The sequence below is a fragment of the Pseudomonas sp. AN-B15 genome, assembly GCF_019056475.1.
Taxonomy (GTDB): domain Bacteria; phylum Pseudomonadota; class Gammaproteobacteria; order Pseudomonadales; family Pseudomonadaceae; genus Aquipseudomonas; species Aquipseudomonas parakoreensis.
The window spans coordinates 4,360,411-4,471,609 of sequence record NZ_CP049737.1 but is presented as its reverse complement, the minus strand read 5'-3'; the positions used below and the strand labels follow the sequence as shown (position 1 = coordinate 4,471,609).

General features: G+C 59.9%; 111 protein-coding genes, 5 tRNA genes, 2 pseudogenes and 1 riboswitch (2 of these 119 running past the window's edge). Of the genes and pseudogenes, 67 read left to right on the top strand and 51 right to left on the bottom strand.

What is annotated here, in order from left to right; translation table 11 throughout:
- Positions 1-618, bottom strand: the 5' portion of a protein-coding gene (locus GTQ41_RS20275; RefSeq protein WP_047295927.1) for a LacI family DNA-binding transcriptional regulator. It extends 414 nt beyond the left edge of the window; only the first 618 of its 1,032 coding nucleotides appear in the window; the start codon lies at positions 616-618; its stop codon lies beyond the left edge, outside the window.
- 216 nt (positions 619-834) lie between these two features.
- On the opposite strand from GTQ41_RS20275, the gene GTQ41_RS20270 reads away from it, so the two are divergent.
- Positions 835-1,368, top strand: a complete 534-nt coding sequence (locus GTQ41_RS20270) for a gluconokinase (RefSeq protein WP_047295925.1) — start codon at positions 835-837, stop codon at positions 1,366-1,368.
- An 82-nt stretch (positions 1,369-1,450) separates the two neighbouring features.
- Positions 1,451-2,803, top strand: coding sequence for a GntP family permease (locus GTQ41_RS20265; RefSeq protein WP_047295923.1), 1,353 nt, complete (start codon positions 1,451-1,453; stop codon positions 2,801-2,803).
- Positions 2,804-2,985: 182 nt separating this feature from the next.
- Here the strand turns inward: GTQ41_RS20265 and alaC are convergent, their stop codons facing one another.
- Positions 2,986-4,200, bottom strand: coding sequence for an alanine transaminase (gene alaC / locus GTQ41_RS20260; RefSeq protein WP_003227374.1), 1,215 nt, complete (start codon positions 4,198-4,200; stop codon positions 2,986-2,988).
- Positions 4,201-4,339: 139 nt separating this feature from the next.
- Here alaC and GTQ41_RS20255 point away from each other — a divergent pair, with 139 nt between their 5' ends.
- From GTQ41_RS20255 to GTQ41_RS20245, 3 genes are all read left to right on the top strand, one after another.
- The gene (locus GTQ41_RS20255) at positions 4,340-5,002 is read left to right on the top strand and encodes a LysE family translocator (RefSeq protein ID WP_047295921.1); all 663 of its coding nucleotides are present in this window, start codon (positions 4,340-4,342) and stop codon (positions 5,000-5,002) included.
- A 68-nt stretch (positions 5,003-5,070) separates the two neighbouring features.
- Positions 5,071-5,565 (top strand): GyrI-like domain-containing protein, encoded by a 495-nt coding sequence (locus GTQ41_RS20250; RefSeq protein WP_007969356.1) that lies wholly within the window; start codon positions 5,071-5,073, stop codon positions 5,563-5,565.
- 323 nt (positions 5,566-5,888) lie between these two features.
- Positions 5,889-6,377, top strand: coding sequence for a GNAT family N-acetyltransferase (locus GTQ41_RS20245; RefSeq protein WP_047295919.1), 489 nt, complete (start codon positions 5,889-5,891; stop codon positions 6,375-6,377).
- Positions 6,378-6,499: 122 nt separating this feature from the next.
- Here the strand turns inward: GTQ41_RS20245 and GTQ41_RS20240 are convergent, their stop codons facing one another.
- Entirely contained in the window at positions 6,500-7,105 is a 606-nt protein-coding gene (locus GTQ41_RS20240; protein WP_047295917.1) for a pyridoxamine 5'-phosphate oxidase family protein, read from the bottom strand.
- Between the two features lie 18 nt (positions 7,106-7,123).
- Positions 7,124-7,609 carry an N-acetyltransferase gene (locus GTQ41_RS20235; protein ID WP_047295915.1) on the bottom strand — a complete coding sequence of 162 codons (486 nt, stop codon included), beginning with the start codon at positions 7,607-7,609 and terminating at the stop codon, positions 7,124-7,126.
- 141 nt (positions 7,610-7,750) lie between these two features.
- On the opposite strand from GTQ41_RS20235, the gene GTQ41_RS20230 reads away from it, so the two are divergent.
- The 3 genes from GTQ41_RS20230 to GTQ41_RS20220 are packed head-to-tail and all read left to right on the top strand — an operon-like array spanning position 7,751 to position 9,783.
- Positions 7,751-8,176 (top strand): nuclear transport factor 2 family protein, encoded by a 426-nt coding sequence (locus tag GTQ41_RS20230; protein WP_047295913.1) that lies wholly within the window; start codon positions 7,751-7,753, stop codon positions 8,174-8,176.
- A 40-nt stretch (positions 8,177-8,216) separates the two neighbouring features.
- Positions 8,217-8,561 carry a YciI family protein gene (locus GTQ41_RS20225; protein WP_003227360.1) on the top strand — a complete coding sequence of 115 codons (345 nt, stop codon included), beginning with the start codon at positions 8,217-8,219 and terminating at the stop codon, positions 8,559-8,561.
- Entirely contained in the window at positions 8,554-9,783 is a 1,230-nt protein-coding gene (locus GTQ41_RS20220) for an RNA polymerase sigma factor (RefSeq protein WP_047295911.1), read from the top strand. Before GTQ41_RS20225 ends, GTQ41_RS20220 begins: the two co-directional genes overlap by 8 nt.
- 130 nt (positions 9,784-9,913) lie before the next feature.
- Here the strand turns inward: GTQ41_RS20220 and GTQ41_RS20215 are convergent, their stop codons facing one another.
- Positions 9,914-10,768, bottom strand: a complete 855-nt coding sequence (locus GTQ41_RS20215) for a LysR family transcriptional regulator (RefSeq protein ID WP_047295909.1) — start codon at positions 10,766-10,768, stop codon at positions 9,914-9,916.
- 89 nt (positions 10,769-10,857) lie between these two features.
- On the opposite strand from GTQ41_RS20215, the gene GTQ41_RS20210 reads away from it, so the two are divergent.
- Positions 10,858-11,295 (top strand): multidrug/biocide efflux PACE transporter, encoded by a 438-nt coding sequence (locus GTQ41_RS20210; RefSeq protein ID WP_047295907.1) that lies wholly within the window; start codon positions 10,858-10,860, stop codon positions 11,293-11,295.
- A gap of 109 nt (positions 11,296-11,404) precedes the next feature.
- Here the strand turns inward: GTQ41_RS20210 and GTQ41_RS20205 are convergent, their stop codons facing one another.
- A complete protein-coding gene (locus tag GTQ41_RS20205; protein WP_047295904.1) occupies positions 11,405-12,160 on the bottom strand; it encodes an SDR family NAD(P)-dependent oxidoreductase in 756 nt (251 codons plus the stop codon).
- Between the two features lie 120 nt (positions 12,161-12,280).
- Here GTQ41_RS20205 and GTQ41_RS20200 point away from each other — a divergent pair, with 120 nt between their 5' ends.
- Entirely contained in the window at positions 12,281-13,177 is an 897-nt protein-coding gene (locus GTQ41_RS20200) for a LysR family transcriptional regulator (protein ID WP_047295903.1), read from the top strand.
- A gap of 111 nt (positions 13,178-13,288) precedes the next feature.
- Here GTQ41_RS20200 and GTQ41_RS20195 read toward each other — a convergent pair whose 3' ends face one another.
- From GTQ41_RS20195 to GTQ41_RS20190, 3 genes and pseudogenes are all read right to left on the bottom strand, one after another.
- Positions 13,289-14,905, bottom strand: a complete 1,617-nt coding sequence (locus GTQ41_RS20195) for an inorganic phosphate transporter (RefSeq protein WP_047295902.1) — start codon at positions 14,903-14,905, stop codon at positions 13,289-13,291.
- A gap of 124 nt (positions 14,906-15,029) precedes the next feature.
- A pseudogene (locus tag GTQ41_RS28840) lies at positions 15,030-15,158 on the bottom strand (metal ABC transporter ATP-binding protein); the annotation flags it as partial.
- Positions 15,155-16,177 (bottom strand): transporter, encoded by a 1,023-nt coding sequence (locus GTQ41_RS20190; protein ID WP_041066447.1) that lies wholly within the window; start codon positions 16,175-16,177, stop codon positions 15,155-15,157. The pseudogene GTQ41_RS28840 and the gene GTQ41_RS20190, both read right to left, overlap by 4 nt.
- Before the next feature lie 276 nt (positions 16,178-16,453).
- Between GTQ41_RS20190 and GTQ41_RS20185 the strand changes: the two genes are divergently transcribed.
- Positions 16,454-18,076 (top strand): methyl-accepting chemotaxis protein, encoded by a 1,623-nt coding sequence (locus GTQ41_RS20185; RefSeq protein WP_047295900.1) that lies wholly within the window; start codon positions 16,454-16,456, stop codon positions 18,074-18,076.
- A 110-nt stretch (positions 18,077-18,186) separates the two neighbouring features.
- Complete coding sequence (locus GTQ41_RS20180; RefSeq protein ID WP_047295898.1) at positions 18,187-18,633, top strand: hypothetical protein; 447 nt, start codon at positions 18,187-18,189, stop codon at positions 18,631-18,633.
- 146 nt (positions 18,634-18,779) lie between these two features.
- On the opposite strand, the gene GTQ41_RS20175 is transcribed toward GTQ41_RS20180, so the two are convergent.
- The 3 genes from GTQ41_RS20175 to GTQ41_RS20165 all read right to left on the bottom strand — a co-directional run bounded on the left by GTQ41_RS20175 (position 18,780) and on the right by GTQ41_RS20165 (position 21,705).
- Entirely contained in the window at positions 18,780-19,955 is a 1,176-nt protein-coding gene (locus GTQ41_RS20175) for a GAF domain-containing sensor histidine kinase (RefSeq protein ID WP_047295896.1), read from the bottom strand.
- 161 nt (positions 19,956-20,116) lie between these two features.
- On the bottom strand, positions 20,117-20,422 hold the full coding sequence (locus tag GTQ41_RS20170; RefSeq protein ID WP_007917758.1) for a PepSY domain-containing protein: 306 nt from the start codon (positions 20,420-20,422) through the stop codon (positions 20,117-20,119).
- A 158-nt stretch (positions 20,423-20,580) separates the two neighbouring features.
- A complete protein-coding gene (locus tag GTQ41_RS20165) occupies positions 20,581-21,705 on the bottom strand; it encodes a glycerophosphodiester phosphodiesterase (protein ID WP_047295894.1) in 1,125 nt (374 codons plus the stop codon).
- 222 nt (positions 21,706-21,927) lie between these two features.
- On the opposite strand from GTQ41_RS20165, the gene GTQ41_RS20160 reads away from it, so the two are divergent.
- Positions 21,928-22,254 (top strand): DUF2025 family protein, encoded by a 327-nt coding sequence (locus tag GTQ41_RS20160; protein ID WP_047295892.1) that lies wholly within the window; start codon positions 21,928-21,930, stop codon positions 22,252-22,254.
- A 137-nt stretch (positions 22,255-22,391) separates the two neighbouring features.
- On the opposite strand, the gene GTQ41_RS20155 is transcribed toward GTQ41_RS20160, so the two are convergent.
- Both GTQ41_RS20155 and GTQ41_RS20150 read right to left on the bottom strand, forming a co-directional pair.
- Positions 22,392-22,703 carry an antibiotic biosynthesis monooxygenase gene (locus GTQ41_RS20155; protein WP_047295890.1) on the bottom strand — a complete coding sequence of 104 codons (312 nt, stop codon included), beginning with the start codon at positions 22,701-22,703 and terminating at the stop codon, positions 22,392-22,394.
- Complete coding sequence (locus GTQ41_RS20150) at positions 22,700-23,401, bottom strand: CTP synthase (RefSeq protein ID WP_047295888.1); 702 nt, start codon at positions 23,399-23,401, stop codon at positions 22,700-22,702. The genes GTQ41_RS20155 and GTQ41_RS20150 overlap by 4 nt, the downstream gene beginning before the upstream one ends.
- A 138-nt stretch (positions 23,402-23,539) precedes the next feature.
- On the opposite strand from GTQ41_RS20150, the gene GTQ41_RS20145 reads away from it, so the two are divergent.
- A complete protein-coding gene (locus GTQ41_RS20145) occupies positions 23,540-24,481 on the top strand; it encodes a LysR family transcriptional regulator (RefSeq protein WP_047296295.1) in 942 nt (313 codons plus the stop codon).
- On the opposite strand, the gene GTQ41_RS20140 is transcribed toward GTQ41_RS20145, so the two are convergent.
- From GTQ41_RS20140 to GTQ41_RS20130, 3 genes are all read right to left on the bottom strand, one after another.
- Entirely contained in the window at positions 24,482-25,015 is a 534-nt protein-coding gene (locus GTQ41_RS20140; protein ID WP_041066470.1) for a DUF1003 domain-containing protein, read from the bottom strand.
- A gap of 172 nt (positions 25,016-25,187) precedes the next feature.
- Positions 25,188-26,507 carry a PAS domain-containing methyl-accepting chemotaxis protein gene (locus tag GTQ41_RS20135; RefSeq protein WP_047295886.1) on the bottom strand — a complete coding sequence of 440 codons (1,320 nt, stop codon included), beginning with the start codon at positions 26,505-26,507 and terminating at the stop codon, positions 25,188-25,190.
- A gap of 230 nt (positions 26,508-26,737) precedes the next feature.
- Positions 26,738-27,346: a TetR/AcrR family transcriptional regulator gene (locus GTQ41_RS20130; RefSeq protein ID WP_047295884.1), complete on the bottom strand. Its 609-nt coding sequence runs from the start codon at positions 27,344-27,346 to the stop codon at positions 26,738-26,740.
- Positions 27,347-27,562: 216 nt separating this feature from the next.
- On the opposite strand from GTQ41_RS20130, the gene GTQ41_RS20125 reads away from it, so the two are divergent.
- Entirely contained in the window at positions 27,563-28,618 is a 1,056-nt protein-coding gene (locus GTQ41_RS20125) for an MBL fold metallo-hydrolase (RefSeq protein ID WP_047295881.1), read from the top strand.
- Between the two features lie 11 nt (positions 28,619-28,629).
- Here GTQ41_RS20125 and GTQ41_RS20120 read toward each other — a convergent pair whose 3' ends face one another.
- The 4 genes from GTQ41_RS20120 to GTQ41_RS20105 form a co-directional block, all read right to left on the bottom strand.
- The gene (locus GTQ41_RS20120) at positions 28,630-28,950 is read right to left on the bottom strand and encodes a helix-turn-helix domain-containing protein (protein ID WP_047295878.1); all 321 of its coding nucleotides are present in this window, start codon (positions 28,948-28,950) and stop codon (positions 28,630-28,632) included.
- Positions 28,937-29,248, bottom strand: coding sequence for a type II toxin-antitoxin system RelE/ParE family toxin (locus GTQ41_RS20115; protein ID WP_179294964.1), 312 nt, complete (start codon positions 29,246-29,248; stop codon positions 28,937-28,939). Before GTQ41_RS20115 ends, GTQ41_RS20120 begins: the two co-directional genes overlap by 14 nt.
- Positions 29,249-29,347: 99 nt before the next feature.
- Entirely contained in the window at positions 29,348-29,662 is a 315-nt protein-coding gene (locus tag GTQ41_RS20110; protein WP_047295874.1) for a hypothetical protein, read from the bottom strand.
- 93 nt (positions 29,663-29,755) lie between these two features.
- A complete protein-coding gene (locus tag GTQ41_RS20105; RefSeq protein WP_047295872.1) occupies positions 29,756-30,523 on the bottom strand; it encodes a helix-turn-helix domain-containing protein in 768 nt (255 codons plus the stop codon).
- A gap of 112 nt (positions 30,524-30,635) precedes the next feature.
- Here GTQ41_RS20105 and GTQ41_RS20100 point away from each other — a divergent pair, with 112 nt between their 5' ends.
- Positions 30,636-31,451 (top strand): sulfite exporter TauE/SafE family protein, encoded by an 816-nt coding sequence (locus GTQ41_RS20100; protein ID WP_047295871.1) that lies wholly within the window; start codon positions 30,636-30,638, stop codon positions 31,449-31,451.
- A 4-nt stretch (positions 31,452-31,455) separates the two neighbouring features.
- On the opposite strand, the gene GTQ41_RS20095 is transcribed toward GTQ41_RS20100, so the two are convergent.
- The 8 genes from GTQ41_RS20095 to GTQ41_RS20060 all read right to left on the bottom strand — a co-directional run bounded on the left by GTQ41_RS20095 (position 31,456) and on the right by GTQ41_RS20060 (position 38,368).
- Positions 31,456-32,439, bottom strand: a complete 984-nt coding sequence (locus GTQ41_RS20095; RefSeq protein WP_047295868.1) for a hypothetical protein — start codon at positions 32,437-32,439, stop codon at positions 31,456-31,458.
- Positions 32,440-32,708: 269 nt separating this feature from the next.
- Positions 32,709-32,939 (bottom strand): hypothetical protein, encoded by a 231-nt coding sequence (locus GTQ41_RS20090; protein WP_047295866.1) that lies wholly within the window; start codon positions 32,937-32,939, stop codon positions 32,709-32,711.
- 42 nt (positions 32,940-32,981) lie between these two features.
- Entirely contained in the window at positions 32,982-33,215 is a 234-nt protein-coding gene (locus GTQ41_RS20085) for a hypothetical protein (RefSeq protein ID WP_047295864.1), read from the bottom strand.
- The gene (locus GTQ41_RS20080) at positions 33,212-34,405 is read right to left on the bottom strand and encodes an S-type pyocin domain-containing protein (protein ID WP_047295862.1); all 1,194 of its coding nucleotides are present in this window, start codon (positions 34,403-34,405) and stop codon (positions 33,212-33,214) included. The genes GTQ41_RS20085 and GTQ41_RS20080 overlap by 4 nt, the downstream gene beginning before the upstream one ends.
- A 179-nt stretch (positions 34,406-34,584) precedes the next feature.
- Positions 34,585-35,298 carry an HNH endonuclease gene (locus GTQ41_RS20075; protein WP_047295860.1) on the bottom strand — a complete coding sequence of 238 codons (714 nt, stop codon included), beginning with the start codon at positions 35,296-35,298 and terminating at the stop codon, positions 34,585-34,587.
- A gap of 113 nt (positions 35,299-35,411) precedes the next feature.
- Positions 35,412-35,945 carry a Bro-N domain-containing protein gene (locus GTQ41_RS20070; protein ID WP_047295858.1) on the bottom strand — a complete coding sequence of 178 codons (534 nt, stop codon included), beginning with the start codon at positions 35,943-35,945 and terminating at the stop codon, positions 35,412-35,414.
- Between the two features lie 347 nt (positions 35,946-36,292).
- Entirely contained in the window at positions 36,293-37,543 is a 1,251-nt protein-coding gene (locus GTQ41_RS20065) for a ribonucleotide-diphosphate reductase subunit beta (protein WP_003227292.1), read from the bottom strand.
- 564 nt (positions 37,544-38,107) lie between these two features.
- A complete protein-coding gene (locus GTQ41_RS20060; protein WP_027612631.1) occupies positions 38,108-38,368 on the bottom strand; it encodes a DUF2790 domain-containing protein in 261 nt (86 codons plus the stop codon).
- A gap of 418 nt (positions 38,369-38,786) precedes the next feature.
- Here GTQ41_RS20060 and acs point away from each other — a divergent pair, with 418 nt between their 5' ends.
- The 14 genes from acs (at position 38,787) to astE (ending at position 55,156) form a co-directional block, all read left to right on the top strand.
- On the top strand, positions 38,787-40,742 hold the full coding sequence (gene acs, locus GTQ41_RS20055) for an acetate--CoA ligase (protein WP_047295856.1): 1,956 nt from the start codon (positions 38,787-38,789) through the stop codon (positions 40,740-40,742).
- 732 nt (positions 40,743-41,474) lie between these two features.
- Positions 41,475-42,248: an ABC transporter substrate-binding protein gene (locus tag GTQ41_RS20050; RefSeq protein WP_027612633.1), complete on the top strand. Its 774-nt coding sequence runs from the start codon at positions 41,475-41,477 to the stop codon at positions 42,246-42,248.
- A 91-nt stretch (positions 42,249-42,339) separates the two neighbouring features.
- Positions 42,340-43,029, top strand: coding sequence for an ABC transporter permease (locus GTQ41_RS20045; RefSeq protein ID WP_003227287.1), 690 nt, complete (start codon positions 42,340-42,342; stop codon positions 43,027-43,029).
- Entirely contained in the window at positions 43,026-43,724 is a 699-nt protein-coding gene (locus GTQ41_RS20040) for an ABC transporter permease (protein ID WP_047295854.1), read from the top strand. The genes GTQ41_RS20045 and GTQ41_RS20040 overlap by 4 nt, the downstream gene beginning before the upstream one ends.
- 1 nt (position 43,725) lies before the next feature.
- Complete coding sequence (locus GTQ41_RS20035) at positions 43,726-44,838, top strand: M14 family metallopeptidase (protein WP_047295852.1); 1,113 nt, start codon at positions 43,726-43,728, stop codon at positions 44,836-44,838.
- A gap of 27 nt (positions 44,839-44,865) precedes the next feature.
- The gene (locus GTQ41_RS20030) at positions 44,866-45,630 is read left to right on the top strand and encodes an ABC transporter ATP-binding protein (RefSeq protein ID WP_003227281.1); all 765 of its coding nucleotides are present in this window, start codon (positions 44,866-44,868) and stop codon (positions 45,628-45,630) included.
- A gap of 245 nt (positions 45,631-45,875) precedes the next feature.
- The gene (argR, locus tag GTQ41_RS20025) at positions 45,876-46,868 is read left to right on the top strand and encodes a transcriptional regulator ArgR (RefSeq protein ID WP_047295850.1); all 993 of its coding nucleotides are present in this window, start codon (positions 45,876-45,878) and stop codon (positions 46,866-46,868) included.
- Positions 46,869-47,278: 410 nt separating this feature from the next.
- Positions 47,279-48,499, top strand: a complete 1,221-nt coding sequence (locus tag GTQ41_RS20020; protein ID WP_047295848.1) for an aspartate aminotransferase family protein — start codon at positions 47,279-47,281, stop codon at positions 48,497-48,499.
- A 239-nt stretch (positions 48,500-48,738) separates the two neighbouring features.
- Positions 48,739-49,758 (top strand): arginine/ornithine succinyltransferase subunit alpha, encoded by a 1,020-nt coding sequence (gene aruF, locus GTQ41_RS20015; protein WP_025112905.1) that lies wholly within the window; start codon positions 48,739-48,741, stop codon positions 49,756-49,758.
- A gap of 51 nt (positions 49,759-49,809) precedes the next feature.
- Positions 49,810-50,835: an arginine N-succinyltransferase gene (astA, locus tag GTQ41_RS20010; RefSeq protein ID WP_047295845.1), complete on the top strand. Its 1,026-nt coding sequence runs from the start codon at positions 49,810-49,812 to the stop codon at positions 50,833-50,835.
- Positions 50,832-52,301: a succinylglutamate-semialdehyde dehydrogenase gene (astD, locus tag GTQ41_RS20005; protein WP_196302444.1), complete on the top strand. Its 1,470-nt coding sequence runs from the start codon at positions 50,832-50,834 to the stop codon at positions 52,299-52,301. The genes astA and astD overlap by 4 nt, the downstream gene beginning before the upstream one ends.
- Before the next feature lie 141 nt (positions 52,302-52,442).
- A complete protein-coding gene (gene astB, locus GTQ41_RS20000; RefSeq protein WP_047295841.1) occupies positions 52,443-53,789 on the top strand; it encodes an N-succinylarginine dihydrolase in 1,347 nt (448 codons plus the stop codon).
- A 56-nt stretch (positions 53,790-53,845) separates the two neighbouring features.
- The gene (locus GTQ41_RS19995; protein ID WP_007963090.1) at positions 53,846-54,133 is read left to right on the top strand and encodes a hypothetical protein; all 288 of its coding nucleotides are present in this window, start codon (positions 53,846-53,848) and stop codon (positions 54,131-54,133) included.
- Positions 54,134-54,145: 12 nt separating this feature from the next.
- Positions 54,146-55,156: a succinylglutamate desuccinylase gene (gene astE, locus GTQ41_RS19990; protein WP_047295839.1), complete on the top strand. Its 1,011-nt coding sequence runs from the start codon at positions 54,146-54,148 to the stop codon at positions 55,154-55,156.
- Positions 55,157-55,285: 129 nt separating this feature from the next.
- On the opposite strand, the gene GTQ41_RS19985 is transcribed toward astE, so the two are convergent.
- Positions 55,286-55,795: a 6,7-dimethyl-8-ribityllumazine synthase gene (locus GTQ41_RS19985; RefSeq protein WP_047295837.1), complete on the bottom strand. Its 510-nt coding sequence runs from the start codon at positions 55,793-55,795 to the stop codon at positions 55,286-55,288.
- 101 nt (positions 55,796-55,896) lie between these two features.
- A riboswitch (FMN riboswitch) is annotated at positions 55,897-56,068 on the bottom strand.
- A 188-nt stretch (positions 56,069-56,256) separates the two neighbouring features.
- On the opposite strand from GTQ41_RS19985, the gene ltaE reads away from it, so the two are divergent.
- The 8 genes from ltaE to GTQ41_RS19945 all read left to right on the top strand — a co-directional run bounded on the left by ltaE (position 56,257) and on the right by GTQ41_RS19945 (position 62,371).
- Positions 56,257-57,261, top strand: a complete 1,005-nt coding sequence (gene ltaE, locus GTQ41_RS19980) for a low-specificity L-threonine aldolase (protein ID WP_047295836.1) — start codon at positions 56,257-56,259, stop codon at positions 57,259-57,261.
- A 146-nt stretch (positions 57,262-57,407) separates the two neighbouring features.
- On the top strand, positions 57,408-60,026 hold the full coding sequence (alaS, locus tag GTQ41_RS19975; protein ID WP_047295834.1) for an alanine--tRNA ligase: 2,619 nt from the start codon (positions 57,408-57,410) through the stop codon (positions 60,024-60,026).
- A gap of 90 nt (positions 60,027-60,116) precedes the next feature.
- Positions 60,117-61,358 (top strand): aspartate kinase, encoded by a 1,242-nt coding sequence (locus tag GTQ41_RS19970; protein WP_025112914.1) that lies wholly within the window; start codon positions 60,117-60,119, stop codon positions 61,356-61,358.
- Positions 61,359-61,547: 189 nt separating this feature from the next.
- A complete protein-coding gene (csrA, locus tag GTQ41_RS19965) occupies positions 61,548-61,736 on the top strand; it encodes a carbon storage regulator CsrA (protein ID WP_002554426.1) in 189 nt (62 codons plus the stop codon).
- A 62-nt stretch (positions 61,737-61,798) separates the two neighbouring features.
- Positions 61,799-61,889 (top strand) — tRNA-Ser (locus GTQ41_RS19960).
- Positions 61,890-61,996: 107 nt separating this feature from the next.
- Positions 61,997-62,073 (top strand) — tRNA-Arg (locus tag GTQ41_RS19955).
- Between the two features lie 71 nt (positions 62,074-62,144).
- Positions 62,145-62,221, top strand: a tRNA-Arg gene (locus GTQ41_RS19950).
- Positions 62,222-62,294: 73 nt separating this feature from the next.
- Positions 62,295-62,371: transfer RNA gene (locus tag GTQ41_RS19945), tRNA-Arg, on the top strand.
- An 18-nt stretch (positions 62,372-62,389) separates the two neighbouring features.
- On the opposite strand, the gene GTQ41_RS19940 is transcribed toward GTQ41_RS19945, so the two are convergent.
- Positions 62,390-62,908, bottom strand: coding sequence for a hypothetical protein (locus GTQ41_RS19940; protein ID WP_047295832.1), 519 nt, complete (start codon positions 62,906-62,908; stop codon positions 62,390-62,392).
- Positions 62,909-63,229: 321 nt separating this feature from the next.
- Between GTQ41_RS19940 and mgtE the strand changes: the two genes are divergently transcribed.
- Entirely contained in the window at positions 63,230-64,672 is a 1,443-nt protein-coding gene (gene mgtE / locus GTQ41_RS19935) for a magnesium transporter (RefSeq protein WP_007963078.1), read from the top strand.
- 241 nt (positions 64,673-64,913) lie between these two features.
- Here mgtE and GTQ41_RS19930 read toward each other — a convergent pair whose 3' ends face one another.
- Positions 64,914-65,240 carry an Arc family DNA-binding protein gene (locus GTQ41_RS19930; RefSeq protein WP_003178899.1) on the bottom strand — a complete coding sequence of 109 codons (327 nt, stop codon included), beginning with the start codon at positions 65,238-65,240 and terminating at the stop codon, positions 64,914-64,916.
- A 112-nt stretch (positions 65,241-65,352) separates the two neighbouring features.
- Between GTQ41_RS19930 and GTQ41_RS19925 the strand changes: the two genes are divergently transcribed.
- Complete coding sequence (locus tag GTQ41_RS19925) at positions 65,353-65,508, top strand: hypothetical protein (protein ID WP_174377054.1); 156 nt, start codon at positions 65,353-65,355, stop codon at positions 65,506-65,508.
- A 120-nt stretch (positions 65,509-65,628) separates the two neighbouring features.
- Positions 65,629-66,198: a phosphonate metabolism protein/1,5-bisphosphokinase (PRPP-forming) PhnN gene (phnN, locus tag GTQ41_RS19920; protein WP_047295829.1), complete on the top strand. Its 570-nt coding sequence runs from the start codon at positions 65,629-65,631 to the stop codon at positions 66,196-66,198.
- On the opposite strand, the gene GTQ41_RS19915 is transcribed toward phnN, so the two are convergent.
- Positions 66,173-66,352, bottom strand: a complete 180-nt coding sequence (locus tag GTQ41_RS19915) for a PA3371 family protein (RefSeq protein WP_047295827.1) — start codon at positions 66,350-66,352, stop codon at positions 66,173-66,175. The genes phnN and GTQ41_RS19915 overlap by 26 nt on opposite strands.
- A 20-nt stretch (positions 66,353-66,372) precedes the next feature.
- Positions 66,373-66,603, bottom strand: a complete 231-nt coding sequence (locus GTQ41_RS19910; protein ID WP_047295825.1) for a hypothetical protein — start codon at positions 66,601-66,603, stop codon at positions 66,373-66,375.
- A gap of 294 nt (positions 66,604-66,897) precedes the next feature.
- Between GTQ41_RS19910 and GTQ41_RS19905 the strand changes: the two genes are divergently transcribed.
- The 5 genes from GTQ41_RS19905 (at position 66,898) to GTQ41_RS19885 (ending at position 72,562) form a co-directional block, all read left to right on the top strand.
- Positions 66,898-66,974, top strand: a tRNA-Arg gene (locus GTQ41_RS19905).
- A 311-nt stretch (positions 66,975-67,285) separates the two neighbouring features.
- Complete coding sequence (locus GTQ41_RS19900) at positions 67,286-68,890, top strand: tetratricopeptide repeat-containing response regulator (RefSeq protein ID WP_047295822.1); 1,605 nt, start codon at positions 67,286-67,288, stop codon at positions 68,888-68,890.
- Entirely contained in the window at positions 68,887-69,579 is a 693-nt protein-coding gene (locus GTQ41_RS19895) for a sensor histidine kinase KdpD (protein ID WP_047295820.1), read from the top strand. The genes GTQ41_RS19900 and GTQ41_RS19895 overlap by 4 nt, the downstream gene beginning before the upstream one ends.
- A gap of 301 nt (positions 69,580-69,880) precedes the next feature.
- A complete protein-coding gene (locus GTQ41_RS19890; protein WP_196302443.1) occupies positions 69,881-71,122 on the top strand; it encodes a glutamine synthetase family protein in 1,242 nt (413 codons plus the stop codon).
- Positions 71,123-71,191: 69 nt separating this feature from the next.
- On the top strand, positions 71,192-72,562 hold the full coding sequence (locus GTQ41_RS19885; protein WP_041074292.1) for an MFS transporter: 1,371 nt from the start codon (positions 71,192-71,194) through the stop codon (positions 72,560-72,562).
- Positions 72,563-72,817: 255 nt separating this feature from the next.
- Here the strand turns inward: GTQ41_RS19885 and GTQ41_RS19880 are convergent, their stop codons facing one another.
- The 4 genes from GTQ41_RS19880 to flgA all read right to left on the bottom strand — a co-directional run bounded on the left by GTQ41_RS19880 (position 72,818) and on the right by flgA (position 75,421).
- Complete coding sequence (locus GTQ41_RS19880; protein WP_041074294.1) at positions 72,818-73,564, bottom strand: flagellar brake protein; 747 nt, start codon at positions 73,562-73,564, stop codon at positions 72,818-72,820.
- A gap of 92 nt (positions 73,565-73,656) precedes the next feature.
- Positions 73,657-74,124: a flagella synthesis protein FlgN gene (locus GTQ41_RS19875; protein WP_027612275.1), complete on the bottom strand. Its 468-nt coding sequence runs from the start codon at positions 74,122-74,124 to the stop codon at positions 73,657-73,659.
- Between the two features lie 48 nt (positions 74,125-74,172).
- Positions 74,173-74,499: a flagellar biosynthesis anti-sigma factor FlgM gene (gene flgM / locus GTQ41_RS19870; protein ID WP_041074296.1), complete on the bottom strand. Its 327-nt coding sequence runs from the start codon at positions 74,497-74,499 to the stop codon at positions 74,173-74,175.
- Between the two features lie 160 nt (positions 74,500-74,659).
- Positions 74,660-75,421 (bottom strand): flagellar basal body P-ring formation chaperone FlgA, encoded by a 762-nt coding sequence (gene flgA / locus GTQ41_RS19865; protein WP_047295816.1) that lies wholly within the window; start codon positions 75,419-75,421, stop codon positions 74,660-74,662.
- Positions 75,422-75,503: 82 nt separating this feature from the next.
- On the opposite strand from flgA, the gene GTQ41_RS19860 reads away from it, so the two are divergent.
- The 6 genes from GTQ41_RS19860 (at position 75,504) to flgE (ending at position 80,598) form a co-directional block, all read left to right on the top strand.
- Positions 75,504-76,436, top strand: coding sequence for a chemotaxis protein CheV (locus GTQ41_RS19860; protein ID WP_041074300.1), 933 nt, complete (start codon positions 75,504-75,506; stop codon positions 76,434-76,436).
- Positions 76,437-76,482: 46 nt separating this feature from the next.
- Positions 76,483-77,310, top strand: coding sequence for a protein-glutamate O-methyltransferase CheR (gene cheR, locus GTQ41_RS19855; protein WP_007963053.1), 828 nt, complete (start codon positions 76,483-76,485; stop codon positions 77,308-77,310).
- 339 nt (positions 77,311-77,649) lie between these two features.
- Positions 77,650-78,057 (top strand): flagellar basal body rod protein FlgB, encoded by a 408-nt coding sequence (flgB, locus tag GTQ41_RS19850; RefSeq protein WP_025112931.1) that lies wholly within the window; start codon positions 77,650-77,652, stop codon positions 78,055-78,057.
- A gap of 3 nt (positions 78,058-78,060) precedes the next feature.
- Positions 78,061-78,504, top strand: coding sequence for a flagellar basal body rod protein FlgC (gene flgC / locus GTQ41_RS19845; RefSeq protein ID WP_003227217.1), 444 nt, complete (start codon positions 78,061-78,063; stop codon positions 78,502-78,504).
- Positions 78,505-78,519: 15 nt separating this feature from the next.
- Positions 78,520-79,248, top strand: a complete 729-nt coding sequence (gene flgD / locus GTQ41_RS19840) for a flagellar hook assembly protein FlgD (RefSeq protein WP_047295813.1) — start codon at positions 78,520-78,522, stop codon at positions 79,246-79,248.
- 30 nt (positions 79,249-79,278) lie between these two features.
- A complete protein-coding gene (gene flgE / locus GTQ41_RS19835) occupies positions 79,279-80,598 on the top strand; it encodes a flagellar hook protein FlgE (protein ID WP_047295811.1) in 1,320 nt (439 codons plus the stop codon).
- 668 nt (positions 80,599-81,266) lie between these two features.
- Here the strand turns inward: flgE and GTQ41_RS19830 are convergent.
- Complete coding sequence (locus GTQ41_RS19830) at positions 81,267-84,161, bottom strand: ribonucleoside-diphosphate reductase subunit alpha (protein ID WP_041067575.1); 2,895 nt, start codon at positions 84,159-84,161, stop codon at positions 81,267-81,269.
- A gap of 855 nt (positions 84,162-85,016) precedes the next feature.
- On the opposite strand from GTQ41_RS19830, the gene GTQ41_RS19825 reads away from it, so the two are divergent.
- Together GTQ41_RS19825 and GTQ41_RS19820 are read left to right on the top strand one after the other, a co-directional pair.
- Complete coding sequence (locus tag GTQ41_RS19825; RefSeq protein WP_047295809.1) at positions 85,017-85,739, top strand: response regulator; 723 nt, start codon at positions 85,017-85,019, stop codon at positions 85,737-85,739.
- Positions 85,736-87,346, top strand: coding sequence for an ATP-binding protein (locus GTQ41_RS19820; RefSeq protein ID WP_047295806.1), 1,611 nt, complete (start codon positions 85,736-85,738; stop codon positions 87,344-87,346). Before GTQ41_RS19825 ends, GTQ41_RS19820 begins: the two co-directional genes overlap by 4 nt.
- A gap of 142 nt (positions 87,347-87,488) precedes the next feature.
- On the opposite strand, the gene GTQ41_RS19815 is transcribed toward GTQ41_RS19820, so the two are convergent.
- Both GTQ41_RS19815 and GTQ41_RS19810 read right to left on the bottom strand, forming a co-directional pair.
- The gene (locus tag GTQ41_RS19815) at positions 87,489-88,214 is read right to left on the bottom strand and encodes a 4'-phosphopantetheinyl transferase (protein WP_217325345.1); all 726 of its coding nucleotides are present in this window, start codon (positions 88,212-88,214) and stop codon (positions 87,489-87,491) included.
- Between the two features lie 167 nt (positions 88,215-88,381).
- Complete coding sequence (locus GTQ41_RS19810; protein WP_047295804.1) at positions 88,382-89,173, bottom strand: dienelactone hydrolase family protein; 792 nt, start codon at positions 89,171-89,173, stop codon at positions 88,382-88,384.
- A 141-nt stretch (positions 89,174-89,314) separates the two neighbouring features.
- Between GTQ41_RS19810 and GTQ41_RS19805 the strand changes: the two genes are divergently transcribed.
- From GTQ41_RS19805 to GTQ41_RS19795, 3 genes are all read left to right on the top strand, one after another.
- Positions 89,315-89,920 (top strand): membrane protein, encoded by a 606-nt coding sequence (locus GTQ41_RS19805; protein WP_027612287.1) that lies wholly within the window; start codon positions 89,315-89,317, stop codon positions 89,918-89,920.
- 151 nt (positions 89,921-90,071) lie between these two features.
- A complete protein-coding gene (locus tag GTQ41_RS19800) occupies positions 90,072-90,749 on the top strand; it encodes a response regulator transcription factor (RefSeq protein WP_027612288.1) in 678 nt (225 codons plus the stop codon).
- Positions 90,746-92,092, top strand: coding sequence for an ATP-binding protein (locus GTQ41_RS19795; RefSeq protein WP_047295802.1), 1,347 nt, complete (start codon positions 90,746-90,748; stop codon positions 92,090-92,092). The genes GTQ41_RS19800 and GTQ41_RS19795 overlap by 4 nt, the downstream gene beginning before the upstream one ends.
- 144 nt (positions 92,093-92,236) lie before the next feature.
- Here GTQ41_RS19795 and GTQ41_RS19790 read toward each other — a convergent pair whose 3' ends face one another.
- Complete coding sequence (locus GTQ41_RS19790) at positions 92,237-93,235, bottom strand: AraC family transcriptional regulator (protein WP_047295800.1); 999 nt, start codon at positions 93,233-93,235, stop codon at positions 92,237-92,239.
- Between the two features lie 349 nt (positions 93,236-93,584).
- Between GTQ41_RS19790 and GTQ41_RS19785 the strand changes: the two genes are divergently transcribed.
- Positions 93,585-94,919 (top strand): dicarboxylate/amino acid:cation symporter, encoded by a 1,335-nt coding sequence (locus GTQ41_RS19785; protein ID WP_027612291.1) that lies wholly within the window; start codon positions 93,585-93,587, stop codon positions 94,917-94,919.
- 256 nt (positions 94,920-95,175) lie between these two features.
- The gene (locus tag GTQ41_RS19780; protein ID WP_047295798.1) at positions 95,176-96,357 is read left to right on the top strand and encodes a CaiB/BaiF CoA-transferase family protein; all 1,182 of its coding nucleotides are present in this window, start codon (positions 95,176-95,178) and stop codon (positions 96,355-96,357) included.
- A 135-nt stretch (positions 96,358-96,492) separates the two neighbouring features.
- Here GTQ41_RS19780 and GTQ41_RS19775 read toward each other — a convergent pair whose 3' ends face one another.
- Together GTQ41_RS19775 and GTQ41_RS19770 are read right to left on the bottom strand one after the other, a co-directional pair.
- A complete protein-coding gene (locus tag GTQ41_RS19775; RefSeq protein WP_047295796.1) occupies positions 96,493-96,987 on the bottom strand; it encodes a SprT family zinc-dependent metalloprotease in 495 nt (164 codons plus the stop codon).
- 148 nt (positions 96,988-97,135) lie between these two features.
- Positions 97,136-97,738: a Yip1 family protein gene (locus GTQ41_RS19770; protein ID WP_007917515.1), complete on the bottom strand. Its 603-nt coding sequence runs from the start codon at positions 97,736-97,738 to the stop codon at positions 97,136-97,138.
- 350 nt (positions 97,739-98,088) lie between these two features.
- On the opposite strand from GTQ41_RS19770, the gene ttcA reads away from it, so the two are divergent.
- Positions 98,089-98,913, top strand: coding sequence for a tRNA 2-thiocytidine(32) synthetase TtcA (ttcA, locus tag GTQ41_RS19765; protein ID WP_041067551.1), 825 nt, complete (start codon positions 98,089-98,091; stop codon positions 98,911-98,913).
- A gap of 168 nt (positions 98,914-99,081) precedes the next feature.
- Positions 99,082-99,756 carry a DNA-3-methyladenine glycosylase I gene (locus GTQ41_RS19760; protein ID WP_047295793.1) on the top strand — a complete coding sequence of 225 codons (675 nt, stop codon included), beginning with the start codon at positions 99,082-99,084 and terminating at the stop codon, positions 99,754-99,756.
- Positions 99,757-99,869: 113 nt separating this feature from the next.
- Here the strand turns inward: GTQ41_RS19760 and GTQ41_RS19755 are convergent, their stop codons facing one another.
- From GTQ41_RS19755 to arsC, 3 genes are read right to left on the bottom strand one after another with little or no spacing between them, the layout of a single operon-like run.
- Complete coding sequence (locus GTQ41_RS19755; RefSeq protein ID WP_047295791.1) at positions 99,870-100,295, bottom strand: DUF2069 domain-containing protein; 426 nt, start codon at positions 100,293-100,295, stop codon at positions 99,870-99,872.
- 2 nt (positions 100,296-100,297) lie between these two features.
- Positions 100,298-100,894 carry an NAD(P)H:quinone oxidoreductase gene (wrbA, locus tag GTQ41_RS19750; protein WP_047295789.1) on the bottom strand — a complete coding sequence of 199 codons (597 nt, stop codon included), beginning with the start codon at positions 100,892-100,894 and terminating at the stop codon, positions 100,298-100,300.
- On the bottom strand, positions 100,891-101,244 hold the full coding sequence (gene arsC, locus GTQ41_RS19745; RefSeq protein WP_047295787.1) for an arsenate reductase (glutaredoxin): 354 nt from the start codon (positions 101,242-101,244) through the stop codon (positions 100,891-100,893). Before arsC ends, wrbA begins: the two co-directional genes overlap by 4 nt.
- A gap of 114 nt (positions 101,245-101,358) precedes the next feature.
- Here arsC and GTQ41_RS19740 point away from each other — a divergent pair, with 114 nt between their 5' ends.
- Complete coding sequence (locus GTQ41_RS19740; protein ID WP_047295785.1) at positions 101,359-101,826, top strand: TlpA disulfide reductase family protein; 468 nt, start codon at positions 101,359-101,361, stop codon at positions 101,824-101,826.
- 164 nt (positions 101,827-101,990) lie between these two features.
- On the opposite strand, the gene GTQ41_RS19735 is transcribed toward GTQ41_RS19740, so the two are convergent.
- Together GTQ41_RS19735 and GTQ41_RS19730 are read right to left on the bottom strand one after the other, a co-directional pair.
- On the bottom strand, positions 101,991-102,395 hold the full coding sequence (locus tag GTQ41_RS19735; protein ID WP_047295783.1) for an META domain-containing protein: 405 nt from the start codon (positions 102,393-102,395) through the stop codon (positions 101,991-101,993).
- The gene (locus GTQ41_RS19730; protein WP_041067531.1) at positions 102,395-102,829 is read right to left on the bottom strand and encodes a hypothetical protein; all 435 of its coding nucleotides are present in this window, start codon (positions 102,827-102,829) and stop codon (positions 102,395-102,397) included. Before GTQ41_RS19730 ends, GTQ41_RS19735 begins: the two co-directional genes overlap by 1 nt.
- Positions 102,830-102,962: 133 nt before the next feature.
- On the opposite strand from GTQ41_RS19730, the gene GTQ41_RS19725 reads away from it, so the two are divergent.
- Complete coding sequence (locus GTQ41_RS19725) at positions 102,963-103,409, top strand: hypothetical protein (RefSeq protein ID WP_047295781.1); 447 nt, start codon at positions 102,963-102,965, stop codon at positions 103,407-103,409.
- Between the two features lie 11 nt (positions 103,410-103,420).
- On the opposite strand, the gene GTQ41_RS19720 is transcribed toward GTQ41_RS19725, so the two are convergent.
- Positions 103,421-104,410: a 2-hydroxyacid dehydrogenase gene (locus GTQ41_RS19720; protein ID WP_047295779.1), complete on the bottom strand. Its 990-nt coding sequence runs from the start codon at positions 104,408-104,410 to the stop codon at positions 103,421-103,423.
- Positions 104,411-104,490: 80 nt separating this feature from the next.
- Positions 104,491-107,244: pseudogene (locus tag GTQ41_RS19715) on the bottom strand (response regulator).
- 217 nt (positions 107,245-107,461) lie between these two features.
- Between GTQ41_RS19715 and GTQ41_RS19710 the strand changes: the two are divergent.
- The 4 genes from GTQ41_RS19710 to cysM all read left to right on the top strand — a co-directional run.
- Positions 107,462-108,184 carry a response regulator transcription factor gene (locus GTQ41_RS19710; protein WP_047295777.1) on the top strand — a complete coding sequence of 241 codons (723 nt, stop codon included), beginning with the start codon at positions 107,462-107,464 and terminating at the stop codon, positions 108,182-108,184.
- Positions 108,171-109,595 carry a sensor histidine kinase gene (locus GTQ41_RS19705; RefSeq protein ID WP_047295776.1) on the top strand — a complete coding sequence of 475 codons (1,425 nt, stop codon included), beginning with the start codon at positions 108,171-108,173 and terminating at the stop codon, positions 109,593-109,595. The genes GTQ41_RS19710 and GTQ41_RS19705 overlap by 14 nt, the downstream gene beginning before the upstream one ends.
- A 182-nt stretch (positions 109,596-109,777) precedes the next feature.
- A complete protein-coding gene (locus GTQ41_RS19700) occupies positions 109,778-110,800 on the top strand; it encodes a YhcG family protein (RefSeq protein ID WP_131671699.1) in 1,023 nt (340 codons plus the stop codon).
- A 109-nt stretch (positions 110,801-110,909) separates the two neighbouring features.
- Positions 110,910-111,199 carry the 5' portion of a cysteine synthase CysM gene (gene cysM / locus GTQ41_RS19695; protein WP_047295773.1) on the top strand. Its footprint extends 613 nt past the window's final position, so the window shows 290 of its 903 coding nt (coding positions 1-290); its start codon is at positions 110,910-110,912; the stop codon falls past the right edge of the window.

Sequence of the window (111,199 nt, the reverse complement as noted above, 5' to 3'; positions counted from 1 at the left end):
CAACAAGGTGCGTTGATCGAGCTGTGCGCCGATATAGGCCAGACGCTTGCGACCGCGCGAGAGCAAATGCTCGGCCGCGGTTTCGCCGGCGCTGAGCTGCGAGAAACCCACGCAATTTACGCCGGCCGCGCTGTCCAGTTCCATCATGTACACGCAGGGAATGTTGCTGGCTTCAATCATCCGCCGCGAACTTTCTGTGCGATCAAATCCGGTCAACAGCAAACCACGCGGCTGATAAGCCATGTAGTTGCGCAGCAGGTTTTCTTCTTCATCGCGCGAATAGTGGAAGTTGCCGATCAGCACTTCGAAGCCCTTGGGCGTCAACACCCGATGAATGGCTTCCAGCGTGTCGATGAACAGCAGGTTGGACAGCGACGGCACCAGCACCACCACCGAATGGCTCTGCGCCGAGGCCAGGGCGCGGGCGGCAGGGTTGACCACGTAGTTGAGTTCGAGCGCGGCTTTCTGCACTTTTTCCACCAGTTCGGTGGCCACGGTGCTGACCCCGCGCAAGGCGCGGGACGCGGTAATCGGGCTCACGCCGGCAAGGCGGGCAACTTCATTAAGGGTGGGACGGCCGGTGGTGCGAGTGTTTTTATCGTTTTTAGGGGTGGTCATCGGGCGGCTTGCCAAACAAAAATCAAGGCACTAAGGTAGCGCTGTCCTGATGCAGCTGCAAATGCGTAAGCGAGGTCCTGCCTGATCCTCGCTTTTTGGCGTCGGGCGACAACCTGCTGCAACCCAAAAAAACGACAAGAAGGCGTCGGCAACTTCTGCCTGTGCACTAGAGTCATAGCTAGCAAAGGTAGCGCTGTCTGCGCGCTGAGGTGTTATATGAGTCATCCCATCACCGCCCTGGTCATCATGGGCGTTGCCGGTTGCGGCAAGACGTGCGTCAGCCAGGCCCTGTGCCAATTGAGCGGCGCCACTGCCATTGAAGGCGATACTTTTCATCCGGCCGCCAACATCGAAAAGATGAGCGCGGGGATCCCCTTGAACGACGACGACCGTGCCGGCTGGCTCGACAGCCTGTGCGCTGAGTTGCGTCGTGTCGATGCACTCGGCGAGCGTCCGGTGCTGACCTGCTCGGCGCTTAAACACAGTTATCGCGAAGTGCTGCGCAGTGCCTTGCCGGGCCTGGGCTTCGTGTTCCTTGAGCTGACCCCAGAAGTGGCTGCCGACCGCGTGTCCCATCGCCCGGGCCATTTCATGCCGGCAACGTTGATCGAAAGCCAGTTTGCCACCCTCGAATCGCCGGTCGGCGAGCCGTTGACCCTGGCGCTGAATGCTTCGATCCACAGCGTTGAAGAGCTGGCGGCCCAGGCGCACGTCTGGTGGCAGGCTCATGGTCTGAAACAGGCGGTATGAGTGTGTTGAAAGAGTTAGCGCTGTCCTCACGAATTCTGTTTAACCCGCTTTAATAACAACAACAAGCCAGGAGACACCCCCAATGTTTGGCATGTCCCACGACGCCTACCTGCTGCTCGATGCAGTGGTCACGGTAATCGGTCTGATTATCCTGATCACCAAATTCAAGATTCACCCCTTCATCGCCCTGACCATCGCGGCCGCGTTCCTCGGCCTGACGTCCGGCATGCCGATCGGCACCATCATCAAGGCGTTCCAGGACGGCTTCGGTGGCGTACTCGGTTTCGTCGGCATCATCCTTGCGCTGGGCACCATGCTCGGCAAAATGATGGCCGAATCCGGTGGCGCCGATCAGATCGCGCAGACCCTGATCCGCGCGTTCGGCAAGGACAAAGTGCAGTGGGCAATGATGTTCGCCGCGTTCCTGGTCGGTATTCCGCTGTTCTTCGAAATCGGCTTCGTGCTGCTGATTCCGCTGGTGTTCATCGTTGCCCGGCGTACCGGTGTGTCGATCATCAAGATCGGTATCCCGCTGCTCGCCGGTCTGTCTGCGGTACACGGTCTGGTGCCGCCGCACCCGGGCCCGCTGCTGGCAATCGGCGTGTTTGGTGCCGACATCGGCAAGACCATTCTTTACGGACTGATCGTGGCGCTGCCGACCGCCATCATCGCCGGCCCGATCTTCGGTACGTTCATCGCCAAGCACATTCCCGGCACGCCGAATCAGGAACTGGTCGATCAACTGGCCCGCGAAACCGATTCGCAGAACCTGCCGAGCTTCAGCATCACCCTGGTGACTGTGCTGCTGCCGGTGTTCCTGATGCTGCTGAAAACCTTCGCTGACGTCGCGCTGCCGGACGGTCATTTCTTCCGCACCTGGATGGACATGATCGGCCACCCGATCTCGGCACTGTTGCTGGCCTTGCTGCTGTCGCTGTATACCTTCGGTCACAAGCAGGGCATCGGTTCGCAGCAGATGCTCAAGTGGCTGGACGCAAGCCTGGCGCCGACCGCCGCGATCATTCTGATCATCGGTGCCGGTGGTGGCTTCAAGCAGATGCTGGTGACCAGCGGCGTGGGCGACGTGATCGGCCACATGGCGGTCAGCGCGCAGATCTCGCCGATCCTGCTGGCATGGCTGGTAGCGGCGGTGATTCGTATCGCCACCGGTTCGGCCACCGTGGCGACCATCACGGGCGCCGGCATCGTGGTGCCGGTGGTGGGGATGATTCCGGGCGTCAACCGTGAACTGCTGGTGCTGGCCACCGGTGCCGGTTCGTTGATCCTGTCCCATGTGAACGACGCCGGTTTCTGGCTGGTGAAGCAGTACTTCAACATGACCGTGGCCGAGACGTTCAAGACCTGGACAGCGATGGAAACCATCCTGTCGGTGGTGGGCCTGGGCTTCATTCTGTTGCTGTCGCTGTTCGTTTAACCTCGAACGCAAGACACAAAAAAACCGCAGCGATGCGGTTTTTTTGTGGGCGACGGTATCAGGCTCAATACATTACCTCTGTGGGAGCGGGCTTGCCCGCGAAGGCGTCGTGTCAGTCGACATCAATGTTGTCTGAACCGCCGCATTCGCGGGCAAGCCCGCTCCCACAGTGTGACGTGTCGTCAGACGGCTTTCGGTGCTAACCCATCCGCCCGGAACATCCCGCGAATCCCGCGCACTGCCTGCCGAATCCGGTCCTGGTTTTCGATCAGCGCGAAGCGCACATGATCATCGCCATACTCACCAAAACCCACCCCCGGCGAGACGCAGACCTTCGCTTCGGCCAGCAGTTTCTTGGCAAACTCCAGCGAGCCCAGATGCGCATAAGCCTCGGGAATCTTCGCCCAGACATACATCGACGCCTTCGGATTCTCGACCATCCAGCCCAGCTCGTGCAGGCCTTTGACCAGCACGTTACGGCGCTGGCGATACTGTTCGGCGATGTCACGCACACATTGCTGATCGCCTTCCAGCGCAGCAATCGCCGCCACTTGCAGCGGAGTGAAAGTGCCGTAGTCGTGGTAGCTCTTGATCCGCGCCAGGGCGTTGACCAGTTCCGGGTTGCCGACCATGAAACCGATACGCCAGCCGGCCATGTTGTAGCTTTTGGACAGGGTGAAAAACTCCACCGCGATGTCCTTGGCGCCGGGCACCTGCATGATCGACGGGGCTTTCCAGCCGTCATAGACGATGTCGGCGTAGGCCAGGTCGTGCACCACCAGTACGTCGTATTGTTTGGCGAGGGCGATTACCCGTTCGAAGAAATCCAGTTCCACGCACTGCGCGGTGGGGTTGGACGGGAAGCCGAGGATCATCATCTTCGGCTTCGGGATCGAACCGCGAATGGCCCGTTCCAGCTCGGCGAAGAAGTCCACGCCGGGCACCAGCGGCACCGAACGCACCTGAGCGCCGGCAATCACCGCGCCGTAGATGTGAATCGGGTAGCTCGGGTTTGGCACCAGTACCGTGTCGCCCTGATCCAGGGTCGCCAGCATCAAATGCGCCAGGCCTTCCTTGGAACCGATGGTGACGATGGCTTCGCTTTCCGGGTCGATATCGACCGCGTAGCGTTCCTTGTACCAGTTGGAGATCGCCCGGCGCAGACGTGGAATGCCCTTGGACGTGGAGTAACCGTGGGTGTCTTCACGTTGGGCAACCTGCACCAGTTTTTCGACGATGTGCGGCGGCGTGGCGCCGTCGGGGTTGCCCATGCTCAAGTCGATGATGTCTTCACCACGGCGCCGCGCGGCCATCTTCAGCTCGGCGGTGATGTTGAAAACGTAAGGGGGGAGTCGATCAATGCGCGCAAAGCGGCGCGGCGAACCTTGTTCAGCCATTGTTGCCTCGGATAACGTAAGCGCCCGGAACCGTCCGAGCGACGCTGGTCACTGCGGTGACCTGTGGCGGAAGATAAGGGCTGTGATGGCAGACTGTCCAGCCTGCATGTAAACAAATTTTTCCCAAGGAAATCGGTAGATGGAATTCACCAGCGGCTTCTTGCTGAGCCTTTCGCTGTGCCTGGACATCGGCGTAGCCAACATCGCAATGATCACCCTGGCGATGCAGCGCGGTTACTTTCAGGGCTTCGCGCTGGGCCTCGGCACCTGCGTCGGCGACCTGATCTACGCGGTGTTGGCGCTGGCCGGGATGACCGTGTTGCTGCAGTACGAAAGCGTGCGCTGGGTGTTGTGGATCGGCGGGTCGGCGCTGCTGGTCTACTTTGCGGCGAAGATGATCTATTCGGCGATTCATCACGAAGCGCAGCTGGCGGCGACGGCGGAGGTGGGGCAGAACTCGCATCGCAAGGAGTTCTTTCGCGGGATTTTCCTCGCCATGTCTTCACCGAGCGCGATTCTCTGGTTCGCCGCGGTGGGCGGCACCCTGATCGCCCGTTCCGGTGGCGGTGGCCCTGTAAGTTCGGTGCTGTTCCTCGGCGGCTTCCTGTGCGCCGGGCTGCTGTGGTCGGCCGGGCTGTGCTTCGCCGCGAGCCACGGCGGCAAGTTGCTCGGCGACAAGCTGTTGCGCTACTCCTACATGGCATCGGCAGCGATCTTCTGCTATTTCGCGGTGTACGTGATCGTATCCGGTTATAACGAGTTCGTTGGCTCAGGGGCTGCCGACCAGTTGCACGCCTTGTGACATTGCGAATCGGGTTTGGCTTCTATACTCAGCAGCCGAACCCCTTCTTTTGTTCCAGGAGTCGAGTCATGGATGAGCAAAAACGCGTCGAAGTGGCTGAACCTCGCTTCGAACATGGACACTTCCTGCTGATCGCGGGATTTCGTGGGCGATTTACCCAAGACACCGCCAAGGACATCCCCGCGCTGTGGGAAAAGTTCTTGCCGCACCTGGGAAAGATACAGGGACAAAAAAACGAAGTGACCTACGGCGTCTGCAGCAATTTCGACGGCCAGGGTGGCTTCGATTACATCGCCGGGGTGGAAATCAGCAAGCTCGACGACCTCGACCAGAAGGTCTATCAGTGGGTCGAAGTGCTGCCTCGTCAGTACGCCGTGTTCGAGCACAAGGGACCGCTCGATCAGTTACCTCAGACTCTGCAATACATCTACAAAACCTGGCTGCCGACTTCCCACTATGTCGAGCTCAACGCCCCGGAGCTGGAACGCTACAGCGCCGATTTCAATCCGCGACTGCACACCGGCAAACTGGAAATCTGCGTGCCGGTCGATACCAAAGCCTGAACCATGACGATGAGGCGGATCACTGATCCGCCTCATGTTGTTCAACCGCGCTTGCCCTTGCCCAGCCGTCGCGCCCGCAACAGGTCGATGCCCAAGGTGATAAAGCCGAACGTACTGATGCCCAACACCATCAACAGGCCGATTTCAACGCTGCTCATAAGCGGTTACCCCCAAGGATGATCAGAGACACACCGCAGGAATAGCTTGTCACCGGCGCGAAGAAAAGCGCTTATACGCAGGCTTTACGCCCCCCGCGCGGATCGATATGCACACCTTATTCCTTTATGCTTTGCGCACTTTTCTCCGCTGATTTTCGAGCTGCCATGAACACCGTCATCCGCCATGTCACCGCCGCCGACCTGGACCGCTGCTACGCCATCGAAACCGTTGCCTACGAAGGCGATGAAGCCGCCACGCGCGAAAAGATCGCCACGCGCATCGCCACCTGGCCGGAGGGTTTTATCGTCGCCGAAGTGGAGGGCGTGGTCGCCGGGTTCATCAATTCGGGCGCGGCGTTTGACGTGCAGATGTCCGACGAGGCGTTCAAGGAACTGATCGGCCACGACCCGAAAGGGCCGAACGTGGTGATCATGTCGGTGGTGGTACACCCGGACTATCAAGGGCAGGGCCTGGCCAAGCGATTGATGGCCGAATTCATCGAGCGCATGCGCGGGATGGACAAGGCGACGATTCATCTGATGTGCAAGGAACAGCACATCCCGCTGTATGCCGGATTTGGTTTTGCCTACATCAAACCGTCGGAGTCCGACCATGGCGGGATGGCGTGGCACGAGATGATCCTCACGCTCTAAGTCATCACCAATCAAAACCTGTAGGAGCTGCCGCAGGCTGCGATCTTTTGATCTTGCTGTTGAGAAGATCAAGATCAAAGATCGCAGCCTGCGGCAGCTCCTACAAAAGGGTCGGTGGTGGATCAGTAAAGGGTGTCGATTACCCGCTTCGGCGCTTCGCGATCGTACGTCTCGGCATCAAACTGCCCATCATTCAGACGCTTGTGGAAAGCGCCCGCAGAGGGCAGGGCCGAGCGCAGCAGGTGAGTCTCGGGGTTCCACGCATCTGAACGCACAAAGGCTTTCGAACAATGGAAAAACGCCGCCTCCACCGTCACCAGCAACACCGTTTTCGCCGGTTTGCCGTTCACCGCAAAGCTATCCAGCAGTTCGGGATCGGCGCTGATGGTCGCGGTGCCGTTGACCCGCAAGGTTTCGCCGATCCCCGGAATGATGAACAGCAGCGACACCCGTGGATCCTGCAGCACATTGCGCAAGGTATCGATGCGGTTGTTGCCCGGGCGATCCGGCAGCGCCAGGGTGTTTTGGTCAATGATCCGGACAAATCCCGGCGCATCGCCGCGTGGCGAATTGTCGAGGCCGTCGGCGCCCACCGAGCTGACGATCACCAGCGGCGAGACCCGCACCATCGCCTGATAATCCTCGTTGAGAAAACCGATCTGCTTGCGCACCGCGTGCTCGTGGGGCAGGCCGTAAATAGCTTCCAGTGCTTCGATTGAATCGATCATCGTGCATCCCTCGATGATTTAGAAAAACAGCCCCATGCGCCGCTCGTAACCGATCCGGCCCTTGTACGCTTCGCCGCTGTCGACGAAACCGTGTTTGGCGTACAGCGCGATCGCCGCGTCGTTATCGGCATCCACCGACAGTTCCAGCCCTTTGATCTCCGGCCATGCTTCACGCGCGACGTCGGGCAACGCTTGCAGGCAGGCCTTGCCATACCCCTTGCCTTGCGCGCGGTGATCGACCTGCAAGGCGTGCAGGGTGGCGCTGTGTTCATCGGCCCAGGCCGGCAACACCGGCGGGCGCTTGAGCAGCAGGAACGCCACCGGCACTTGATCGGCCAGCAGGGCAAAGCCTTTCACGCCGGGGCCAGGTTTGGACAGCAGCGTGTGCAGCGCACCGTGAATGTCGCCGGAAAACTTGATCTGTTCGGGATGGATTTCAATCGCCTCGACCTGCTGACGCTGCAAGGCGTTCAGGCTGTCGTACGGCACGAGTTGGGCTGGCACGGGAATTTCCTTTTTCCTACAAAGGTGAGCTTCGGATTCTAGCGATTTTGTCTTTGGCGGAAATTTTTTGTTTCGACTGTCGATCTGCCCGATGGCCGAACGACTAAGGGTGTCTTCACTACATAAACTACGGAGAACACCATGAGCGCACACACTGAAATCCAGGCCCTGATCAACACTTATCGCGAAGCGGTGATGACCAAGAACGTCGACAAAGTCATGGCGTTGTACGCTGACGACATCGTCTCGTTCGATGCGATCAAGGCCCTGCAATTCAAGGGCAAGGCGGCTTATCGCGCGCACTGGGAAGCCTGCATGCAAATGTGCCCCGGCCCGCACGTTTTCGAGTTTCACGAGATCGCCATCGAGACCGCCGACAACCTCGCTTTCGCCCATTGGGTCACGCATTGCGGGGGGACCAACGACAAGGGCGAAACCCAGAGCTGCTGGATGCGCGCTACCGCGTGTTATCGACCAGTGAACGGGACGTGGAAGATTGTCCACGAGCACTGGTCGGCGCCGTTCGATCCGATGAGCGGCAGCACGCTGTTCGATGTGCAACCCTGATCTTCAGCCATAGTTGATCCGTTCGATTCAGGAGAACGCCATGAAGTATTTATGCCTGGTCTACAGCGATGAGCGCCTGCTGCACACCTCGCCCGACAGCCCGGAAGACGCCGAGTGCTGGGCCTATGCCGAGTCGATTCAGGGCAGCGGGCGGATGGTTGCCGCCGAAGCGCTGGAGTCGGTGCAGACCGCGACCACGGTGCGCATGCGCAACGGCAAACTGTCGATTACCGATGGCCCGTTCGCTGAAACCAAGGAGCAACTGGCCGGGTTTTACCTGATCGATGCCAAGGATCTGAACGAAGCGATTCAGGTCGCCGGCCACATTCCGGCGGCCCGGGTCGGCAGCGTCGAAGTGCGTCCGGTGCGGCAGTTGAATGTCTGAAGTCCGGGCGCGGGTCGAGCAGGTCTATCGCGAAGACTCGCGGCGGATTCTGGCAACCCTGATTCGCCTGCTCGGCGATTTCGATCTCGCCGAAGAAGCCTTGCACGAGGCGTTCTTCGTCGCGGTCGAGCGCTGGCAGCGCGACGGTGTGCCCGACAATCCGCGCACCTGGCTGGTGTCCACCGGGCGTTTCAAGGCCATCGATGTGTTGCGCCGCCGCGCCCGCTTCAAGGCCTCGCAGCCGCTGTTGCTCGCGCAGCTCGAAGCACTGGAACAGGCCGACTGGAGTGGCGAAGACGTGGAAGACGACCGCTTGCGGCTGATCTTCACCTGCTGTCACCCGGCACTGGCGGCGGATGCGCAGGTGCCGCTGACCCTGCGTGAAGTCTGCGACCTGACCACCGAGGAAATCGCCCGCGCGTTTCTTTCGGCTCCGGCGGCGATTGCTCAGCGCATCGTGCGCGCGAAGGCGAAGATTCGCGACGCCAGAATCCCTTATCAAGTGCCGAGCCTGAGCGAGCTGCCCGAGCGCCTCGACAGTGTGTTGCGGGTGATTTATCTGGTGTTCAACGAAGGCTATTCGGCATCGATGGGCGCTGAATTGACCCGCGAGGATCTGACCCGTGAGGCGATCCGGCTCGGGCGGTTGCTGATGGAATTGCTGCCGGAACCGGAGGTTATGGGACTCTTGGCGTTGATGCTGTTGCATGAGTCGCGGCGCTCGGCGCGGACTTCCGTGGAGGGGGAGTTGATTCTGCTGGACGACCAGGACCGCTCGCGCTGGGATGCCGGGCTGATTGCCGAAGGTTGCAGGCTGATCGAACGCGCGCTGAGTACGCGACGATTCGGTCCGTATTGCCTGCAAGCGGCGATTGCTGCGGTGCATGCCGAAGCGCCGTCAGCGGCGCAAACGGATTGGCAGCAGATCGTTGGCCTCTACGACGTGCTGTTGCGCGCAGTGCCGTCGCCGGTGATCGAATTGAACCGCGCCGTGGCGGTGGCCAAGCGTGATGGGGCGGTGGCCGGGCTGACGCTGATCGAAGGGATTCTGGATCGCGGCGAATTGCAGGATTACCACCTCGCGCATTCGGCGCGGGCGGAATTTTGTCGGCAGTTGGGTCGGGTAGAGCAGGCGCGGGCGGCGTACCGGCGAGCACTGGAACTGACCCGGCAGGAGCCGGAGCGGCGGTTTATCGAGGGGCGGCTGAGCGAACTGGATTGATCCGGGGAATTCATTGGCAGTGCCGGCCTCATCGCTGGCAAGCCAGCTCCCACAGTGTCTGCGCCGTACACAAAGTTAATGAACACCTCGGTACTTGTGGGAGCTGGCTTGCCAGCGATTGGCGGCGCCGCTATTCCAGCATCTTGCTCAGCAACCAGCTCCCCGCCGGCCCCGGCGGATAGACCCGCGACCACAACGCATCGACATACACCGGCCGTGGCCAGCCACGCACCGTCAGCTCCACCAGCGAGCCATTGCCGAAACGCCCCACCAGCCAGCGTGGCAGCGCCGCCCAGCCAAAGCCCATTTCCGCCATCTCCATCAGCATCAGGTAACTCGGCGCCGACCACACCCGGCCTTTGGCGCGGCTGTCGTAGGGATTGACGATGGTCGCCAGGCGCAACTCGCGATGCTGCTCCAGCACCTGCTGATCGACACCTTGGATGCCGCTCAGCACATGATCACGTTTGACGAACAGTGCGATGTCGGTGTGCTCGGCCACGGTCGAGGTCACCAGGTCCGGCGGGTAGCTGTCGCGCATTTCGGCAAATGCCAGGTGCGCGCGGCCACGCTGGACCAGTTCGATCAGGTCGTCGCACTCGGCGATCAGGCATTCCAGTTCCAGGTCCGGATAACGCTGCTCGAAGTCGACCAGCGCCGCTTCGAAGCGCGCCGATTGATAGGTGTCGGAAATCGCCACGGTCAGCTTCGGCTCGACACCTTGGGCCAGTTGCCGGGCGCTCATTGCCATACGATGGTTGGCCGCCAGAATCGCCTCGGCCCGTTGCAGCATCACATGGCCGGCCGGGGTCAGGGTCGGTTTGCGGCTGCTGCGGTCGAACAGCATCAGATCCAGATCGATTTCCAGGCTGGCCACAGCGGTGCTTATGGTCGACTGACTGCGCCCCAGTTTGCGCGCCGCCGCCGAGAACGAACCCTGAGTGGCCGCTTGCACAAACGCCAATAGCACTTCCTGCGAAGCCATGAACTATCGCCTTGGTCGATGGTTATTGGTTATGAAGTATCGGTATGAGGGCGGATCATGGCAACCCTCTTCACTCAAGGAGTCAGGCCATGACTGCCAACAAATCCATCACTGAACGTATCTTCCAGGCCATCGGTTTCGAGTGTCTGGCGATCCTGATCTGCACACCGTTGCTGGCGTGGATCATGCAAAAACCGTTGCTCGACATGGGCGCGGTGACCGTGCTGATCGCCGTGCTGGCGCTGGCGTGGAACGTGCTGTTCAACGGACTCTTCGACCGGGCGCTCAAGCGCCTGAACCTGGGGCACAACCCCTGGACGCGGGTGATCCATGCGCTGCTGTTTGAGGGCGGGTTGATCGTGATGGGCGTGCCGCTGATTGCCTGGTGGCTGTCGGTCAGCCTGTGGCAGGCGTTCTTGCTGGACATCGGCGTGCTGCTGTTTTTCCTTCCGTACACCTATATGTATCACTGGGGGTATGACGTGGTGCGCGAGCGGTTTGTGCAGCGCAGCGTCTGTCAGAGCTAATCCGAACCCTGTAGGAGCTGCCGCAGGCTGCGATCTTTTGACTTTGATTTTTTAAAAACAAGATCAAAAGATCGCAGCCTGCGGCAGCTCCTACAGGGGCGTGTCGGGTTTAGAGAAACATCCCGCCCGACGCCTCAACCCGCTGCCCGTTGATCCACTGCGCACCCGGCGCCAGCAGCATCGACAGCGCGCCACCGATGTCATCCGGTTGCCCGGCGCGTCCCAGTGCGGTGTTGCTCGCAACCATCGCGTTCAACGCGGCGTTGTCGCGCACCGCGCCGCCGCCAAAGTCCGTCTCGATGGCGCCCGGCGCCAGAATGTTCACGCCGATCTGCCGCGCCCCCAGCTCCTTGGCCTGATAGCGGGTCAACACTTCCATCGCACCTTTCATCGCTGCGTAGGCGGCGTAGCCCGGCAGGCTGAAGCGGGTCAGGCCGCTGGAGATGTTAATAATGCGTCCACCGTCATTGATCAGCGGCAGCAGCTGCTGAGTCAGGAAGAACGGCCCTTTGAGCTGGATGTTCATCAGCAGGTCGAACTGTTCAGGGGTGGTCTCGGCGAACAGTGCGTGCACGCCAATCCCGGCGTTGTTGATCAGGAAGTCGAAGCGCGGACGATCAAAGTGCTGCAACGCCTGCTCAACCCGCGAAGCGAAATCGGTAAAGCTGTCGCTGCGGCCCACATCCAGTTGCAGCATCACGGCTTTGGCGCCGCGTTGTTCCAGTTCAGCCACCAGCGCCTCGGCTTCATCGGCGCGGCTGTTGTAGGTGCCGATGATGTCCACGCCTTCGGCAGCGAGGTGCAGGGCGGCGTTCTTGCCCAGGCCACGGCTGGCGCCGGTGATCAATGCGATTTTGCGGCTCATGTGAAATCCTCGATTGCGGTGAGTGGTGATGAGCAAAGTTTATTTATCCGCCGTGGGGTGATAAACAGACTGAAACCGGAATCACTGATCGGAACAGCCGAACAATCAGCGGGTGTCCTCATGAACAAACTGGAACTGCTGCGCACCTTCGTCCGGGTCAGCGAACTGTCGAGTTTCACCCTGGCCGGCGAGAGTCTCGGGTTGCCGCGCTCGACGGTGTCCGAGCATGTGCAGGCGCTGGAAAGCCTGCTTGGCACGCGCCTGCTGCAACGCACCACGCGCAAGGTGCAGGCGACGCAGGACGGTCTGGTGCTGTATGAACGCAGCAAGGATCTGCTGTCGCACATGGACGAGATCGAGGGGCTGTTTCGCCAGGATCCAGCGTCGCTGAGCGGGCGGATTCGTGTCGACATGCCGAACATCCTGGCGCGACGCCTGATCATGCCGCTGCTGCCGGAGTTCATGGCGCGCCACCCGAATCTGGAACTGGAGATCAGCAGCACCGACCGCCGCGTCGATCTGCTCAGCGAGGGCTTCGATTGCGTGGTGCGCATCGGCGCGCAGCCGGATCAGTCGGTGGTGGCGCGACATTTGGGCGACTTCCCGATGATCAACTGCGCCAGCCCTGCGTACCTTGAACGCTACGGCGTGCCGCAGACGCTGGAGGATCTGGCGCAGCATCGACTGGTGCATTACGTCGGCGTGCTCGGTTCGCGCTCGGAAGGGTTTGTGTATGAACAGGACGGTCAGGTGCGGCGCCTGCCGATGGCCGGCAGTGTCACGGTCAACAGCACTGATGCCTATGAGTCGGCCTGTCTTGGCGGGTTCGGCCTGATTCAGGTACCGCGCACCGGCATGCAGCCGCACCTGGACACCGGGGAGCTGGTGACGGTGCTGCCGCAGTTCACGGCACCGGCGATGGGCATTGCAATCCTGTATGCGCGGCAACGGCATTTGCCGCTGCGGGTGCGGGTGTTCATGGAGTGGTTGGGGGAGGTCATCCGCTCGACGCTCTGACCGACTTCACCTGTAGGAGCTGCGGCACGCTGCGATCTTTTGATTTTGCTTGTAAAAAACAAGATCAAAAGATCGCAGCGTGCCGCAGCTCCTACAGAGGATTTGTGGGGATCAGAAGATTTGGGTGAACAGCCAGTACAGGCTGCCCGACAGCAGAATCGCCGCCGGCAACGTCAGCACCCACGCCATCAGCAGATTGCGGATGGTCTTCATCTGCAAGCCACCGCCATTGGCGACCATGGTCCCGGCCACGCCCGATGACAGCACATGGGTGGTCGAGACCGGCAAACCGAACATGTCCGCCGCGCCAATCGTCAGCATCGCCACGGTTTCCGCCGAGGCGCCCTGGGCGTAGGTCAGGTGGGTCTTGCCGATCTTTTCGCCGACCGTCACCACAATCCGTTTCCAGCCGACCATGGTGCCGAGGCCCAAGGCGATGGCCACGGCGATCTTCACCCACAGCGGAATGAAGCGTGTGGCGTTGTCGATCTGCTGCTTGAACAGTTGCAGTTTGTCCGTGGTGTCGGCGTCGAAGTTGCCGACCTTGTTCTTCTCCATCAGGCGAATGCTTTCGCTGGCCAGGTACATGTCGTTACGCACGTTGCCCATGGCTTCGGCCGGGACTTTCGACAGCGAACCATAGCCTTTGACCTCTTCGCCAATGTGCCCGGTCAGGGCGGCGAGGGCGGGGATCAGTTGCGGCGTGGCTTGCTTGCTGCGCACGTAATCCGACAGCACCGGACGAGGATCGACCGGCGCTGGCAGCGGGGTGTTTTTCACCAGCGCTTGCTGAGTGACTTCGGCGACGGCGGCAAACTGCAGCGCCTGATCGGCGGGCATGGTGCGGTTCAAGGCGTAAGCCATGGGCAGGGTGCCGACCAGAATCAGCATGATCAGGCCCATGCCTTTCTGCCCGTCGTTGGAGCCGTGGGCGAAAGACACACCGGTGCAGGTGGCGATCAGCAAACCGCGAATCCACCACGGTGGCGGGTTGTTGCCTTGCGGCGCCTTGTACAGCGCGCGGTTCTTGATGAAGGCGCGCATGGCCAGCAGCAACAGCGCCGCGCAGCCGAAGCCCACCAGTGGCGACAGCAACAGCGCATAACCGATCTTGGTTGCCTGCGCCCAGTCCACGCCACTGGTGCCGTCGCGCCCGTGCATCAGGGCATTGGCCACGCCGACGCCGATGATCGAGCCGATCAGCGTGTGGGAAGAGGAGGCCGGCAGGCCCAGCCACCAGGTGCCGAGGTTCCACAGGATTGCCGCGATCAGCAGGGCAAAGATCATCGCGAAACCGGCGGACGAACCGACCTGCAGAATCAGCTCCACCGGCAGCAGGGCGATGATGCCGAACGCCACCGCGCCGCTGGACAGCAGCACCCCGAGGAAATTGAAGAAGCCCGACCAGACCACCGCCACATTCGGCGGCAGCGAATGGGTGTAGATCACCGTCGCGACGGCGTTGGCAGTGTCGTGGAAACCGTTGACGAACTCGAAGCCCAGCGCAATCAGCAACGCGACGCCGAGCAACAGGAACGGGGTCCAGGTGGTGACGGTGGTGCCCAGCTCATGCATGTCGTGCATCAGGCTGTAAGCGGTGAACAACATGCCCATGGCCAGAACCGCGAAGAACACCACGTAAGTGAACGGACCGGGTTTCTTATCAAGTGCCGGCCGGCCGCCGTGGGCGGACGTGGGGCGGGCGGCGGTCAGGGAGGGAGTAGCCATGAGCGGACAATCCTGAGCGAGGGAAGGTTTGTTCGTCATGATCGTTGCTAAATATTACAGAGAGACTGCGATAGATCAGTGTTTGGGTTTTTAGCTCCACCACTGATCTGAAGGCTGAAGCAGATCCCTGTGGGAGCGAGCTTGCTCGCGAAAGCGGTGTGTCATTCAACAATGATGGTGCCTGATATTCCGTCTTCGCGAGCAAGCTCGCTCCCACAGGGGAACTGTGCTGGACATCAGGTTCGGTGGTCAGTAATCCCCACGCTTGCGAAACGCCCAGCGCCCGGCAATCACGGTAAACGTCGCCACCAGCGCCACCAGAATCCAGAACCCTTCCGGATCCGTCGCCAGCGGCACGCCGCCGACGTTCATGCCGAAGAAGCCGGCGATGATGTTGATCGGCAGCGCCAGCACCGTGACCACGGTCAGGGTGAACAGCGTGCGGTTGCTCTGTTCGTTGAGGTTGGCGGCGATTTCTTCTTGCAGCAGTTTGATCCGCTCGCCGAGGGCGGTGAGGTCGTTGATGATCAGCGCAAATTCCTCGGTGGACTTGCGCAGCTCCTTGACGTCCTCCTTCTGCAGCCACGCCGGCGGCCGGTTGAGCAAGCGCAGCAAGGAGCCCGGCTCCAGCGCCAACAGGCGTTGCAGGCGCACCAGCACCCGACGGTTGGCACCGAGTTCGGCGCGGTTGGTCGACAGGCGCGAGGAGAGTAATTCGTCTTCGACCTGATCGACGCTCATGCTGGTCTTGCGCACGATCTGCGTCAGCACTTCGCCCTGATCGCGCAGCAGGTGCACCAGCAGTTCCGACGGTGAGCGAAAGCATTCGCCGGCCTTCACCGACGAACGCAGTTTGTCCACCGAGTGCAGCGGTTGCAGGCGTGCGCTGACGATCAGTTTGCTGCGCACACAGACCCACAGCGTCGACACGTCCGAGGACACCATGCTGCTGAGGTTGAACACCACGTCGTTGACCACCGCCAGCAACGCCGAGTCCACGTGCTCGATGCGCGTCGAGCGCGAACCTTCGTGCAGCGCCTCGAAAAACTCTTCGGGCAATTGCAGATGGCTTTTCATCCAGCGCTCACACGCGGCGTGCGCCAGGTTCAGGTGCAGCCAGAGGAATTCATCACGGTCGCTGTCGTCTTGCAGACAACGCAGGGCGGTCGCCGAATCGACTTCGCGGCCACGCTCACCAGGACGAAAACGGAAGCCGTAAAGCAGACCGAACAAATCAGGATCGCGATGACTGAGGTCGAGGCTGTGGTTCATGGAGGCTCGCTGCGAGGAGGGCGTCTGGCGTGGAGTTTTCAGATTCACCTGAGCCGCATCATCGCAACCGGATATGACACTTGTGTGACGATAAAGTGACGCCAGATCAATGCCTTACCGGCGGTCGGATTTCCTTCAAGAAGCGCTCTGGTGCGCCGATCACGCTTGGGTTACGTTGCGCGCGCTTGGCCATGAGCCAAGGCTCGCCGACACGGATGTCCGGCAAAATTCCACGCCTTATCGGGCGTGCCTCATCCCTGTCCTGAGTATCTCGCGATGCTGCAAAAATCCCTGAGAGCACAAATTCTCGCCCTGCTGAGCGGCAGCCTGCTGGCGATGCTGTTGATCGCACTGGCCTGCTTTCATTTCCTGTCCAATGGCGTGCAGAACTACAGCCAGTTGATCGCCGGCCCCTTGCACACCTCACAATTGATCGACGAGGCCAACCTGCAATTCAAGGTGCAGGTGCAGGAGTGGAAAAACGTCTTGCTGCGCGGCAAGCAACCGGCGGACCTGGCCAAATACTGGAGCCAGTTCGAAGATCGTCAGCGCGATGTGCAGAGCATTCTCGGTGAACTGGCCGGCCAGAAAGGCCTGGAGCCGGCGCTGAAGTCCCGCATCGAACGCCTGCGTGAAGAGCACCGCCAACTCGGCAGCGCCTACCAGAAGGGTCGCGATGCCTACGTCGCGGCCGGTGCCGATCCAGCGGCTGGCGACAGTGCGGTCAAAGGCGTGGACCGCGCCACCAGCGATCAGATGAGCGAACTGGTCGCCGAGCTGCGCAAGCAGGGCACCGAACAGTCGGCGCAGATCAGTGCCAATGCCGACAGCACCGTGCTGCTGGGGATTGTGGTGATGCTCGGTTCCGGTCTGTTGATCGGTTTGCTCAGCCTGTGGCTGGTCAACCGCAACCTGATCGAACCGATCCGCAAACTGATCGATTACGTCACCCAGTTGAGCCGTGGGCGCCTTGCCGAACGCGTCGCCAACGCCCGCCAGGACGAGTTGGGCAACCTTGCGGCTGCCGCCAATACCCTGCGCGATTTCCTCGCTGAAACCTTCACTCACCTGCAACGCAGTGCCAGTGATCTGGACAGCGCCAGCGGCGAACTGAATGCGATCGCCACGACCATGGCCGGCGGCACCAACGAGCAGTTCAACCGCACCGATCAGGTGGCCACGGCAATGAACGAAATGTCCGCCACCGCCCAGGAAGTCGCCCGGCATGCGGCGGATGCGGCGCGGGCTGCCGACGATGCCGACCAGTCCGCCCAGCAGGGTGAAAAGGTCATGCAGGGCACCATCCACAGCATCACCCGGATGCGTGGCGAAATCGCCAACACCGCTGAAGTGATTCGTCGCCTGGAAAGCGACAGCGGGCGCATCGGCAAGGTGCTGGAAGTGATTCGCGGCATCGCCGAACAGACCAACCTGCTGGCGCTCAACGCAGCGATTGAAGCGGCGCGGGCCGGTGAGGCCGGACGCGGTTTCGCGGTGGTCGCCGATGAGGTGCGCAACCTTGCGCAGCGTACGGCCGAGTCGATCATCGAGATCAACCAGATCATTCAGAACGTGCAGACCGGTGCCGTGGACGCTGCGCAAGCGATCGAAAGCGGTCAGGCGCGCAGCGACGAAAGCGTCGAGCAAGTGACCCAGGCCGGTGCGATGCTGGAGCGCATCACCCATGCGGTGGAAGCGATCCGCGACATGAACCGCCAGATCGCCACCGCCGCCGAAGAGCAGACCTCGGTGGCCGAAGACATCTCGCGCAACCTGACCGAGATCACCTCGATTGCCAGCACTAACCTCAACAGCGTGCAGCGCACCGAAAGTGCCAGCCAGAATCTGCATGGCCTGTCCGGGCAACTCAACGAAGTCACCGCGCGCCTGAGCGCCTGACGTCCGCCGACGTGTACCGATTCGGTTACCGAGTCGGTACACAGTCGATCTCAAATCCGTACGACTGCCGCCGATGGCCGGTTATCTAAAACCGGCATTGGAGCCATCCCATGGTCAGCATCACCTCCGTTTCGATCAATCAGACCGTCAGCACCGCCACCAGCAAAACCAAAATCAGCGACGCCAGTGACGACACCTCGGCCACTGCAACCAGCAGCGCAGGCGTCAGCGCCGATACCAGCAAAGTCGCGGCCGGCGGGGGCGCGGCTCCGGCAGGCGACAGCAGTTCCGACAGCAGCGGTGAATCGGATTCGGTGAAAGCACTGCGCAAGCAGATCGCCGAGCTGCAAAAGCAATTGCAGGAGCAACAGCAAGCGCTGCAAGCGGCTCAGGCCAAGCAGGAAGACGCTGATGCCAAAGCGGCTGACGTAGCCTCCGCCGAGTCGCAGATCTCCAGCACCTCGGCTTCGTTGCAGACCGCGACGGCGGCTTTGTTGCAGGCGTTGCAGGATTCCGGGTCGAGCAGCTCGGGGTCGTTGGTCAGCACGTCGGCCTGATTTCTCAAAAGCACTGAAGGTCCAATGTGGGAGCGAGCCTGCTCGCGAAGGCGCAGTGCCAGTCGCCTCAGATGTGGCAGACAGACCGCTTTCGCGAGCAGGCTCGCTCCCACAGGGATCTGTGGTGGATTTGAGTTTGTGGTGTTTCAGGCAGTGGGCAGGCTGAAGGTGAACAGCGTGCCGCTCTGCGCGGTGGACGCCACATGCAAATGCCCGCCATGGGACTGGGCGATCTGACTGGCGATATACAGCCCCAGACCGAGCCCGGCCTGTGGCGTGCTGGCGCTTGGGCGCGAGTAAGGCTGGAACAGATGCGGCAAAACCGCCTCGGGAATATGCCCCTGATTCTTCACCGCCAGCATCAACACGTCGTGCTCGACTTGCGCGATGACCTCAATGTCACCCGCCGGGTCACCATGGGCCACCGCATTGGCCAGCAGGTTCGATAGCAATTGAGCGATCCGCGCGCGGTCACAGGGCAAGCCCTGCAAGTCGCCGATGGACGCGTGAATGGTGCGCTGCGGATGCACGTTACGAATTTCCGTCACCACTTGCTGCACGGCTTCGGTCAAATCGGCGCAGGGCTGGATATTCACCGGAATGCCCTTGCCCAAGCGTCCGCGAGCAAAGTCGAGTACGTCATCCACCAGCCGGGTTGCCCGTTGCGCACTGCCGAGGATATTGCGTACCCGCACTTCGATGGCCGGATCCGGATGCTTGCGCAGGAGCATTTCGGCGCCGGCGCTGATCGCGAACAACGGGTTACGCAAGTCGTGGCCGAGCACGGCAATGAACTGTTCGCGCAACTCGGCGGTTTCGCGCTCCTGCAACAACGCGGTTTCGGTGAGCTGCGCGTTTTCCTCGGCTTCGATCTGCAACGCAAGCATCCGCGCGAACGACTCCATGGTGCTCTGGATGCTGCTGGACTTGAGCTGTGCCGGGTTCGGATCGAGGGCGCAGATCGTGCCGAAAAAGCGCCCGTCGGTGCGGAACACCGGCACCGAGATATAGCTCTCGAATTTGTACAGACGCGGGGTGTGATGATCGCGGTAGAGCGGGTCTTCGCTGGCCTTGTCGATCACCACCGAAGTGTGGGCAGCGCGGATTTCGTGGCACAGCGTGGTGACCACATCCAGTTCGCCACCGACCTGCAGGCCGAAATCCAGCTGGTCGAGGACGGCGCAGGCTGTCCACGACTCCTCGGTAACCCGCGCCACAGCGGCAAAGCGCAGGCCGGTCAGTTCGCGAATCACCTGAAGAATCGCCGGAACCGCGCTGATCCGTCCGATCGTTGCGATGTCTGTTGCCGCTGTCTGCCCCATGCCCATCGCTCTCGGCTGCAATTGTTTATCTGATGGTCGCCATACTAGCCGTCTGATGGCGATTTTGGCATCCCTTCAGGCGGCATCCGCGTGATTCGCCGGGCAACGGACGCAAAAAAGCCGCAGGATCCGGGATCGTGCGGCTTTGCGTTGGCGGTGTATCAGGTGTCTTGCTTGTTGCTCAGCACCTTGCCGGTGGTGGCATCGAAGTCGACGTCAAACTCTTTGCCGTCGGCGGTTTTCAGCTCGACTTCGTACTCGTAACCGTTGAAGTGGTTATCCAGATCGGTGTCGGTGATGGTCGCACCCGGATGCAGTTTCAGCGCTTCGGCATTCATCGATTCCAGCGACTTGATCTTGCCGGATTTGACCAGCTCAGGGATCTGGTCGACGCGCACATCGGCCTGGGCCAGGCCAGCAGTCAGGGTCAGGGCAGCGGCGGTAAACAGGGCAGTCAAAGTTTTCATCGGCTCATTCCTTGGGTTGTTCGTTGAAGTGGGCTCAGGTTAACCACCGCAACTTAATTCACCCTTAAAACCCCGAATACAAAACGGACAAGCCATGCCCGACACAAAACCTGTGGGAGCGTGGCTTGCCCGCGATAAGGGCACCTCGGTTTTGCAGATCAGAACCCGTTGTTCTTCAACACCTGATCGACACTGGCGCTGGCTGGACGCTTGTAGAACTTCAACAGTTCGCTGGCGCGGTTGGTGAAGATGCCATCAACCCCGGCCGCCATGACTTTCTCGAAGTCCACCGGCTCATCGACGGTGTACACGTGCACCAGCATGCCCTGATCGTGGGTGTACTGGTTCATCCACGGTTGCACCAGATCCGAGTAGCTCTGATCGCCGCCCTTGGTCAACTTGGCAGAAGGACCGGTGCCGATGGCGCCGTGAGCCTTGGCGAAATCCACCCATTGCTTGAATTCGGCTTCGGACTTCGGCTCCTGCTTGCCGTAGAACACGTTCTTGTCCTTCTCGCCGGACTCGGCAAAGCTCACCTTGGATTTTGGCTCGATGCTGCCTTCGCCGACCCACAGCAGCAGGATTTTCGGCACTTGCGGCATTTCCTTTTGCAGCAGTTCGAGGCTGTTCTTCTCGAAAGTCTGCAGGATCACTTTGCCTTTGCCCTGGCCGACGCCCAGTTCGCTTTTCGCCAGCTTCGAACCGGCCGGGCTCAGCCAGCCGCGATCTTGCAGCTTCTCTTTGAGGTCATGCTCGATTCCCGGAAACAGTTGCGGTTCCTTGGTTTCGATGTACAGGCCGGGCTTGTGTTTCGGGTTGGCCTGGGCGATGTCGATGATTTCATCAAGGGTGAGGATTTTCAGTCCGGCATAGGTCGGACGTGCGCGATCCGGGTAAGCCTTGTTGTACCAGCTGCCGGCGTCGAGGGTTTTCAGTTCGGCCATGGTGAAGGCGGTGGCCGGGCTGTCCTTGCGCTCGGGGAACTTGGTGGCGACGTCGGTGGTGCGTTGCAGGTTGTTGTCGTGCAGGGCGAACAACACGCCGTCCTTGCTGCGCTGCAAGTCCATTTCCAGGTAGTCGGCGCCAAGGTCGCGGGCCAGTTTGTAGGAGGCGGCGGTGGATTCCGGTGCATCGAAGGACGCGCCACGGTGCGCGATCACGGCTGGATGCGGGATGCCATGGGCGGCGGCAAGCTCGTTGACGTCAGTCGCGGCGGCGTGGGCCTGGCCGAGACCGAGCATCAGGCTCAGCATGAGGGCGCGTTTGGTGAAAGTGGCGGGCATGTTCGAGTTCCTTTCGCAGGGCATTTTCAAAGACGTACCTTTTAACAACTGAAGCGATTGCGTGCTATCGCCAGACCGACATAAACGTATTAAAAGCGATTTTTCCTGCACTTTTGTGGCGCGGTTTGCAGTACGCTTGCCCTCGGCAGACGCTCCGGCAGAGGGCGCGCCGAGTCTGTTGCCCTGCGTGTAAACCATCGATGATTTTTCGTGAGGTTTACCATGCGCATCACTTCCCAACTCATCTGTCAGGCCGCCGATGACCTCAAGGGTTTTGTCGGCCTCAACCGCAAGACCGGTCAGTACATCGTGCGATTCAGCGAAGATTCGTTCGGCATGGACGTGGCCGATGACGGCATTATTCCTGTGAATGAATTTGTCTGGGCGCCAGTGACGCCGCAGACCATGACGCTTAAACGCGAGCTGATTCAGTTGCTGCTGGACCAGAACATCGACGAGCGGATCAACATCACCGAGCCGTTGCGGGTGTACATGAGCAAGGTTGAGGTGCCGGAGATTGTGGCGGTGCGCAGTCTGGTGCAGGGCTGAGGTTTTTGTATTGACGCTACTGGCCGCATCGCGGGCAAGCCACGCTCCCACAGGTTATTCGTTGTTCTGAAGATCACGCAGTACCTGTGGGAGATGGCTTGCCAGCGATGAGGCCAGAGAGAACCCCACCCAACTCCCTACCCAAATCGATACTCCCGCTCCACCCGACACACCCGCGTCTGAAACGTCGAATACCACTGCGCCCGCCCGCGCGCCTGAATCACCCGGTGCTCGGGATGTTCGCGCCAGGCCAGAATCGCCGCCTCGTTCTCCCAGTAGGAAATGGTGATGCCGACGCCATCTTCCCCGCGAATCGAATCAATCCCGAGAAACCCCGGTTGCTGGCTGACCAGCGCCATCATGCGCTCGGAGGCCGCCGCGTAACCGTTGTCACCCTTGGTACGGGTCGAGGTGAAAATCACCGCGAAGCAGGTTGGGGCCGGTTTCATTGCCGTTGCTCCACGCACGCTTCGACGAACGCCCGCACCAACGGTGGGATCTGGCCGTTGAGCACCGCACGTTCCGGTTGAAACAGCGTGGCGACAAAAAACACATGGTCAGTCAATTCGATCGCGCGCAAGTCGCCCGCCGAATCGTGCCCCACGGCGCGTAGCGGAGGGGTCAGCAATTCTTGTTCGAACTGCGGATTCACACCGAATCGGCAGCGATAACCTTCATGAATTTCAGACGTTTCGTACGCCTTGGCGATCAACGAACCGGCGACCAGATGAATGCTGTCTACCGCCTCCACCAACGAACAGGTCAGCGGTGTCAGTACCGCTCGCGGCGAATCCGGTGACGTTTCGCCATGCTCGGCATCGGCCCAGCCCAGCACATTGCGGGAAAATTCCAGCAGCGCATGCTGAAAACCGCCGCAGGTACCAAGGAACGGGCGCTGTTGTTCGCGGGCAAAACGAATCGCCCTGAGTGCACCGGCCTCACTGTTGTAGGGGCTGCCCGGAACGCACCAGAAGCCGTCGTAGTGTGCCAATGGTGTATCGGGGTGGATTTGCTCCGTGGCCAGCCAGTCGAATTGCACATTGTGGCCGGACTGCTCGGCGATCATGCCGAGGGCAACGGGGATCGCCTGGTGGGCGGTGACTTGCGGGTCGTAATCGCCGATCAGGGCGATGGAAATGGCGTCCATGGAATTTCCTGGATTTGAGTGAGTAAACCTCTGTGGTGAGGGGATTTATCCCCGACGGGGCGCGAAGCGGCCCTCAAACAAGGCCTGCTGCGCAGTCCATCGGGGGATGAATCCCCTCACCACGGTGAATGTGTGCAGTTGTCGATCACCGGGGCTCACTATAGATTGGCGTTCACGCACTCAATATTGGCGTTTTCCCAAGTGATCAATGCAGCGACGCACTATCGACTCGACTACCCGGATCTGGCGCTGATCCTTGCGTTGGTGCGCGGCGGCTCTCTGGCCCGGGCGTCGCAGTTGCTCAGGGTCGACGTGTCGACGGTGTTTCGCGCAGTGCGTCGTCTGGAGTCGGCGCTGGGCCAGCAGTTGTTCGAAAAGAGCCGCGCCGGTTATTTGCCTACCACCCTCGCGCAGACGCTGGCCGAGCAGGCCGAGCGCGCCGAGCAGGCGCTGGAAGCGGCGCGAATCGGTGTCGAGCAGGGCGGGGAAGTGGTCAGCGGTACGGTGCGCCTAACCTGTACCGATTCGGTGCTGCAAGGCCTGCTGTTGCCGGCGCTGGCGCAGTTCATGCCGAACTACCCGGCGCTGACTCTCGAGCTGAGCACCTCCAACGATTTCGCCAACCTCAGCCGGCGTGATGCCGACATCGCCCTGCGCCTGACGCGTACACCGCCGGAGCATCTGGTCGGACGGCAACTGGCGAAGGTCTCCTACCGGGTCTGCGCCAGTGCGCGTTATCTGCAGAATGTGGATGCGACGGATCTGGCAGCGCTGACCTGGATCGCCCCGGACGAGTTTCTGCCGGATCACCCGACCGTCGCCTGGCGCCGCCAACAGTTGCCCGGCGTGATCCCGAGTTATCGCTGCAACAGCATGCTCTCGGTGACGGAACTGGTGCGCGGCGGTCTCGGCGTGGCGGCGTTGCCGGACTTTCTGATCACGGAAGGCTTGCAGCCCCTCAGCGAACCGCTGCACGGCTATGACACCGCGCTGTGGCTGCTGACCCGCGCGGACTGCCGCGCGTTGCGCGCGGTGGTCACGCTGTTCGATGAATTGGGGCGGGCGCTGCGTTTGCCATGATCAGCGTTGCGGATCCTGGCAGATGTGCGCATGCAGTTCGCGGGTCAGGCCTTCGATGCGTTCAGTCAGGCTCTTGGTCATCTCGGTGAGTCGGGTGTTCTGTTCCAGCAATTCGAGCAGTTGCGCGGTGGTCTGTGCGGCCTGCGCCTGGCGCTCGCTGTTGGCCACCGCCAGCGCTTCACGGTGTTGCGCGTCGGCGTCCGACTGCGCCTTGTCCCGCGCGGCCTGTCGAGTCTGTGCCAGCAGAATCAACGGCGCGGCGTAGGCGGCTTGCAGGCTGAACGCGAGGTTGAGCAGGATGAACGGGTAGACGTCGAACTGCGTCACGCCCGAGACGTTTAGGCCGATCCACACTGCGACGATCAGCGTTTGCGCGCCGAGAAACAGCGGCGTGCCGAAGAACCGCGCGAAGGCCTCGGCACGCAGGGCGAACGCGTCGTTGCCGAAGGTGGTGTTGAGGTGAGCGTGGGGGCGGTGGAAGCGCAGGTGATCGACCGGGGCGGGCGCGGGGACATCGGGTTTTTCTGTGGTCATGGTGGGCTCGGCAGGACTTGGGACTGGAGGTCACTATAGCCCTGCATCGAGGCTGATGGCCCGTTCGCGAGCAGGCTCGCTCCTACAGGGATTGATGAGTCGATCACTTAACTTGTGATCAACCCGGAACCTGTGGGAGCGAGCCTGCTCGCGAAAGCCGCGACGCGGTCTCTCAGCCCGGCGCCCGCTCATTGGCAAACATGCTCACCGCCTGCACCGCTTCACTGGCGCCATCGCGGATCTGCAGAATCACGCTGCCGGCCTGATCCGCCAGTTCAACGCCTTGCGCCGCCCGCCCGCGGGTGCCTTCCATGCTCTTGATCGCCTGCCGTGTCTCGCTCTGGATCAGGCCGATCATGTTGGAAATCTCCGCCGTCGAGCCGCTGGTGCGCGCCGCCAGTTGCCGCACTTCGTCCGCCACCACGGCAAAACCGCGGCCCTGATCCCCGGCGCGAGCCGCTTCAATTGCCGCGTTGAGCGCCAGCAGATTGGTCTGGTCGGCAATCGCGCGGATCGTATTGACGATCGCGGTGATCTGCTCCGAGCGTTCGCCAAGTTGCGCGATCAGCGTTGATGACTGCGCGATGTCGTCAGCAATCTCGCGCATTTCGCTGGCCGCCTGCTGGATCACCTGAGTGCCTTGCTCGGCGACTTTCCGGGTTTCCACGGAGATGTGATAAGCGGCGCTGGCGCTACGGGCATCGTGCTCGTGCTGCTCGACGCGGGCGGTGACGTCCGTGGCGAATTTCACCACTTTGCACAAACGCCCCGCGGCGTCGTACACCGGGTTGTAGTTGGCCTCCAGCCAAATACTCTGGCCGCGCTTGTCGACGCGCTCGAACTGGCCCTGGAACAGTTCACCCTGATTCAAGCGTCGCCAGAAGTCCTCGTAGGCACTGCTGTTGACCAGCTCAGCGCGGCAGAACAAACGGTGATGTTTACCCTTGAGTTCAGCGAGGGTGTAACCCATGCGTGTCAGAAAATTCTGATTGGCCGTGAGAATGCCGCCGTCGAGGTCGAATTCGATCACCGCCATCGCCCGGTCGATTGCCTGCAGTTTGGCGTTGGCCTCGCTTTCCTGCTGCACCTTGGTCGTCACGTTCATGGCGAACTTGACCACTTTGACCACACGCCCCGAGGCATCCTTGATCGGGTTGTAATTGGCTTCCAGCCAGATCGGCTGGCCCTGGCTGTTGATCCGTTCGAAGGTGCCGGACTGGAACTGACCGTTTTTCAGGCGCGACCACAGTTCGGTGTATTGCGCGCTGCGGCCAAACTCCGGAGTGCAGAACAAGCGATGCGGCTGGCCGATCACCTGTTCGGCGCGGTAACCCATGGTTTTGAGGAAGTTGTCATTGGCCTTTAACACCACACCGTCAAGGTCGAACTCGATCACCGCCATGGAGCGATTGATCGCTTCAAGCAGGCCGTTTTGTTCAGTGATGGTGTGTTGAAGATCGTTGAGTTCGGACTGGTGGCGTTTGAAAAACATAGAGGCAGTACCTGGAAGTAGGGAAAGACGAGGTTTGTGTCCCTGTTTCCGCGCTGGCAGAGCAAATGCCGGGTCGGCATTTGTCATTGACTGCAAAGTGCCAGCATCCAGGCTGACGGCTCGATCTTATACAAACCAAATTAAGTTGTACAAGAAATTGCGCGTCGGTACGTTTCCGGTTTTTTCAAAGTTCGAGTCGGTGACGCCGGGCGGGTGCCGAAAAGGCCGGTTCAGAGCTGATAACGTGCCAGAAACATCTCCAGTGCCGACTCGGCCACGGCTTTTTGCGTGTCTGCATCCAGCGGCGGCAAACCCATGGAAATCTGCGGCCAGAAACCGAACGACTTCAACAGTCCCTGCACCTGCTGCGCGGCGAAATCGGCATCCACGGTCTTCAACCGACCATCGGCCAATGCGGCGCGAATCCACACTGTCAGGCCTTCTTCCCGCTCACCCATGCGCGCCACCATGTCTTGCGCGCGCTCCGGTGAATGAATGGTGGCAGCGATCGCCACCCGCGCCAGTCCGAGAAAATTGTCATCAGCCATCATCTGCAGTTTGGCCAGCAACATGGGCAGCAGTTGCTCGCGCAGCGGCTGATCGGCGCGGTAGCACACCGTCTGCTCTTCGGTAATCCGCGCCCAGAGTTGGTTGAGAATTTCGGCGAACAGCTCTTCCTTGCTGGGGAAATGGTTGTACACCGTGCGCTTCGACACCCCGGCGGTGGCCGCGATCTTGTCCATGCTGGTGATCTCGAACCCGTTGGCCCGGAATTCGGCAATCGCCGCCTGAATGATGGCTTCGCGTTTGCGGTCGGTGAGGCGCTGTGCAGCTGTCATAAGTACGCTTCGGCAGAGAAAGAGGGAAATTACACTTGGCAGTTTACTTGTCATCCGGTTTGATGCAACCTAGAAACTACACCGTCCAGTGTAATGTTGCGTTAATCCGCGCAACCTAAAAACCAGACAGTTCGGCTGATGCGTGCGTGCCTTGGCCATTTATCGTCCCACCGTGAAAAACCGTGAATTGCGCGGTTTTTCTGGAGTCTCTCAGTCATGGCCAATTCAGATATTTCTGCGGATCAAATTTCCACGCCTGAAGCCTCTCGCCAGGATCAAGGGCTATTCCGTAACCATGCGCCGGTGCAACGCGAAGGTGGGCGCAAGATGCTGCGGATCATGTGGAACATGATTTTCAACAAGCCGCGCAATACCCGTCCCGCCGCTGCGATCCCGGTGCAGTCGCTGACAACTGAAGACCTGCTGGCCGCGCCTGACCACAGCGTCTATCGCCTCGGCCACTCGACCCTGTTGCTGAAAATGCGCGGCAAATTCTGGATCACCGACCCGGTCTTCGCCGAGCGCGCTTCGCCCGTGCAGTGGGCCGGCCCGAAACGCTTTCACCAGCCGCCGATCAGTATCGACCAGTTGCCGCCGATCGAAGCGGTGATCCTCTCGCACAACCACTACGACCACCTCGATTACCAGGCAGTGCTGAAACTGGCGGCCAAGACCAACTACTTCCTGACCCCGCTGGGCGTCGGCGATACCTTGGTCAAATGGGGCATCGATGCCAGCAAAGTCCGCCAGTACGACTGGTGGCAGGGCACCGAAATCGCCGGCATCCGCTTCGTCGCCACGCCGTCGCAGCACTTCTCCGGCCGCGGCCTGTTCGACAGTAACAGCACGCTGTGGGCCTCGTGGGTGATGATCAATGGCGACACCCGCATCTTCTTCAGCGGAGACAGCGGCTACTTCGACGGCTTCAAACGCATCGGTGAACAATACGGCCCGTTCGACCTGACCCTGATGGAAACCGGCGCCTACAACGTCGAATGGCCGCACGTGCACATGCAACCCGAAGAAACCCTGCAAGCGCACATCGACCTCAAGGGCCGCTGGCTGTTTCCGATCCACAACGGCACCTTCGACCTGGCCATGCACGCCTGGCACGAACCCTTTGATCGCATCCTGTCACTGGCCTGGGAGCGCAGTGTGGCGATCACCACGCCGCAAATGGGCGAGGCGTTCAACCTGATGCAGCCGCAGCGCGGGAGTGCGTGGTGGTTGGCGGTTGAAGGGGAGGGTGAAGGGGTGGTGCAGAACGCCTGATGAGTTTCAGGTTAAGCAAATACCACTTCAATTCGGCCCTCTTTCCGTGACCGGGGGGCCGATTTCACTACGATCTGAACGTCTCGCCCAAGATGCGAGAGGCACTCCATCATCTTGGCTTCACTGATGCCGCGAAATTTCCCCCGCAGCATTTCGGATAGCTTGGGCTGAGATAATCCAAGAATTTCAGATGCCTGAATTTGAGTGAGATGGCGTGCCTTGATGATCTCGCCGATCTTCGCCGCGAGCTGCGACTTAACCTGCATTTCACTGGCATTGGGTAATTCGAGGTCTTGGTAGACGTTCCCGCTACCTTCTTCAATTTCTATCATTTTCTGATCCTTTCGCGTGATCCTGAGCGGCTCGAAGTCGGTTTCGGATCAGATCAATGTCGGACTGGGCGGTTTTGATTCCGGTCTTCGACTTCTTCTGAAAGCAGTGCAATACATAAATGGCACTGCCGAAACGAACCGTATAAATGGCCCGGTAGGTGTTGGTGTCGAAGTCTTCGATCAACTCCAACACACCCGCGCCTCCGAACCCTTTCAGGGGTTTTGCATCCGGATGCTTCAAGCCACTCTGGGCCAAATCCAATGCGTAACCAAAAACATCCTGTACGTCTGTGGGCATCTGCTTGAGATCTTTCTTACTACTGCAGACCCACAAGAGCGGCTTCCTTGCACTCATGCGAAAATATACCTATTTAGGGATAAATATCAACTTGCCTTTTCATTCAGCCATCGCATAATCCCCACGCCCCACTGCATCCGATGGCGCACCCATACTCGCACTGCGACCCGGCGCAAACCCCGGAAAGAACACCAACCCCTGCGCCTCAAATCGATAAGCCAACGCCAGCCGCGCCGCATCCGGCACGTCCTGCTGCGCTTCAAACCGCTGAATGTCGTCCACCGCAACCTCCGCCTCACGCGACAGTTGTTCCACGCTCCAGCCCAGCATCGCTCGGGCCTGGACGCAGTGCGTCGGGGTGAACTGGAAAAGGGCAATGCGTTCGAGGATGTGGTTCATCGCAAGAGAGGCCATGGTGTGCTCCGGGCTCAAGAGTTCTGATTGAAAATGTACTGGGTTTTTGTACAGTTGTTTTCGGCCAGGATCAAACGCATTTTTTGATTTGCCCTAGTTCGCCGCCTCCAACCAGACGGACGGTGCCTGGCCGAGGACGCGCCGGAACATTGTCGAGAACGCCGCCGGGCTTTCATAACCGAAATCCAGAGCAATCCGCGTCACCGCATCACCGGCCGCCAGCCGCGCCAGTGCCAGCACTACGCAAGCCTGTTGCCGCCATTGGCTGAAGCTCAACCCGGTCTGCTGCCGAAACAGTCTGTTGAAGGTGCGCAAGCTTATGTGCAACTGCTCGGCCCAGTGTTGCGGTGACTGATGGGCGTTCGGCTGATGCAGAAAGTTCTGACACAAAGCCAGGAGCTTTCCGTCAGTCGGCAGCGGAATGTGCAAGGGCAGGGGCGCACTGCGCGCCAGTTCATGCAGCAGCAAGTCGATCAGTACGCCATCGCGTCCTTCGAGGTCATAGGCCAGCGGCACTTCCACCGCCTCCATCAACAAGTGCCGCATCAACGGCGAAACGCTGATCACCTGGCAGCGCTGCCCCAAATCCACCGACCCCGGCTCGATGTACAGGCTGCGCGTGCTCACGCCCAGCATCAGCACCTCATGTGCCACTCCCGGCGGAATCCACACTGCCCGTTGCGGCGGCACCACCCAGTTGCCGTCATGGGTACGAACCTGCATTACCCCGGTTGCGCCGTACAACAGTTGCGCCCGCCGATGCGTATGAAATGGCAACAGATGGCCGTGGGAATAATCCGTACCGATCGCCACCACCGGGCGCGGTGTGTCATCCAGCAGATTGATCGAAACATTGCGCATCGAGCGTTTCCCGGTCGTTGGCGTAAACGCAAACATTATTGGCTGAGTTGCTGAAGCAGGCCAAGCCACGTCGCTCTATCGTCGACCGCTCCCCATCACCGGAAGACGCGCCATGTTCTACCTTCTGCTGACCCTCTTCGGCTGTATGACCGGCATCACCGCCGTGCTCTTCGGCTTCGGCGGCGGCTTCGTCGTCGTGCCGCTGCTCTATCGCATGCTCAGCGCCAGTCACGGCGCCGACGACCCCATCGGCCAATCGGCGATGCACATCGCCGTCGCCACCTCGACCTGCGTGATGATCGTCAACGCCCTGATCGCCACCGACAAACACCGCCGCGCCGGCAACCTGATCCGCCATTACCTGTGGCCCCTCGGCGGCTTCATCGCCCTGGGCGCGATCATCGGCGCGATCGCCGCGGTGTGGGTCAGCGGCGAGGTCATCCGCTACGCGTTCATCGCCTACCTCGGCGTGACCATCATCGACTGCCTGCTCAGACGCGGCTTCCTCATCCGTGACGAAGGCGTCATCCCACGCCGATTAGATCGCAAGGAAATATCCGCCGGCGGTGTAGGCATCGGCGCCATCGCCACCTTCCTCGGCGTAGGAGGAAGCGTCATGACCGTGCCGCTGTTGCGTCGCTGCGGGTTGAGCATGTCCCAGGCCACGTCCATGGCCAATCCGCTGAGCGTGCCGGTGGCAGTGGCCGGGACGCTGACGTACATGGCGCTGGCCGGTTTCAGCGAAACAGATCTGGGCGTGTGGTTTGTCGGGTATGTGGATTTGCTGGCGTTTGCGGTGCTGACCCTGGGGTCGTTGGTCGGGATTCGGTTGGCTACGCCGTGGATTGGGCGGATTCCGGATCGGGTGCATGCTTGGGTGTACATCGGTTTGCTCATGATGGTGATGATCAGCATGTGTGTGAGTTGATCCATCACACCAACCCCGGCGCCTCCCGCACAATAAAGTGATCCAGGTTCTCGATATTGGCACTGAACACCCCGAACGTCTGTTCGGGGTTCTTCTTGCTCGGCACCTGCTTCAACTCTGGCGTCACGCCATAGAAGAAACAGAACAACGCCTTGTCGCTGTCGATCGCGTGCTTGATCTCCTCCAGAAACGCCTTGCGCTTGCGGTAGTTGTCGATCAACTTCTTGCTCAAGTAAACGTTCACCGAATACGGCTTCTTCTTCGCCTCATCCGCCTGCTTGAACCAGACCTTCTGCTCGAAATCGATACGAAAACTCTGGGTGTAATCCTTGATCTCCTTGATCTTGCCCCAGTAAATCAGCCCCTTGTTGTCCGTCAGATACTCGATCTTCTTGAAGAACGAGCCATAAGGCGCCGTGTGCTCGCCGATCTTCAACGGCATGCGCTTGAGCAACTCCTTGTCGGCGAAGTTCGACACAAAACACTCCACCGGATGCGCAAATACACTGGTCTTGTCCGGCGCCGTCTCACGCCCCGGCGACTCCCCGGAACTCACCTGCGCCACCCGCACCGGATCATCCCGCAACACATCCGCCGCCCCCGCAGGCGCAGCCGGCTTGCGCACATACTCCCGCCGCGTCAGCAACAACTCCGACGGAAAATGCTCCTCCCGCCCGTCATCCGTTTCGCCATCCGCCGTCTCAACTCCCGACGCCGACGCCTTCAAACTCACATATGGACAACCCGGCACATGCTGCGTCGTGGGCAGATTCTTGAAGTGCGGCGTGCGCACGTAATTCACATTCTTGGCATTGAAGGTGCCCAACTCGTTTGAGGCATCAAACGCCAAACGACAGGCATCGTTGGGGCACTGGAAATGCTCCTTGGCCGAATCGAACGCCACCGTCTCATCGAAATTGAGATCGCGAACGTCATAGATCGACAACTTGTCGTCGAGACTGAGGCAGTAGGCGAGATCGAATTTCATGGCGGGGCTCGGATCCTTGAGTGGGGGAGGGGTATTAATAGCGGGAGGCGCGGCGGGTTGCACTGATTGTTTTCAGGATGATGCGGAATCTGTGGGGGCAGCCTGCTGGCGATTCCAGGCATCAACCAGATTTCAATCCTCACCCCGCCACTGCAGGCAGCACATCACCCCTGTGGCGAGGGAGCTTGCTCCCGCTGGGCTGCGAAGCAGCCCCAAATCCGGCGACCACGCGGCCGGTTTGTTCTGCTCACCGGTGCCAGAACCATCGGTTAAACATTGCAGCTGAGCTGGAATTTATAAGCAGAGTTATAAGTTTTCTTACCCAGGAGTTTTTCCAAGGCACCAAGCTGTTCGTGCGAGAGATCGTATCCCTCCCATCCTTCCTGTTCCACGGTCCATCCCATGATGGCTTTTATAGCCTGATCAGATCCACTTGGGAGTTCCTCTTCAAATGCCAGGAAACCGCTTTCTTTATCAAATGCTTCGATTAGAAAAATCATGGAACTGCTGTCTTCGTATCGTCGCTGGGTTGCCTTGGACCGTTAGTTACCGTAGCTAGCCAGTTGGTAATCGTATTGAGGATCGTAGAAGGATCTTCCAGTTAACGTTTCCAGTTGTGCTAACTGCTGAGAGTCAAGATCGTAACCGTAGAGTTCGTCTTCTGCGTCATTCCATTTCATGATGACTCGCAGCTGCTCGATAGCCTCTGTCGAGATAGGCACTTCGAAAATCAGAGCTTCGGTGGATCGATCAAATGCATAAATTACGTGAGTCATGGTTCTATCCTTCTTTTTGAATCGGCCGGTTTGTTCTGCTCTCCAGTATGAGCATCGAATTCGCCCAGATGCCGACCGCGTTTGTCGTACATCTCTACCGCTCCATGTTGATAATCCCATTCCAGAATTAGCCCATCCTTGGTTTTCCAGCGCATACGAGTACCTCGTCCTTTGACCCTGGTCTTCTGTTTTGCGGGTGTTGCGTCGGGAAACGCACTTAATCCTTTGGGTGCCGGATGATATTTGTGATCAGAAACACTCACCACAATATAAACCGGCCTTACCCCCGAACTCTCCGGAAACACCAGAATGAAATCCTTGTACTCCGGCGGGTAAACCGGATTCACAAGGATGTCGTTCGCCGCTTTCGTTGGCGGGTAAACCCAGATATGCGGTGCCTGCGGGGCGGCTTCCAGAGCAGGAATGCCGAGGATTTCGGCGCCGTCTACGGCGGGTGTCCAGATCAGCTCGACGCCTTCTCCCAGGTTGGCGACGTACTGAGTGTCGCGGGTCTCAAGTTGCACGACCTCAACCATTTCCCAATCCCGGTTCTTGCCGGTGTAGAAGGCATAACCTTTCAGAACGCCATCGGATTGCTGCTCAATGCGCAGGCGAACACGGGTGCGGGCCTGCTTGAGGGCGCGCAATTGTTCCTCGGTGTAGAGAGCGCTATCACCCAGACTGGGTGTCCAGAGCAAAGCGACCATGCTGGTCATGAGTGCAGCACTGGTGGCGCCGATGGCTGCTCCCAGACCTGCCGTTGGCGTAGCGAGTGCCGGGCTGCGAAGAGCAAGGCGTCCAAGGCCAAGTGCGACGGTATTTCCGCTGATGGTTTGCAGGTTGTGCAGCTCAGCGTCATCGGCTTCACGGGCGCCGAGCAGTGCGAATTCGCCATAATCCTTCAGGCTGTCGGTCGGCACCATCCCGGAGGGATTCGAGTAATCAATGATCGCGTCCGGCAGTTTGCAAGACTTTGCGAACACGCATCCGGCCCGGACCGCGTCGTCTTTTTTGACAGCGACCTGCCGGCTGCGCTCAAACGCATCCTGCCGGGCCAGCATGGCCTCGTAAGCGTTCTGCGTGGCTTCGCGCTCGGCCAGTTCGGTCGCGTTCATGAACCGGTAGGTGACGTGATGCCCGTCCCCTGAAGGTGGGTTCCTGACCCGGGGAATATCCTTTTTGCCAGCCACTGATCATCCTTTCGTTCATTTATCGGTCGCATCGGAAAGAAGCCGGGCGACGTTAACGAAGGTGATGCTTTGAGACTGTAGGACGGGTCTTGGATCAGGTTGGGAATTGTCGCTGTTTGATTTGGAGGTCTGTGCAGAGCCTTTAGGACGGTGGGATTCCTCGGCACAAGTTTGATCCTCTATTCAGGCCTCAACCGCTCGACTTTCTTATAAAACTCAGCGGTGAACTCTTTTTTGTCGCTTGAATGGTGGCAACGACGATGGCAGTTCGGGCACAGCGCGACCGTGTTGCATATGCGGTCGGTTCCGCCATCAAAAAGGTGCTTAACATGATGGACTTCAAGAAAGGGGCGGCCGTTTGCGCTAATGAACGGTGCGGTTTGCCCGCAACCTTCACAAATGCCTTGGGAGTGCTTGAGTACCCATTTCTTTACGCTCTGGGCGCGGGCAAGTCTCACGACAGTGGAGGTCGTCTCTTTAGGGTTAAGAACGCCCACTGGCGCTTCATTTTGTTGAGGTGCAGTGACCTCGACCAACTGAAGCGGAGTAAATGTAATGGCCCGCTGTTCGCCTATTCGTAATGCGTGGACGCCCTTCTTCGCGAGGAATTCCTTGATCCGTTTACTCACGCCAGAACCAAGGTTCTTTGCCGAAACGTAGCCAGTAATTCGCTGCTGCCCCAATTGCTCCATCACCGCAGAGATGTTCTGCATGCGGTACTCGACGGAGGAGGCGCTGCGTTTGCTTAGCGGGCCTTCACGCAATAGACGGTTTTCGTCTGCCTTTTTGAATGGCTGCTTTTGCTGCTCAAGAGCCAGCATCTTCAGGTAAGCGTCTACCGAAGCCTCTAGCTCCTCATCGCTCCAGCCAGTCTTTTCTTTCGAAGTATCCATACAGTCGCCGAGGGTTGAAAACCCTCGGACGATACTGAGTGGCTATCACTGCTGTCTACGAAAATTCCTACAGAAAATAGCGACGGATCCCGCGCAATCCTACAAACCTCTCCCTAGCCCATCGAGTGCTTCGAGGACTGAAACACCTGCGTAACCCTCCGCCACCAGGGTTTCTCTAGACAAGCTCGTCGTAGATTTTGATCATTTAACAGGTAAGGCATATCCCGAAGCCGAATCCAGCCCTCATCCTGCCAATGCAGCAAACTCAAAGACATCTCCGGCCAATCCAACAAGCTCAACATTGGCCGATTCGAATCTCCTGAATCCGCAGCATCGCGCAATGTCGGCACCACCTCATTGGTCAGCCATTCCCGCAACAACCGATTACCCGGAACGTAGTGATAGACCAACAGCGCGTACACCCCGGATTCACTAAGCATCAGATGCTGTTCTGGTTCTCGAAAGTACTCAATCCACATGACGCGGCGCTGATCGCTATCTAGTTTGTTGACCACCCGATCATTTAGATGGAAACCCATCAAGCGGCCGACATCGCGAGCGGAGAACCAAGGCTGGTTTTCTAATAGAAGGGCATGGAGAGAAAGGTTGTGGCGAGAGAACACTATTACCGGGAGCGGATCAGACATATCTATGACCTCTACGTTAGTTTTTGGGAGGGCCTGACCCCAACGTAGAGCGGACTTAAGAAATCCCAACGAGCAGAGCAGTTGTCACCGACGAATTACACGTCTGTGTCACTGACCGAGCTTTCTACGTTGGGCGTTTCTTAGGCACCTGCGATAGAGCTTAGTAGTGCTTGTAGCGGGCTTCAATGGGACGCAGCTGTAAGTGCTGTAGGAGATTGAGCGCTGTGACGTAGGCGTAAAAAACGATTACCAATCGTCCATAAAAAAGCCCCGATCAGATCGGGGCTTTTTGCTTTCTCGACTTGGCGACTCAAGCAGCAATCGTCAAATCGTTCCGAGCGAGACCATTAGTCCCAGCTCAACGCACCACCAGTTTGGTATTCGATCACACGAGTCTCAAAGAAATTCTTCTCTTTCTTCAAGTCCATAATCTCGCTCATCCAAGGGAACGGGTTAGTCGTCCCTGGATATTCCTCTTTCAAACCAATCTGCGACAAACGACGGTTAGCGATGAACTTCAGGTAGTCCTCCATCATCGCCGCGTTCATGCCCAGTACGCCGCGAGGCATGGTGTCACGGGCGTATTCGATTTCCAGTTGCGTACCCTGCAGGATCATCTGGGTCGCTTCTTCCTTCATTTCGGCATCCCACAGGTGTGGGTTTTCGATTTTGATCTGGTTGATCACGTCGATGCCGAAGTTCAGGTGCATGGATTCGTCGCGCAGGATGTACTGGAACTGCTCGGCGACGCCGGTCATTTTGTTGCGGCGGCCCATGGAGAGGATCTGGGTGAAGCCGCAGTAGAAGAAGATGCCTTCCAGCACGCAGTAGTAGGCGATCAGGTTGCGCAGCAGTTCTTTATCGGTGTCCGGGGTGCCGGTTTCGAACTTCGGATCGGAGATCGAACGGGTGTATTTCAGGCCCCAGGCGGCCTTTTTCGCGACCGACGGGATCTCGTGGTACATGTTGAAGATCTCGCCTTCATCCATGGCCAGCGATTCGATGCAGTACTGGTAGGCGTGGGTGTGGATCGCCTCTTCGAAGGCCTGGCGCAGGATGTACTGGCGGCATTCCGGGTTGGTGATCAGGCGGTACACGGCCAGCACCAGGTTGTTGGCAACCAGGGAGTCGGCGGTGGAGAAGAAGCCGAGGTTGCGCATCACGATGCGGCGCTCGTCGTCGGTCAGGCCTTCCGGGTTTTTCCAGAGGGCGATGTCGGCGGTCATGTTGACTTCTTGCGGCATCCAGTGGTTTGCGCAGCCGTCCAGGTACTTCTGCCAGGCCCAGTCGTACTTGAAGGGTACGAGTTGGTTGAGGTCGGCGCGGCAGTTGATCATGCGCTTTTCGTCAACGGCGACGCGGGCGGAGGCGCCTTCGAGTTCGGCGAGGCCTTCGGCGACGTCGAGGGAATCCAGTGCAGCCTTGGCGCGGGCCACAGCGGCCGAGTCGTCGGCGGTCACGGCGCGGGCTTCCAGCGCTGCGGCACCGCCGGCGCTGTCGAGGCGGTCCATGTTGGCTTCAGTAGCGTGGCCGGCGTTGGCGCCTTTCACGGTTGCTACTTCACTGTCTTCTTTGTCGAATTCGTCCCAGCTCAGCATGACGTGTCGTCTCCTGCGTGAGGGCCTGTCGCCCCGTGTGAAACCTGATTGGTGGGTTGTTCACACGGTCGTACAGACCGCGTTGGATCTTAAGGAATCGTTTTTTGCAGTCGCTAAACGCACGCATAAAACATTGTCTTGTACGGGTTTCTGAAAGCCTCTGATGGGCGCGGCTTGCGTTGAACGCTGCTGCGGGGCTTCAGACTGGCTAATCATCCCTGTAAGGGAATATTGCTGACCCGATTAGGTCGGCATTATAGGGAAAAAAAGCAGTTTAGGTGGCACCATTCTGCGTAGAAATGGGTGGAGCGGGAGGGGGATTTTGGTCGGAGCGAGGGTTTACGGGGCTCAGAAAGGAATTGCCGAAGGCAAATTTTTTTTGCGTGGTGTTGCTCGTGGCAGCTACTTGGTTAACAAATAACCAGAAAACCGGGTTTTTCACTATATCTTGTGTTTTGCAAGCCTTTTGAGCGACTCCAGACACAACTGAGCCCGACCGAAGCCGGGCTGGAATCGTCCCTCAAATGAGGCGCTGAGCGGACCGATTCGGTGCAGTCTCGATCATCAATTGGTGCAGCCGTTACCCATGACGCTGTAACGCAGGATGTGGCGCTGACCCTTGGAGTCGTCGTACTCCATTTTGGCCGGTACCACTTCGCAGACATTCGGCACTTCGCTCATCGATACAACTTTGGCGATATCCAGGTGAGTGGAGTAAGTGTATTCCTCGATCACCGGTTGTTGCTGTGCGACATCAGTCGGGACCTCGTCTGCCATGGCGGTTGCGCACAGACTGCTGAGGGCCAGAACCAATAAAGCTTTCATTTCAGATTTACCTTTTTGAGGTCGAGTGGGGTCACGCAACCTTTTTAGGGTTGCGTGTGGAACTTCATCATTTGCAGTTATTACTTGAGAGCTGGATTAACGGCCTTCGTGGGGGCTGTAACGTTGTTAATCGCGTTTGCCTTGTCGGCGAGGTGGATTTTAGGCAGGTGGGGTGGGGGTAAACAGATGGGGTTTTGATAAACACTTTTGGCGGTTTTGGTAACAATCCCCACAAAACACCGCCCAACCCTTGTAGGCGCTGCCGAAGGCTGCGATCTTTCGTCTTTGATTTTTGCAAAGCAAGATCAAAAGATCGCAGCCTGCGGCAGCTCCTACAACCATCGTCGAATGGTTCTATGGGGCCGGCCCGGCTACAACGGGGTCATACAAAAACAACTATTCCACCGAGGTAAGAAAGATGAGTGCGGCTTCTCTGTATCCCGTTCGTCCCGAGGTTCTGGCCAATACGCTGACTGACGAGGCGACCTACAAAGCCATGTACCAGCAGTCGGTCGTCAACCCTGACGGTTTCTGGCGCGAGCAAGCCAAGCGCCTCGACTGGATCAAGCCTTTCACCACGGTGAAGCAGACTTCCTTCGACGATCACCATGTCGACATCAAATGGTTCGCCGACGGCACCCTGAACGTTTCCTACAACTGCCTCGACCGTCATCTGGCCGAGCGCGGCGATCAAGTCGCAATCATCTGGGAAGGCGACGATCCTTCCGAGAGCCGCAACATCACTTACCGCGAACTGCACGAACAAGTCTGCAAACTGGCCAACGCCCTGCGTGGTCAGGACGTGCACCGTGGCGACGTGGTGACTATCTATATGCCGATGATCCCCGAAGCCGTGGTCGCCATGCTGGCCTGTACCCGGATCGGTGCGATTCACTCGGTGGTGTTCGGTGGCTTCTCGCCGGAAGCGTTGGCGGGGCGGATCATCGACTGCAAATCGAAAGTGGTGATCACCGCTGACGAAGGCATTCGTGCCGGCAAGAAGATCTCGCTGAAGGCCAACGTCGACGACGCGCTGACCAACCCGGAAACCAGCAGCATCCAGAAAGTCATCGTGTGCAAGCGCACCGGTGGCGACATCAAATGGAACCAGCATCGCGACATCTGGTACGAAGACCTGATGAAAGTGGCGGGCACCGTCTGCGCGCCGAAAGAGATGGGCGCTGAAGAGGCGCTGTTCATCCTTTACACCTCGGGTTCGACCGGCAAGCCGAAGGGCGTGCAGCACACCACCGGCGGTTATCTGTTGTACGCGGCAATGACCCACGAGCGCGTGTTCGACTACCGTCCGGGCGAAATCTACTGGTGCACCGCCGACGTCGGCTGGGTCACCGGTCACAGTTACATCGTCTACGGCCCGCTGGCCAATGGCGCGACCACCGTGCTCTTCGAAGGCGTGCCAAACTACCCGGACATCACCCGGGTGGCGAAGATCGTCGACAAGCACAAGGTCAACATCCTCTACACCGCACCGACCGCGATCCGCGCAATGATGGCTTCGGGTACCGCTGCTGTTGAGGGCGCGGATGGCAGCAGCCTGCGTCTGCTCGGTTCGGTGGGCGAGCCGATCAACCCGGAAGCCTGGGACTGGTACTACAAGAATGTCGGCAAGTCGCGCTGCCCGATCGTCGATACCTGGTGGCAGACCGAAACCGGCGGCAACATGATGAGCCCGCTGCCCGGTGCGCATGCACTGAAGCCGGGTTCGGCGGCACGTCCGTTCTTCGGCGTGGTACCGGCGCTGGTCGACAACCTCGGCAACATCATCGAGGGCGAGGCCGAGGGCAATCTGGTGATTCTCGATTCGTGGCCGGGTCAGGCGCGCACCTTGTATGGCGACCATGACCGCTTCGTCGACACCTACTTCAAGACGTTCCGCGGCATGTACTTCACCGGTGACGGCGCGCGGCGTGACGCCGATGGTTACTACTGGATCACCGGGCGCGTGGACGACGTGCTCAACGTCTCCGGCCACCGCATGGGTACCGCCGAGATCGAAAGCGCGATGGTCGCCCACCCGAAAGTCGCCGAAGCGGCGGTGGTCGGTGTGCCGCACGACATCAAGGGGCAGGGCATTTATGTCTACGTCACCCTGAAAAATGGCGAAGAGCCGAGCGAGCAACTGCGCCTGGAGCTGAAGAACTGGGTGCGCAAAGAGATCGGCCCGATTGCTTCGCCGGATGTGATCCAGTGGGCGCCGGGGCTGCCGAAGACCCGTTCGGGCAAGATCATGCGGCGGATTCTGCGCAAGATCGCCACGGCGGAGTACGAAGGGCTGGGCGATATCTCGACCCTGGCGGATCCGAGTGTGGTGCAGCATTTGATTGATACGCACAAGACGATGAATGTGGCTTAAGCCTGTCTGATGCATTGAAAAGCCCTGTCCGGTGATCGCCGGGCGGGGCTTTTTTGTGTCTGGAGATTTGTGGTGGTTTTGCTGGCCTCATCGCTGGCAAGCCAGCTCCCACAGGTTTCCGAGGTGTGAACGGGATTTCAATCTCAATCGAAATCCCTGTGGGAGCTGGCTTGCCAGCGATAGCCATCTGTCAGACGCCGCAGTATTCCCCTGTCAGAAACCCAAACCACCCAACCAATAATTATCGATCTCCCGCGCAAGCCATTTCCCGCTGTTACCGCCTGCCTTCCACGTAACCGAATGTGTAACCGCCCGCGTCAAACCGGGGCGAAGGGAAACGCATCGCCCCGTTTTAGAGCCTCAAAATCCCCGCTGAAAAATAAGACCCAACGCTGCGCTTGCCGGATTAGAAGGGTTTGCGAATAATAGGCCCGCAATTTGCAGCATAGATCGGTTCACTGTCTTTCGCTCTTGCATGAATTTGCAAGGCTGTCAATGCGCTCAAGCGGGTTTCTCTGTGCATCTGTAATTAGTTGTCGCATTGAAGAAATATCGGCTTCGGGCCTGTCGTTAGAATGCCGATCACTCGCTCATCGTGGCTGACGTTGAAACCCCTGAAGGTTTCAATGGGAAATTTCCCACCGATGCTGCGCCGCTTTCCCGATTCACCCATTCGCATATTGGGCTGTCGCTCACTCTGCCGTTTTTGCCCTTTACCGATGGAGTCCCAAGATGAAGAAACTTGTGCTGCTTGGCGCCCTGGCACTGTCCGTGCTGTCGCTGAATTCCTTCGCTGATGAAAAACCTCTGAAGATCGGTATCGAAGCGGCTTACCCTCCGTTCGCTTCCAAAGCGCCGGATGGCAGCATCGTTGGTTTCGACTACGACATCGGCAATGCCCTGTGTGAAGAAATGAAGGTCAAGTGCCAGTGGGTCGAGCAAGAGTTCGACGGTCTGATCCCGGCACTCAAAGTGCGCAAGATCGACGCGATCCTGTCGTCCATGTCGATCACCGAAGACCGCAAGAAATCCGTGGACTTCACCAACAAGTACTACAACACCCCGGCCCGTCTGGTCATGAAGCAGGGCACCGTTGTCAGCGACAACCTGTCTGAGCTCAAGGGCAAGAACATCGGCGTGCAACGTGGTTCGATCCACGAGCGTTTCGCCCGCGAAGTCCTGGCCCCGCTGGGTGCCGAGATCAAGCCATACGGTTCGCAGAACGAAATCTACCTCGACGTGGCCGCCGGTCGCCTCGACGGTACCGTGGCGGACGCCACCCTGCTGCAGGACGGCTTCCTGAACACTGACTCCGGCAAAGGCTTCGCCTTCGTCGGTCCGCAATTCACCGACGTCAAATACTTCGGCGACGGCGTAGGCATCGCGGTGCGCAAGGGCGACGCGCTGAAAGACAAGATCAACGCTGCGATCGCGGCTATCCGTGAAAACGGTAAATACAAAGCTATCCAGGACAAGTACTTCGCCTTCGATATCTACGGCAAGTAACACGTCTCTGCGACAAGTCAGAAATGGCGCAAGCAACAGGATCTCTGCGGTTTGCGCCATTTTTTCATCCCAACTTTCGAGGACCTGAATCATGTTGAAAGGCTACGGGGCTGTCATCCTCGATGGCGCATGGCTGACGCTTCAGCTCGCCTTGTCGTCCATGGCCCTGGCCATCGTTCTCGGGCTGATCGGGGTCGCGTTGCGCCTGTCGCCGATTCGCTGGCTGGCGTGGCTGGGCGATCTGTATTCCACGGTGATTCGCGGGATTCCCGACCTGGTGCTGATCCTGCTGATCTTCTACGGCGGTCAGGACTTGCTCAACCGCGTCGCGCCGATGCTTGGCTATGACGACTACATCGACCTGAACCCGCTGGCCGCCGGTATCGGCACCCTCGGTTTCATCTTCGGTGCCTACCTGTCGGAAACCTTCCGTGGTGCGTTCATGGCGATCCCCAAGGGCCAGGCCGAAGCGGGCATGGCGTACGGCATGAGCAGTTTTCAGGTGTTCTTCCGGGTGATGGTGCCGCAGATGATTCGCCTGGCGATTCCCGGCTTCACCAACAACTGGCTGGTGCTGACCAAGGCCACCGCGCTGATTTCGGTGGTCGGCCTGCAAGACATGATGTTCAAGGCCAAGCAGGCGGCAGATGCCACCCGCGAGCCTTTCACCTTCTTCCTCGCAGTGGCGGCGATGTACCTGGTGATCACCAGTGTCTCGTTGCTGGCGCTGCGTCACCTTGAGAAGCGCTACTCGGTAGGCGTAAGGGCGGCTGATCTATGATCTTCGACTACAACGTCATTTGGGAGGCCATGCCGCTGTACCTCGGCGGCCTGCTGACCACCCTCAAACTGCTCGCGCTGTCGCTGTTGTTCGGTCTGCTGGCGGCGCTGCCGCTGGGCCTGATGCGCGTTTCCAAGAACGCCGCGGTCAACGGCATTGCCTGGCTTTATACCTACGTGATTCGCGGTACGCCGATGCTGGTGCAGCTGTTCTTGATCTACTACGGTCTGGCGCAATTCGAAGCCGTGCGTGAAAGCTTCATGTGGCCATGGCTGTCCAGCGCGACGTTCTGTGCGTGCCTGGCCTTCGCGATCAACACCAGCGCCTACACCGCCGAAATCATCGCCGGCAGCCTCAAGGCCACGCCGAACGGCGAGATCGAAGCCGCCAAGGCGATGGGCATGTCGCGCTTCAAGATGTACAAGCGCATCCTGTTGCCATCTGCCTTGCGTCGGGCGCTGCCGCAATACAGCAACGAAGTGATCATGATGCTGCAGACCACCAGTCTGGCGTCCATAGTGACCCTGATCGACATCACCGGCGCGGCCCGTACCGTCAACGCGCAGTACTACCTGCCGTTCGAGGCGTACATCACCGCTGGCCTGTTCTACCTGTGCCTGACCTTCATTCTGGTGAAGCTGTTCAAGCTGGCCGAGCGTCGCTGGCTGAGCTACCTGGCCCCGCGGAAGCACTGATATGGAACGCATCGACCACGTATTGCCGTGGAGCCATCTGGGCAGCGAGCGCAAGATTTCGGTCTTCCGCTTCGGTCAGGGCGAGCGCAAGGCCTACATTCAGGCCAGCCTGCACGCTGACGAACTGCCGGGCATGCGCACTGCCTGGGAGCTGAAAAAGCGCCTTGGCGAACTCGAAGCCCAAGGCCTGCTCAATGGCGTGATCGAGCTGGTGCCGGTGGCCAATCCGCTGGGCCTCGGCCAATTGCTGCAAGGCAATCATCAGGGACGTTTCGAGGCGGGCAGCGGCAAGAATTTCAACCGCGATTTCGTCGAACTGAGCGCGCCGGTTGCAGCGGCGCTGGCCGAGCGTCTCGGTGACGATCCGCACGCCAACATTCGCCTGATCCGTCAGGCCATGGCTGAGCATCTGGCGGCATTGCCCGAGGCGAGCAGCCAGTTGCAAGGCATGCAGCGCGTGTTGCTCAGCCATGCCTGCACCGCCGATGTGGTGCTGGACCTGCACTGCGATGCCGAAGCCGCGTTGCACATGTATGCGCTGCCGCAGCACTGGCCGCAGTGGCGTTCGCTGGCCGCGCACCTGAATGTGAAGGTCGGTTTGCTGGCGGAAGACTCTGGTGGCAGCTCCTTCGATGAGGCGTGCTCGTTGCCGTGGCTGCGCCTGTCGCGGCAGTTCCCGGACGCGCAGATTCCGCTGGCGTGCCTGGCGACGACTGTCGAGCTGGGCGGTCAGGCCAACACCGACCGCGCCGATGCACTGGCCTGGGCCGAAGGCATTCTGGCGTTCCTCGCCGAGCAAGGCCTGATCACTGGCGAGTGGCCAAAGCCGGCCAATGAACCGTGCGAAGGCATGCCGTTCGAAGGCACTGAATTACTGTTGGCGCCGCACCCCGGTGTGGTGAGTTTTCTGCGTAAACCCGGCGAGTGGGTTGAACCCGGGGATGAGATTTTCGAAGTGATCGATCCTGTGTCCGATCGGGTCAGCACGGTGTGTGCTGGTACCTCCGGGGTGCTGTTTGCCATTGAACGGCTGCGCTATGCCCAACCCGGTTTCTGGCTGGCCAAGGTGGCGGGGCGCGAAGCGCTGCGTCACGGGCGCTTGCTCAACGACTGACTGACTGTTTTTGTGAGAACCGACCGCATGTACAAACTTGAAGTCCAAGACCTGCATAAACGCTATGGCAGTCACGAAGTGCTCAAGGGCGTGTCCCTGAAAGCGGCAGCCGGCGATGTGATCAGCATCATCGGCTCCAGTGGCTCCGGCAAAAGTACTTTCCTGCGCTGCATCAACCTGCTTGAGCAGCCGCACGCGGGCAAGATCCTGCTCAACAACGAAGAGCTGAAACTGGTGGCCAACAAGGACGGCGCGCTGAAAGCCGCTGATCCGAAACAGCTGCAGCGCATGCGTTCACGCCTGTCGATGGTGTTCCAGCACTTCAACCTGTGGTCGCACATGACCGCGCTGGAAAACATCATGGAAGCGCCGGTCCACGTGCTGGGCGTGTCCAAGGCCGAAGCTCGCGAGAAAGCCGAGCACTACCTGAACAAGGTTGGCGTGGCCCATCGCAAAGACGCGTTCCCGGGGCACATGTCTGGCGGCGAGCAGCAGCGTGTGGCGATTGCCCGTGCGCTGGCGATGGAGCCGGAAGTGATGCTGTTCGACGAACCGACGTCGGCGCTCGATCCGGAACTGGTGGGTGACGTTCTGAAGGTCATGCAAGCGCTGGCTCAGGAAGGTCGCACCATGGTCGTGGTTACGCACGAAATGGGCTTCGCCCGTGAAGTGTCGAACCAGTTGGTGTTCCTGCACAAAGGTGTGGTGGAAGAGAGCGGCAACCCGCGCGAAGTGTTGGTCAATCCGCAATCCGAGCGTTTGCAGCAGTTCCTCTCGGGCAGCTTGAAGTAATCAGAGCTGCCGATATGCACCGGAATAGTGCATGCTTCGCAGTCTGAAGGCTGGCTCCAATCCCCTGTAGGAGCTGCCGAAGGCTGCGATCTTTTGCCCTTGCTTTTGAAAATCAAAAGATCGCAGCCTCGTTTCACTCGACAGCTCCCACAGTGGATCGGTGCAGGTTTCGAGATTTGCGTTCATTTACGGGCTAGCATTGGCCCATGCCTTCATCACCGTTCTTCGTTTCGGATTGCCCGCCCATGACTGCCCATCGAATTGGTTTCCTGATTTGGCCCAGCACTAAAGCTCTGACGCTGGCGCTGGCGGAGGAGGCCTTGCGTGTTGCTCAGCGGGTGCATCCGGAGGTGGTTTACGAACTGTCGTTCCTGCAGGCCGAAGCCAATCCTGAAGCGGCGGCCGACGGAGCCTGGCAACTGCCCGGCGAAGCCTGGACCGGCAAGCTGGAGAACTTCCAGAAGCTGTTTCTGCTCGCCGACGAGCCACCGACCACCCTGGCCCCGGCCCTCAGCAGCGCGCTCAAGCAATTGGTGCGTGCCGGTTGCGTGATCGGTGGTCTGTCGGCCGGTGTGTATCCGCTGGCGCAACTCGGTCTGCTCGACGGTTATCGTGCAGCCGTACACTGGCGCTGGCAGGACGATTTCGCTGAACGTTTCCCGAAGGTCATCGCCACCAGTCACCTGTTCGACTGGGATCGCGATCGCCTGACCGCGTGTGGCGGCATGTCGGTTCTCGATCTGCTGCTGGCGGTGCTGGCCCGTGATCATGGGGCCGAGCTGGCCGGTGCGGTGTCCGAAGAACTGGTGGTCGAGCGCATCCGCGAGGGTGGTGAACGCCAGCGCATTCCGCTGCAGAACCGCCTCGGTTCCAGCCATCCGAAGCTCACCCAAGCGGTGTTGCTGATGGAAGCCAACATCGAAGAACCGCTGACCACCGACGAAATCGCCCAGCACGTGTGCGTGTCCCGTCGGCAACTGGAGCGGATCTTCAAGCAATACCTCAACCGCGTGCCGAGCCAGTACTACCTGGAATTGCGCCTGAACAAGGCCCGGCAGATGCTGATGCAGACCAGCAAGTCGATCATCCAGATCGGCCTGTCCTGCGGTTTCTCTTCCGGGCCGCATTTCTCCAGTGCCTACCGCAATTTCTTCGGCGCGACGCCGCGGGAAGATCGCAACCAGCGGCGCAGCAGCAGTCCTTTCGAACTGTCGTCGGTGCCGCCAGAGCGCGGTTGATGCGCGTCCTGTTCAGGGGCGGGCCGAGTGTTTCGTAGCGTCGACCCTGGCCTCTTTCATCTCGCCTTCGTGGGTGTATCGGGTTGCCCGGTTGTTTCGGCGCTTGGGCGATCGCCTGCGCTGGAAAAGCCCGCCCGGTAAAAACGGCTCTTCAGGGTGATGTGCGGTACATATATACCGCACTCGCCAATTCGTTCTCGGGTACAAATCAGCAAGCTGCCGCAAACGGCTGCGGCCAGTTAAACTGCGCCTTTGCGACGCTATATGTCGCATTGCCGTAAACCCGGGAAAATCCGGGGTTTGCGCTATAAGAAGTTGTCGCTTGGCGACAAGGCCGGGCTGAAAACTGTCCTTACAATCCCCCCATCGCTCGCCAGTTTCAGGCGGGTGTTCCTCTTCAGGAGACTCCGATGTCCGTTGAGCACGCTGCGGTAGAACGCGCCGATTTCGACCAGGTAATGGTTCCCAACTACGCGCCTGCCGCTTTTATTCCGGTGCGTGGCGCCGGTTCCCGCGTCTGGGACCAGAGCGGCCGCGAGCTGATCGACTTCGCCGGCGGGATTGCCGTTAACGTATTGGGCCATGCGCATCCGGCGCTGGTCGGTGCGCTGACCGAACAGGCGAACAAGCTGTGGCACGTGTCCAACGTGTTCACCAACGAGCCGGCCCTGCGCCTGGCGCACAAGCTGATCGACGCCACGTTCGCCGAGCGCGTGTTCTTCTGCAACTCCGGCGCCGAAGCCAACGAGGCCGCCTTCAAGCTGGCCCGTCGCGTGGCGTTCGACCGTTTCGGCAGCGAGAAGTACGAGATCATCGCTGCGCTCAACAGCTTCCACGGCCGTACCCTGTTCACCGTCAACGTCGGTGGCCAGTCGAAGTACTCCGACGGTTTCGGTCCGAAAATCACCGGCATCACCCACGTCCCTTACAACGATCTGGCCGCGCTGAAAGCGGCGGTGTCCGACAAGACCTGTGCGGTCGTGCTCGAACCGATCCAGGGCGAGGGCGGTGTACTGCCGGCGGAACTGGCTTATCTGCAAGGTGCCCGTGAACTGTGCGACGCGCACAACGCGCTGCTGGTGTTCGACGAAGTGCAGACCGGCATGGGCCGTACCGGCCACCTGTTCGCCTACCAGCATTACGGCGTGACCCCGGACATCCTGACCAGCGCCAAGAGCCTGGGCGGCGGTTTCCCGATCGCCGCGATGCTGACCACCGAAGCGCTGGCCAAGCATCTGGTGGTCGGCACCCACGGCACCACTTACGGCGGCAACCCGCTGGCGTGTTCGGTAGCCGAAGCGGTGATCGACGTGATCAACACCCCCGAGGTGCTGAACGGCGTCAACGCCAAGCACGACAAATTCAAGACCCGCCTGCAGCAGATCGGCGAGAAGTACGGCCTGTTCACTCAGGTGCGTGGCCTCGGTCTGTTGATCGGTTGCGTGCTGAGCGATGCCTGGAAAGGCAAAGCCAAGGACATCTTCAACGCCGCTGAAAAAGAAGGCCTGATGATTCTGCAGGCCGGCCCGGACGTGATTCGTTTTGCCCCGAGCCTGGTGGTGGAAGACGCCGATATCGACGCCGGCCTGGACCGCTTCGAACGCGCTGCTGCTGCACTGACACAAGCCTGATAGACCCTTCGGCGCCTGAGGATTCTGGCGTCGAACCCAATTTTGATACCGGGCAATATCAAATGTGGGAGCGGGCTTGTGGTGAGGGGATTTATCCCCGATGGGCTGCGCAGCAGCCCCAAGCTTTTTGAGGGCCGCTACGCGCCCCATCGGGGATAAATCCCCTCACCACAAAAGCCCGCTCCCACAGTATCCGGTGTTTTTTTCAGTAAATTTTTATAAGAGAAAGGAGTGACACCATGCTGGTGATGCGCCCTGCGCAAATGGCTGATCTGGGCGAGGTACAGCGTCTGGCTGCGGATAGCCCGATTGGTGTCACTTCCTTGCCGGATGACGTGGAACGTCTGAGCGACAAGATCGCCGCAAGCGAAGCCTCGTTCGCTGCCGAAGTGAGTTTCAACGGCGAGGAAAGCTACTTCTTCGTCCTCGAAGACACCGCCACCGGCAAACTGGTCGGCTGCTCGGCCATTGTCGCCTCGGCCGGCTACTCGGAGCCGTTCTACAGCTTCCGCAACGAGACCTTTGTCCACGCTTCCCGCGAGCTGAAGATCCACAACAAGATCCACGTGCTTTCGCAATGCCACGACCTGACCGGCAACAGCTTGCTGACCAGTTTCTACGTGCAGCGTGAGCTGGTGGGGTCGCCGTGGGCCGAGCTCAACTCCCGTGGTCGCCTGCTGTTCGTTGCCAGCCACCCGGAGCGTTTCGCCGATTCGGTGGTGACCGAGATCGTCGGCTACAGCGACGAGAACGGCGACTCGCCATTCTGGGATGCAATCGGTCGCAACTTCTTCGACCTCAACTACGCCGAGGCCGAGCGCCTGTGTGGCCTGAAGAGTCGCACGTTCCTCGCCGAACTGATGCCGCATTACCCGATCTACGTGCCGCTGTTGCCGGATTCCGCGCAAGAAGCGATGGGCCAGGTGCACCCGCGTGCGCAGATCACCTTCGACATCCTGATGCGCGAAGGCTTCGAAACCGATCACTACATCGACATTTTCGACGGTGGCCCGACCCTGCATGCGCGTGTTTCGGGGATCCGTTCGATCGCCCAGAGCCGTGTGGTGCCGGTGAAGATCGGCGAGCCGGTCAAAGGTGCCGGGCGCCAGTATCTGGTGGCCAACGCGCAGTTGCAGGATTACCGCGCGGTGCTGCTGGAACTCGATTACGCGCCGGGCAAACCGGTGACCCTGGATCTGGAAGCAGCCGAAGCCCTGGGCGTCGGTGAAGGTGCCAGCGTGCGCCTGGTGGCGGTTTAACGCCTTAGCGAGTTTCACGGGTGGCGAAGGCGGCCCGTTTGAGGAGATAGCATGATTGTTCGTCCCGTACGCAGCAGCGATTTATCCGCGCTGATCGACCTGGCCCGCAGCACCGGCACCGGCCTGACCACGTTGCCGGCCAACGAAGAACGCTTGACCCACCGGGTCGGCTGGGCCGAGAAGACCTTTCGCGGCGAAGCCGGTCGTGGCGACGCGGACTATCTGTTCGTGCTCGAAGACGACAACGGTCGCGTGGTGGGGATTTCCGCCATCGCCGGCGCGGTCGGTCTGCGTGAGCCGTGGTACAACTTCCGCGTCGGCCTGACCGTCAGCGCCTCGCAAGAGCTGAACATTTATCGCGAGATTCCGACGCTGTTCCTCGCCAACGACCTGACTGGCAACTCCGAGCTGTGCTCGCTGTTCCTGCACGCCGATTACCGCACCGGCCTGAACGGCCGCATGCTGTCCAAGGCGCGCATGCTGTTCATCGCCGAGTTCCCGGAGCTGTTCGGCAACAAGATCATCGCCGAGATGCGCGGCGTCTCCGATGAAGCCGGTCGTTCGCCGTTCTGGGAAAGCCTCGGTCGGCACTTCTTCAAGATGGAATTCAGCCAGGCCGACTACCTGACCGGCGTCGGCAACAAGGCGTTCATCGCCGAACTGATGCCGAAATTCCCGCTGTACACCTGCTTTCTGTCGCCGGATGCGCGCAACGTCATCGGTCAGGTGCACCCGGACACCGAGCCGGCGCTGGCGATGCTCAAGAGCGAAGGTTTCAGCTATCAGGGCTACGTCGATATCTTCGATGCCGGCCCGGCCATCGAGTGCGAAACCAGCAAGATCCGCGCAGTCCGCGACAGCGAAGCGCTGGTGCTGGCGATCGGTACGCCGGGCGAAGACGCCACGCCGTTCATCATCCATAACCGCAAACGCGAAGACTGCCGCATCACGGCTGCCCCGGCCCGTCTGGCCGCCGGCACGCTGGTGGTCGATCCGCTGACCGCCAAACGTCTTCAACTCAGCGCCGGCGATCAAGTGCGCGCCGTGGCGTTGTCTGCTGCTCGGGAGTCGAAATAATGAATTCGCTATACATCGCAGGTGAATGGCTGGCCGGTCAGGGCGAAGCCTTCCAGTCGCTGAACCCGGTGACCCAGCAAGTGCTGTGGTCGGGGGAGGGCGCCAGCGCCGCTCAGGTCGAGTCCGCCGTGCAGGCGGCGCGTCAGGCCTTTCCGGGTTGGGCGCGGCGTTCGCTGGATGAGCGCATCAGCGTCCTCGAAGCCTTTGCCGCCGCCCTGAAAAACCACAGCGACGAACTGGCCCGCACCATCGGTGAGGAAACCGGCAAGCCCCTGTGGGAAGCCGCGACCGAAGTCACCAGCATGGTCAACAAGATTGCGATCTCGGTGCAGAGCTACCGCGAACGTACCGGCGAGAAGAGCGGCCCGCTGGGCGACGCCACCGCCGTGTTGCGCCACAAGCCGCACGGTGTGGTGGCGGTGTTCGGCCCTTACAACTTCCCGGGCCACTTGCCGAACGGCCACATCGTGCCGGCGCTGCTGGCCGGTAACAGCGTGCTGTTCAAGCCAAGCGAGCTGACGCCGAAAGTCGCCGAGCTGACGGTCAAGTGCTGGATCGAAGCCGGTCTGCCGGCCGGCGTGTTGAACCTGCTGCAAGGCGCTCGCGAAACCGGTATCGCCCTGGCGGCGAACCCGGGCATCGACGGTCTGTTCTTCACCGGCTCGAGCCGTACCGGCAATCACCTGCACCAGCAGTTTGCCGGGCGTCCGGACAAGATCCTCGCGCTGGAAATGGGCGGCAACAATCCGCTGGTGGTCGATCAGGTCGCTGATCTGGACGCAGCCGTTTACACGATCATTCAGTCGGCCTTCATCTCCGCCGGCCAGCGCTGCACGTGTGCGCGTCGTCTGCTGGTGCCGCAAGGCGCGTGGGGCGACAGCCTGCTCAAGCGTCTGGTTGATGTCAGCGCGACCCTCGAAGTCGGTGCGTTCGATCAACAGCCGGCGCCGTTCATGGGCTCGGTGATTTCCCTTGGAGCGGCGAAAGCGCTGATGGATGCCCAGCAACATCTGCTGGCCAATGGCGCGGTGTCGCTGCTGGCGATGACGCAGCCGCAAGCGCAATCAGCCTTGCTGACCCCGGGCATTCTTGATGTGACCGCCGTGGCCGCGCGTCCGGACGAAGAATTGTTCGGCCCGTTGCTGCAAGTGATCCGCTACGCCGATTTCGCTGCGGCGATCGCTGAGGCCAACGACACCGCTTATGGCCTGGCGGCTGGCTTGCTGTCGGATTCCGAAGATCGTTATCAGCAGTTCTGGCTGGAAAGCCGCGCCGGTATCGTCAACTGGAACAAACAGCTGACCGGTGCCGCGAGCAGCGCGCCGTTCGGCGGTGTCGGCGCTTCGGGCAACCATCGCGCCAGTGCTTACTACGCGGCGGATTACTGCGCGTACCCGGTGGCCTCGCTGGAAACCCCGAGCCTGACGTTGCCGGCGGCCCTGACGCCTGGCGTGAAAATGGTGTGATGCCTATTCGCGAGCAAGCTCGCTCCCACAAGGGCGATGAGATCCTGTGGGAGCGAGCTTGCTCGCGAAGGCCGCGACGCGGTCGCACTGAACAGTTAGTTACTGAAGCCTATAACAACAGATTCTCGTGGAGCCTCGCTGATGAAATCCTATGAAGTCAATTTTGACGGTCTAGTGGGGCCGACCCATAACTACGGCGGTCTGTCCTACGGCAACGTCGCGTCCCAGAGCAACAGCCAGCAGTCCTCGAACCCGAAGGAAGCGGCGCTGCAAGGCCTGGCGAAAATGAAAGCGCTGATGGAAATGGGCTTTCAGCAAGGCGTGCTGGCGCCGCAGGAGCGTCCGGACGTGGCCGCATTGCGCCGCCTGGGTTTCAGCGGCACCGACGCGCAAGTGATCGAGCGCGCCGCCAAAGAAGCCATGCCGTTGCTGGTTGCCAGTTGCTCGGCGTCGAGCATGTGGGTGGCGAATGCCGCCACCGTCAGCCCGAGTGCCGACACCGCTGACGGTCGCGTGCACTTCACCGCCGCCAACCTCAACTGCAAATACCACCGCAGTATCGAACACCCGACCACCAGCCGCGTGCTGGGTGCGATGTTCGCCGATCAACAGCACTTCGCCCACCACGCCGCGTTGCCGGCGGTGGCGCAATTCGGTGACGAAGGCGCGGCCAACCACACGCGCTTCTGCCGTGAATACGGCGAGGCCGGTGTCGAGTTTTTCGTGTTCGGGCGCAGTGCGTTCGACACCCGTTACCCGGCGCCGCAAAAGTACCCGGCGCGCCAGACGCTGGAAGCGTCGCAAGCGGTGGCGCGTCTGCACGGTCTGCGTGACGAGGGCGTGGTCTACGCGCAGCAAAACCCGGCGGTGATCGACCAGGGCGTATTCCACAATGACGTGATCGCGGTGGGTAACGGCGAGGTGTTGTTCTATCACGAGGACGCGTTCCTCGACACCGAGCAAATGCTGGGCGAGTTGCAGGGCAAACTGGCCAAGGTCGGTGGCCAGTTCCAGTCGGTCTGCGTGCCGCGTTCGGCGGTCACCGTGGATGATGCGGTGCGTTCCTATCTGTTCAACAGCCAGTTGCTGTCGCGTCCTGATGGCTCGATGCTGCTGATCGTGCCGGAAGAGTGCCGTGGCAACGAGCGCGTGTGGAACTACTTGCAGGGGCTGACCAGCTCCGGCGGCCTGATCCGCGAAGTCAAAGTCTTCGACCTCAAGCAAAGCATGCAGAACGGCGGCGGCCCGGCGTGCCTGCGACTGCGCGTCGCGCTCAACGAAACCGAGCTGGCGGCCGTCAACCCAGGGGTTATCATGACCGCACCGTTGTACGGTTCGTTGACCGCATGGGTTGAAAAGCACTACCGCGACCGCCTGAGCGAAACCGATCTGGCGGACCCGCAATTGCTGCTTGAATGCCGGACGGCACTGGATGAACTGACGCAAATCCTTAAACTGGGCGCGGTTTATCCATTCCAGATCAATTGATGGCCGGCGCGTCGCTGAACGCGACGCGCGGCTTGTCTCCCCAAGAGAGTAAAAACATGAGCGATTCCCTGCAGCTGATCCTTGAAGACACCGACGGCACGCAACTGCAAACCTCGTGCACCCGCGTCGCGGTCATGTGGCAAGGCAAAGAGCTGTGGATCCAGCAGGACGGCCGTGGCCAGCTGCTGATCGGCGTGGACGTCGAGGAAGGTGACGAAGAGTACGCCAACCTGCTGCTGCGCCCATTGGCAACTAATCTGGTCAGTCTGCAACTGGAAATGGAACCGGCTGAGGTCGGCGACGAAGACCACGTGCACGGCCCGGATTGCAACCACGATCACTAAGGAAACCGCTCTATGCTCGCCCTCGGCAAACTGCTTGAACTGACCCTCGCCGGCCGTGAACCGGCGGAGAAGACTCAACTGACTGTCGAAGGCGTGCGCATGCGCTGGTTGAGCGAGGGTGCGCTGGAAGTCCGGCCACCCGAAGCGCGCGACAATGGCCTGGACCTGCTGCTGTCGGCAGGCATCCACGGTAACGAAACAGCGCCGATCGAATTGCTCGACCGGCTGCTGCATGACATCGCACGCGGCGATCTGAAGCCGCGTGCACGCATTCTGTTCCTGTTCGGCAATCCGGAAGCGATTCGCAAGGGCGAGCGCTTCGTCGAGCAGGACGTCAACCGGCTGTTTAACGGCCGGCATGAACAAACCAGCGGTTCCGAAGCCATCCGCGCCTGTGAGCTGGAACGCCTGGCGGCGAGTTTCTTCAGCCTGCCGGACCGTCAGCGTCTGCACTACGACCTGCACACCGCGATTCGTGGTTCGAAGATCGAGCAGTTCGCCCTGTATCCGTGGAAAGAAGGACGCCAGCATTCGCGCCGCGAACTGGCGCGTCTGCGTGCTGCCGGGATGGACGCGGTGCTGTTGCAGAACAAGCCGTCGATCGTGTTCAGTTCCTACACCTACGACAAGCTCGGCGCCGAGGCTTTCACCCTGGAACTGGGCAAGGCGCGGCCATTCGGGCAGAACCAAGGGGTGGATGTTTCACGTCTGGAAACCCGTCTGAAGCAGATCATCGAGGGCAATGAGCCGGATCTGGCTGCAGAGGGACTGGAGGGTTTGCAGCTGTTCAGCGTCGCCCGGGAAATCATCAAGCACAGCGATGCGTTCCGCCTGAACCTGCCGGCGGACATCGAGAACTTTTCTGAATTGGACGTCGGTTATGTGCTGGCCGAAGATCTGGCCAATACCCGCTGGATCATCGAGGAAGAGGGCGCACGCATCATCTTCCCGAACCCCAAGGTCAAGAACGGCTTGCGCGCGGGCATCCTGATCGTGCCGGCCACCGACGAAAACCTCGCCTGATGCCGTCTCTGAGCTGACAGAAATTCCTGTAGGAGCTGCCGAAGGCTGCTATCTTTAGATCTTGTTTTTAGACGATCAAAAGATCGCAGCCTCGTTTCACTCGACAGCTCCTACAGGGGAGCGTTGTGGTCAGACGGCGACTGCACGCGGCTCACTGCGACGCAGCGCGCGAACCTTCTGCAGTGTATCCGCGCAAGTCCGCGCCGCTTCCTGACCCTTGTGCACGAAGTGCTCGAAGAAGAATTTCTGATGCTCTTCACCGGCATGGAAGTGATGCGGGGTCAGCGATACCGAGAACACCGGCACTTCGGTCTCCAGCTGCACCTGCATCAGGCCGCTGACCACTGACTGGGCGACAAACTCGTGACGATAGATGCCGCCGTCCACGACCAGAGCGGCCGCGACGATGCCGGCATAACGGCCGGTCTTGGCCAGCAACTTGGCGTGCAGCGGCATTTCAAAGGCGCCGCCGACTTCGAAGAAATCGATGTCCGATTCCTGATAACCCTGAGCGAGCATTTCGGCGACGAAGCCCTTACGGCTCTGGTCGACGATTTCCTTGTGCCAGCAGGCCTGGATGAACGCAACGCGCTCGCCGTGGGGGTGTTTGCTTTTGCTGTCGATAGCGGTGGGTTGCATGTTCTGACTCCTGTTTGTGTGAAAAACAGGGCGTTATGAATCGAAAGGGATTCAAGGGTACGCACGAGCACAAAAGCGCGCGGACGGCCCTTTGGCGTCAATCCCGTTCTCTCTTCATCCGGACTATGACCGTCGGCCCCGGAATCACACCGGGTCTGCTGACCTTGCCGTCGTGCACCGCCAATGCCGTGTCCGTCGTCAAGCGCTCGCGGGCTATGCGCGTTGCGCGCAATTACCGCCGGTGGGGAATTACACCCCGCCCTGAGAACGTTTTTGCCGCCCGTTCTCGGGCGGCGCAGCGTTTTTATCACATATTTTCCGGCCTTGCACAGAACCTGTGGGAGTGTGTTCTCAAGAAGTAATCTGACCTTTTCTCATTCAAGGGTTGATAAATCGGCGCCATGACCGCAGTAATTCACCTTCGAAAAGGGATTTCCCCTGCTGACTCTGAGGCCAGGTTCATGAGCATTATCGATCTTCGCAGCGACACCGTTACCCAACCGACTCCTGCCATGCTCGACGCGATGACGGCGGCGGCCACCGGTGACGATGTGTACGGCGAAGATCCGACGGTCAATCGTCTGGAGGCGGAACTGGCGAAGCGCCTGGGGTTCGCCGCTGCGCTGTTCGTGCCGACCGGCACCATGAGCAACCTGCTGGGCCTGATGGCGCACTGCGAACGTGGCGACGAATACATCGTCGGCCAGCAGGCGCACACCTATAAGTACGAAGGCGGTGGCGCGGCGGTGCTCGGCTCGATCCAGCCGCAGCCGCTGGAAGTGCAGTCCGACGGTTCGCTGGATCTGGATCAGGTCGCGGCAGCGATCAAGCCGGACGACTTCCATTTCGCCCGGACCCGTTTGCTGGCGCTGGAAAACACCATGCAAGGCAAAGTGCTGCCGCTGGAGTATCTGGCCCGCGCCCGCCAATTCACCCAGAAGCATGGTCTGGCCCTGCACCTGGACGGCGCGCGGTTGTACAACGCGGCGGTCAAGCTCGGTGTGGATGCCCGCGAGATCACGCAACATTTCGATTCGGTGTCGGTGTGCCTGTCCAAAGGCCTTGGCGCGCCGGTGGGTTCGGTGCTGTGCGGTTCAGCCGAGTTGATCGGCAAGGCCCGCCGCCTGCGCAAAATGGTCGGCGGCGGCATGCGTCAGGCCGGTTTGCTCGCGGCGGCGGGGCTGTACGCGCTGGATCACCACGTCGAGCGTCTGGCGGATGACCATGCCAACGCGCACTATCTGGCCGAAGGCCTGCGCGAGGCCGGGTTCAGCGTCGAGCCGGTGCAGACCAACATGGTCTACGTGCCAATGGGCGACCGTGCCGAAGCGCTCAAGGCGTTTGCCGCCGAACGCGGGATCAAGTTGAGCGCCGCCGCGCGCTTGCGCATGGTCACGCACATGGACGTCAATCGCTCGCAAATCGAGCAAGTGATCGCGACATTCGTCGAGTTTTCGCGCAAGTGACAGCGTTAGCCGTCCAATTGACCGTTACTATCGTATAAACACGCTGTACCCCGCGCGAAGGGCCGATATAATGCGGCCCTTTGCCGTCGTTTCGTCTGTTGACGTTTCGTACAGGCCTTTGGCCGCAGCCTCCGTGGAAGAACCTAATGAAAAGCGCAGAAATCCGTGAAGCCTTCCTTCGCTTCTTCGAAGAGCAAGGCCACACCCGTGTAGCCTCCAGCTCTTTGATTCCGGGCAACGACCCAACCCTGCTGTTCACCAACGCGGGGATGAACCAGTTCAAGGACTGCTTCCTGGGCCAGGAAAAGCGCGCGTACACCCGCGCAACCAGCAGCCAGAAGTGCGTGCGTGCCGGTGGCAAGAACAGCGACCTGGAAAACGTCGGTTATACCGCTCGTCACCACACCTTCTTCGAAATGCTCGGTAACTTCAGCTTCGGTGACTATTTCAAGCACGACGCGATTACCTTTGCCTGGACCTTCCTGACCGGCGTTCTGAAACTGCCAAAGGAAAAACTCTGGGTCACCGTCTACGCGTCCGACGACGAAGCGTATGACATCTGGACCAAAGAAATCGGTGTGCCGGTCGAGCGCATGATCCGCATCGGCGACAACAAAGGCGCGCCTTACGCCTCCGACAACTTCTGGACCATGGGCGATACCGGCCCGTGCGGCCCATGCACCGAGATTTTCTACGATCACGGCGACCACATCTGGGGCGGCCCACCGGGTTCGCCGGAAGAAGACGGCGACCGTTACATCGAGATCTGGAACAACGTGTTCATGCAATTCAACCGCACCGCCGATGGCGTGTTGCATCCGTTGCCAGCGCCGTCGGTCGACACCGGCATGGGCCTGGAGCGGATCAGTGCGGTGATGCAGCACGTCAATTCCAACTACGACATCGACCTGTTCAAGAACCTGCTCAAAGCCTCGGCTGAAGCCATCGGTTGCGAAAACGGCGATCAGTCGTCGCTCAAAGTGGTGTCCGACCACATCCGTTCGTGCGGTTTCCTGATCGCCGACGGCGTGCTGCCGTCCAACGAGGGTCGCGGTTACGTGCTGCGCCGGATCATCCGTCGCGCCTGCCGTCACGGCAACAAGCTGGGCGCCACTGGCAGCTTCTTCTACAAGATCGTCGCGGCGCTGGTTGCCGAGATGGGCGACGCTTTCCCGGAACTGCAGAAGCAGCAGAGCAACATCGAGCGCGTACTCAAGGCTGAAGAAGAGCAGTTCTCCAAGACCCTGGAGCACGGCCTGAAGATCCTCGAACAGGATCTGCTGGAACTCAAAGGCACCGTGGTGCCGGGCGACGTAGTGTTCAAACTCTACGACACCTACGGTTTTCCGATGGACCTGACGGCCGACATCGCTCGCGAGCGTGGCTTGACCGTCGACGAAGTCGGCTTCGAGCGTGAAATGGAAGCCCAGCGTGTGCGTGCACGTTCGGCCAGCTCGTTCGGTCTGGATTACAACACCCTGGTCAAGGTTGATGTGGCCACCGAGTTCACCGGCTACACCGACACCAGCGGCTCGGCAAAAATCGTCGCTATCTATAAAGATGGCCAGTCGGTCGACGTTTTGAGTGAAGGCGAAGAGGCGGTGATCGTGCTGAACCAGACGCCGTTCTACGCTGAATCCGGCGGCCAGATCGGCGACTGCGGTTTCCTGCAGGCCGGTAACGCACGTTTCGACGTCCGTGATACCACCAAGACCGGCGGCGCGTTCCTGCACCACGGCGTGCTGGATTGCGGCAGCCTGACCATCGGCGCGCCAGTGGAAACCCACGTCGATGCCGAAGTGCGTCACGCGACCTCGCTGAACCACTCCGCGACTCACTTGCTGCACGCTGCGCTGCGTCAGGTGTTGGGCGAGCACGTTCAGCAAAAGGGTTCGTTGGTGGATAGCCAGCGTCTGCGCTTCGACTTCAGCCACTTTGAAGCGATCAAGCCTGAGCAGATCAAAGCGCTGGAAGACATCGTCAACGCCGAGATCCGCAAGAACTCCGCGGTTGAAACCGAAGAAACCGACATCGAAACCGCCAAGCAGAAGGGCGCGATGGCGCTGTTCGGCGAGAAGTACGGCGACAACGTGCGCGTGCTGAGCATGGGCGGCGACTTCTCTGTCGAGCTGTGCGGCGGTATCCACGCCAACCGTACCGGTGACATCGGCCTGCTGAAAATCATCAGCGAAGGCGGTGTGGCATCGGGTGTGCGTCGTATCGAGGCAGTCACCGGTGCTGCGGCGCTGGCCTACTTGAACGCTGCTGAAGAACAACTCAAGGAAGCGGCCAACCTGGTCAAGGGCAGCCGCGACAATCTGATCGACAAGCTGTCGGCTGTGCTGGAGCGCAACCGCGCGCTGGAAAAGCAACTCGAGCAGTTGCAGGCCAAGGCTGCCAGCGCCGCCGGCGACGATCTGTCGAACTCGGCAGTCGACGTCAAAGGCGTGAAGGTGCTGGCTGCACGTCTGGATGGTCAGGACGGCAAGGCGCTGCTGGCGCTGGTTGATCAGCTGAAAAACAAACTCGGTCGCGCAGTGATCCTGCTCGGCAGTGTCCATGAGGAAAAGGTCGTACTGGTTGCAGGCGTAACCAAGGACCTGACTGGCCAACTCAAAGCCGGTGATTTGATGAAGCAAGCTGCTGCGGCAGTGGGCGGGAAGGGCGGTGGTCGTCCGGACATGGCGCAGGGCGGCGGTGTCGACGCCGGCGCACTGGATGGCGCCCTGGCGCTGACCGTTCCATTCGTCGAGCAGGGTTTATAAGACGGCCCGCCGGGCCCGCAGTCTAGTGGCGGGTCCGGCGGCTGTTCGAGTGATTATTGGGCGCCCTTCATGGGCAGAGGCGGCTTTGAAATGGCTTTGATCGTACAGAAATTTGGAGGCACCTCGGTCGGCACTGTCGAGAGAATCGAGCAGGTCGCCGACAAGGTTAAGAAATTCCGCGATGCCGGCGATGACCTGGTGGTTGTGCTGTCTGCAATGAGCGGCGAAACCAACCGTCTGATCGATCTGGCCAAGCAAATCAGTGGCGACGTGCAACCGGTTCCGCGTGAGCTGGACGTGATCGTTTCCACCGGTGAGCAGGTGACGATTGCCCTGTTGGCCATGGCGCTGATCAAGCGCGGTGTGCCGGCGGTGTCGTACACCGGTAATCAGGTGCGGATCCTGACGGACAGTGCGCACAATAAAGCGCGTATCTTGCAGATTGATGACCAGAAGATTCGCGGTGATCTAAAAGCAGGTCGCGTAGTGGTTGTCGCCGGTTTCCAGGGCGTCGACGAGCACGGCAACATCACCACCCTCGGCCGTGGCGGTTCCGACACCACCGGCGTGGCACTGGCGGCTGCATTGAAGGCTGACGAGTGCCAGATCTACACCGACGTCGATGGTGTCTACACCACTGACCCGCGCGTTGTGCCAGTCGCTCAGCGTCTGGACAAGATCACCTTCGAAGAGATGCTGGAAATGGCCAGCCTCGGTTCCAAGGTGCTGCAGATCCGTGCGGTGGAGTTCGCCGGCAAGTACAACGTTCCGCTGCGCGTACTGCACAGCTTCAAGGAGGGTCCGGGCACCCTCATTACTATTGATGAAGAGGAAACCATGGAACAGCCGATCATTTCCGGCATCGCTTTCAACCGCGATGAAGCCAAGCTGACCATCCGTGGCGTGCCAGACACCCCGGGCGTGGCGTTCAAGATTCTCGGCCCGATCAGTGCCGCGAACATCGAAGTCGACATGATCGTGCAGAACGTCGCGCACGATAACACCACCGACTTCACCTTCACTGTACACCGCAACGACTACCAGGCCGCACAGACCGTGCTGGAAAACACCGCTCGCGAGATCGGTGCCCGTGAAGTCGTAGGCGATACCAAGATTGCCAAGGTCTCGATCGTCGGCGTCGGCATGCGTTCCCACGCAGGCGTGGCCAGCCGCATGTTCGAATCCCTGGCCAAGGAAAGCATCAACATCCAGATGATCTCGACGTCGGAAATCAAGGTTTCCGTGGTGATCGAAGAGAAGTACCTGGAACTGGCTGTGCGCGCCCTGCACACAGCTTTCGAACTGGACGCTCCGGCCCGTCAGGGCGAGTAATCCGGTCACTTGAAGGGCGCGGTCTGACCGCGCCCTTTATTTTTTGAATGGCGCGAGCCCCCTGAACTGTTCTTTTGCTCGCGCTGGTCAATACTCAGGCATGTAGGGCTACGATCGCTCCGGTTGTAGGTCGGGTGCCTTTTTTTTGCAGACTGTTGTCCCTGAAATGAAATGCGTGAGGAGAAAGGTATGCTGATTCTGACTCGTCGGTGCGCAGAAAGCCTGATTATCGGTGATGGCGAAATCACCGTGACCGTGCTCGGCGTCAAAGGAAATCAAGTGCGCATCGGCGTCAACGCCCCGAAAGAGGTTGCCGTGCACCGTGAGGAAATTTACCTGCGTATAAAGAAAGAGAAGGACGAAGAACCAAGCCATTAATTTTTATCGATTTTTATGTTTGCAAACGGGGAAGAAGGTGGTTAATATACGCCCCGTGTTGCGGAGAGCTGGCCGAGTGGCCGAAGGCGCTCCCCTGCTAAGGGAGTACACCTCAAAAGGGTGTCGGGGGTTCGAATCCCCCGTTCTCCGCCATTATTTGCTTAGTACGTTGTAATCTGGCTTTTTCTGTAAGTTGTTGAATTTATTAGAAAAAGTGGTTGGAATAGAGATTAGACGGGCTATAATGCGGCGCAACAAATGCACTCGTAGCTCAGCTGGATAGAGTACTCGGCTACGAACCGAGCGGTCACAGGTTCGAATCCTGTCGAGTGCACCATTTAAGAGTTTTTTATAGCGATATAAAGAACTCGGCTTCAGCCAGTTGTGGTCTGGTCAAAAAACACAAATGCACTCGTAGCTCAGCTGGATAGAGTACTCGGCTACGAACCGAGCGGTCACAGGTTCGAATCCTGTCGAGTGCACCATTTTAAGAGTTGTTTGCAGTAATGCAGGTAACTTGGCTTCAGCCAGTTGTGGTCTGGTTTAAAAACACAAAATGCACTCGTAGCTCAGCTGGATAGAGTACTCGGCTACGAACCGAGCGGTCACAGGTTCGAATCCTGTCGAGTGCACCATATTCAAGAAGCCCGCGTTTAACGCGGGCTTTTTGTTGTCTGCAATTTGGTTTTTCCTTTCACGCATCCCCTCTCATCAAAATCGACTTGAGCACTACGGCCGCGTTTCAGGTCATAACGATAGCTCGTTGTCGACGTTCGAATATTCACCTTGTCCGGTTTGCCGAGGGCGCTCTCGACATCCCGCTGGCTCATCCCGGCGATAACGCGACGATTGATGATCGCTTCGCGGCGCTGTCTGGCATCGATCAGGTTGCCGCATTTGTCCTCCAGGCGGCCAACGATGCCCGGTTCACGTCCCTTGATTGTCATACCGGATATTTCTTCGTGATTGTGTTCCGGCATGATCGGCACGACGGAGCCGGGCGTGTAGGGATGAACCTGCTGCACCGAGAGCTGCTCATCGTTGGCACAACTCAGGCTGGTGAAGGTGATGCCGCCGTCGGGCGCTTCGCATCGGTGAAGGGTGGTGGCGGCCCCGGCGGGCGGCAGGCAGAGCAGGCTGGCGACTACAAAACGGGATGTTCTGGATAGCATTCGACGTCCTCCATGACGGTCTACGCTCAAGGGTAGTCGCTACATTTTTCAATGCCGGTGTGTTTTCTTTTCAAGATGAGTCGTCGCATCTGCACGGGTCAGGACAGCACTCAGCTTTGTTGCGCAAGCGCTTGTTTCGACCGCGATTTTTTAACGTTTAAAACCGTCAGGCGGTGTATCATTGCGCCCGTCAGCCCCGCCGGGGCTTATGGAAAACCTCCATGGACTTACCCAGTAGTTACTCAGTAGCCCGTTTCACCAATCATGAATTGACTGATTGATCCTTCCGGCGTGCCCCGCTGCTGGGAGTGGAGTTCGCCTATGTCCGAAATCGAAGTAAAGAAAACACAGGAAAGCCTGCAGGATCGCCTGGCTCAGGTGGTTGAGCTGCTGCAGCGCCAAAAGGTCGTCGAAGACCTGACTCACCGCCAGGAAGGCGCGCATCACGACCGGGTCGAGAACCTGGTTCACCGGCAGAACCTCGTCGAACTGCAACGCAAACTCGATGATCTGCACTCCGCCGACGTTGCCTACATCCTTGAAGCCCTGCCGCTGGACGACCGTCTGACGCTCTGGCAACTGGTCAAGGCTGATCGCGACGGCGACATTCTTCTTGAAGTATCCGATTCCGTTCGTGAAACGCTGATCGCCGACATGGACGATCACGAGCTCCTGGCTGCGGCCAAGGACATGGACGCCGACGAACTTGCTGACTTGGCCTCCGAGCTGCCGCGAGACGTCGTCCATGAGCTGATGGAAACGCTCGACCAGCAGCAACGCGAGCGCGTGCGTTCGGCTCTGTCCTATGACGAGGAGCAGGTCGGTGCGTTGATGGACTTCGAGATGGTGACCATCCGTGAGGACGTCAGCCTCGAAGTGGTTCTGCGTTACCTGCGTCGTCTCAAGGAGCTGCCGGGCCACACCGACAAATTGTTCGTGGTCGATTACGACGGCGTGCTCAAGGGCGTACTGCCGATCAAACGTCTGCTGGTCAACGATCCCGAGAAACAGGTTGCTGAAGTCATGGCCAGCGATCCGGTGAGTTTTCACCCGGACGAAGACGCCTATGACGCTGCTCAGGCATTCGAGCGTTACGACTTGATCTCGGCCCCGGTGGTCGACAAGAACGGCAAGCTGATCGGCCGTCTGACCATCGACGAAATGGTCGACCTGATTCGTGAGGAGAGCGAAAGCGAAGTCCTCAACATGGCGGGTCTGCGCGAAGAGGAAGACATCTTCGCCTCCGTCTGGAAATCCCTGCGCAACCGTTGGGCGTGGCTGGCGATCAACCTGATCACTGCCTTTGTTGCGTCGCGGGTGATCGGTCTGTTTGAAGGCTCGATCGAGAAGCTGGTGGCGCTGGCGGCGCTGATGCCGATCGTGGCGGGTATCGGCGGTAACTCCGGTAACCAGACGATTACCATGATCGTGCGTGCCATGGCGCTGGATCAGGTCAGCACCGGCAACACCTCACGGCTGATGCGCAAAGAGCTGGCGGTCGCGTTGATCAATGGTCTGGTCTGGGGCGGGGTAATCGGCGTGGTCGCCTACCTGCTTTACGGCAGTTGGTCGCTGGGCGTGGTGATGACGGCAGCGATGACCCTCAACCTGCTGCTCGCGGCGTTGATGGGGGTGTTGATCCCAATGACACTGGCCAAGATGGGCCGCGACCCGGCGATGGGCGCCAGCGTGATGATCACGGCCATGACCGACAGTGGTGGCTTCTTCATCTTCCTGGGGTTGGCGACGATCTTTCTGCTCTGATTCGCCATCATGCAAAAGCCCGCCGAAATGGCGGGCTTTTTTGTGCCTGTATAGTTGTCTGTGCTTGTGTATTGATCTGTGGCGAGGGGATTTATCCCCGATGGACTGCGCAGCAGGCCCTCTTCCGGGGACGCTGCGCAACTCATCGGAGATAAGTCCCCTCGCAACAAGGTTTACTCGGGGGCAGATTTCAGGCAAAAAAAAGCCAGCACTTAAGCTGGCTTGAGATCTTCGATGTCACTCAGGACGCGTCTGCGGCCATCTCGGCGTCGTGAGCAATCAGCGACACCAGAGCGTTCTGTTGACGGTGCGACAGCTGACGGAAGCGTTGCAGCAGCTCACGCTCGTGCAGCGACAGCTCCGGACTGTCCAGGCGCATGCTCAGTTCTTCGCCCAGTGCGCCTTCCTGAATAAGACTCTGCTCAAGACGCGCAATGATTTCGGAGTTCATGCTGCGATGATGATTGCGAGCCACCTCGGCAATGCGTTCACGCATTCCGTCTGGCAGACGTACGACAAACTTGTCAGCCGTACGGCTGGAATAAATTGCCTGTTTCAATGGGCGCATATATTTAACCGGTTAGTTCAGGGGAGCGGTTCTCGGGATTGGCCGCAGGATGTGTGATAGGACAAGCATCCGCGCCAAATGGTTCAACCTGAATTGTTAAGAGGCCCGCATCATGCCTCAAAATTGCCAGATCATTGGCGTCAATTCTGTGACAAATATTGAGCTGGGTAAAGGCGTAATGCCAGCACCAATTATCAGAAATGCGGACTGGTTTGAAAACTTTGCCTTGGCCCGCATCACTGGCCGCTTCCTGTTGCACATCTATTGATGCCCTAAGACGTCAGAACGTGCATGCTGTGCGGCTTTCAATCCTTGTTCCCTACTTGTACAGGATAGTGGCAATTTGCCGATTTACTAGGGCAAACCCCCATTGGAGGGCGTTTTCAGGATGGATGGCAGGCTTATTTATCTGATGGGACCCTCCGGTTCAGGCAAGGACAGCCTGATCGAGGCCGCGCGTGAGCCATTGCGCCGGTTGAACTGCGAAATCATCCGCAGGGTGATTACCCGATCAGCGGAATCGGTGGGTGAAGATGCCATCGGCGTAACACCCGAAGAATTCGAACGACGTCAGCAGGTCGGGGATTTCTCGCTATCCTGGCACGCCAACGGGCTGGCTTACGGCATCCCGGCAGAAATGGACGAACGGTTACGTGCAGGGCGATTCGTGCTGGTAAATGGCTCACGGGCCAATTTGCGTCAGGCGCATGAGCGCTATCCGACTTTGCTGCCGGTGCTGCTGACGGTCAAGGATGAGGTTTTGCGTGAACGCCTGCTCAAGCGTGGCCGGGAAACACCTGAGCAGATTGATGCGAGGCTGGCGCGCAATGCGCAGTTCAAGGACAGAAGGACCACTGACTTGCCCGTGCATCTGATCGACAACTCGGGCGACCTGGCAACCGCCGTCAAGCAACTGCTGGACTTGATCCGGCTTAACGCAGCACCGGATCAAACTTGATCTTGCGCCCGGCCACCAGGGCCAGCACAAACAACACCGCAAACACGCCGCAGCCAATCAGCGGCAGGGTGACTTCGGTTTCCTCGAACAGCGAAAAATGCACAACGCCACTCAATAAGGCGAGGATCAGAAATCCTGCGGCTGATTTGGACATGCTGTACTCCTGAAGATATTTCAAAAAACCAGACGTTCGGTGTCGCGCGTCGGCAGTGCTTGCTCAGGCTCATTGACTGCCTGCGCCGCGAAGTCGCCCTGATCGCTCAGCACCGCCAACTGCGGCGCTTTCTGCACCTGCAAGTAATGCGGCATACGCTGAGCCACCGGTTCAGCACGCTCTGGAGCAAAATGAAAGCCAACCAAAACCGCCAGTGCGATTGCGTTTGCAAGCAAGAGAGTGCTGTTCATGGGGCTGACTCCATTTGTTCTGTTATAGGAACAGACAAAGCACCCGGCGTGCCAACAGTCTAACCGCTGTGAAGTCCTTTAAAAACAAGCATTTGGAAGGGTTTTTCCCAAGTGTCGGGTTGCAATCTGCAATGATGGCTTTTTGCGGTAGTGCAAATTGCACGGTAAATGTTCCCGCAGCATTGCAAGCCGCCTGCCTACACTTAAAAAACCCATGGACGACATGACAAACCAAGGGCTGGCCGTTAACATGCTCGCCGTCCGTCGCGCCGTGTCCGGCCGCGACAACTCAGTGTCTCAGTAGCTCAATTGGATAGAGCATCCCCCTCCTAAGGGGAAGGTTGGCAGTTCGAACCTGCCCTGGGACACCATCCATTCCGGACGCTGAATGCGTCTACTAAAAAGCCTCGAACAGAATTATCTTTCGGGGCTTTTTTCATGCGCTGATGGTCAGGCTGATTCGAGCGGTGGCGCGGTCCGTCATCAGACATTCTCATCAGCAGATTCTTCCACAAGGAATCTTGAACCCCTCCACTTCAGAGAACCCCACCCCTTGCCGATAACTCATTCGGCGACCTCAGACTCGCACGAAATCGCTTGATAGCATTTGGCCTCCAGCTATCATCTGCGCGCTTGTGAAAACGCCCCCGGTTCACCTACTTCAATTGCCTGGAAATCCTCGATGCTGTCGTATCACCAAAAGAGTTTTCTGATCGTCGATGATTTCTCGGATTTCCGCAGTTCCGTACGCTCAATGCTGCGCGAGCTGGGGGTCAAGGATGTGGACACCGCTGATACCGGCGAGCAGGCGCTGAAGATGTGTGCGCAGAAGTCCTACGATTTCATCCTGCAGGATTTCCACCTCGGTGACGGCAAGAAGAATGGTCAGCAGGTGCTGGAAGACCTGATGTCGGAAAAGCTCATCAGCCATGAAGCGGTGTTTGTCATGGTCACGGCCGAGACCAGTCAGGCAATGGTGCTCAGTGCCTTGGAGCACGAGCCGGATGCGTACCTGACCAAGCCGTTCAACCGCTCCGGCCTGGCGCAGCGCCTGGAGCGTCTGGAGCAGCGCAAGACGTTGCTCAAACCGATTCTGCAAGCCCTTGATCGCGGTAAACCGGTCGAGGTGCTCAACGCCTGCATTGCGCTGTGCAAGCAGGACATCCGTTATTCGCCGCTGTGCCTGCGTTATCGCGCCGATGCGCTGCGCGACATGAACCAGAACGAAGCGCTGGAACGCCTCTATGACAGCATCATCGCTGACCGGCCTTTGCCGTGGGCGTTTGCCGGGCTGGGCAAGTTGCTGTTCAAGCGTGGGCAAGTGGCGCAGGCCAAGGATGTTTACGAAAAGGCGCTGAAAGTGTTCCCGATGATGCCGGCGTTGTACGACGGCATGGCCGATGTGCTGGTCGCCGAGGGCGATACCAAAGGCGCGCAGCGGGTGCTGGAGGAGGCGATCCGCTTGTCGCCGCTGGCGGTGCGTCGGCAGGCGTTGCTCGGCAAGCTGGCGATGGCCAACGAAGATTTCGACACCGCGTCCCGGGCCTATCGGCAGGCGGTGGCGCAGGGGGCGCAGTCGCGGTTCAAGGATCCGGAAAGCAACCTTGGCCTGGCTCATGCGTTGATCAGCAAGGGCAGTGAGCGCGGCCTCGACACGCGCACGCGGCTGGAGATCAACACCACGCTCAGCGCGGTCGCCAAAGAGAACCCGTCTGACCCGGGCCTGCAGATTCGTGCGCGGCTGATGAAGGCCACCAGTCTGTTGCTCAACGATGCCGAGACCGCTGACAAGCTCACCGAACAAGCGCTGATGCGCCTCGACGGCATGGAGCAGTTCATGAGCCCTGAAGCGGCGCTGCTGGTCGCCAAGCAATTGCAGATGCTTGGTCAGGCCGAGGCGGGCACTTCGATGCTCAAGAGCTGTGCGGAGATTTACGGTGATGATCCGGCGGTGATGAAAGACATCGCCAAGCTCACCGACGACCCGACCATCCTCAGTTCGAGCAACGCCGCTGCCGACCTCAACCGGCAGGGCGTACGTGTGTACAAGACCGGCAACCTGGTGGAGGCCCGCGAGGTGTTCCGCAAGGCGCTGAAGATGCAACCGAAGAACATCAGTATCGCGCTGAACATGGCCCAGTCGCTGCTGCATGGCACCGACACCAGTGTGCCGTCGGCGGAGCTGGAAGAATGTCGGGCCTGCCTGAAAATGGTCGGCCTGATGCCCGACACCGACGCGCGCTATGCGCGTTATCAGAAGCTGAAAAGCAAGGCGTTTGGCGAATGAACCAAGACGAGCAGGCGCTGGATTTTTCCACGGTGATCGCCTCCACCGTTCACGACATGAAGAACTCGCTGGCGATGCTGACGCAGGCCCATAGCCAGTGGCTGGCGCGTTTACCTGAGGCTCAGCGGCAAAGCGCGGAGCAGGGCGTGATCGACTTCGAGTTTGCCCACCTCAACGGCATGCTGGTGCAGTTGCTTGGGCTGTACAAGCTCGGCGTCAACCAGTTGCCGCTGCAACCGGCGTATCACGAGCTGGATGATTTCATCGAGGCGCAACTGGCCGCGCACCAGGAGGTGTTTGCCAGTCGCGGGATCATTGCTACCTATGAAGTCGATCCGCTGAGCCCGCTGGGTTTCTTCGATCGTGAGTTGGTTGCGTCGGTGCTGGGCAACTGCATCAACAACGCCATTCGTTATGCCCGCGAGTCGCTGCTGATTACCGTCAGCGACGAAGCCGGGCAACTGGTGTTGAGCATCAACGATGACGGCGACGGTTACCCGGTCGAGATGCTCGAGCGTCAGGCGGATTACGTGCAGGGCATCAATCACGGCAGCGGCAGCACGGGTCTGGGTCTGTATTTCGCCAACCGCATTGCTGCGTTGCATCAGCGCAACGGCGTGGTCGGGCACACCGAAATTCGCAATGGCGGGCCATTGGGTGGCGGGGTCTTCAGCCTCTACCTGCCCTGAAGGCATGCCCCGTGTAGGAGCTGCCGCAGGCTGCGATCTTTTGACTTTTTTAAGATTAAAAGATCGCAGCCTGCGGCAGCTCCTACACGGAAATTCAGTGGTGGCCTTTTTTGTTTGACGCTGCTTGATATTCCGAACAGCCGGAGCCTATTTTGTACGGGTCGCCGTTCGCGGCTCGCACAATAACAAGGATTGCGTCATGACAACCGATGGCCAGCGTTCACTCGCGCAGCGACTGACCGGCATTGATGAGATTGAATGTGTCACGCCGGATTTGAACGGCGTGCCGCGCGGCAAGGTGATGACCGCCGAGGGTTTCCTCGAAGGGCGGCGTTTGCAGATGGCGCGGGGTGTGCTGCTGCAATGCATCATGGGCGGTTATCCGCCGGCGCGGTTTTACGGCAGCGATGACGGTGACCTGGCACTGGTCGCCGAGCCGAGCATGATCCATCCCCTGCCATGGAGCGACGAACCGCGCGCCCTGGCCATCTGCGATGCCGACGAATTGAGCGGCGAAAGCTCCAACCTGTCGACCCGTGGCCAACTGAAGAAAGTGATCGCCCGTTACGCCGCACATGGCTTGGCGCCGGTGGTGGCGACCGAGCTGGAATTCTTTGTCTTCGCGCCGAACACCGATCCGGCCCAGCCGTTCCGTCCGCCGGTAGGTCTTGATGGACGCCGCGAGGATGGGCAGTCGGCGTTCAGCGTCAGTTCCAATAACGGTCTGCGGCCTTTCTTCAGCGAAGTCTATAAATGCATGGCGGCTCTCGGTCTGCCGCGCGATACCTTCATGCATGAAATGGGCGTCAGCCAGTTCGAAATCAATCTGCTGCACGGTGACCCGCTGTTGCTGGCCGACCAGACCTTCCTGTTCAAGCACCTGCTCAAGGAAGTCGCGCTCAAGCATGGTCTGAGCGTGGTGTGCATGGCCAAGCCGCTGGCGCACACACCGGGCAGTTCGATGCACATTCACCAGAGCGTCGTCGAGATCGCCACCGGCAACAACGTGTTCAGCGACGAGAATGGCCAGCCGACGGCGATGTTCCGCCACTTCATCGGCGGACAGCAGGCGGGCATGGCCGATTTCACTGCGCTGTTTGCGCCGAACGTGAACTCCTATCAGCGTCTGTGCCACCCCTATGCGTCGCCGAACAATGCCTGCTGGTCCCATGATAACCGTGCGGCAGGACTGCGTATTCCGGCCAGTTCGCCAGTAGCTCGACGCGTGGAAAACCGTTTGCCTGGCGCCGATGCCAACCCGTATCTGGCGATTGCCGCGAGTCTGGCCGCCGGCTTGCATGGGATCGAGCATGAGCTGGAGCCGAGCGCGGCGATTCAGGGTGAATTCGAAGTGCCGGACAATCTTTCGCTGCCGTGTACCTTGCATGCCGCGCTCGAGCGTCTGAAACGTAGCCAATTGGCCAGGGAACTGTTCGGACAGGAGTTCATCGAAGGCTACATCGCTTCGAAGACCATGGAGTTGACCAGCTTCTTTGATGAAATCACTCCCTGGGAACGGCGTGTTCTAGCAGCCCAGGCCTGACGAACCGTCGCCATCGGGCTATCGTTTGGATAGCCCGATACTTACTGCAAGGAGCCGCTCGGAACGCCGATGCGCCAAATCTGGAAATCCTTTCGAGCGCTGTACTTCGCCTCGCTGATGATGTTGATCGGCTCGGGCCTTCTTTCTACTTACCTGGCATTGCGCCTGGCCGCTGACCATGTCGATGGACTGTGGGTGGGTGCGCTGATGGCAGCCAACTACTTTGGTCTGGTATTGGGCGGCAAGATCGGTCACCGCTTGATCGCCCGCGTCGGACACATTCGGGCTTATTCGGCGTGTGCCGGGATCGTCGGCGCGGCGGTGCTCGGGCATGGTCTGGTCGACTGGCTGCCGGCATGGCTGGTGCTGCGGACCATCGTCGGTCTGGGCATGATGTGCCAATACATGGTGATCGAGAGCTGGCTTAACGAGCAGGCCGACGCCAACCAGCGCGGGTTGGTGTTCAGCGGTTATATGATCGCTTCGTATCTGGGACTGGTGCTGGGTCAGCTGATTCTGGTCATGCACCCGGGCCTCGGCCTGGAACTGCTGATGCTGGTCGCGCTGTGTTTTGCCTTGTGTCTGGTGCCGGTGGCGCTGACTCGACGGATCCACCCGGCGCCGCTGCATCCGGCACCGATGGAGCCGCGCTTCTTTATCAAGCGCGTGCCGCAGTCGTTGAGCACGGTGCTCGGCGCTGGCCTGATCATCGGCTCGTTCTACGGTCTGGCGCCGTTGTATGCGTCGCAGCAGGGGCTGTCGACCGAGCAGGTCGGTCTGTTCATGGGTAGCTGCATTTTTGCCGGACTGCTGGTGCAGTGGCCGTTGGGCTGGTTGTCCGACCGTTATGACCGAGCGCTGCTGATTCGTTGTTTTGCCGGATTCCTCGCGGTGGCGGCGTTGCCGTTGGCGATTTTGCCGCAGGTGCCGCTTGAGGTGCTGTTCGTGGTCGGCTTCCTTTGTTCGCTGGTGCAGTTCTGCCTGTATCCGCTGGCGGTGGCGTTCTCCAACGACCATGTCGAGGGCGATCGCCGGGTGTCGCTGACGGCGATGCTGCTGGTGACCTACGGGGTCGGTGCGAGTATCGGTCCGCTGCTGGCGGGCGTGCTGATGAAGCTGTTCGGCAGCCAGAGCCTTTACGCGTTTTTCAGCTTCTTTGCGTTGGTGCTGGTGTGGCGCATCCGCCCGAAAGCGGTGACCAATCTGCATCAGGTCGACGACGCACCGCTGCATCACGTGGCGATGCCTGACAGCATGTCCAGCTCGCCGCTGGTGGCCGCGCTCGATCCGCGAGTGGATGAGCAGGTGGTGCAGGAGCAGATGCAGACCACGGTTACGCCGGAGCCGGAGCCCGAAGTGCAGCCTGAAGCAGTGGCCGAACCTGATCCGGCTGATGAGGGCGATAAACCGACACCGGACATCAGTGGGGCCAGACCCTGAATCGGGTGATGGCAACAATGTTCAAAGAGTGACGCTTTATTGTGGTGAGGGGATTTATCCCCGATGGGCTGCGAAGCGGCCCTAAAGCCATTCAGTGCGGAGTGGCAGTGGAATCGAGGCGTCCGGTCTGGGGCTGCTGCGCAACCCATCGGGGATAAATCCCCTCGCCACAGTTATCTCCAGTCCAGGACGGGACAGTAGAAATAAAAAAGGGCAGTCCCGCCAGGGACTGCCCTTTCTATTTGCCTGTGCGAATCACAGATCGTCTTTATCGAACCGGCGTGCTTCACGCTGCAACTGATAGACGAAGCGCTCGACGTTGCGCGCCGCCTGGCCACTGATGTTGTGGAAGCGCAAGCCGGCGAAGGTGATGTTGAGCTTTTCTTCGAAGTGCAGATAGCGCAGCTCGACCGAGATCGGTTGATTGCCGAACAGTGGGGTGGCGATCATGCGGTCATAGACCTGACCCAGTTGCAGGCGGTCGGTGATGTCGCCTTCAAAGCGCAGTTTGCAACCGGTGGCGGAAATATCCAGCAGTTTGCCGTTGATCGGCGCCTTGAGTTTTTCGCCGCCAAGTTCGACGCTGACCAGATCGGTCAGCTTCAACGCGGCACGAAAGGCATTGCGGCGCTGGTGGTAGACCACTTCGGTTGGCAGTTGACCGGTATAGAAGCGGTCACCGTCGGATTCTTCGATGTTCAGCGTGCCGGTGCATTCCCAGGCGATGCGCACACCTTCGTGGAAGCCTTCGACCTTGAACGGTTCGCCCGCCTGCAGAAAACGCTCGCCATCACGCGGGATCATTTCGTCCAAGGCAATCGTCGCGGTTTCCCGGTCAACCTTGATCAGGTAGCTCTGGAAGCGCTGGCTGCGCTCATGGAAGGTGATGATCAGCGGATCGTGGCTTTCTTGCAGCTGGCGCAGGTTGCTGGAGATTTCCAGGGGCGTGGTCAGCACCTTTGGTGGCTGCGGAGTATCATCCGCGCTTAGGGCGTTTGGCACGTTTTCTCAATCTCCAGACAAAATTTGACTACGACTAGCCAGCATTTTGCCAGCATGTTTCGCGGGTTGATAGTGCAGGCACATCGAATGGCTCACGCCTGGCTGAGCGTACGCGGCTTGGTGGGTTTGGCGAAAGTGCCCGAGGCGTCATACAGCGCTGGCGGTTCGCCCCCGGTGAGGATTTTCAGCTGATTGGCCGTAGCGGCCTGCTGGATCTGGATCGACTGGCCGTTCTTGACGTTGGCCGCCTGGCACTGGGCAATCAGGTCGGTCAGCACATCGCTTTGGGACAGCAACTGGTCGCCAATGCTCGACTGGCTGGCCAGTTGCTCCAGGCCCTGACGGTCGAGCGGCAGGTTGAGGCTGGCAAGGATTTCGCTGCGCTTGCGGCCATGCTGTTCAAGCAGAATGATCAATGCCTGTTTGCGCGCCAGAATATCTTCGAGCAGAGGCATGTCGCGACCGTGCAAAGCGAGGGACTCGGTTTGCAGCAACTCCAGCAATTGTTGAGCTGGAGCAAAGTCGTCGGTGATCAGTTGCAATAAATTAGTGTCGTGCATGGCTGGCCTTGGGTTCTAAGCGTCCAAAAGCCTGGCGCCGGCAAAAGCCTAGCGCTGGGCTTCGAAGTTGAGCAGTTTGCTGGCTACACGGTTGCTGTCGACCTTGTAGCTGCCATCGGCAATCGCTGCTTTCAACTCGGCCACGCGGGCTTTGTCGACGGCAGGCTGATCGCGCAGCTTGTCAGTGACCTTCTGCAACTGTTGAGCCTCATTGCTGAGGTGTACCGATTCCCCGCTTTTTGCGGTACCGGCCGTTTCGGCCTGGGTATTCAGCGGCGCGGAGGTGCCGGTTTCGGCGGTTTCCTTGGCGTTGCTGGTACGCGTACTGCCCGTAAGTGACGAGGAGCTGTTCAAACGGCTGAAATCGATGACCATGTTAAAAACCTCTGGGAATTTGGACGCTTGCCATGTTCTCGGCCATTCCCTGGAAAACTTTAGGCTCACTTTGCAATGAGCTGCATGTGCCGAAGCGTGTCCTGCTGCGGCACAGTTTAGGGAAGCGTCGGGGCTGGCGCCAGTTTTCTGCTCGAGCGTTTTACATGGCGACTTCCACTTGGCCCGGCGCGATGACCTGCGCCTTGATTACCCGGTTGGAATTGAGGTTTTTTACCCGGATCTGTTCTTTCAAACCGCCATTGGCCAGGGCTTCACCGGGCATGCGCACGGCGAGTGTGCCGCTGCGGGCGATGATGACCACCTGATCGCCCTTGCGCACCACTTCCGCCTGTTCCAGATGCACCAGGGTAATCACCTGATCGGCTACCGTTGGTCGGGTTAATTTCTGCCCGATGGCTTCATCCACCGACGTCAGAAAACCCTGATTGACTTGGCTGATGTCGCGTTCACGCAAGGTCACGTCTTGCGGTTCGATAATCGCGGCGCGCTTGAGCGGTCGGGTGGTGGTGACAATCTCGCGAAACAGGCGGACTTGAGCGGGCACGAACACCGTCCACGGCGAGCTTCCTTCGCACCGGACCTTGACCGTAACCCGGCCCAGCGGACGTGCAGGACTCTCCAGCGACGCTGTCAATTCCTTGTCGCACATAGGCATGCGCATACGCGGGTCGAGCTGGTTGACCTCGATTTCGTAGCGGCCTTCCGTTTGACTGGTTGCCAGATAGTCTTCTACGGTGAACTCAAGAAAGCCCTGAGTGACGCCGATAAGCATGTCAGGCAAGGTAACCGTATCAGCACCGGCAGGGCTGCCAGCGAAAAACAAGCAGACGGCAGACGTCGCGCACAGCGCTTTGCGGGTGCGGGAGGTCAGGCGTCGAAAAAATGTCGTTTGAGCGTTCATACGAGTTAAAAAGCAAGCGCCGTGCCGTTTAGCAATGAATGTGCGTCGCAACAACACTTGGCGTTGGTGTAGGAGTCTGGGCATGGCTGGTGTAATGGATTCGGTGAACCAGCGCACGCAACTGGTAGGGCAGAATCGCCTGGAGCTGTTGTTGTTCCGTCTCGACGGTCAGCAGCTCTACGGCATCAACGTGTTCAAGGTGCGGGAAGTGCTGCAATGCCCGTCGCTGACGTTGATGCCCAAGTCCAGTCCTGTCGTGTGCGGGGTGGCGAATATCCGGGGGGCGACCATTCCGATCCTTGATCTGGCAATGGCGACCGGTTCCGGGGCGTTGAAAGACAAGAACAGTCCGTTCGTGATCATCACGGAGTACAACACCAAGACCCAGGGTTTCCTGGTTCGCTCGGTGGAGCGCATCGTCAACATGAACTGGGAAGAGATCCATCCGCCGCCCAAGGGCACGGGGCGCGATCATTACCTGACCGCTGTGACTCGAGTCGACAATCAGTTAGTCGAAATCATCGATGTCGAGAAGGTGCTGGCGGAAGTGGCGCCGACGCCGGAAGCGATTTCGGTCGGCGTGGTCGATGTCGAGACCCAGAGCAAGGCGTTGTCGCTGCGGGTGCTGACGGTCGATGACTCGTCGGTGGCGCGCAAGCAGGTCACGCGCTGCCTGCAGACGGTCGGGGTCGAAGTGGTGGCGCTGAACGATGGCAAGCAGGCGCTGGACTACCTGCGCAAGCTGGTCGATGAGGGCAAGAAGCCGGAAGAAGAGTTCCTGATGATGATTTCCGACATCGAGATGCCGGAGATGGACGGGTACACCCTGACGGCGGAGATCCGCAGCGATCCACGCATGCAAAAGCTTCATATCATCCTGCATACTTCGTTGTCGGGAGTATTCAATCAGGCGATGGTCAAGAAAGTCGGTGCCGATGACTTCCTGGCCAAATTCCGTCCTGATGACCTGGCATCCCGGGTAGTCGACCGGATCAAAGCAGCAGATATCAGCTAGGGGCCTTCTGCCCCTGGCGGTCAACACGATTTAAGAGGCGGCATCATTGTCTACGGGTAATTTGGATTTCGAACAGTTCCGGGTCTTCCTGGAAAAAGCCTGTGGCATTTTGCTCGGTGAAAACAAGCAGTACCTGGTCTCGAGCCGTCTCAACAAACTGATGGAGCAGCAAGGCATCAAGTCCCTGGGTGAGCTGGTACAGCGCATCCAGACCCAGCCGCGCAGCGGTTTGCGCGAGCAGGTGGTCGATGCCATGACGACCAACGAAACCTTGTGGTTTCGCGACACCTATCCGTTTGAAGTCTTGAAGAACAAGGTGCTGCCCGAGGCGATCAAGGCCAGCCCCAACCAGCGTCTGCGGATCTGGTCGGCGGCCTGCTCGTCGGGTCAGGAACCGTATTCGCTGTCGATGTCGATCGACGAGTTCGAGCGCAGCAACCTTGGTCAGTTGAAGATGGGCGTGCAGATCGTTGCCACCGACCTGTCCGGCAGCATGCTGACCAACTGCAAGACCGGCGAGTACGACAGCCTGGCCATCGGCCGCGGTTTGTCCGCCGATCGCTTGCAACGCTACTTCGACCCGAAAGGGCCGGGGCGCTGGGTGATCAAGGCGCCGATCAAGAACCGGGTGGAATTCCGCTCGTTCAACCTGCTCGACAGCTACGCCAGTCTGGGCAAGTTCGACATCGTGTTCTGCCGCAACGTGCTGATCTACTTCTCCGCCGAGGTGAAGAAAGACATCCTGTTGCGCATTCACAGCACGCTGAAGCCGGGCGGCTATCTGTTCCTTGGCGCGTCCGAAGCGCTGAACGGTTTGCCGGATCATTACCAGATGGTTCAGTGCAGTCCGGGGATCATTTACCAGGCGAAGTGAAACAAAGCATCAGGCATACAAAATCGGGAGCCCCCAAGGGCTCCCTTTTTTATGCCTGATGCTTTGTTTCATGCAGGAGCTGCCGAAGGCTGCGATCTTTTGATCCTGTTTTGAAGGATCAAGATCAAAAGATCGCAGCCTTCGGCAGCTCCTACAGGGAGAGTTGTTAACAGGACGAAGCGGCAGAAAAGCGGCAGGCAGCGGAAACCGGTTGCCGCTTTTCTGGCATTGCCGCTTTGCCGATTCCCCGCAAAGCCCCGGTTTACGCGGGTTTTTGTGTTTGGCACGGCGCTTGCTAAAGCTCAGGTACGAAAAACCGCTCACCCGAAGGTTCCCGACATGAGCATCAGCTTCGATAAAGCGCTCGGCATTCACGAAAAGGCATTGGGTTTCCGTGCCCAGCGCGCTGAAGTGCTGGCCAACAACATCGCCAACGCCGATACCCCGAACTACAAGGCTCGGGATCTGGACTTCTCCAAAGTGCTCGAAGCACAGAGCCAGAAAAACGCCAACGGCACCATCGCCCTGAACATGACCAACAGCCGTCACATCGAAGCTGAAGGCCTGGGCAATGGCGACGAGTCGCTGATGTATCGCACGCCGATGCAGCCTTCGATCGACCAGAACACCGTGGATGCTCAGCTGGAACAGTCCAACTACGCGGAAAACGCCGTGGGCTTCCAGGCCAGCTTCACCCTGCTCAACAGCAAATTCAAAGGGCTGGTATCGGCCCTGCGCGGAGAGTAATCCATGTCCCTGTCCAGCGTTTTCAACATTGCCGGCAGCGGCATGAGCGCACAAACCACGCGTCTGAACACCGTGGCGTCGAACATCGCCAACGCCGAAACCGTTTCGTCGAGCATCGACCAGACCTACCGCGCCCGTCACCCGGTGTTCGCCACCATGTTTCAGGGCGGCCAGAACAGCGGCAGCAACTCGCTGTTCCAGAGCCAGGATGCCGCAGGGCAGGGCGTGCAAGTGCTCGGCGTGGTCGAAGACCAGAGCAACCTCGAAGCACGCTACGAGCCGAACCATCCGGCCGCTGACGCCAAGGGCTACGTCTACTACCCGAACGTCAACGTGGTGGAAGAAATGGCTGACATGATTTCCGCGAGCCGGTCGTTCCAGACCAACGCCGAAATGATGAACACCGCCAAAACCATGATGCAGAAGGTACTGACCCTCGGTCAGTAATAAGGGGCGACGGCCATGAGTGTTTCCGATACCACCAGCAGCCTGAGCATGAATGACATCCTGTCGAACTCCTCGAAGAAAACGAGCAGTACGACCGGCGATGGCATTGCCTCGGCCACCAACAGCACCACCGGCGGCCAGGCCCTGGGCAAGGATGCGTTCCTGCAACTGCTGGTCACCCAGCTGAAAAACCAGAACCCGCTTGATCCGCAGGACAACAGCGCCTTCGTTGCGCAGCTGGCGCAGTTCAGCAGCCTTGAGGGCATCACCACCCTCAACAGCACCGTCAGTTCGCTGGCCGGCAACTACAACTCCTCGCAAGCCTTGCAGGCGTCGTCGCTGGTGGGCCGCAACGTGATCGTGCAGACCAACACCGTTCAACTGGACGACCCAAGCAAAGGCATGACCGGTTCGGTCAGCGTTCCGTCGTCGATTGCCGGCGGCACCGTCAGCATTACCGACAGCAGCGGCACGGTGGTTCGCACCCTCGATCTGGGCAGTCGCGCCGCAGGCAGCGCGAGCTTCACCTGGGACGGCAAGGACAAGGACGGCAACCTGGTGAAGACCGGTACCTACACCGTCAAGGCCAACGCCTCGATCAATGGCACCTCGACCGATATGGCGACCTACCTGCCAGCCACGGTCAACAGCGTGACCATCAGCCAGACCGGTGGCGAGCTGATGCTCAACCTGTCCGGCAAGGGCACCGTCGCCCTGTCCAAAGTACAAACCATTGGTATATAGAGCCGACCAACCGGCACAAAGGAGTGGAATATGTCTTTCAATATCGGCCTTAGCGGTCTCTATGCAGCCAACAAACAACTGGACGTGACCGGCAACAACATCGCCAACGTCGCGACTGCCGGTTTCAAATCGTCCCGTGCAGAATTCGAAGACGTCTACTCGGCCACTCGCCTGGGTAGCGGCAGCAAGGTCATCGGCAACGGCGTGCGCTTGGCCAACGTGTCCCAGCAGTTCACCCAGGGTGACATCAACAACACCGGTAACGTGCTGGACATGGGCATCAACGGTTCCGGCTTCTTCACCATGAGCAACAACGGCTCGATTTCCTATACCCGTGCCGGTACGTTCAAAGTCGACAACGCCGGTTACATCACCAACACCGACTACACCTCGCGTCTGCAAGGTTATGGTGTGGATGCCAACGGCAAGATCATCAATGGTGTGCTGACCGACCTGAAAATCGATACTTCCAACCTGGCGCCGAAGTCCACCTCGCTGGTGACCTCGACCATCAACCTGAACTCGTCGGCACCGGTGATCACCGATACCGGCGCTAACGCTGTCGTCTTCGACCCGACAAAACTCGAGACATACACCAAGCAGTTCAGTACGCCGATCTATGATTCCCAGGGCAACTCGCACGTCATGGATCAGTACGTGGTGAAGACTGGCCAGAACACCTGGAAGGTCTACACCCTGGTAGACGGTCGTAACCCGGACGCTACCGGCAGCGATCCGAAGGTCACCGCGCCAGTGCCTTCCACCATGACGTTTGACTCTGCTGGCAAGCTGACCCAGGTCAGTACTCCGCCAGGTCCTGTGATCAGCAGTGACCTGAAGCTCACTGGCTGGGTGCCGGGTACTGTGGTTAATGGGACGTTCACGCCTAACGGCGCTTCGGCGAACCCGGCCGGTATCACCATTTCGATGGCGCAGACCACCCAGTACAACGCAGATACCGCTCGTTCGATTCCGACTCAGGATGGTTACGCCACTGGCCAGATCACCAACCTGACCATCGACGGCACCGGTACGCTGTTCGCCAACTTCAGCAACAACCAGAGCAAGGCCATCGGCCAGGTTGCGCTGGCCAGCTTCACCAACGAGCAAGGCCTGCAGCCTGTCGGCGGCACCAGCTGGAAAGAGACGTTCGCCTCGGGTATCCCGGGTTACGACGCGCCGAAAACCGGTACTTTGGGTGAGGTGGTGTCCAACTCGCTGGAAGAGTCCAACGTTAACCTGACCAACGAACTGGTGGACCTGATCAAGGGCCAGAGCAACTATCAGGCGAACGCCAAGACTATCTCCACCCAGAGCACCATCATGCAGACCATCATTCAGATGACCTGATTGCGGTTTCTGATTGTGCAAGGGAGCCCCTCTTTTTGAGGGGCTTTTTTGTGGGCTATTGTTTTGTGGGATTATCCGTTGCTGCGGTAACGGCTACTTAGGGTTTCGCCCTTACGGCGAGTCACTTTTGCAGACGCCCAAAAGTAACCAAAACGCTTGGTCCCAACGTTCGGCCCTCGCCGTGGCTCGGGTTCCTTCGCTACGGTATTCATCCGGGGGGCATCGCCTACGGTTTGCTTCGCTGCACCTCCTCTCGATGTGTTTGGCTTCGCCAAAAGGTCGCTGCGCTCCCACCCCCGGATGAATCCCTCCACTCAGCCTGCCGACGGGCCCTCAGATCAAAAGCGGTACTCGAGCTAACGCTCATCGTGTTGGATGGCGGAAAAGCGAGCGCTTGGCTGTGGGAGTCAGCCTGCTGGCGATGGCGGCCTGACAGCCGACCAATCTCTGACTGAACGCACCCAGGCTCATGTAGGAGCTGCCGAAGGCTGCGATCTTTTGATCTTTGGCAGAGCACTAAAGATCAAAAGATCGCAGCCTCGTTGCACTCGACAGCTCCTACAGGTAAATGGCAGACAAAAGAAAACCCCCGACAAACCAGAAGTCTGTCGGGGGTTTTCTTTTGCCTGGAAGCATCAGGCGTCTCGCGACGCCTGACCCGGCTCAGCTTATTGGCAAGCTTCGCAATCCGGCTCGTCGATCGCGCAAGCCTTTGGCACTGGCGCCGGACCTGCCGGAGCGGCCAGAACCGAATCGTCGCCGTGGTTGCCGCCGCTGGAAACAGCATTCAGCTTGCCGGTGTTGATGGTCGACTTCTCGGTGCTGGTCGCGGCCAAGGCACGGAGGTAGTAGGTGGTTTTCAGACCACGGTACCAGGCCATACGGTAGGTCACGTCGAGCTTCTTGCCCGAGGCGCCGGCGATGTACAGGTTCAGCGACTGGGCCTGGTCGATCCACTTCTGACGACGGCTGGCGGCGTCAACGATCCACTTGGTGTCCACTTCGAACGCGGTCGCGTAGAGCTCTTTGAGTTCTTGCGGGATGCGCTCGATCTGCTGAACCGAACCGTCGTAGTACTTCAGGTCGTTGATCATGACCGAGTCCCACAGACCGCGAGCCTTGAGGTCGCGAACCAGGTACGGGTTGATCACGGTGAATTCGCCCGACAGGTTCGATTTCACATACAGGTTCTGGTAGGTCGGTTCGATCGACTGCGAGACGCCGGTGATGTTGGCGATGGTTGCGGTCGGTGCGATGGCCATGATGTTGGAGTTACGAATGCCTTTCTGTACACGGGCGCGAACCGGTGCCCAGTCCAGGGTTTCGTTCAGGTCAACGTCGATGTACTTCTGGCCGCGCTGTTCGATCAGGATCTGTTGCGAATCCAGCGGCAGGATGCCTTTGGACCACAGCGAACCGTTGAAGGTCTCGTACGCGCCGCGCTCGTCGGCCAGGTCGCAGGACGCCTGGATCGCGTAGTAGCTGACCGCTTCCATCGACTTGTCGGCGAACTCGACGGCAGCGTCGGAACCGTAAGGGATGTGCTGCAGGTACAGCGCGTCCTGGAAGCCCATGATGCCCAGACCGACCGGACGGTGGCGGAAGTTGGAGTTCTTCGCTTGCGGCACCGAGTAGTAGTTGATGTCGATCACGTTGTCGAGCATGCGCACGGCGGTGTTCACGGTGCGTTGCAGCTTGGCGGTGTCCAGCTTGCCGTCGACGATGTGGTTCGGCAGGTTGATCGAGCCCAGGTTGCAAACGGCGATCTCGTCCTTGTTGGTGTTCAAGGTGATCTCGGTGCACAGGTTCGAGCTGTGAACCACGCCGACGTGCTGCTGCGGGCTACGCAGGTTGCACGGGTCTTTGAAAGTCAGCCATGGGTGGCCGGTTTCGAACAGCATGGAGAGCATTTTGCGCCACAGGTCTTTGGCCTGGATGGTCTTGAACAGCTTGACCTTGCCCGGGTACTCGGTCAGGGCTTCGTAGTACTCGTAGCGCTCTTCGAAGGCTTTACCGGTCAGGTCGTGCAGATCCGGTACTTCGGAAGGCGAGAACAGGGTCCACTTGCCGTCATCGAAGACGCGCTTCATGAACAGGTCAGGGATCCAGTTGGCGGTGTTCATGTCGTGGGTACGACGACGATCATCACCGGTGTTCTTGCGCAGTTCGATGAACTCTTCGATGTCCATGTGCCAGGTTTCCAGGTAGGCACACACAGCGCCTTTGCGCTTGCCACCCTGGTTAACGGCTACGGCGGTGTCGTTCACTACTTTGAGGAACGGAACCACGCCTTGCGACTTGCCGTTGGTGCCCTTGATGTACGAACCCAGTGCACGCACCGGCGTCCAGTCGTTGCCCAGGCCACCAGCGAATTTGGACAACATGGCGTTGTCGTGGATCGCGTGGTAGATGCCCGACAGGTCGTCCGGAACGGTGGTCAGGTAGCAGCTCGACAGCTGTGGACGCAGGGTACCGGCGTTGAACAGAGTCGGGGTCGAAGCCATGTAGTCGAAGGACGACAGCAGGTTGTAGAACTCGATCGCGCGGTCTTCTTTCTGCTTCTCTTCGATCGCCAGGCCCATGGCCACGCGCATGAAGAAGATCTGCGGCAGTTCGAAACGCACGCCATCCTTGTGGATGAAGTAACGGTCGTACAGGGTCTGCAGGCCCAGGTAGGTGAATTGCTGATCGCGCTCGTGGTTGATCGCCTTGCCCAGTTTTTCCAGGTCGAAGGAGGCCAGCACAGGGTTCAGCAGTTCGAACTCGATACCTTTGGCGATGTAAGCCGGCAGCGCCTTGGCGTACAGGTCGGCCATTTCGTGGTGAGTGGCGCTCTCGGCCACGCCGAGGAAGCCCAGGCCTTCGGCACGCAGGGTGTCCATCAGCAGGCGGGCGGTGACGAACGAGTAGTTCGGCTCACGTTCAACCAGGGTACGCGCGGTCATCACCAACGCGGTGTTGACGTCGTTCAGGGCCACGCCGTCGTACAGGTTTTTCAGGGTTTCGCGCTGGATCAGGTCGCCATCGACTTCAGCCAGGCCTTCGCAGGCTTCGGTGACGATGGTGTTCAGGCGGCCCATGTCCAGCGGCGCGAGGCTGCCGTCGGCGCGGGTGATGCGGATCGACGGGTGCGCGTCGACGGCGGCTTCGACCGGGGTATGGGCTGCGCGTTCTTTCGAACGGGCGTCACGGTAGATCACGTAGTCGCGAGCGACTTTCTGCTCGCCGGCACGCATCAGGGCCAGTTCGACCTGGTCCTGGATTTCTTCGATGTGGATGGTGCCGCCCGACGGCATGCGACGCTTGAAGGTCGCGGTGACTTGTTCGGTCAGGCGGGCAACGGTGTCGTGGATTCGCGACGAAGCGGCAGCGGTGCCGCCCTCAACTGCGAGAAACGCTTTGGTGATAGCGACGGTGATCTTGTCATCGGTGTAAGGAACGACAGTGCCATTACGCTTGATCACGCGCAGTTGACCAGGCGCGGTGGCGGCCAGATCCGAATTCGAATCGGCGGCCTGCGGCAAGGTGCCCTGCGGGTTCTCGCGAGTTGTGTCGGTTTGCATGGGGGGTGATCTCCACATTCTCTATGTTTGTTTGGGCACCATCATGGTGCTCACCGTTCTGGTCCGAAGCACTACAACCGACGGGCGTCGGGCATAACAACTTCGGATCAGTAGGAAAAAGGCTAATGACGCCGCATCCTTGCCGAAGTTTTTGGCTGCGAGCCAGGGCTCGAGCCGGATTCCTTCCCGGATGACAGTAATGACTGCAACACCCGTACCGTTCCGGTCGTTTCCGACCTGAAAAACGGCGCCATCCGCAAGTGCGGTTTGGGCTTTGAAAAACTTGCTTGGTTCAACCGGAAACTGGCAATAAAGCGCTTGAGTTTCAGGCCCGAAATGTGGTTGGTCGCCTGAGCGGAAAACCCTATATGTAGGGTCTCTCCTCGCGCCGTGCTACAAGATAATGCGTTTCGAGAGGGCTTGCAACGTACTAGCTGTGGATAAACCTGTGCGTAAATTGTGTAAGAAACCAGGAATTCCCGTGTAGGCCGCGAACCTGCTGAGCCAGACCGTTTGTCACTGTTTTTCACTTGGGAAAAACGCTTCAGCGGATTTTTAAGGGCGCGAACCCTATCACAAAAAACCGCCTTGTCCGAACGCATTTGCCGACTTGTGTTCTGCCGGTACGCCGTTTATACAATCGGGCGGCGTTTACCCATTCTTATGCTCCCAAAAGATGACAAAAAGACGGGAGCATCGGAATCTGCGGACAACCGCACGCCTGTGTAGGAGCTGCCGCAGGCTGCGATCTTTTGCTTTTAAAAGGCAAGGTCAAAAGATCGCAGCCTGCGGCAGCTCCTACAGGGGGCAGTGTGTTTCTGCCTTATTAATAACAATAGAAAGCAGAGGTCACCGGTGGAGCAAGAAGCCTGGCAGGTATTGATAGTCGAGGACGACCAGCGACTGGCCGAACTCACCCGCGAATACCTGCAAGCCAATGGATTGCGCGTGGAGATCGAAGGCAACGGCGCGCTGGCGGCGGCGCGGATCATCAAGGAGCAGCCGGACCTGGTGATCCTCGACCTGATGCTGCCCGGTGAAGACGGCTTGAGCATTTGCCGCAAGGTCCGCGACCGTTACGACGGGCCGATCCTGATGCTCACCGCGCGCACCGACGATGCCGACCAGATCCAGGGCCTCGACCTCGGTGCTGACGATTACGTGTGCAAACCGGTGCGCCCACGGCTGTTGCTGGCACGGATTCAGGCTTTGCTGCGGCGCAGTGACAGCGCCGAGCCGGTCACGGAAAAAAGCCGCCGCCTGCAATTCGGCCCGCTGGTGGTGGACAACGCCTTGCGCGAAGCCTGGCTCAGTGACAGCGGCATCGAACTGACCAGCGCCGAATTCGACCTGCTCTGGCTGCTGGTATCGAATGCCGGACGAATCCTCTCTCGCGAAGAGATTTTCACTGCGCTGCGTGGCATCGGCTATGACGGCCAGGACCGCTCGATCGATGTGCGCATCTCGCGCATCCGCCCGAAAATCGGCGATGACCCCGATCATCCGCGCCTGATCAAGACCATCCGCAGCAAAGGCTATCTGTTCGTTCCGGAAGCCTGCGTGGATCTGGCGCTGTGAACTCGATCTTCCTGCGCATCTATGGCGGCATGTGCGCGGCGCTGATTCTGGTAGCGGTGCTTGGGGTGCTGGCACTGCACCTGCTCAATCAGGTGCGCAGCGAGCAATACCGCGAGCGCCTGGCCCACGGCACGTTCTCGCTGATGGCCGACAACCTGCAACCGATGAACGCAACCGAGCGCCACCGGGCATTGTTGGTCTGGGAGCGCCTGCTGGGGATTCCGCTGGCGCTGAAGACGTTTTCCGAAACCGGTCTGGACCTCTCTCAGCGCGCCCGGGTGCAGCGCGGTCAGGCACTTGTGGAGCAGACCGGTCCGCATGCGGCGCGGGTCTATCGACTGGTCAGCGACAAGGAACAGTTGCTGCTGACCGGCGATGTCCAGCAGATCAGCGAACAACTGGCCCGTGCGACTATTTACCTGCTGGCCGATGAACTGGTACGTGTGCCAGTTGGCGAACAGCCCAAGCGGCTGGCGCAGTTAAAGGAGGAGAAAGGTTTCGGTTTTGATTTGCGCCTGGTCACGGTCAACGAGGCCGACATGGACGAAGACCAGAGCCGCCGTGTGTCCGAGGGCGATACGGTGATGGCGCTGGGCAAGGGCGGGGACTCGATCCGGGTGTTTGCCGGCATGGTCGGCACGCCGTGGGTGCTGGAGATCGGCCCGCTGTATCAGATGAATCCGTATCCGCCGCAATGGCTGGTGCTGATTGCGGCCCTCGGCCTGAGCCTGATCGGGCTGATCGTTTATCTGTTGGTGCGCCAGCTCGAACGACGTCTGCGCGGTCTCGAAGCCGCCGCCACGCGCATCGCCAAGGGCAGTCTGGAAACCCGCGTGCCGGCCCGTGGCGCTGACTCGGTGGGGCGGCTGGCGGCAGCGTTCAATGGCATGGCCGAGCACTTGCAGCAGTTGCTGGCGATCCAGCGCGAACTGGTGCGCGCAGTGTCCCATGAGTTGCGTACTCCCGTGGCGCGTCTGCGGTTCGGGCTGGAGATGATCGGCTCGGCCACCACCCCGCAGGCGCTGGAAAAGTACCGCGAGGGCATGGATCACGACATCGAGGATCTCGATAAGCTGGTGGACGAAATGCTCACCTACGCGCGGCTGGAGCAGGGGTCACCCGCGCTGACCTTTCAACGCATCGACCTCGATGCGCTGGTCAATCAAGTCATCGAAGAACTGGCGCCGTTACGTGCCGAGGTCACTGTACAACGCGGGTTGTGCCTGTCCGCTGCCGATAATGACGGCGCCTGGGTCGAGGCCGAGCCGCGCTTCCTGCACCGCGCGTTGCAGAACCTGGTGAGCAACGCGATGCGCCATGCGCACTCGAGCGTCACGGTGAGTTATCAGGTTGGGCAACTGCGCTGCCGGGTGGATGTCGAGGATGACGGGCCGGGTGTGCCGGAGTCAGCGTGGGAGCGCATCTTCACGCCGTTCCTGCGTCTGGATGACAGCCGCACACGGGCGTCGGGCGGGCATGGGCTGGGTCTGTCGATTGTGCGGCGGATCATTCACTGGCATGACGGGCGGGCGCTGATCAACAAGAGCAAGAGTCTGGGTGGGGCCTGTTTCAGTCTGAGCTGGCCGAGGAATCAGGAACGCCGCTGAGTTTTGTGCTGGTTTTACCGGCCCCCATCGCTGGCAAGCCAGCTCCCACAGTGTCCGTGATGAGCACAGATTTTGGATACACCCCTGAAACCTGTGGGAGCTGGCTTGCCAGTGATGGGGACTCACCGGCGCTGAAAAATCTTCAGGCAGGAATGCTGACCAGACTCAACAACTGCCCAGCCTGCACCCCGAACTGCGCGTCCAGCTCGGTGCCATGACGCCATTCACCTGAAAGATCGGTCAGCAAGCGCAAGCGAACCTGACCCTGCTCCGTCCACTCCAGCACCTCGGCGTGCTCGAAATAAAAGCGCTTCTGCACAATCGGGTACAGCGCCTTGAACAGGCTCTCTTTTACCGAAAACGTCAGGGTCACCCACAACCCCAGTTGCTCTCGCGAGCCGGCGGCCATGCGCTGCAATTCCGCTGGCGTGAGGATCTCCCCGGCCAAGCGTTCGGCACGCTCGGTCTCGAGCAGGTTTTCCAGATCCATGCCCAAGCCGCGCCAGTGCCGCTTGTTGGCGACAATCGCCGCCGCGTGTCCGGTGCTGTGGGTGATCGAGCCGCAGATGTGCGCCGGCCACACCGGCGCCCGGTCTTCGCCAATCGCCGGAATCACATTTGAGCCTTCCAGTTGCTGCAGCGCAGCCCGGGCACAAATCCGCCCGGCGAGAAACTCGGCCTGCCGTTTGGCCACCGAGCGCTGAACGCTCGGCGGCGGCTCGATGGCGCTGCGCTGGAAGTCATCGCCGAGCAGTTGCTTCGGATCGAAACGGGTGCTGAGCAGGACAGTGTCGGGCAACACGTTGGGCAACAGCCAATGGGCGTCGAGCGGGGTGCAGCAGGCGGGGAGGGGCGGGCTGGAATTCATGACGAGCATTTTGCCGGTTGGCGCGGATGCTGGGTAGAGCCAAAACCTGTATCAGGCGTCGCTGACCCTGTAGGAGCTGCCGAAGGCTGCGATCTTTTGTTCTTGATCTTAAGAAGCAAGATCAAAAGATCGCAGCCTTCGGCAGCTCCTACAGGGGGCGAAGTGGGTCAGCTGAAGATTTTCTGGAAGAACGCCTTCATGTCCGCCCAGGATTTTTCATCGGCCGCTTTGTTGTAGCCGATATCCGGGCCACCGTGATCGCCGTGGCTCAAGCGATCGGCATCCGGATTGGTGAAACCGTGCTTGGCGCCGTCGAGGCTGACGAATCTGTAGTCGGCGCCGGCCTTGTCCATTTCGGATTTGAACGCGGTGACGTTGTCGGCAGTGACCATGCTGTCCAGCGCGCCGTGTTCGACCAGAATTTTCGCCTTCACACTGCCGGGCGTCGCCGGGGTGGTGGTCGCCAGCGCACCGTGGAAACTCACCACGCCCGCCAGCGGCTCGCCCTGACGCGCGGCGTTGAGCACCACGCCACCGCCGAAGCAGTAACCGATGGCGGCGATTTTATTGACGTCGGTCTGCGGCTGCTTTTTCAGCAGATTCAACCCGGCCTCGAAACGTTTGCTGGAGGCCGCGGCATCCTGGGTCGCGGCCTGCATGAACGCCATCGCATCTTTCGGGTGCTCGGTGTTCTTGCCCTCGCCATACATGTCGATCGCCAGCGCGCTGTAGCCCAGTCCGGCGAGGTCGCGGGCACGGCGTTTGGCGTAATCGTTCAGGCCCCACCATTCATGCACCACCACCACGCCCGGGCGTTTGCCCTTGATCGCGTCGTCGTAAGCGTAATAACCGATCAGTCGGGTGCCGTCGGCGCTCTGGTAAGGAATCTCCTGAGTCTTGATCGCGGCGTTGGCCAGACTGCTGGCGGCGAGCAAGGCGAGGGCGAGGAACAGGCGCATGGTCGGTCTCCTTATCGAAAGTGGTCAAGACAGCCTAGTCGATTTGATTCAGCGCAGGTTCAGAGAGTGTTCAGGGCAGGTACAGGGGCAGGTCAGTAACCTTGCGCCATACCCAAACAGCACTGTGATAGAGGAAACGCGATGAATCGTCTGAACAAACTGCTGCTGGCTTTTACCTTGTTGGGCTCCAGCCTTGCGGCACATGCCGATGACACCAGCAACTTCGCCGGCCTGACCTTTGGCCAGACCAGTGACAAGGTCAAAAAGTCCCACGCGCTGAACGACAACCTTGGCCACCCGGACGCCAGCGGTGCAATCGACGGCAACAACACCTACGGCGTGCGCCTCGGTCAGCAAAACTCGCAAGGTCGCTACTACGCCACCTACGACAACGTGTCCGGTTCGCACAATGGCATTAAACTGCGCCAGGAAAATCTGCTGGGCAGTTACGATCTGTTCTATCCAGTGGGCGGCAGCACCAAGCTGTTCGGCGGCGCCACGGCCGGTTTGACCAAGCTGACCCAGGATTCGCCAGGCTACAGCCGTGACAGCGATATCGGGTACGCCGTCGGTGGCCAGTTCGGTGTGCTGCAACAGGTGGCGCAGAATGTGTCGGTCGAACTTGGCTACCGTTACCTGATGAGCAACGCCAGCACTGAAATGAAAGAGAGCGGTGGCAGCAAGCAAGGCTCGCTGGACTTGACCAGCAGCGCCCAGACTTACCTGTCGGCGAACTACGCTTTCTAAAGCGCGGTTCGCTCTAGACCCTGTGGGAGCGAGCTTGCTCGCGAAAGCGGTCTATCAGTCGACAACACTGTTGGCTGATACATCGCCTTCGCGAGCAAGCCCGCTCCCACACATGCGTTGTTGGAGTTTTTGATTTACCCGGGAGAGCGTTATGAAGCTGTTGGTCGTCGAAGATGAAGCGCTGTTGCGCCATCACCTGCAAACCCGCCTGACGGAGAGTGGCCACGTGGTCGAGTCCGTGGCCAATGCCGAAGAGGCGCTGTACCAGACCGGACAGTTCAACTTCGATCTGGCGGTGATCGACCTCGGTCTGCCCGGCATGGGCGGTCTGGACCTGATTCGCCAGTTGCGTTCGAGCGGCAAGACCTTTCCGATCCTGATTCTCACTGCCCGTGGCAATTGGCAGGACAAGGTCGAGGGCCTCGCCGCCGGTGCCGACGACTACGTGGTCAAGCCGTTCCAGTTCGAAGAACTCGACGCGCGCCTCAACGCCTTGCTGCGTCGCTCCAGCGGCTTCACCCAGTCGACCATCGTCGCCGGGCCGTTGTTGCTTGATCTCAATCGCAAACAGGCGTCGCTGGATGAAGAGCCGCTGGCGCTGACCGCCTACGAATACCGCATCCTCGAATACCTGATGCGCCACCATCAGCAAGTGGTGCCCAAGGATCGCCTGATGGAACAGCTCTATCCGGACGACGACGAGCGTGATCCGAACGTGATCGAAGTGCTGGTCGGCCGCTTGCGCCGCAAGCTCGAAGGCCCGGGCGGGTTCAAGCCGATCGATACCGTGCGTGGTCTCGGCTACCTGTTCAATGAGCGCTGCACTTGATTCGTTCTCTTCGCGTTCGCTTGATGCTCGCCGCCACCACGTTGGCGGTGTTGTTCATGCTCGGCTTGCTGCCGGCCATGCAGGGCGCGTTCAGCCTGGCACTGCAGGACTCGATCGAGCAGCGCCTGGCGTCGGACGTCACCACGCTGATCTCGGCGGCACGCGTCGACAGTGGTCATCTGGTGATGCCGGCGCAACTGCCGGATGAGCGCTTCAATCTTACCGACAACCGCCTGCTCGGCTACATCTACGACCGCGAAGGCAAACTGGTCTGGCGCTCGAAAGGTACGCAGGAAGAGCAGATCAACTACAAGCCGCGTTACGACGGCATGGGTAACGAGTTCGCGCGGATCCGCGAGAGCAACGGCCAGGAGTTCTTCGTCTACGACGTCGAAGTCAAATTGCTCGGCGGCAAGAGCGCGGCTTTCAGTATCGTTGCGCTGCAACCGGTGCGCGAATATGAAAACACCCTTGAAGGCCTGCGCGAGAACCTCTATCTGGGCTTCGGCGCTGCCTTGTTGGTGCTGCTGGCGCTGTTGTGGATCGGCCTGACCTGGGGCCTCAAGGCGCTGCGTCGGCTGAGTCAGGAACTCGACGAAATCGAAAGCGGCACCCGCGAAAGCCTCACCGAACAGCACCCGCGCGAACTGCTGCGCCTGACCGGCTCGCTCAACCGTTTGCTGCACAGTGAACGCCAGCAACGCAGCCGTTACCGCGACTCTCTCGATGACCTGGCGCACAGCCTGAAAACCCCGTTGGCGGTGTTGCAAGGGGTCAGTGAAGACATGGCCCAACGCCCGGAAGATCGCGATCAAGCCTGGGTGCTGCAAACCCAGATCGAACGCATGAGCCAGCAAATCAGCTATCAACTGCAACGGGCCAGCCTGCGCAAAAGCGGTCTGGTGCGCCATCAGGTGCGGCTGCGGCCGGTGCTCCAGAGCCTGTGCGATACGCTGGACAAGGTTTACCGCGACAAACATGTTCGAGTGGCGTTCGACCTGCCGGAGCAATGTTATGTGCCGATCGAACAGGGCGCGTTGCTGGAGATGATGGGCAACCTGCTGGAAAACGCTTATCGCCTGTGCCTGAGCGAAGTGCGCATCAGCGTGCGCGAGAGCCTGACCGGTATCGAGTTGTGCATCGAAGACGACGGCCCCGGCGTGCCGCCGAATCAGCGCGCGCGGATTCTCGAGCGTGGTGAGCGTCTGGACCGCCAGCATCCGGGGCAGGGCATCGGGCTGGCGGTGGTCAAGGACATCATCGAAAGCTACAACGCCAAGCTGATGCTCGGAGATTCGCCGATGGGCGGGGCAGCGTTCAGGATTCAGTTTCCTGCGGTTTAGGTGTTGGTCTTTCGGGCGCCATCGCTGGCAAGCCAGCTCCCACAGTGTCCGAGTCGTATACAAATTCCTTGAACGACATCAAAACCTGTGGGAGCTGGCTTGCCAGCGATAAGGCCAGTCAAGGCGCCACAGACGGCGAGCAGATCACTGCTCCTGCGCCCGATAAGCCCCCGGTGTCAGCCCCGTCCATTTCTTGAACGCCCGGTGAAACGCCGACGGTTCGGAAAACCCCAACTGCTCGGCAATCTGCTGCAACGACAGATCCGCCCGGCCCAGGTGATAAATCGCGATGTCGCGGCGCAACTGATCCTTCAATTCCTGAAAACTGGTGCCTTCCTCACGCAAATGCCGACGCAGGGTTTGCGGGCTGATGTGCAACTGCGCAGCTACCGCTTCCAGGTCCGGCCAGTGCGCGCTGTCGCGGCTGAGCAAACGGCGCAGGCGGCTGCTGAGGCTGTCGCCGTCGTCCGGGCGCGACAACAGGTCGGCGGGGGAGCGTTCAAGGAAATGCTTCAAGGTGCGTTCGTCCTGCAACAGCGGCATGTGCAGGTAGCGGCTGTGAAACAGCAGGCTGCTCTGCTCGGCGCAAAACACCAACGGACAGGGGAACAGCAGGTCGTACTCGGCACCGTGCGCCGGTTTCGGGTAACTGAAGGTGGCCTGCTCCAGACGAATCCGCTGGCCGATCAGCCAGCTGCCGAGGCGATGCCAGATCACCAGCAGGCTCTCGCTGAGAAAGTGATCCGGGTCCCATAACTGCGCATCATCGAGGCTCAGGCGCACCCATTCGTCTTCGCGGCTCAGGCTCAGGCGCGGGGCCGCGGGGAATAGGCTATAAAACAATAAACCGCGTTGCAGTGCCTTCTCCAGATTGCGGCAGTGGATCAGCGCGTGGCACATCATCGCGAAGCTGCCGGGTTTGCTTGGCGCGTTGCCAAAGCCCAGGTATTCGTCATCCAGCGCGAGCCACAGGCTCTGGATCAGTTGGGTGAATTGCTCCGGGGCGATGCGCGCCCGTGGCTCGTCGAGCAACTCGGGGCTGATGCCCAGTTGCTGCAGCAGCGGCGCATAGTCGAATCCCGAACGGCGTGCGCCACCGAGGGCGGCGCGGGCGAAATGACTGGCGATGGTGCGTTCGCGCATAAGCGGCTGATCCTTCCTCAGGCGCCGGATGGTAGCCGGGGCAAGCGCAGGGCAACAAGGCGGATTTCCGCCAAATTGTAGGACGGGATTCGCTGACTTGGCGGAAATCCGCCACGCCTGCGTCACCGGGCAGTGACAAAAATACCCTGCATACCCTGATATCAAAAGGCTTGCAGCGATTCGCACCAAAGTGGCACGGCGTTTGCGATAAGAGCGACAGAAGTGTGCGTCTTTCCGCTGGAAAAGCGCTGCTCGACACAACAAATCCCTCCAGTGCAGGAGGGTTCGCAATTCAGGTTCTGCGCTCAACAGATGGATGTTGCCCGCGGGACGCTTGAGGACACTTGCAATGACGACTCGTCAGCCACTGTACAAATCCCTGTATTTCCAGGTGATCGTCGCGATCATCATCGGTATTGCCCTTGGTCACTACTACCCGCAGTTCGGTGTGGCGGTTAAGCCGCTGGGCGACGGGTTCATCAAGCTGATCAAAATGATCATCGCCCCGATCATCTTCTGCACCGTGGTCAGCGGCATTGCTGGCATGCAAAGCATGAAATCGGTCGGCAAGACCGGCGGTTACGCACTCCTGTACTTCGAAATCGTTTCGACCATCGCCCTGCTGGTCGGTCTGATCGTGGTCAACATCGTGCAGCCGGGCAACGGCATGCACATTGACGTCAGCACCCTGGACGCCTCGAAAGTCGCCACTTATGTGCAGCAAGGCGCAGACCAGAGCGTTGTCGGCTTCCTGCTCAACGTGATCCCGACCACCATCGTCGGCGCGTTCGCCACCGGTGACATCCTGCAAGTGCTGATGTTCTCGGTGATCTTCGGTTTTGCCCTGCACCGCCTGGGTGACTACGGCCGTCCGATCCTCGACTTCATCGATCGCTTCGCCCACGTGATGTTCAACATCATCAACATGATCATGAAGCTCGCGCCAATCGGTGCCTTCGGTGCGATGGCGTTCACCATCGGTGCCTACGGTGTCGGCTCGCTGGTGCAGCTGGGTCAACTGATGGCCTGCTTCTACATCACCTGCCTGGCGTTCATCCTGATCGTGCTGGGCGCCATCGCCCGTATGCACGGCTTCAGCGTGCTGAAGATGATCCGTTACATCCGTGAAGAGCTGCTGATCGTACTGGGCACTTCCTCGTCGGAATCGGTACTGCCACGCATGCTGATCAAGATGGAACGTCTGGGCGCGAAGAAATCCGTCGTGGGTCTGGTGATCCCGACCGGTTACTCGTTCAACCTCGACGGTACCGCGATCTACCTGACCATGGCCGCCGTGTTCATTGCTCAGGCCACCGACACGCACATGGACATCACGCACCAGATCACCCTGCTGGTGGTATTGCTGCTGTCGTCCAAAGGCGCCGCCGGTGTGACCGGTTCGGGCTTCATCGTGCTGGCCGCCACCCTGTCGGCGGTCGGTCACCTGCCGGTGGCCGGTCTGGCGCTGATCCTCGGTATCGACCGCTTCATGTCCGAAGCCCGCGCCCTGACCAACCTGGTCGGCAACGCCGTGGCGACTATCGTGGTTGCCAAGTGGGTGAAAGAGCTGGACACCGACGTGCTGCAATCCGAGCTGGCTTCGGGTGGTCGCGGTATTGCTGACACCCGTCCGGAAGACGACCTGGGTGTGGCTGAAGGTGCTACCCCGAGCAACGTCAAGTAATCTGAATTGGCTCCAGTGTAATGCTGGAGCCTGATAACCCTTGTGGTGAGGGGATTTATCCCCGATGGGTCGCGAGGCGGCCCCTTCTTAGATAGAAGGGGACTGCTGCGCAGTCCATCGGGGATAAATCCCCTCGCTACAGGGGTTTTTTATTGCCTGCGATTTGAGCATTACGGTCACTGCCGCTGATGCATCCGGTGATTGCCGTGCGCGGCATCGCTGCCTAGTCTGGGTGCATCGCACAAGGAGTTCGCCCATGTCCGCACCGCTGGCCTCACTGAAGATCCTGGATTTCTCGACCCTGCTACCGGGGCCATTCGCCTCGCTGTTGCTGGCCGACATGGGCGCCGAAGTGCTGCGCATCGAGTCGCCCACGCGCATGGACCTGTTGCGGGTGCTGCCGCCGCACGATCAAGGGGTGTCCGCCAGCCACGCTTACCTCAATCGCAACAAGCGCAGTCTGGCGCTGGATCTCAAGCAGCCCGAGGCACTGGAAGTGGTCAAGCAGCTGCTGACCGATTACGACATTGTCCTGGAGCAGTTCCGTCCCGGGGTGATGGAGCGTCTGGGTCTGGGTTACGAGGCGCTGAAGGCGATCAACCCGAAGCTGATTTACGTGTCGATCACCGGCTATGGCCAGACCGGCCCGTACAAGGATCGCGCCGGGCATGACATCAATTATCTGGCGCTGGCCGGGCTCTCCAGCTACACCGGCCGCGCCGACAGCGGGCCGTTGCCGTTGGGCATGCAGGTGGCGGATATCGCGGGCGGTTCGCTGCATGGGGTGATCGGCCTGCTGGCGGCGGTCATCGCCCGGCAGCAGAGCGGGCAGGGCACGCATCTGGACGTGAGCATGACCGATTGCGCCTTCAGCCTGAACGCCATGGCCGGTGCCGGGTATCTGGCCTGTGGCGAGGAACCGCACTGGGAAGACCAGATGCTCAATGGCGGCAGCTTCTATGACTATTACCGCTCGCGCGACGGGCGCTGGCTGTCGGTGGGCAGTCTGGAACCGGGGTTCATGCAGCAACTGTGCGCGGCGTTGGGCCGGCCGGAGCTGGCGGCGCAGGGCTTGTCGCCTAAACCCGAACAGCAACGGTTATTGAAGGATGCGCTGAAAGTCGAGTTCGAGAGGCACGACTTTGCCGAGCTGTGCGAATTGTTCGCCGGAGTCGATGCCTGTGTCGAACCGGTCTTGAACCTGAGCGAGGCGGTGCAGCATCCGCAATTGCAGGCACGGGAGCTGGTGACCCAGGTGCCGCGTGGCGACGGTACGAAACAGGCGCAGATGGCCTGTCCGCTGAAATTTTCCGAGCCACTGCCGGCGCCGCGGCATGTTGGCGCGAAGTTGGGACAGCACACGGAGCAGGTGTTGGGGGAGTTGGGGTTTGATGCTGAGCGGATTGCTCAATTGCGGGCAGCCAAGGTGATTCTCTAGCGTTGGTGCTGGCCTCATCGCTGGCAAGCCAGCTCCCACAGGTTTTGTGTCGTACACAGAGTCTGTGAACACCCCAAAGAAACTGTGGGAGCTGGCTTGCCAGCGATGAGGCCCTCCAATGCAGCAACGAACCGGCTATTCCACCCGCATCTCACCACTGAACACCAAGGTGTTGCGACAACGCCGGCACAAATACCGCCGCCCCTGGCGCACCAGGCCATGACGCTGCGCCGAAAACGGAAAATCACTGTCGGCGCACGGGCATTTGTAGATATAGCGGGTCACGCTGCGGCGTTTCACGGCGTAGGTATGGCAACGATCCGGTGGCAGTTCATAAACCCCGCGCATGATCAGTTGCCATTCTTCGCCATGCGGCTGGATGCGGTCGCCGAACAGTTGATGGGCGATCAGGTGCGCGACTTCATGGGCCACGGTCTGCTTGAGGAAGTGTTCGGTGTTTTCCCGGTACAGCTGCGGGTTGAAGCGCAGCAGGTTCTCGTGCAGATGCGCGACACCGGCTTTTTGCCCGCGCAGCTTGAGGCTCACGACCGGGCGTTGGAAATGACGTTTGAAAAAGGCTTCAGCGAGTTGGTAACAGTCTTCGACGCGGGTATTGAGTTGCTCGGGCATGCTTGATGGATCTCCAGAGACGTCGAGTATGCCGCAACCTCCAGGACTTGCGAATCGCTGACCTGCCGAATGGTCATGCGCGAAACGAGAAGGCCGCCTTGCGGCGGCCTGTATTGGCAGATCTTGTTTTTCTCGGGGATAAAGCCTGTCAGTTGGTATACACCGGCCCCACGCCGAGGCCCCAGACAATCACGGTGAACGCCATGATGGCCACCAGCACCACCAGACCCACCGCCAGCACTGAGCTGGAAAACAGGAAGCCTTCGTCCGACGGTATGTTCATGAACGTCGGCAGCCCCACGTACAGCAGATACACCGTGTAGCAGATGGCCGCCGTGCCGACGATCATCCCCAGCCACATATGCGGATACAGCGCCGCCAGCCCGCCAACGAACAATGGCGTCGCGGTGTAGGTGGCGAACGCCACGCAACGCGCCAGGCTTGGATTGGCGTCATAAGTGCGGGCCATCCAGTGCACAAAGGCGCCCATCACCGCGACCCCGCCGAGCATCGCCAGGTACGACATCACCGTCATCCAGATCGCGCTTTCGACGGTGAGCATCACCGGTGCGCGGTTGCCGATCACCCAGCCAACCTGAGTGGTGCCGATAAACGCCGAAACGGCCGGAATCGCCGCCAGGATCAGCGTGTGCGTCAGGTACATGTGGCTGATGCTTTCCTCTTGGTCGCCACGGATTTCCTTCCATTCCTGATCGGGGTGGGTAAACAGTCCCACTACGTGATGGATCATGCCAGTCACTCCTCTTGTTATTGCCATCGCCCCCCAGCGGAGCGCCTACGGGCCAAGGTGGCCGAGCAAATACAGGTCTTCAGATGTGTGCGACCTTATGTTGCAGTATAGAAAGGGCTTAACCGCACAGGGACTAGGGGCTTAGAGCAAATTGCGCTGTAAACGGACGGGTTAATCGCAGTTATCTCTGTAGGAGCTGCCGAAGGCTGCGATCTTTTGATCCTGTTTTTAAAATCAAAAGATCGCAGCCTTCGGCAGCTCCTACAGGGTGCGTCCGTCAGGAGGCTGCGCCGCCGGTGGGTTTTTGCGTAAAATGCCCGCCTTTCGTCACACCTCACGGATTTCGCGTCATGGGCACTCTTACGGTCAACCAGAACAAACTGCAAAAGCGCCTGCGCCGCCTGGCCGGCGAAGCGGTCGCCGATTTCAACATGATTGAAGACGGCGACAAGGTCATGGTCTGCCTGTCCGGGGGCAAGGACAGCTACACCATGCTCGACGTGCTGCTGCACCTGCAGAAGGTTGCACCGATCAAGTTCGAGATCGTCGCGGTGAACATGGACCAGAAGCAGCCGGGCTTTCCCGAGCACGTGCTGCCGGCCTACCTGAAAGAGCTGGGCGTCGAGTACCACATCGTCGAGAAAGACACCTACTCGGTGGTCAAGGAATTGATTCCCGAAGGCAAAACCACCTGCTCGCTTTGCTCGCGCCTGCGTCGCGGCACGCTGTACACCTTTGCCGACGAAATCGGCGCGACCAAAATGGCCCTCGGTCACCATCGCGATGACATCGTCGAGACCTTTTTCCTCAACATGTTCTTCAACGGCACCCTCAAGGCGATGCCGCCAAAGCTGCGCGCCGACGACGGGCGCAACGTGGTGATCCGTCCGCTGGCCTACTGCAACGAGAAAGACATCCAGGCCTACTCGGACTTCAAGGAATTCCCGATCATCCCGTGCAACCTCTGCGGTTCGCAGGAAAACCTGCAGCGTCAGGTGGTCAAGGAAATGCTTCAGGACTGGGAGCGCAAGACTCCGGGCCGCACTGAAAGCATCTTCCGCAGTCTGCAGAACGTCGTGCCGTCGCAACTGGCCGACCGCAACCTGTTCGACTTCACCAGCCTGAAGATCGACGAGACCGCGGCTTCGCGCTTCGTTAACGTCGTCAATCTGTAAACCCCTTCCCTGTGGGAGCGAGCCCTGTGGTGAGGGGATTTATCCCCGATGGGGCGCGAAGCGCCCCCAGAAAAGCTGGGGCTGCTGCGCAGCCCATCGGGGATAAATCCCCTCACCACAGGGCCTGCCCCCACATGGGGTTTTTCGTTTCATTCAATAGGAGAGGGCATGCGCGATTACAAGTGGCTGCACGAATACTGTCTGAACCGCTTCGGTTCGGCGGCTGAACTGGAAGCCCATCTGCCCGTTCCCAAGCCCCCCGCGCAATTGCGCAAAATCAGCGACGACCGCTACCTCTCGACCATGGCCTTGCGCGTCTTTCGCGCCGGCCTCAAGCACAGCCTGGTGGACGCCAAGTGGCCGGCTTTCGAAGAGGTGTTCTTCAAGTTCGACCCGGAAAAAGTCGTGCTGATGAGCGCCGAACATCTTGAACGCCTGATGCAGGACGCGCGGATCATCCGTCACCTGGGCAAGCTCAAGAGCGTGCCGCGCAATGCGCAGTTCATTCTCGATGTCGAGCAGGAGAAGGGCAGTTTCGGCGCGCTGATCGCCGACTGGCCGGTGACCGATATCGTCGGTCTGTGGACTTACCTGAAAAAACACGGAAGTCAGTTAGGTGGGCTGTCGGCACCGCGCTTCCTGCGCATGGTCGGCAAGGACACCTTCGTGCCGAGCTATGACGTGGTCGCGGCGCTGAATGCGCAGAAGATCGTCGACAAGGTGCCGACCAGCCTGCGTGATCTGGCGATTGTGCAGAACGCGTTCAATCAGTGGCATGAACAGAGTGGCGGGCGGCCGATGAGCCAGATTTCGATGATGCTGGCGTACACCGTCAATCATTGACATCGAGTTGCTTCAATCGCTGGCAAGCCAGCTCCCACAGGATCCTTGTTGAAACACAATTTTGTGATCGACACAAAAACGGTGGGAGCTGGCTTGCCAGCGATAGCGATCTGTCAGGCGACAGAGACTTCGCCCTCGCCCGCCAGCTTGCGATTCAACTGATACCGCCACCGCACATACAGCAGCGCCGAGCAGAACAGCGCCAGGCTCGCGACCATCTCCAGCACGCCAAACAGCTGCCGGTTCGGGTCATAGGCCGCCAGTGCGCCTTTGATGAAATACAGATTCACTACAAAGCACATCCACGAGTGCGCACGTGCGTTGCCCATCAGCATCCCCGGCGCGAGGATCAGCCACGGGATCAGCTCGACCAGCAGAATCACCCACGGTCGGGCGCCATGCAGGTCGGCAAACACCAGGTAGTAAACGGCGAGCAGCCCGGCGAGGCCGAAGAAGCACAGCAGGCTGACGACCCGCATCGCCTTGACGCGGGGTTCGAGCCACTCGATAGAGGGCAGGACTTTCGGCTTCTTCGCCACCCTCAGCCCTCCAGTTTCTGCGCGGTCTTGGCCAGACGCAGGCCAAGGGCACGACACAGCGCCATCTCGTGCGGATCCAGACCTTTTTTGCCATCGGCCCCGGCGTGATGACTGGCGCCATACGGCGTACCGCCGCCCTGGGTTTCCAGCAGCGCCGACTCGCTGTACGGCAGGCCGGTGATCAGCATGCCGTGGTGCAACAACGGCAGCATCATCGACAACAAGGTGGTTTCCTGGCCGCCGTGCAGGCTGGCGGTGGAGGTGAACACGCCAGCGGGTTTGCCGACCAGTGCACCGGTCAGCCACAGATTGCTGGTGCCATCGAGGAAATACTTCAGCGGGGCGGCCATGTTGCCGAAGCGCGTCGGGCTGCCCAGCGCCAGACCGGCGCAGTTCTTCAGGTCATCGAGCGTGGCATACAACGCGCCTTCATCCGGGATGTCCGGCGATACGGCTTCGCATTCGGTGGAAATGGCTGGCACCGTACGCAAGCGCGCTTCGAGACCCGCCTGTTCGACACCGCGCGCAATCTGCCGCGCCATTTCATTGGTCGCGCCGTTGCGGCTGTAATACAGAACCAGAATATAGGGCGCGCTCACGGCAACAGCTCCAGCACATTTTCCGGTGGACGACCGATCACGGCCTTGTTGCCGACTTCAAGAATTGGCCGCTCCATCAGTTTTGGGTGCTGGGCGATGGCGTCGATCAATTGCGCTTCGCTGAGGCTTTCGTCAGCCAGCTGAAGCATTTTGTATTCATCTTCTCCGGTGCGCAGCAACTGACGCGCGCTGATCCCGAGCTTGCCGAGCAGTGCCTTGATTTGCACCGCATTCAGCGGGGTTTCGAGGTAACGCACCACGTTCGGGGTCAGGCCACGGGCCTCAAGAAGTTCCAGCGCGCCGCGGGATTTCGAGCAGCGCGGATTGTGATAAAGCGTCAGATCGGTCATGGCAGGTCGCTTCTGGCGTAAAGTGGCGGCTATTCTAACTGTGCAGCGCGCAATCCAGAACCTTCAGAGGCAACGGGTCGCAGGCACCTTCAATTTTTGACCAGGGAACATGACATGACACGGCGATTGGCAGCGGCATTGACGATAATCGGGGCGTTGATGCTGGGGGGCTGCGGCAACGACTACGGCATTGACCAGAATGGTCAGAAAGTGGCGTCCGAGCGTCTGGACAAGCAATGGGTAGTGCTCAACTACTGGGCCGAATGGTGTGGCCCGTGCCGCACTGAAATCCCGGAGCTCAATCATTTGGCGGACGAACTCAAGAGCAAGAATGTCGGTGTGTTCGGGGTCAACTTCGACAACGTCCAGGGTGAAGACCTGAAGAGCGCCAGCGAGAAACTCGGCATCAAATTCACCGTGCTGGCGCAGGATCCGGCCGACCTGTTCGACCTGCCGCGCAGTGAGGCCTTGCCGGTGACCTACATCATCGACAACAAGGGCAAGGTGCGTGAGCAGTTGATGGGTGAGCAGACAGCGGCGTGGGTGATGGCGAAGCTGGAGGCGTTGCAGGCGACAAAGTAGGGCAAGTGAGGTTTTGTGGTGAGGGGATTTATCCCCGATGGGCTGCGCAGCAGCCCTGAAACCCGAGAGCTCGGTTTACCCTGACCCTCCGAAGGGGGGGGCGCTCCGCGCCCCATCGGGGATAAATCCCCTCACCACAGGGTAGTCTCAGCAGCAGGAGGGGGTTAACCCTCTTCCAGCCACCAACGCAACGGCTTGCCTTGCGCCGGCCAGAAGCGCATCTGCTCGATCGGTGAGATGTCCCAGCGCTCAACGCCTTGCAGGGCCTGCAGGAAGCGTTGTTCCTGCTCCATCAGCGCCGGGGCGCAGAGTTTGCGGGTCTTGCCGATCGGGCCGAAGCTCAGCTTGTCGCCGTCGAGGGTGTACGGCGCGAACCAGTGGTTGCAGCCGCCGTTGCCGTAAGCACGACCATCGTCGCCGAGGGTCACGGTCAGGTGGCTGTAATCCATCAAGGGCCGCTCGCCGATCCACTCCAGAATGTAGCTGCGGTTCTGCTGCAATTGCACAGGCTCTGCGGCGCAGCCCACCAGACCGGCACCGACCAACAGCGGCAGGGCGAGGCGTTTCATCACGCAGGCTCCTGGCATTTCGGGCACAAGTGCTTGTCGCCAACGGCTTTCCAGCCCAGCTCGGCGATGCGTGCGGTGGCGGCCGGCTTCTCGGCGCTCTTGCCCAGCTTGGCGTCCACGGCGAACTCGAAGTTCAGCTCTTTGGCGCAGCTGTCGCAGTTGACCTGCCAGGTGTGGATCGCCAGTTCGCCGAATACCGGGCCCGTGGTCATTGCGGTCCATTGCCCCGGCGGATTGATCAGGTGGCGCACGGTGTCGACGGTCAGGCGCATGGACAAGTCCTTGCTGCCTTTGAGCGTGACCAACAGGACATCACCGTTGCGGATCGAGCCACCATTGCCGGTGACCTGATAGCGGCCCGGTACGAGGGCGCGGCATTCGGTGAGGGTGTGTTGCGGGTTCATCAGGGTGTAGCGGAAATCGTGTTCGACCATGGGTCCTCCAAATCTGCGCGACATGCTAGCACGGGCTTGATTGCAGGATGGCGTACGTGTGCGACCTTCGATCCGGTTCAAATCGGCTGGCGCTCATGGCAAACTGCCGCCCTTCAATCTGAGGGAACGGAACATGGCGTTGATCGAATGTTATGAATGCAAGCGCAGCATCAGCTCCGAAGCCAAGGCGTGCATTCATTGTGGCGCTCCGATGGCGGAGCAGCATGACCACAACCCGCCGCAGGCGACGGCAGCCGCCGCGACGATTTCATTCGGCAGCCTGCCGCGCAACAAATCCGTGCCCGACGCCTTTGTTCCGCCGCCAGCTCCGGAGCCGGCGCCGAAAGTGACACCGGCCGCTGTCGGCCGGCGCCGTCGGCAGCCCGAGCCCGCGCCGCAGCCTCAGGCCAACGCTGATGGTTCGCGTCCGGTGGAAGGCTGGTTGAAGATCATGGTGTTTCTGTTGCCGATGGTCTTTGTCTGGTTCCTGTTGCGCAACGGCCACTCGATGAAACAGCGCTTTTTCGGGTTTGGCTGGCTGGCGCTGCTGATTCTGGCCTCGTCGCTGTCGCCCAAATAAGCCGCCAATCCTCAACCTTCGACCTGGTTCTGCGGCGTGCCTGCGGCCCAGGTCGCGATGTTGTGCAGGGTGGTCGCGGCAATCGCACCCAAGGCTTCATGGGTCAGGAACGCCTGATGCGCAGTGATGATCACGTTCGGAAACGTCAGTAACCGCGCCAGCACGTCGTCCTGCAGCGGCAAGTCGCTGCGATCCTCGAAAAACAGCTGCGCCTCTTCCTCATACACATCCAGTCCCAGATAGCCCAATTGGCCGTCCTTCAGTGCATCGATCAACGCCGGTGTGTCCACCAGGCCGCCGCGCCCGGTGTTGATCAGCATCGCCCCCGGTTGCAGATGGGCCAGTGACTCACGGTTGATCAAGTGTTTGCTTTGCGCATTGAGCGGGCAATGCAGGCTGATGATCCGCGATTGTGCGAGCAGCTCCGGCAGGCTCAGATACCGCGCGCCCAAAGCCACAACCTCCGGATTTGGATACGGATCGTAAGCCAGCAACTGACAACCGAAACCGTGCATGATTTTCGCGAACGTCGCGCCGATCTGCCCGGTGCCAACGATGCCGACCGTTTTGCCCACCAGATCGAAACCGGTCAGGCCGTGCAGGGTGAAATCGCCTTCGCGGGTGCGGTTGTAGGCGCGGTGCAGGCGCCGGTTGAGCGCCAGAATCAGCGCCACCGCATGTTCGGCCACCGCATGTGGCGAATAGGCCGGCACCCGCACCACGGCCAACCCGAGGCGTTTCGCCGCGAGCAGATCGACATGGTTGTAGCCCGCCGAACGCAGGGCGATCAGGCGCGTGCCCCCGGTCGCCAGACGCTCCAGCACTGGCGCACTGAGATCGTCATTGATGAAGGCGCAGACCACCTCGTGGTGCTCAGCCAGGGCGGCGGTGTCGAGACTGAGCCGGGCCTGCTGAAAGTGCAGTTCTATCCCGCCCGGGCAATCGACGGCGAGGAAACTGTCGCGGTCGTAGGTCTGGCTGCTGAAAACGAGCGTGCGCATGTATTTCTCCTGGAGCGGGGTGGCGAGTCAATGTTGACCACCACTTTATCGGCGGTTGCCACCGCCGGTATTGCCATGGGTCAGGCGCTGATTCTGGCCTGGGTCGCGAGGCGATTGATCGCCCGCTCCAATTCCTCCAACGCCGCCGGTGCTTTCGGATCGCCCTGTTTGAGCAGGGTTTCACTGCGCTGGCAGGCCGCGCGCAATTGCGGCACGCCGCAATACCGGGTCGCGCCGTGCAGGCGATGCACACGCTCGATCAGTGCATTGTGATCGCGGGCTTCACTGGCGGCGCGAATCGCTTCGCGGTCGGCTTCCAGCGAGGCGAGCAGCATCGCCAGCATGTCCGCCGCCAGATCGGCCTTGCCAGCGGCCAGGCGCAAGCCTTCTTCGTGGTCGATCACGGGCAGTTCGTTGCTGCCCGTCGCACTCTCGCTGGCGCGCTCCGCGCCTTGATTGCGCAAGGCCAGCCCCGTCCATTTCAGCACCACTTGCGCCAGTTGCCGCTCGCTGATCGGTTTGGTCAGGTAGTCGTCCATGCCACTTTGCAGCAAGGCGCGTTTTTCGTTGGCCATGGCGTGGGCGGTGAGGGCGACGATCGGCAGCGGTGTGCAATGCCGTTCGCTTTCCCACTGGCGGATGGTTTAGGTGGTCTGGCGTCCGTCCATGCCCGGCATCTGCACGTCCATCAGCACCAGATCGAAGGCTTCGCTCTGCACTGCCTTGACCGCCGCGTACCCGCTTTCCACGGCCAGCACCTTGGCGCCCATGTCTTCGAGCAGGGTCTGCACCAGCAACAGGTTGGCTGGGTTGTCGTCGACGCACAGCACTTTCGGAGCACGGCTCGACAGCGGTTCGCCCGGCTCACTGCGCGGCTGGCGCGGGTTGGCCAGATCCGCCAGCGCCCGACGCAATTTGCGCGTGCAGGCCGGTTTGGCCTGGAGCTGACTGTGCGGGTTGGGCACCGAGAGATGGAACAGCGTCTGTTCGGTGGTCGGGCACAACACCAGCACTTTGCAACCGAGGTGTTCGAGATCCCAGATGTGCTGGTTCAGGCGCTCCGGGAGCATGTCGTTGCTGGTGATGCCGAGCACCGCAAGATCGATCGCCTGATCGGTCTGGTGCGCGCCGGTGACCCCGTTGGTCAGGCTCTCCAGCGTATTGAATGGCGTGACATCGAGGCCACAGTCTTCCAGTTGATGCTGCAAGGCCTGGCGCGCCAGTTCGTGATTTTCCAGCACCGCCACGCGGCGTCCGAGTAGCGGTGGGGCCGGCAAATCTTCGGTGTCGTCGCGAGTTTTCGGCAGGCTCAGGCTGATCCAGAACTCCGAGCCTTCGCCCGGGGTGCTGTCGACGCCGATTTCGCCGCCCATCTGTTCGATCAGGCGCTTGGAAATCACCAGACCCAGACCGGTGCCGCCGGGCTGGCGCGACAGCGAGTTGTCGGCCTGACTGAATGCCTGGAACAACGCGCGCACATCCTGACTCGACAGGCCGATGCCGGTGTCCTGAATGCTGATGCGCAGTTGCACGCTGTCTTCGTGTTCTTCCTCAAGCATGGCGCGCGCGACGATGGTGCCTTCGCGGGTGAACTTGATCGCGTTGCTGACCAGGTTGGTGAGGATCTGCTTCAGCCGCAGCGGGTCACCGACCAGCGACAGCGGCGTGTCGCGATAGACCAGACTCACCAGCTCCAATTGCTTGGCATGAGCCGCCGGCGCCAGAATCGTCAGGGTGTCCTGCAACAGGTCGCGCAGGTTGAACGGGATATGGTCGAGCACCAGCTTGCCGGCCTCGATCTTCGAGAAGTCGAGGATCTCGTTGATGATCCCGAGCAGGCTGTCGGCGGACTTTTCGATGGTACCCAGATAGTCGAGCTGGCGCGGGGTCAGCTCGCTTTTCTGCAACAGATGCGTGAAGCCGAGAATGCCGTTGAGTGGCGTACGGATTTCGTGGCTCATGTTGGCGAGGAACTCGGATTTGATCCGGCTCGCCTCCAGCGCTTCTTTGCGCGCCAGGTCCAGTTCGATGTTCTGGATCTCGATGGTTTCCAGGTTCTGCCGCACGTCTTCGGTGGCCTGATCGACGCTGTGCTGCAGTTCTTCGCGCGCGTTCTGCAGGGTCCCGGCCATGCGGTTGATGCCCGAGGCCAACTCGTCCAGTTCCTGACTGCCGAGTGGTGGCAGGCGGGTTTCCAGATGACCGTCCTTGAGTTGCGCAACGGCGTGTTTGATCTGGCTCAACGGGCGGTTGATGGTGCGGCCCATGCGCAAGGCGAGCAGGGCCGCGCTGGCGAGGCCCGCGGCGATCAGCAGCAGACTGGCAAACAGACTGCGATAACCGCGCAGCAGCATGCCGTTGTGCGACAGCTCCAGTTCGACCCAGCCGAGCAGGCGCTCGGATTCTTGCGGGATCACGTCGCCGGCGAGGTTGCGATGCTTGCCGAACACCGGCATCAGATAACGTGTGGCGTCATTGCCGCTGCGCCGTTGCAGTTGTGCGCTGTCGCCACTGGGCGCCTGATTGAGCATGGTCGGACCGGCGTGCGCCAGCGGTGTGCGATCAGGGGCGAGGAAGGTGACGGCGCGCACGTCAGGCTGTTCCAGCGATTGAGTGGCGATGCGCTCCAGCAGATCGGTGTTGCCGTGGCCCATGGCGGGCGCCACCAATGGCGCCAGTTGCTCGGCGATCATTTCACCGCGCTGCATCAGTTGGGTCTGCAAATCGGACTGTTGCATCCAGGTGAAATAGCCACCGAGCACCAACGCCATCAGGCTGGTGGGCAACAGGGTCAGCAACAATACGCGACCTTTGATTCCCAGTTTCTTGAGCACACCCATCTCCTGCATCCCGCTGAACTGTTGACTCGCACGTGCGTCCGGCACGCGCCATTGGCGCAGTGTAGCGATTTGCAGGCAGGCAATCTTCGGAAAAATCATCTCGCCCTCGGCCGCCAGGGCGAGGCGCGTTTGTCCGGCCGGTCAAGCTTGGGTTGCCCGATGGCGGGCAATCTTGAATAATCGGCCAACTGAGAATTATTTGCAGATACTCATGACTCCTGTTTCCACCGACCTGCCACGCATTCTTGCCATCGAGGACGACCCGGTGCTCGGTGCCTATGTTCACGAACACCTGGGCCGGAGCGGCTTTGCGGTGACCTGGTGCCAGAACGGGCAGGAAGGGCTGAACATCGCCCGCCATCAGCCGTTCGACGTGGTGCTGATGGACATTCTGTTGCCGGGGCTCGATGGCCTGAAGGTGCTGACGCAGTTGCGCCAGAGCCATTCGACGCCGGTGCTGCTGATGTCGGCGCTGGGCGCCGAGGCCGATCGCATCAGCGGCTTTCGTCTGGGCGCCGATGATTACCTGCCCAAGCCGTTCAGCATGGCCGAGCTGCATGTGCGGATCGAGGCGATCCTGCGCCGGGTGGCGCTGGATCGGCGTCCGGCAGCCATTGCACCACCTGCTGCCAGTGGCGCACTGCGCTTCGACGATGAGCAGTGCGAAGTCTTCCATAACGCGCAAGCTGCCGGTTTGACCCGTAGCGAATACCGCTTGCTGGAAACCCTCAATCGCAACGATGAAGAAGTCCTGAGCAAGGCCTTCCTCTATCAGCACGTGTTGCAGCGCGGCTATGCGGCCCACGACCGCAGCCTCGACATGCACATCAGCCAGATCCGCCGCAAACTCAAGGCCATCGGTTACACCGAACGAGAAGTGCGCACGGTATGGGGCAAGGGGTATGTGCTGAGTGCGCCCGATGAAAGTCTCTGACTTGCCGGGGCGGCATTCGCTGTTCTGGAAACTGGCGTGTCTGCTGGTGGCGTTCTGTCTGCTGATGATCTGGCTGAGCTGGTCGTGGGGGCGCTATATGGAAGAGCGCAACCAGTTCCTCTCCGACGAGGCGCGCGGCACCCTCAGCCGTTATGCCGGCGAGGCCGAGCGGGCGTGGCAGCGCGACGAGCGCGACGGGGTCGATAACTGGTTGCAGAGCATGGAATTGCGCGAGGCGGCCTGGGTCGGGGTGATCGACCGCAATCTGCAATCGTTGAGCAGCGAGCCGCTGAATGAACAGGAAATCCAGCACCTGACCTTTTTGCGCGGCCTCGACTGGCCGATCCACAAAAAGGGCCGGCCGTGGTTGCGCGTGCCGTTTCCGAAGAACCCGTCCGCCGGCAGTCTGGTGATTGAGTTGCCCGAGCGTTTCCTGCCGGGGAAATACCGGGTGTTCTGGCGGGTGATCACCAACGGCGTGATTCCGGGGCTGTTCACCGTATTGCTGTGCATTGGCCTGTATCGCTTGCTGGTAGTGCCGTTGAATAACTTGCGTGAGCAAGCCAACGCCTGGCGTGCCGACCAATTGCATGTGCGTCTGTCGAGCGGCATCACCCAGCGCCCGGACGAACTCGGCGAGCTGGCGCGGGCCTTCGACTCAATGTCCGAACGCCTGCAATCCACCGTCGCCCTGCAACAGCAGCTGCTGCGCGACCTGTCCCATGAATTGCGTACGCCGCTGAGCCGGCTGCGGGTGGCCAGTGAAAGCGAACAGGATCTGCGCCAACTGCGCGAGCGCATCGGCCGTGAAGTCGACGGCATGCAGCGGCTGGTCGAAGACACCTTGCAACTGGCCTGGCTCGACACCGAACGCGCGCCGCTGCCTAACGAAGCGATCCAGATCCAGGCGCTGTGGGAAATGCTCACCGACAATGCCTGTTATGAAAGCGGCTGGCCGAGCCTGCAATTGCAGTGCGCGGTGCCGGCGTCATGCTGGGTGCGCGGTAACCTCAATACTTTGGCGCAGGCGCTGGAAAATATTCTGCGCAATGCCATTCGTCATTCGCCCGAGGGCGGCATCGTGCGCCTTGATGGACGGCGTGACGATGATTATTGGCATTTGTGGCTGGAGGATCAGGGCGGCGGGGTGGCCGAGGGGGATCTGCAACGGATCTTCTCGCCGTTCACCCGCCTCGACGGCTCACGCCCGGGGGATGGCGGGTTTGGGTTGGGGTTGAGCATTGCCAGGAATGCGGTGCAGCGCCAGGGTGGGATGGTGTGGGCGGAGAATGCCGGGGCGGGGTTGCGCCTGAATTTGCGCCTGGTGGCTGACGTTGATGTCGCATCGACTGATGCTATCGCGAGCAAGCTCGCCCCCACAGTGGATGTCGGTCGTCCGCAGATTGTGTGAATAGCAAACGCCATCTGTAGGAGTGAGCCTGCTCGCGATGGGGAGTTTCGCTTCACCGCTGTCAGCCCGTGCGGGAGTGGTCGCGTATTTTTGTACGACCTTTCCTAAAGGACTTTATCGACGTTTTAACCCGTCCTTGACCATTTACTCTCGGGGCTCCGCTCGTCCTCAAGGAACTGGTCATGACTGCAACTGACATCCCCGGCAATGCCTCCGATAACCGATTCAATGAAGTACTGGCGCTGATTCAGAGCGCCAGGCAGCAAGCCGTGCAAGCAGTAAATACTCAACTGATCGAGTTGTACTGGCAGGTGGGGGGTTACATCAGCCGCAAGATCGCTCGCGCTGAGTGGGGCGATGCGGTGGTTAGGCAACTGGCCGAACATCTGGCTCGAACGCAGCCAGGGCTGCGTGGGTTTACCCGTTCGAACTTGTTCCGCATGTGCCAGTTCTACGAGACTTATCACGCTGAAGAAAAAGTCGCACCACTGGTGCGACAATTGTCTTGGTCTCACAATTTGATCATTTTCAGCCAAAGCAAACGTCCAGAAGAACGCGAGTTCTACGTCCGCATGGCTATTCAGGAAAAGTGGTCAAAGCGCGAACTCGAACGCCAGCTCAAGGCTGCGCTTTTCGAACGCAGCATCACCCAGCCCGCAAAGGTTTCTGCTGTCCTCAAACAGACTCATCCCGCCGCACTCGAGATCTTCCGTGACGCCTACATGGTCGAGTTTCTCGACCTTCCCGGCGTGCACGCCGAAACCGATCTGCATCGAGGTTTGCTGGGGCGACTGAAGGAATTTCTGATCGAGTTGGGGCGCGATTTCTGCTTCGTCGGTTCGGAGTATCCGGTACAAGTTGGCGGCCGTGATTTCGCCCTTGATCTGCTGTTCTTCCATCGCGGGCTCAACTGTCTTGTCGCCATCGAGCTCAAGGTCGGACGTTTTGAGCCTGAATATCTGGGCAAGCTGAATTTCTACCTTGAAGCGCTGGATCGCGGTGTTCGCAAACCTCACGAGAATCCGGCCATCGGCGTATTGCTGTGCGCCAGCAAGGAGGATGAGGTCGTCGAGTACGCCCTCAACCGCAGCTTGTCTGCGGCGCTGATTGCGGAATATCAGGTGCAGTTGCCAGACAAACAATTGCTGCAAGCCAAATTGCACGAGTTCTATGCGATGAATGTCGCAGGGGAAGAGGAAGGCTGAGACATCTGCTTATTCCCATAAACCATAAGCACCGCACTTTGCGTGATATGGCCTGCGAACGTTTGCCGGTATGATAGGCGCCCCCGCACGTCTGGATTGCGAATACGCCATGACCCTGCAGTACCCAACCATCGCCGATTGCGTCGGCAACACGCCGCTGGTGCGTTTGCAGCGCCTGCCCGGTGCTACCAGCAACACCCTTTTGCTCAAGCTTGAAGGGAATAACCCGGCGGGTTCGGTCAAGGACCGTCCGGCGTTGTCGATGATCACTCGCGCCGAGTTGCGCGGGCAGATTCACGCTGGCGATACATTGATCGAAGCGACTTCGGGCAACACCGGCATCGCGCTGGCCATGGCTGCCGCGATCAAGGGTTACAAGATGATCCTGATCATGCCGGA

Bases quoted from the DNA above. Each gene is read 5' to 3' on its own strand.
- GTQ41_RS20215 (WP_047295909.1), bottom strand. From the start codon at position 10,768: ATGGCTTCGCAGGAAGTGCTATTGGCGTTTGTGCAAGCGGCCACTCAG.
- GTQ41_RS20205 (WP_047295904.1), bottom strand. From the start codon at position 12,160: ATGAGCCGCAAAATCGCATTGATCACCGGCGCCAGCCGTGGCCTGGGC.
- GTQ41_RS20130 (WP_047295884.1), bottom strand. From the start codon at position 27,346: ATGACAGCTGCACAGCGCCTCACCGACCGCAAACGCGAAGCCATCATT.
- GTQ41_RS19985 (WP_047295837.1), bottom strand. From the start codon at position 55,795: ATGCAACCCACCGCTATCGACAGCAAAAGCAAACACCCCCACGGCGAG.
- GTQ41_RS19720 (WP_047295779.1), bottom strand. From the start codon at position 104,410: ATGCGCACGCTCGTTTTCAGCAGCCAGACCTACGACCGCGACAGTTTC.
- GTQ41_RS19860 (WP_041074300.1), top strand. From the start codon at position 75,504: ATGGCTGGTGTAATGGATTCGGTGAACCAGCGCACGCAACTGGTAGGG.
- GTQ41_RS20150 (WP_047295888.1), bottom strand. From the start codon at position 23,401: ATGGACGCCATTTCCATCGCCCTGATCGGCGATTACGACCCGCAAGTC.
- GTQ41_RS20090 (WP_047295866.1), bottom strand. From the start codon at position 32,939: ATGATTTTTCTAATCGAAGCATTTGATAAAGAAAGCGGTTTCCTGGCA.
- GTQ41_RS20115 (WP_179294964.1), bottom strand. From the start codon at position 29,248: ATGCCCACAGACGTACAGGATGTTTTTGGTTACGCATTGGATTTGGCC.
- csrA (WP_002554426.1), top strand. From the start codon at position 61,548: ATGCTGATTCTGACTCGTCGGTGCGCAGAAAGCCTGATTATCGGTGAT.
- flgE (WP_047295811.1), top strand. From the start codon at position 79,279: ATGTCTTTCAATATCGGCCTTAGCGGTCTCTATGCAGCCAACAAACAA.
- flgB (WP_025112931.1), top strand. From the start codon at position 77,650: ATGAGCATCAGCTTCGATAAAGCGCTCGGCATTCACGAAAAGGCATTG.
- flgC (WP_003227217.1), top strand. From the start codon at position 78,061: ATGTCCCTGTCCAGCGTTTTCAACATTGCCGGCAGCGGCATGAGCGCA.
- GTQ41_RS19995 (WP_007963090.1), top strand. From the start codon at position 53,846: ATGAGCGATTCCCTGCAGCTGATCCTTGAAGACACCGACGGCACGCAA.
- GTQ41_RS20220 (WP_047295911.1), top strand. From the start codon at position 8,554: ATGTCTGAAGTCCGGGCGCGGGTCGAGCAGGTCTATCGCGAAGACTCG.
- GTQ41_RS19805 (WP_027612287.1), top strand. From the start codon at position 89,315: ATGAATCGTCTGAACAAACTGCTGCTGGCTTTTACCTTGTTGGGCTCC.
- astE (WP_047295839.1), top strand. From the start codon at position 54,146: ATGCTCGCCCTCGGCAAACTGCTTGAACTGACCCTCGCCGGCCGTGAA.
- GTQ41_RS20095 (WP_047295868.1), bottom strand. From the start codon at position 32,439: ATGAAATTCGATCTCGCCTACTGCCTCAGTCTCGACGACAAGTTGTCG.
- GTQ41_RS19875 (WP_027612275.1), bottom strand. From the start codon at position 74,124: ATGCACGACACTAATTTATTGCAACTGATCACCGACGACTTTGCTCCA.
- mgtE (WP_007963078.1), top strand. From the start codon at position 63,230: ATGTCCGAAATCGAAGTAAAGAAAACACAGGAAAGCCTGCAGGATCGC.
- GTQ41_RS20175 (WP_047295896.1), bottom strand. From the start codon at position 19,955: ATGGGGCAGACAGCGGCAACAGACATCGCAACGATCGGACGGATCAGC.
- GTQ41_RS19890 (WP_196302443.1), top strand. From the start codon at position 69,881: ATGACCGCCGAGGGTTTCCTCGAAGGGCGGCGTTTGCAGATGGCGCGG.
- GTQ41_RS20250 (WP_007969356.1), top strand. From the start codon at position 5,071: ATGGATGAGCAAAAACGCGTCGAAGTGGCTGAACCTCGCTTCGAACAT.
- GTQ41_RS19970 (WP_025112914.1), top strand. From the start codon at position 60,117: ATGGCTTTGATCGTACAGAAATTTGGAGGCACCTCGGTCGGCACTGTC.
- GTQ41_RS19815 (WP_217325345.1), bottom strand. From the start codon at position 88,214: ATGAATTCCAGCCCGCCCCTCCCCGCCTGCTGCACCCCGCTCGACGCC.
- GTQ41_RS19940 (WP_047295832.1), bottom strand. From the start codon at position 62,908: ATGCTATCCAGAACATCCCGTTTTGTAGTCGCCAGCCTGCTCTGCCTG.
- argR (WP_047295850.1), top strand. From the start codon at position 45,876: ATGACTGCCCATCGAATTGGTTTCCTGATTTGGCCCAGCACTAAAGCT.
- GTQ41_RS19930 (WP_003178899.1), bottom strand. From the start codon at position 65,240: ATGCGCCCATTGAAACAGGCAATTTATTCCAGCCGTACGGCTGACAAG.
- GTQ41_RS19730 (WP_041067531.1), bottom strand. From the start codon at position 102,829: ATGGTCGAACACGATTTCCGCTACACCCTGATGAACCCGCAACACACC.
- GTQ41_RS20035 (WP_047295852.1), top strand. From the start codon at position 43,726: ATGGAACGCATCGACCACGTATTGCCGTGGAGCCATCTGGGCAGCGAG.
- GTQ41_RS19770 (WP_007917515.1), bottom strand. From the start codon at position 97,738: ATGATCCATCACGTAGTGGGACTGTTTACCCACCCCGATCAGGAATGG.
- GTQ41_RS19800 (WP_027612288.1), top strand. From the start codon at position 90,072: ATGAAGCTGTTGGTCGTCGAAGATGAAGCGCTGTTGCGCCATCACCTG.
- GTQ41_RS20105 (WP_047295872.1), bottom strand. From the start codon at position 30,523: ATGCGCAATGTTTCGATCAATCTGCTGGATGACACACCGCGCCCGGTG.
- GTQ41_RS19790 (WP_047295800.1), bottom strand. From the start codon at position 93,235: ATGCGCGAACGCACCATCGCCAGTCATTTCGCCCGCGCCGCCCTCGGT.
- GTQ41_RS20245 (WP_047295919.1), top strand. From the start codon at position 5,889: ATGAACACCGTCATCCGCCATGTCACCGCCGCCGACCTGGACCGCTGC.
- GTQ41_RS19775 (WP_047295796.1), bottom strand. From the start codon at position 96,987: ATGCCCGAGCAACTCAATACCCGCGTCGAAGACTGTTACCAACTCGCT.
- GTQ41_RS20020 (WP_047295848.1), top strand. From the start codon at position 47,279: ATGTCCGTTGAGCACGCTGCGGTAGAACGCGCCGATTTCGACCAGGTA.
- GTQ41_RS19710 (WP_047295777.1), top strand. From the start codon at position 107,462: ATGACTCCTGTTTCCACCGACCTGCCACGCATTCTTGCCATCGAGGAC.
- GTQ41_RS20065 (WP_003227292.1), bottom strand. From the start codon at position 37,543: ATGCTGAGCTGGGACGAATTCGACAAAGAAGACAGTGAAGTAGCAACC.
- flgA (WP_047295816.1), bottom strand. From the start codon at position 75,421: ATGAACGCTCAAACGACATTTTTTCGACGCCTGACCTCCCGCACCCGC.
- GTQ41_RS20060 (WP_027612631.1), bottom strand. From the start codon at position 38,368: ATGAAAGCTTTATTGGTTCTGGCCCTCAGCAGTCTGTGCGCAACCGCC.
- GTQ41_RS19760 (WP_047295793.1), top strand. From the start codon at position 99,082: ATGCGCGATTACAAGTGGCTGCACGAATACTGTCTGAACCGCTTCGGT.
- acs (WP_047295856.1), top strand. From the start codon at position 38,787: ATGAGTGCGGCTTCTCTGTATCCCGTTCGTCCCGAGGTTCTGGCCAAT.
- astB (WP_047295841.1), top strand. From the start codon at position 52,443: ATGAAATCCTATGAAGTCAATTTTGACGGTCTAGTGGGGCCGACCCAT.
- GTQ41_RS20140 (WP_041066470.1), bottom strand. From the start codon at position 25,015: ATGACCACAGAAAAACCCGATGTCCCCGCGCCCGCCCCGGTCGATCAC.
- GTQ41_RS20240 (WP_047295917.1), bottom strand. From the start codon at position 7,105: ATGATCGATTCAATCGAAGCACTGGAAGCTATTTACGGCCTGCCCCAC.
- arsC (WP_047295787.1), bottom strand. From the start codon at position 101,244: ATGACCGATCTGACGCTTTATCACAATCCGCGCTGCTCGAAATCCCGC.
- GTQ41_RS20110 (WP_047295874.1), bottom strand. From the start codon at position 29,662: ATGGCCTCTCTTGCGATGAACCACATCCTCGAACGCATTGCCCTTTTC.
- GTQ41_RS19810 (WP_047295804.1), bottom strand. From the start codon at position 89,173: ATGCGCCTGTTCCTCGCCCTCGCCTTGCTCGCCGCCAGCAGTCTGGCC.
- GTQ41_RS19895 (WP_047295820.1), top strand. From the start codon at position 68,887: ATGAACCAAGACGAGCAGGCGCTGGATTTTTCCACGGTGATCGCCTCC.
- GTQ41_RS19725 (WP_047295781.1), top strand. From the start codon at position 102,963: ATGGCGTTGATCGAATGTTATGAATGCAAGCGCAGCATCAGCTCCGAA.
- GTQ41_RS20165 (WP_047295894.1), bottom strand. From the start codon at position 21,705: ATGCCCGCCACTTTCACCAAACGCGCCCTCATGCTGAGCCTGATGCTC.
- phnN (WP_047295829.1), top strand. From the start codon at position 65,629: ATGGATGGCAGGCTTATTTATCTGATGGGACCCTCCGGTTCAGGCAAG.
- alaS (WP_047295834.1), top strand. From the start codon at position 57,408: ATGAAAAGCGCAGAAATCCGTGAAGCCTTCCTTCGCTTCTTCGAAGAG.
- flgM (WP_041074296.1), bottom strand. From the start codon at position 74,499: ATGGTCATCGATTTCAGCCGTTTGAACAGCTCCTCGTCACTTACGGGC.
- GTQ41_RS20180 (WP_047295898.1), top strand. From the start codon at position 18,187: ATGGTCAGCATCACCTCCGTTTCGATCAATCAGACCGTCAGCACCGCC.
- GTQ41_RS19780 (WP_047295798.1), top strand. From the start codon at position 95,176: ATGTCCGCACCGCTGGCCTCACTGAAGATCCTGGATTTCTCGACCCTG.
- aruF (WP_025112905.1), top strand. From the start codon at position 48,739: ATGCTGGTGATGCGCCCTGCGCAAATGGCTGATCTGGGCGAGGTACAG.
- GTQ41_RS20045 (WP_003227287.1), top strand. From the start codon at position 42,340: ATGTTGAAAGGCTACGGGGCTGTCATCCTCGATGGCGCATGGCTGACG.
- GTQ41_RS20195 (WP_047295902.1), bottom strand. From the start codon at position 14,905: ATGGCTACTCCCTCCCTGACCGCCGCCCGCCCCACGTCCGCCCACGGC.
- GTQ41_RS20230 (WP_047295913.1), top strand. From the start codon at position 7,751: ATGAGCGCACACACTGAAATCCAGGCCCTGATCAACACTTATCGCGAA.
- GTQ41_RS20030 (WP_003227281.1), top strand. From the start codon at position 44,866: ATGTACAAACTTGAAGTCCAAGACCTGCATAAACGCTATGGCAGTCAC.
- GTQ41_RS20125 (WP_047295881.1), top strand. From the start codon at position 27,563: ATGGCCAATTCAGATATTTCTGCGGATCAAATTTCCACGCCTGAAGCC.
- GTQ41_RS20170 (WP_007917758.1), bottom strand. From the start codon at position 20,422: ATGAAAACTTTGACTGCCCTGTTTACCGCCGCTGCCCTGACCCTGACT.
- GTQ41_RS19885 (WP_041074292.1), top strand. From the start codon at position 71,192: ATGCGCCAAATCTGGAAATCCTTTCGAGCGCTGTACTTCGCCTCGCTG.
- GTQ41_RS20225 (WP_003227360.1), top strand. From the start codon at position 8,217: ATGAAGTATTTATGCCTGGTCTACAGCGATGAGCGCCTGCTGCACACC.
- flgD (WP_047295813.1), top strand. From the start codon at position 78,520: ATGAGTGTTTCCGATACCACCAGCAGCCTGAGCATGAATGACATCCTG.
- GTQ41_RS20155 (WP_047295890.1), bottom strand. From the start codon at position 22,703: ATGAAACCGGCCCCAACCTGCTTCGCGGTGATTTTCACCTCGACCCGT.
- GTQ41_RS20120 (WP_047295878.1), bottom strand. From the start codon at position 28,950: ATGATAGAAATTGAAGAAGGTAGCGGGAACGTCTACCAAGACCTCGAA.
- GTQ41_RS20185 (WP_047295900.1), top strand. From the start codon at position 16,454: ATGCTGCAAAAATCCCTGAGAGCACAAATTCTCGCCCTGCTGAGCGGC.
- GTQ41_RS20070 (WP_047295858.1), bottom strand. From the start codon at position 35,945: ATGTCTGATCCGCTCCCGGTAATAGTGTTCTCTCGCCACAACCTTTCT.
- GTQ41_RS20100 (WP_047295871.1), top strand. From the start codon at position 30,636: ATGTTCTACCTTCTGCTGACCCTCTTCGGCTGTATGACCGGCATCACC.
- GTQ41_RS20255 (WP_047295921.1), top strand. From the start codon at position 4,340: ATGGAATTCACCAGCGGCTTCTTGCTGAGCCTTTCGCTGTGCCTGGAC.
- GTQ41_RS19705 (WP_047295776.1), top strand. From the start codon at position 108,171: ATGAAAGTCTCTGACTTGCCGGGGCGGCATTCGCTGTTCTGGAAACTG.
- GTQ41_RS19740 (WP_047295785.1), top strand. From the start codon at position 101,359: ATGACACGGCGATTGGCAGCGGCATTGACGATAATCGGGGCGTTGATG.
- GTQ41_RS20200 (WP_047295903.1), top strand. From the start codon at position 12,281: ATGAACAAACTGGAACTGCTGCGCACCTTCGTCCGGGTCAGCGAACTG.
- GTQ41_RS19830 (WP_041067575.1), bottom strand. From the start codon at position 84,161: ATGCAAACCGACACAACTCGCGAGAACCCGCAGGGCACCTTGCCGCAG.
- GTQ41_RS19915 (WP_047295827.1), bottom strand. From the start codon at position 66,352: ATGTCCAAATCAGCCGCAGGATTTCTGATCCTCGCCTTATTGAGTGGC.
- GTQ41_RS20085 (WP_047295864.1), bottom strand. From the start codon at position 33,215: ATGACTCACGTAATTTATGCATTTGATCGATCCACCGAAGCTCTGATT.
- GTQ41_RS20050 (WP_027612633.1), top strand. From the start codon at position 41,475: ATGAAGAAACTTGTGCTGCTTGGCGCCCTGGCACTGTCCGTGCTGTCG.
- GTQ41_RS19910 (WP_047295825.1), bottom strand. From the start codon at position 66,603: ATGAACAGCACTCTCTTGCTTGCAAACGCAATCGCACTGGCGGTTTTG.
- GTQ41_RS20075 (WP_047295860.1), bottom strand. From the start codon at position 35,298: ATGGATACTTCGAAAGAAAAGACTGGCTGGAGCGATGAGGAGCTAGAG.
- GTQ41_RS19925 (WP_174377054.1), top strand. From the start codon at position 65,353: ATGCCTCAAAATTGCCAGATCATTGGCGTCAATTCTGTGACAAATATT.
- GTQ41_RS20265 (WP_047295923.1), top strand. From the start codon at position 1,451: ATGTTTGGCATGTCCCACGACGCCTACCTGCTGCTCGATGCAGTGGTC.
- GTQ41_RS20210 (WP_047295907.1), top strand. From the start codon at position 10,858: ATGACTGCCAACAAATCCATCACTGAACGTATCTTCCAGGCCATCGGT.
- astA (WP_047295845.1), top strand. From the start codon at position 49,810: ATGATTGTTCGTCCCGTACGCAGCAGCGATTTATCCGCGCTGATCGAC.
- GTQ41_RS19900 (WP_047295822.1), top strand. From the start codon at position 67,286: ATGCTGTCGTATCACCAAAAGAGTTTTCTGATCGTCGATGATTTCTCG.
- GTQ41_RS19700 (WP_131671699.1), top strand. From the start codon at position 109,778: ATGACTGCAACTGACATCCCCGGCAATGCCTCCGATAACCGATTCAAT.
- GTQ41_RS20190 (WP_041066447.1), bottom strand. From the start codon at position 16,177: ATGAACCACAGCCTCGACCTCAGTCATCGCGATCCTGATTTGTTCGGT.
- alaC (WP_003227374.1), bottom strand. From the start codon at position 4,200: ATGGCTGAACAAGGTTCGCCGCGCCGCTTTGCGCGCATTGATCGACTC.
- GTQ41_RS20040 (WP_047295854.1), top strand. From the start codon at position 43,026: ATGATCTTCGACTACAACGTCATTTGGGAGGCCATGCCGCTGTACCTC.
- GTQ41_RS19735 (WP_047295783.1), bottom strand. From the start codon at position 102,395: ATGAAACGCCTCGCCCTGCCGCTGTTGGTCGGTGCCGGTCTGGTGGGC.
- GTQ41_RS20270 (WP_047295925.1), top strand. From the start codon at position 835: ATGAGTCATCCCATCACCGCCCTGGTCATCATGGGCGTTGCCGGTTGC.
- ltaE (WP_047295836.1), top strand. From the start codon at position 56,257: ATGAGCATTATCGATCTTCGCAGCGACACCGTTACCCAACCGACTCCT.
- ttcA (WP_041067551.1), top strand. From the start codon at position 98,089: ATGGGCACTCTTACGGTCAACCAGAACAAACTGCAAAAGCGCCTGCGC.
- GTQ41_RS19785 (WP_027612291.1), top strand. From the start codon at position 93,585: ATGACGACTCGTCAGCCACTGTACAAATCCCTGTATTTCCAGGTGATC.
- GTQ41_RS20160 (WP_047295892.1), top strand. From the start codon at position 21,928: ATGCGCATCACTTCCCAACTCATCTGTCAGGCCGCCGATGACCTCAAG.
- GTQ41_RS20135 (WP_047295886.1), bottom strand. From the start codon at position 26,507: ATGTTTTTCAAACGCCACCAGTCCGAACTCAACGATCTTCAACACACC.